The following is an 86,060-nucleotide window of genomic DNA, read 5'->3' on the forward strand; positions in this document are numbered from 1 at the left end:
ACTCGAACTTGAACTGCTGCGGCGTATTGTCTTTCACCGCCTTGGCCAGCCAGCTCATCTCATCGGCCGTCACCTTCGGTGGACGCCCCGGGATCGGCTTGGCCAGCAGGGCGTTTTGGCCGCCATTGGCAAAGTCTGCTAACCAGCGAAACACCGTGCGCGGGTTGACACCGTAGGCGGCTGCTACGCTTTGCACCGATTGGCCCTCTCGAATCGCCTTGACGGCTTGCTGGCGCATGACCTGGAGGGTGTGGTGGTCAATCCCGCGGGCGTCAGAGTTTCGTTTGCATTTCATGAAGAAAATTATCACATGAAATGGCATTACTTTCTAAAAGGTTAGTAATAGCCTAGCCACATTGACAATCAAAAAAATTAGTCAGCCTGATAAGTCAACATGCCGAGATATTACTTTCATTGCCTTGGACACCCTTTGTAATGAGAATGTGCTGCCCAATTATTTATTTGGACGGCTTTAGGAGCGTATTTTTAATAACTTGACCGCATTACCTTTGCATGGTTTGTTTGTCGCCGAGTAGGCAGACGCCGAAAGGCACGTAGAGCAGACTGGACGGCTTCGAGGTCGCTACTAGACTATGGCAGCAAGGTTTATAGAAGTAGTAGCACTGCAAAACAGTGCGAGTCGGCTGCGAAAAAGTGGGAATAAAATAGCGACGAATCAAGTTATTACGTAACACACCTCATAGATTGCTCAGTTATCTGCTCGGGCATGGCGTAACAGCAACCCCCACCGACTTATAAACCCCTTGGCATTGTTATGCGGCCTTGGCGCACTATTTTTGCCATCTGCAATCACACGCCTAGCCCCCAGGCCGCCTCACTGAGTTTTGATAACGGCGCTTATCCCACGGCCGAGCTTGGCCAAATTCAATCCAACCAAGCCGCCATCCTCAAGCCGAGCCCAAGGATCGGCTTGAGGATGGTTCGATGCCCGGCGCGCCGCGCCGGCCCGACCGGACCTCGGTAAGGAGGAGTGCTATGCGACACACCCTATTATCGACCGCCGCCTTGTTGTTAGTGGCTGGCTTTTCCAACGCGAACCCGTCCATTCAAGGCAGCCTGACCCCGCCCCCTGGGCAAGGCTACGCCATTGTCTCGCTAACTGCCCGTGCAATTGTCCCGGATAACGGGACGCTTGAAGTCCACTGGTATGGTCTTGATAACGGCAGCAGTGGTATCGCCCGCGCCAACTTCGTCACCGACACGCTTTATAGCGACCAGGGCATGGCGCCCACAGAGGGTAAGGTGATACTGCTAACGCTGGCGCCGGGGCGCTACCAGATCAGCGATGCCTGGACGCGCTGGGGCGAGGACACCGGCGACAGCACAACCCATGTGAAGCATTACGGGGTCAATGCACCGTTCGAGGTAAAAGCCGGAGAAACCGTCTACCTCGGCAATATCATGGCTGACCTGTCATTCCTGCCTGAACTGCAGCTTCGCGACGAGCAGCAGAGAGATCTTGACCATATCCGAAACACCTGGCACGTGGCCGATACATCGTTCATCAGAGCCGAACTGCTGCGAAGCGGCAGTAGTGACATGAGTCATTAGGGAATCGCATCCCAAAAACAAGAAAGTGCACCACGGCGAGTCGCCCACCCTTTCAAGGGGGCTTCTGTCTACGCCGTGGTGTGAAAGAGCCATCACGGGGTCACATGCGGCGGGACACCCTGCGCGTTCCGCCCCGACTCTGAGGCCTCCCTTCAGGCTTACTGAAAAGCCACCTCGGCGAAGCTGCGCAGCTTGCGACTGTGCAGCCGTTGAAGGCCCTGTTCACGTAGCAGCTCTATCGCACGGATACCGATGCGCAGATGCTGGTCAACCCGCTCGCGATAGAAATGGTTGGCCATGCCCGGCAGCTTGATCTCGCCGTGCAGTGGCTTGTCGCTGACGCACAACAAGGTGCCGTAAGGCACGCGGAAGCGGAAGCCGTTGGCCGCGATCGTCGCGCTTTCCATATCGAGTGCCACCGCACGGCTCTGACTGAAACGGCGCTGCGGACGGTTGTCCGGCAGCAGTTCCCAGTTGCGGTTATCGGTGCTCGCGACGGTGCCGGTGCGCATGATGCGCTTGAGCTCGGGCCCGCTGATTTCGGTGACGTCCGACACCGCGGTTTCCAGCGCCACCTGGATCTCGGCCAGCGCCGGGATCGGCACCCACAGCGGCAGATCCTCGTCGAGCACATGGTCCTCGCGCACATAGCCGTGTGCCAGCACATAGTCGCCCAGCTGCTGGGAATTGCGCAGGCCGGCGCAGTGGCCGAGCATGATCCAAGCGTGCGGGCGCAGCACCGCGATGTGGTCGGTGATGGTCTTGGCGTTGGCTGGGCCGACGCCGATATTGACCATGGTGATGCCGCTGTGATCGGCGCGGATCAGATGGTAGCCCGGCATCTGCGGCAGGCGCGGCAGTGCCTTGCCCAATTCGTCGCCCTCCTCGGCCGACAATCCTTTGCGGCGGGTGATGACGTTACCTGGTTCGACGAAGGCGATGTACTCGCTGTTCGGGTCGCTCATCGCCTCGTGTCCTAGTCGCACGAACTCGTCGATATAAAATTGGTAGTTGGTGAACAGCACGAAGTTCTGGAAATGTTCCGGCGCAGTGCCAGTGTAATGGCGCAGCCGGTGCAGCGAATAATCGACCCTCGGCGCGGTAAACAGCGCGAGAGGCTGCGGCTCGCCCGGCTTCGGCTCATAGGTGCCGTTGGCGATGCCATCGTCCATCGCCGACAGGTCCGGCAGGTCGAACATGTCGTGCATCAGTAGGCGGCGTTCGGCGCCGAGGCCGCCTTCGATGTGCTCGTTCTCGGCAAACGAGAAATGCAAGGGGATGGGCTGGGTGCTAGTGCCGATTTCCAGTTCGCCCTGGTGGCTGGCCAGCAGCAGCTCGAACTGTTCCAGGTAGTAGTCGCTGAACAGGTCGGGCCGGGTCAGCGTGGTCTCGAAGCGGCCAGGACCGGCGACGAAACCGTAGCTCAGACTGGGCCGGTCGGCGGCGTTGAAACGCACCACCGTGTCGGTCTGGACCCGCACATAGGGATAGCAGGCGCGCGCATGGCCGGGCAGCGTTTCGCCTGCGACGAAATCGTGCATCGCCGCGCGCAGGTGAGCCACGCCACTATCGTAGATGCGCTGCACTTGGGCAAGCGCCAAGGCCGGGTCGGTGAAATGGGCGGGGGCGATATAGTCCGGCAGGTAAGGCATGGTTCGGTTCTTTATCATGCGGCTTCCAATCTTGGCGTATGTAGTCTGGGGGGCGGCCCGCCCCGTCCGCACCGCCGACTTCTCCGCATGGATAAGGTCGACAGCGCAGACAAGACCGCTACCGCCGGGTCAAATCGCTTCGGTGCGACGCGTGAGCCAGGCCAGTGCCTCGCCCTGAACGCGCGGTGCCAGGCGGCGGCGCACCTCGGCGTGGTAATCGTTAAGCCAAGCGCGTTCGTCCTCGCGCAGCAGCGCAAGATCGACGCAGCGGGTGTCGATCGGGCACAGGGTCAGCGTCTCAAACTTCAAGAAATCGCCGAAGCCGGTGCTGGTCGCCGGTACGTTGAGCAGCAGGTTCTCGATGCGCACGCCCCACTGGCCAAGGCGATAGAGACCGGGCTCGTTCGAGGTCACCATTCCGGGTAGCATCGCGGTGTGCTCATCGGGGCTGCGCAGGATGGCGATGCTTTGCGGGCCTTCATGCACATTCAGAAAATAGCCCACACCGTGGCCGGTGCCGTGGCCGTAATCGACGCCGGCCGCCCAGATCGGCGCGCGGGCCAGTACGTCGAGCATCGGGCTGCGCGTGCCGGCCGGGAATTGCGCCTGCGTGAGCTGGATCATTCCCTTGAGCACCAGCGTAAAGTCGCGCTTCTGCTCGGCGTTGGGCTCGCCCACCGGTACTACGCGGGTGATGTCGGTGGTGCCGCACAGATACTGGCCGCCCGAGTCGATCAAGAGCAGGCCCTGCCCCTCGATCACCGCGTGGCTTGCCGGCGTGGCGTGGTAGTGCGGCATCGCACCGTTGGCGTTGAAGCCGGCGATGGTGCCGAAACTCGGGCAGACGAAGCCCGGCTGGCGTGCACGGGCGGTGGTGATCTGTTCGTCGATGTCGAGCTCGGTGATGCGTTGCCCGGCGGCCTGAGCTTGTTCGAGCCAGCTGAAGAATTCGCATAGCGCCGCGCCGTCCTGCTCCATCGCCACGCGGATGTGCGCCGCCTCATCGCCGGTCTTCTGCGCCTTGGCAAGCGTCGACGGGTTGATCGCCTCGATGCGGGTGACCGCTTCGGGCACGGCTTCGACCAGGCCCAGCGTCACGCGATGCGGATCAATCAGCAAGGTGCTGCCTGCCGGCAGCGCGGCCAGTGCGACCGCCGCGTCGGCATAGTCCGCTACCCGCACGCCGTCGCCGGCCAGGCGTTCGGCCAACGCGGCATCGACGGCACCCGGTGCGACGAATAGCGTCGCCTCAGCGTCACCCACCAGCGCATGCGCGAGGAAGACCGGGTTGTAGTTCACGTCGCTGCCGCGCAGGTTGAACAACCAGGCGATGTCGTCGAGCGTCGACAACAGATGCCAGTCGGCCTCGGCGGAGCGCATCGCCTGACGAACGTGGGCGAGCTTGTCGGCACGGCTCACCGTTGCGTACGGCGGCAGGTGCTCGTACACCGGCGCGCCGGGCAGGCCGGCGCGTTCGGCCCAAACTTGGTCCAGCAGGTCGAGATCGGTGCGCAGCGTTACGCCGGCGGTCGCGAGCGATGTGCGCAGTGCGCGGCTGGATTCCAGCGCCAGTACCGCGCCGTCGACGGCCAGCATGGCGCCGGCCGGCAGGCTTTCGGCCAACCAGTCGATGTAGACGACGCTGCCCGCCGAGGTGGTCTTCATCATGGTGATTCCGGTGCCGGCCAGCTCCACAGCGGCCTGCTCCCAGTAGCGGCTGTCCACCCACAATCCGGCGAAATCGGCGGTGACGATCAGGTTGCCGACCGAGCCGGTGAAACCGCTCAGCCAGCGCCGTCCCTGCCAGCGGGCCGGCAGGTATTCGGACAGGTGCGGGTCGGCCGACGGGATGAAACAGGCGGCCACGTTATGAGCCTGCATGGCTTGGCGCAGGCGGGAAAGACGCTCGGGGATGGGGCTGTGGGTAACAGTCATCATGTATGAGTCCGGGTAGGATTTTTAGGGTCGCCACTTGTGGTGGCATCAGTTTGCCTGTCTGGGTCCCGCCCGATCAACAATTCGGGAGACGGAACGACTCGACTCATGGCAATGGTATTGCTCACCGACACCTTATTCGAATAAATCTTGTACGACAATGTGACCCTTTAGGCATGCAGCTGTTCCACCCTGTGACGAAGGCACTGCGCTGCGATTGCGCCTTTGCATTCAAGGAATTAATATTCCGATCGGGCACCGGCAGGGGGCCCGCTCTCGCGAAAGTCTCCGCACCTGCCAAGGTTTTGCCCATCTGGTTGACTGCACGAACGTCACCCTCAAGCCGCAGCGAGAACGGCGACAGGAAAGGAACGTTATGTGGTCCGCATCCCCTACCCCAGCCCCTACCAGCGCCAATAGCGAATTCTTGCGCCACCATGCGCGCCGCTTGCTGCGCAACATCCGCGACGATCGACCTAGTCGCGCGTTGCCGATACTGCGCCGAGTCCTGGCCGCGCGCGTAGTGCCACAGCAGAAACTGACCGAGCTCTATTTGCAACGTGAAACACTGCGCCTCAAGCATGTGCTACATACCTTGGCGATCGAGCTTGGTTTTGCCAATTGGGAAAGCTGCAAGCGGCAGATCGATCATTGCCCAGCTGCGCTGCTCGACCGTTACCGCTTCGACAATGGCGCGTATGGCGATTTCGAAACCAATTGGTTTCCGGATGAAGCGACGGCGCGCAAATGGCTACAGACGAATAGCGGCCATGTGGTGCGCTATGGGACCAGGCCGTGGCGATTCTGGATAACTCGCAGTAACCGCCGCTAACCAGCATGCTGCTGCAGCGTTTGCGTCGCCTTGCCGCAGACGTTGCACCGAATCTTGTTCAAGGCTCAACGCCTAACTGCGGGGGGGGTCATGTTTATGCCCGCCTCCTAAAAAAGAGTGTTCTAGCTGCTTGACGGCCCCGTTTAACCCGGATATTATTCGCCTCCTCTTCTGGAGGGATTCCCGAGCGGTCAAAGGGATCAGACTGTAAATCTGACGGCTCTGCCTTCGAAGGTTCGAATCCTTCTCCCTCCACCAGTATTCAGCAAAAAGCCCGAACTTGATGTTCGGGCTTTTTGTTTTGCAAATCGGGATTTGATCGCACAGCCAACGGCTCGGGTAAAATCCCCTTCTCGATTGACGCTGCCGCAACTGCTGCGACACAGGAAGAACGCATGGCCAACAGCAAACCAAAAAAATCCAAGACCGCCAAACCGGGCCAGATCGCCAAGACCGTTGAACTGAAACGTTTCGTGCTGGCTGAGGCGGCCTGTCAGGCGGTGATGCAGCTGTTTGCCGTGATGGACAAATCGGGGGAGTTCGCCGAACACGAGACGGCGCGCCAGTACGCCCAGATGGCCAGCGTGTATTACCGCAAAATCCGCAATGGCAAGGTGCTGAGCCCGGCTGACTTCAATGCGTCGGTGGATCTGTGTACCGCCGCTCGGCGTGCCCTGCAGGCGCTGGATGCGGGGATGGATTTCTCCGCTTGGTCGCAGGCGGAGGCGTTGCGAGAGGTGGAACGCCAGACTGATGCGGTGCTACGCGAGTACCAGGCACTGATCACGCCGAAGGCTCCCAAGGTCTAAACCCGTGACTCACAGCATTCGGCCAACCTCGGAGGTTGGCCGAATGGTAAAAGGTGCAATCGGCCCCTAGCCGTAGACACCATCAAAAATAATCGTAGCCCTTGATCGGCACGCTATCCTGCTTAGGCTGTTCCGGGTCCTCCGGATCGAGCTTGTGGTCCCATAGCAGATACCAGCCCTTGTGCTGATCGCTGACCACTTCCGGATGCTCCTCCATATAGTGGTTCATGAACTGCGTGAACTCCGAAACATAGCCGCCATATCCCGGCCGATACGCCTTCTGCACGGTACGCATCGCACTATCCTCCCACCGCTGGCCAGTCGGCCGGCCAGAGCATCGTTCCCCATTAGGATAGCCGCTGACCGCCGACAATTCCTGCCAATAATCAGTGAGATAGTGCAAGAGATTGCGGTGCCGATGCGACAATCTGTATATGGCTCACGCCACAGTTTGCCGAGTATCCAAGCCAGCAGCAGTACGGCTTTCAGCGGCTATCCTGAAGTGAGGTGTCGATTGCGGTGCAGTTTGACGCGGATGGCGCCTCGTGGGGCATGCCGACCGAGGCTGTGTCGGGATGCCTCAATGGATGAAGGAGGCCCATCATGGCTATTGCATCGACCCTATCCGACTGCTTGAATCGCTCGGGCATCGAGTACGACGTGGCGTGGCACCCAACCAGCCAGTACAGCATGGAAACTGCCGAGCTTGCCCGCATTCCGGGCGACCGCCTGGCCAAGACCGTGCTACTGGAAGACGAAGGAGGCTATGTCGCGGCGGTGTTGCCGGCGACCCGTCACGTGATGCTGTCTACGTTGAGTCGCGACACCGGGCGGACCCTGCGTCTGGCTTGCGAGGAAGAGCTGAGCGAATTGTTCAGGGACTGCGAACTGGGTGCGATCCCGCCACCAGTTGCGGCGGCTTTAAGTGGCATGACCACCTATGTCGACGAGTCGCTATTGGGTCAGTCCGACCTGTACTTCGAAGCGGGTGACCACAAGGAACTGATCCACCTGAGTACCGAGTCGTTCATGAAACTGATGGCTGGCGCTGAGCGCCGCCAGTTCAGTCGGCATATGTGACCGCATTTCCCCGGCATGCCGGGACTCGCCAACCGCCGCAGCCTTCTGGGAATGCGGCGGTTTTCATTTTATGGCACCCCCGGCCCAAACGGGGACTGCAGCCTTGGTGCTGCGTGGCTCGTGATCTGGCTGAGTGTCCGCCGATACTGCTCAAGATGTGGCCCGCCTAGTTCGATCGCCCGCCTTACTGCGGCCAAGGCATCGGCTCGGCGCCCCTGGTCGGCCAAGACTTGACCGAGATTGTTCCAGGCGTCGCCTGCATCCGGATGGGCCGCGATCGCCTGCCGATAGGCGCGCTCGGCGCCATTGAGGTCCTTCTGCGCGTAGGCGCTGTTGCCTAAGCCGATATACGCCACCAAGCTGTTAGGCCAGCGTGTCAGCGCCGTCTGGTAGGCGCGCTGTGCCGCCGTCGGGGAGATGCGCTCCAACGCAGTGACAGCGGCCAGATAGGCGGCCTCTGTGGCCGTCGCCGGCGGGCGCTCCGGCGGCAGCACGACAACAGCCCAGCGTTCTCCATCCGCCCAACTGCGCTCGAACTGGGCCAATGGCAGCTCCAGCCGCTCCATGTCGCCTGAGCGCAGCACCAGCCGGGCGCTCGCCAAGTCATAGCCGACCACCACCGCGTAATGCCATTGCGGCAGGCTCTTGAGGCGTAGGTTCTGTAGCACTAGCACAGGGTCGCCTGCCTCCACCTCGCGCAGCACCGCCTCCAGTGTTGGCATTACTTGATACGCGACCATGCCATAGCGGCGGGTAGCCCCTAGCAGTTCTGCTTGCAGCGAGCCCTTGCGTTCCGGCAGATACACCTGCGGGGTCAATTGCTCCGGCGTTGTCAGAACCCCAGCGTGTACCAGTACCGTTGCAAGCGCGGCGGGGCCGCATTGATAGGCGACCTGAGGGAAGAACGGCACATTGGTAAGTTCCACCCTTTCCGGCAGCCCGGCTGGACGTAGGGCCAGTAAGGCAGCCGTCTGCGGCGGCGTAGCGCACCCGACGAGCAGCAGTAAAAGACCAATCAGCAACACGCCGAGTGCTGTTCGCATCAGGATACCCAACGGCCGAATCAACGACAAAGTGATCCCTTCAAGGGACGATTTCGCATAAACAGCGCTATTCGCTTAGACGGCCACAGCAACCAAGATGGCCACCAGCAAAATAATAATGATGTCGGTACTGCTCAAGGAGCCGCCGGCAGGCAGTGAGTCAATCCGCTGTGCTAGCAACTCCACTTCACTATCGGACAAGACATCAACGCGGTTCTTGGCAAAGGCAGCCTGTACGCCCATGGCCTGCAGCTTCTCCTTGACCGCCGCCCTATCGAGAAAGCTGCGGACCTTTTCTCGATCGGCCTGGATCTTTTGTACCGTGGCAACGTCCTGCGTGGAGATCATCTCAGCAGACGCCTGCATGGGTTGTAGCGCCAGACACGTTGCGAGTGCGACGCTACCCATATAGCCCATCAGGGAAGTTTTCATCACGCCTCCCATAAGAGCCGCTAACAAAACGAAGTTTCTGCGAAGCGGTTTCGGCCAGGTGCGCTGCCGCAGGCAGTACAGAAGTGGTACGGCAAGGCAGCGTAACAAACCTGGAAGGGTTTTGTTGGCGGCGCTAAGTCTTGAACGGCAAGCCGGCAGTAAACCAGCCTCCTACTCGGAATATACAGCCACTGAAGAAAATCGCTTAGAAACAGCCCACTAGAATCACCACCCCGTCGACAGGCTTGGCGCGACATCCAACGGGCTTGCCGTCGCACTTTTCCCATTTTTTTCTGTCAAATCAATCGGATTGTGTGCCGCTATCGGCTGAACGCGGAAAGGAGCTGCCATGGATCTACACATGCAATCGCATCAATGGGCGCACAGATTGCCTGACTGGCGGGCGGCCGCGATGGCCGGTGTCGCCGGTGGGGTGGTGTTCCTGGTGCTAGACCTGATGGCCTCGGCCCTGTCGGGGGCCGGCCTATGGGCACCGACACACATGATCGCCGCTATCGTGATGGGTTCGGGAGCGTTGGCGTCGCCTGCCTCGTTCAGTTTCGCCATCGTCGTGACGGCATTGATCGTTCACTTCGTGCTGGCCATTGCCATGGGGCTGATCCTCGGCCTGATCATGGCACCGTTCCATTTCGATTCGAGCTGGGGCATGGCCTCGGCAGTGGGCGCAGTGTTCGGCTTGGCCGTGTATCTGTTCAACTTTTACGGCATGACTTCGTTCTTCCCGTGGTTTGCCGAAGCGCGTGGCTGGATCACGCTGATCGCACACGTGATATTCGGTATCGTGATGGCGGATGCCTACCTGAAGATGGAAGCGAAGGAAGAAGACCGCAGCGGATCAGCCTTGGCCTGACCCTCTAGCCACCAACCTAAGCCCGGAAGCCTTCCGGGCTTTTTTACGCACTCAGTTCTTCGAGAGGAAGGCGGGTGGATCTATTCTGCCTGCGGTCGCACGGCAAGTTCCTGCTTCTCCGGGGCCCGTAAATGCCGCCCCGCTTGTCAGCACCTGTTCACGATCTGCTGCACTCGGGTGATCCTGCGTTGAAATGCCACTCAACATGCTCATGTACTCCATGTACATTCCGCTGTTTCGCGTCAAGTCGCCTTGGCTGACCCTTCGTTCGCGAGATCGTGAACAGGTTCAGGCCCTCACCTCATCCGGGATAAGGCCAAGCTTGCGCTCCTCCTCCATCACATTATCCAGCAACCCCAGCGCCGACAGCCCCAGTACCGCCGCATTGAGCAGGTGCCACAGAAAGTGCGTACCCAGCGTAAAGCTCGGGCAAACGGCCATGTCGATGCTGCGAAAGAACACCGACACCACGAACACACCCCCTGCGGCGAGAAACAGTCGTGCACCAGCCCGTTGCGTCAGGCCGTGATAAGCCCCGATGCCCAGCAGCACCAACAACGCAGGGAAATAGGCGAGCGAACCGTTCAGCAGTGCCGGGTAGTGGCCGGCCTGCACGACCAGCGCAAGAAACACCACCAACCCCAACCCTGCGACGACGCGCCGAAAGCCTAGAACGTCACGCCCGTAACACCACAGAAAGACCAGCTGGAACAACAGGATGGGCAACTCGTCTAGCCATTCGGCCCAAGTGGTGGCGACGGCGTGGAAGGTGAAGCTGCCGGCGCCGATCAGCGCGATGAGCCCCGCCAGAAGGCGGCTGCGGTTGCGCCATGCGCCGGCTTGCTCGGTCCGGTGCCAGACCAACCACGCCGCAGCAAAAAAAGCCAGATTGGTCAGGGTATTGACCGGCTCCCCGAGCAACCCGGGAGCCAGACGCTCGCAGTAAAGATGGATATAGGCCACGACATGTCCTCATTGATTGAGTCTGTACCAATAATCCGCCGGCATTGCCGGACTTTAGTGCCGCTAACAAATATCGCGACTCCTTGCCGTACTACTTGTACTGTCTGCGTCGGCGCGCCTAGCCGGGAGCGCTGCGCTGGGTTTTAGCTTCGCAGAAACTTCGTTTTGTTAGCGGCGCTTAGGCGCTACTTGCAACAAGCCCTTGAGCCCGTCAGCGCAGGTGCCGCGGGCTCTGCAAACCTTACCGTTGGCATATTACAAACTAAATCAAATTGCATGATTACCGACACAACTGTCCATGTTAGGCTGCAAGAATGAAACACGCTCTCTACGCTTTCCTCGATCAGCATGCCCTTACCTACCAGCGCTTCGAGCACCCGCCGGTATACACCTGCGAAGAGGCACGCCAGCTCTGTCCCGACATGCCAGGTGCGGAAACCAAGAATCTGTTTTTGTGCGATGGCAAGGGTATGCGTCACCTGCTGGTGGCGGTACCCGCCGAAGCGACGGTGGATCTGAAAGCGCTGTCGCAAGAACTGGACGTGAAGGGGCTGCGCTTCGCTTCGCCGGAACGCCTGCACCGCTATCTGGGCCTGGAGCCGGGCTCGGTGACGCTGCTCGCCGTGCTCAACGACCGTGCCGGCGCAGTCGACGTGGTTGTCGACGCCTCGCTGTGGCAGGCGGATGCGATCCTGTGTCACCCCCTGGTCAATACCGAGACGCTCGCGGTTCCCCGCGCCGAGCTGATGCGCTTTCTCGAGTTGACCGGCCACCCGCCACGGGTGATCCCCGTGCCGCAGCGGGCCGCATGATCAAGAGGGCCGTGACTGGTAGACCATGCTCTTATGCCTGGTCCTGCACGGGACGTGCCTTCAGTATCGCGATGACTTCCTCGTCGTCGACTTGCGGAAACGACAGGTAGAACTGCCCCACCGCCTGAAAACCGATCGGTGCCTCGAGGCACACCACTTCGTCGGCAAGGCGAGCCACCCGATGGAGCGTGTCCGGTGGAGCCACCGGCACCGCGCAGATCAATTTGGCCGGCTTCTGCGCACGCAGTGCGGTCAGCGCTGCAATCATCGTGGCGCCCGTTGCCAGCCCGTCGTCGACCACGATCACGGTGCGGTCGGCCACCGCCAGCGGTGGCCGGTCCGAATACTGGCAACGACGCTCGTGCAACACGGCCAGTTCGGTGCGGGCCAGATTGGTGATATAGCTCTTGTCGAGCCCTATCTGCCCGGCAAAGTCGTTGAGCGTGATATGGCCGGTTTCGTCGATGGCACCGAGGGCGAGTTCGGGCTGGAACGGCGCGCCGAGCTTCCTCACCAGTACCACGTCGAGATCGCCGTCAAGCTCGTTCGCGATCAGCTCGGCCATTGGCACTGCTCCGCGTGGGATGGCTAGCACCAGCGGATGGCTGGAACGATAGGTAGCGAGCCGCTTGGCCAGCAGTCGGGCGGCATGGATGCGATCGGTAAACATGAAACAAACTCCAACATGGGGGAAACGCCCCCGCGCTTACAGCGTAGCCCTGCCGTGGCGTGAGCCCAACCGGTGCAACGCAAACCCGATCTATCCAGCCATCGCCTCCCATTTGTGCTGCTTTGACGACCGCAAAAACCCATGTGTGACAGGGGGCACTATTGCTCTTTGCTTGGAATGCTTAGTTGAGCCTTTGAGCCACCATAATGGACACCCCCCCGATAAGCGGGGCGTTTGTTTGCTATCAGGAAGCATGTGTCATCGCTTTTTGATACATAGGATGCCATCTTGGCGGTACTCGGATTCCGACTTGTTCAGCCTATCACGAGCCGAAGCAATGTTACGCTACCTGTACTGTCTGCGACAACGCGCCTTGCCGAAACCGCTTCGCTGGATTTTAGCTTCGCAGAAACTTCGTTTTGTTAGCCTAAATATCGAATTAACAATTTGGCTTCGTCTGCATAAGTAGACTACACCCTAGAAATATTTCATCACTCCTCACTGACCTGAATAGGGTGGAGATCGCCGATTGCATAGTGGACTGCATCTTCCACTCGATCCAATAAAACAAAGGTGAGCCTGTCCCTCGCCTCAGGTGGCACATCTTCCAGATCTTTCTCATTACGCCTGGGCAACATCACGATCTGGATTCCCGCTCTAAGTGCGGCAAGCGTTTTTTCTTTGACACCGCCAATCGGCAAGACAAGGCCGCGAAGGCTGACCTCACCGGTCATGGCTACATCTGCTCGTACAGGATTTCCCGTGAGCAATGACAGTATCGCCAAGAACATGGCTACTCCGGCACTCGGCCCATCCTTAGGGGTTGCGCCGGCGGGCACGTGAACATGGATGTCGCTCTTTTCCAATGAATATCCAGTCCATATCTTTGCCAACGTCAGCGCGGCCTGGGCAGACTCCTTCATGACTTCCCCCAATTGACCCGTCAGGATCAACCGTCCGTTCCCAGGCACCTTGCTGGCCTCTATGAAAAGGATGTCTCCACCAACGGGAGTCCAGGCAAGCCCCGTGGCCACGCCTGGAACACTGACGCGCAAGGCCATTTCATTTTCAAACCGTTGGGGGCCAAGAATGGCGGAGAGATCGGGTGTATCGATCGTCATGCGCTGTGCCCGCCCTTCGGCGATATTCATCGCTACGCGTCTCAGTGCAGAACCAATTTCACGTTCCAGACTGCGGACCCCTGCTTCTCGGGTGTAGTCTCGTACAATTGCAACTAAGGCGTCATTCGTCAGGTGGGCTTGTTCTTCCGTCAGCCCGTTCGCGCAAAGCTGGCGCTTGACCAGATAACGCCGTGCAATTTCGATTTTCTCTTCTTCCGTGTACCCGGGAAGATGAATGATTTCCATTCGGTCGCGAAGCGGACCCGGTATGGTCTCGAGTACGTTGGCCGTGCAGATGAACAACACGCGTGACAGGTCAAAATCCACCGCAAGATAATTATCGCGAAACTTGTTGTTCTGCTCAGGATCGAGAACCTCCAGCAGTGCACTGGCAGGGTCGCCCTGGTAGCCTCCCGTGCCAAGTTTGTCGATCTCATCGAGCATGATCAAGGCATTACGGGTGCCCGCTTTACGCATGGCCTGGATAATATTTCCGGGGAGCGCGCCGATATAGGTGCGCCGATGGCCCCGAATTTCTGCCTCGTCATGCACCCCTCCCAATGAAACCCTCTGGAAGACGCGCCCCGTGGCCCTTGCTATGGATTGCCCTAGCGAAGTTTTACCTACGCCGGGAGGCCCGACGAAACACAGAATCGGGCTCTTACCCTCCGGATTGAGCTTGCGGACGGCCAAAAACTCGAGAATGCGGAGCTTAATCTTCTCCAAGCCAAAATGCTCTTCATCCAGTATCTGCCGCGCCTCCTTGATGTCGATGGAAGGCTGTGGTTCCTGCTTCCATGGTAATTCTGTCAACCATTCCAGATAGGTCCGCAGCATGGAGTATTCCGCACTGTTTTCCCCCATGCGCTGTAATCGCTTTATCTCTCTTTGAGCATGCTTGAACACCTCTTCAGGTAGGCCTGCTGCTTCTATAGCATTATATAAGTCATCAATCTCGGCCCTCAGCTCCTCGTCTTCACCCAGTTCTTTCTGAATCTGCCGCAATTGTTCTCGCAGTACATGTTCCCGTTCTCGCTCGTCGAATTCTGCTCGTGTTTTTTCGCCGATCTCCTTCGAGATCTTGAGAACCTCGATACGTTTGGCAAGCAAGGTAATCACCTTGTCCAAGCGGCGCATGAGATCGAACGTTTCAAGAATTTCCTGTTTTTCCTCGGTCTTGGCATCGACAAGATTGGCTACCATGTCAGCCAGTTGGGCGGGGGAATCCATAGCTTGAACCGCGTCAGCCAATTCGTCGGGCATATTGGGCGATAATCCGATAGCCTCGATGGCTCGCTCTTTGAGCTGCAGAAACCGTGCTTCTATCTCAGGGGTTTCCACATGCGGCTGCTCGATCATGGCCACCTTGGCAACCAGGAAAGGCCAGCCGTCCAGAAAAGCCAGTACTTGAAAACGGGAGGTGCCTTGTACAACGAGGTGATGTTCACCCTCCTTTCCGGTGATATAGCGAATGACTGGCCCGGCAGTGCCGACCCAGTAAAGATCGGAAGGTCCAACGTCAGCTTTTTCTGGGTCTCGCTGGAGGAGAAACCCCAGCTGGCGTTCGCTTTTCACGGCGGTTTGCGCTGCCGCAACGGAACTTGCGCGACCGACAGTGACAGGCGACATGATTCCCGGGAACAGCACAGCGTTGTGCATGGGAATGATGATTAGCGCATCCTCGGGGAAGGGTTTTTCCGCCATGTCAGCTTGTAAAGTGACAGGCGTGCTGGCGCTTTGCGCATGTTGGCTATCCTCTTCTGCCTTGTTGCTTTGCTGTGTTGGCTCGCGACTCATCGTGTTACCTCACCTTTCGAAACCTCAAAACAAGGCAACCATCCTCAAATTCCTGGGTGGTAGGTTCCAGAAATAGCAACGTAAACGGGATATGGCGTTCGAATTTTCCGTAAGGAATCTCAAGGCGGTGTATGCGCATGGCCTGTGCCGCAGGAAACTTGCGAAGGCCAGAGACGGTCACGCCATCGGGCCGAAGGACGACGGAAAGAGTCGTGGCAGATACGCCAGGCAGAGCGACATAGAGGATCACTTCATTCTCGCTCTCCACCACGTCCACCGGCGGCTCCCAACTGGGTTGATTGCCGGCACAGGATTGAGAGAACCGCTTATGTAGCAGTTCCACTTTTTCCAATAGCGATAGGGCATCGCCCCAAATCCAGTGCGATACATGACGCGATCTCATTGCATGCATCCTTTCACGGCTTGCAGATGCAGCTTGTTGACCAAGGCTCTTCGGCCCCCTGCTCGCAGGCTGCTTCATGATGAGACACGGAAACATCGCCGCATCCCCTCCATTCAGCCGGCTTTGCTGCTGCCGACGGGCTACACCGCTCGCATCGAGGCAATATGCTCGGCGTAGTGACGCACGAAGTCGCCCAATTGCTGACGGATGCCGTCGTCGGTCAACTCGCCTTGCTCGTTGAACACGGTATGGGCGCGGGACACCATCAGGCGGCCACCGAACCACGGCTGGGTGCCAAGCGTGCGCAGCACGCCAAGCCAGGCCTCCTGCGCGAGAATGGTGCCAAAGCCACCGGGTGAGGCACCGAGCAGTGCAACAGGACGCTGGCCGAACACCGTGGGGATGTCGGCAGCCGGGCGCGACAGCCAGTCGATGGCGTTCTTGAACACGCCAGGGATCGAGTTGTTGTACTCCGGGGTAACGAGCAACAAGCCGTCGGCCTGGGAGATCGCAATCTTGAGCGCTGCGACTGCGTCCGGGATACCCGTCGCCGCTTCGACGTCGCCGTCATAGAGCGGGATGCCGTGCAGCGTGGCCACTTCCAGCTCGACGCCGGACGGGGCCAGTTGTTCCGCCGCGCGCAATAAAGCGGTGTTGAAAGAGCCTTTGCGCAGGCTGCCCGAGATGCCGATGATGCGTGTCATGCCTACCTCCTCGAAACGGTATCGTTGCAGGGAAGTGGAGATTGTTAAATGAAAGTTGAGGAGGGTTAAATTAAGTTTAGCTAGTAAATTTCGTTAAGTTGGTGCAACACCATAGCGCTCCGGCACTACATCAATTTGCGTATTGACACATCACTATTCCCAAGCAGCGCGCCAGTTCTGGCCAGCCCAGGTTTCATTTAACAACCAGTCCGCATAAATGAGATGCAGCTCCCTGCCCCCGTCACTGCTGAATATCCTCAACGAAAATCGCCAAACAGCTCATTTTCCTGGATGAAGTAGCTCGATTCTCAAATTAAGATGAGCTGATTTTCGCGATAATTAAATTGACCTGAGCTGAGGCCACAAACAACGGAAGGAGCTACCTTTGGCATTACACGCCCCTTCGGTTACTGACGCTAGTGAGCGCGGGCCGCAGTACCGAGGTGGGTGACTCGTCCAGTCTGCCGCCGCTCATCAGGTGGTATAGCATGGGGGCTGTGTGCAGGCATTACGATGTCGAAGGCTGCCGCGACACGCCGGCGGTCTAGAATGACAGAAACCCAGCTGTGTCGACCGTACCATGATTCAGCCTGCATCTCCCATCGCTTGTCCCCGTCTTGGGCCAGCCCCGCGCCGCGGGACGAGTTCCCCGACTACAGCGCCGCTGGAGCCAGAAGTTGCCGCCGCGCGCGCTTAGGGTGCCGTTGAAGCGGACGGTTTTGGAGCTGAGGGGCATCGCCTGCCTGGGGCTCGACCAGGCCGTGCACGAGCGGCAGCAAATCATGTGCGGGCGGACGTTCGGCCACACCATCTGGGACTCGCTCAACCTGCGCGCGCAAGACGCTCTGGCCGGGGCCGTGCACCTCTACCTCCGCACCAAACTGACCGGGCTGGATGATAAGCAGTGCCATTACGGCTTGATGGTGACGCTGCCGGAGCCCAGCTCCGACACGCGGGTGCTGACCGGCTGGGCGGTGAAACTGTTGGAGCTGCTGTATTGGCCCGGTGTCGGCTACCAGAAAGCGGCGGTGATGCTGTCCGAACTGCGGCCGAAACGGTATCTGCAAGGCAGCCTGTTCGGTCCTTGCGACGACGCGCTGTCCGACGCGCTGATGCAGGCGGTCGACCTGCGTAATCGGCAACTGGGGCGAACGGCGCTGCAGCAGCTGTCCGACGGGCCGGCGCGTCCATGGCATCAACGGTGCGGCCACCGCTCTCCGAAGTACACCACCAATTGGGACGACCTGCCTACCGTAACGGCCCGCTGAATTGTTGCGGCCGGAATCGTCTGCACCGATATCTTAGCTAGGTTGGATTCGGCCCCAAGTATAAATAAGTATAATCGAATTTACTACTTCTCTAACTCGATGATACTTCGTGATACCGAACCCACATCTCCTTTGTCAGACAGGCGCTCCGCACTCCTATCGGACGACATGACTCTACCCTCAGTCTGGGGTTAAAGCCCCAGCGCTTTCAGCCTCGACCGGTTCTTTTTCTCGAGACGAGCCAGCTCCTCCTCAACCCCGTCCGGTAAGTCGACGATGACGTGGATACCCAACGCATTATCTAGGCTAGACCTTGGTCTGGGCAGGGCTTCCGTAGTCAGAAGTTTGTCGTGAGCTGGACAATCAGGTCGGTCACCATTGAGGACAGAGCGCAGCGCTATTGATGTCGTGCTCGAGAAGGTCGTCTTCGTGGTAGACATTATTGAGGCTGTGCGCCGTCGGAATCTTGTTCAACCGAAAGCGTAGCGCGGTGAAATCTGCCCGGGTAAAGCGCCGAACGGGCGTCGCAATGTTGTTACTAACCTTTCAGCTTGTAGCGTCATTTTGACCAGCTTTACAACGTGTACAAAATCAGCATGTTACAAAACACTGGAAGTGACATTACTAGTGAAAACCTTAGTATGTTGGGCCATAGCTGCTGCTCGTAAACATATACCAGTATCTTACCTGATAACCGAGCAACAGCCAGGAGAATAAGCCCCGACGTACTGGCGCGGAATGCGCAGGCAACGTCAGGGCGGAGCAGTGACAGAGCAGTTGGGTTTAGTGTTCTGCATTTAGTTCGTCGGGACACTACTTACAGGTTCACTAGCAGCTACGCCGCGGGCAACGGTTTTATCTTTAGCAACTTGCATTGCTTTAAGGCTCTCCGTTGCGTCAGCAAGAAATGCTTTGGATGCGTCATCGTGTTGTGCTACACGCTCGATGCGCTGGAGAACCTGGTTGAACCACTTCGGTCGGTCTTCCACCTTCATTCCATTTACGTCATCAGCATGCACTTGGTTTCCCTGCGGAATTCTCCAACCGATGCCCGACTTACTAACCTTTCAGCTTGTAGCGTCATTTTGACCAGCTTTACAACGTGTACAAAATCAGCATGTTACAAAACACTGGAAGTGACATTACTAGTGAAAACCTTAGTACTAGCGACGCGGAATACCGACTCTGGCGCCTTACCTTCGCAAAGTTTTTTGGTGAGGATGATGCCTTGGCCTTCCGTTTTGTTCGGCTCAGGTGGGCGGACTTCTTCGTGGTTGCTGTAGTGTACAACTTCCTCCCAATCCCGTACGTAGGGGACCATAACTCCGGTGTACGTGCACTGCTCATCCTTGTGCCAGGATATGCGGAGCAGGCGCACCGGGGTGACCGTCTCACGCTCTTCTGCAGCCATATGATACGGGTACGATTCTTCGAAACTCAACGTGATGTCCATCATCGGTACAGCGGCAGTCCAGACGAGGCTAATCAGTTCTAACAGCATGGTTATGTCCTTTTGTAGTATCGATAACTCTGACTTGTGTTGTGGCCGTACACACTAGCGCTTATGTTTCATAAAGGCAGAGTCAACCTCGACAGCCAGAAAATCTTAGAAAAACTACGCTTCTTGTGGAGCAATTTTCATGCCATCAGAATATGGATGAACAATAAATTTGATTTATGAAAGAAATCCTAAATAAAGCCAAAAATTTTCATAAATTAAATACAAATTAGAATGGCCATCGTTTTATGGATAAAAACTCTGGCCACTCCAGATACGTAAAGCTGCAATATAATTGCTTAGTTGACTAATCAGTTATTGAAGAGTCCAGTCTTTACAGATACATCGGATTCGCTCATAGAGTAACGCTTTACGATATTGTCTTGGTCAAACATTACTACCAATTCTTTCTTTTTTCCGCTTGTGCTTGAACCCAATAGATTAACAATAGGAATATAGTTTACAGCGTCACCAGACATTTTCGTGAACTCATAGTTCCATACCTCCAAACCGCCTTCAGTAAAAGTTGTCTTCATTGGTGAGCCGAACATCTGTCGTACTTCGTTTTTGGATGTTTTCCCTTCGTGTATTTTTTGAGCGACAGAGGTTTCAGATTCCGCTCTCAGTTGGCTGCTGCCAGTGCCCGCACATCCAGCTAACGAGATAGCGATAACAAATGCTGCTGCAAATTTTGTGTTTTTCATATTAAAACAGTTATAAAAATTTGTTTAAGATAATGCTGCCAATAGAAGAAAAGCTATTGACTAGCGCAAATTAATGCATAAGTATTTTGCATAAAAAACTCTGATAAGTATACATCTGGGTTGTTAATGGTGGCCAATGAGGTCGTGAAGTCCTTGCCGTAGTTGGTGCTCAATAGCGACGCCATCTCTCGCACACGGATGACCTTCCCAAGCTGCGCTCGCCCGCAACAGCAGACTGCCCTACGTTTAGCTGCGATGAAATCTCGCCATACATAATGACAAAGCCATAAACACTGTCAATGTGTCAAGCCAGTAGCCAAGTCCGGCGTGCGGGCCTGTGAAGGGCTTTACCGCAACTATTAACCAGTCTCCACGGCTCGCACTGGCGCCCCCCCCCTGCGGGCGCGCAGGCCCATACCTTCGTGAGTGTGATACTTGAGTTTGACGCCCAAAGACCAGGATGCGGGAGCAATGGAAGCCTGTTATCGATGTCTCATCATTCTTGATATTTCTCAAACCATGTGGGAATTCATGAGAATTCCCAAGCTGTGTTCCTCCGCTCGGAGGATAAGGCCTGCTAGGAACAGTGATATTCACGGTCACAACACTATACCGGGTACGGCCATAGCGAAAGGTACCTAAACCGAGGCCTAGCCTCTTTTAAGATTTTGAAAGGAAAACACCATGGTATTCGAGCTATTTAATCTGCTGTTTGTTGCCGCCGTTCCGATGATGGATATAAATGTAGTCAGCGAGGGCGACTACGCGCTTCATCAGACGGCGGAAGACCGTGACTCTGTCACCGAAGTCGTCACTCACCGTGTTTCATGGCACAGGGATGAACAGTGCAAGTACACTGGGCTGATGGTGCCGTTCGTGCGCGACTAGAAAGAAGAGAATCACTACAAGAACCACGATGAGGCACTGCCGCCAGAACCTGACAAGACCGCAGGCCATGCGTTCATCTTCAATAAGAAACTTTGTGACGGCAAAGCACCCGAAGCTATCCTCCGAGTGGCATCCCTTAACCGGAATTACGGCAGCTTCCAATGGGGTCTTCAGCTTAGTGCACAAGACCTAAACGGGATGAAAGAAGAGGACCGCCCAAAGTGGTTTAACCAGGTGCTACAGCGCATCGAGCGTGTGGCTCAGCATGATGATAAGGCCAAGGCATTCCTGGATATCACAGCCGCAGCCCTAAAGACTGCTCAAGAAAACAAAACCGCGAAAGTCTATGATACAGCCAGTGCACCCGTTGCCACCACAGCCCCAGCTAACTGATATCTAGGCTACCCTGCTCAACCCCAGTATCACCATTCAACTGGATGATACCGGGGTTGCTTCTTCCATGTCGGGCGAGAGATTTCGGCCGTCCTTGCGCTACATCGTCAGCCGTACCTGCACACTAATTTCGCCAGCTCGCTAGAAGCGGGTTACAAGGGGGTGCGAGCGGTGGAGTAACAGCCCTAGTTGGCTGCGGTCGAGTGAACCGGTTCGCTAGCTGCTGCGGGGTCTGCTTTCCTTTTGTTGTCTTTTTCTTCCATCGCGGCCAACGTCGGTGCGGTGGCCTCAACAAACGCATTAGCCTTCTCGTCTTGTGCTGCGACAGTCTGGATGCGCTGCATGACCTGCTTGAACCATTTCGGGCGGTTTTCCTCCGTCGAGTCGGTCAGGTCCTCTGCATAGAACTGCCAGTTTTCGAGCATTTTAGTTGCGCGCCAGGCTGTGACCCCCCGCAGGATTGCCTCATCCGGTTTACCGTTGCAGACCTTCTTGTTAAGGATGATGGCTTGGCCGGCGACTTTATTCGGCTCTGCCGGAATGACCGTTTCCGTGTTGCGAGTTTTGTTCACTTGGTCCCAGTCTCGCACGAACGGCACCACTAGGCCGGTGTAACGGCATTTGCCGTTGCCATCCTCACGCCACCACTCCCGGTGCATACTGACCTCGGTGACCGAGTTGATTTCGGCCATTGTGGAGTACACCGGATAGTCCGCATCCGAATAAAGAACAATGCTGGAAAGCACCGTGGCGCCCAGGAACATGAGGTTGAGTATGTCAAGCATGGCTATGTCTTTTCAAATTCGTAAAATGTTAGTTGTCCGCGATGCTGGGCTGTACCATGTATAGCAGCGGCGGGCGCCGATGACCGAACTATACGGAGCGGGCAATTACGTCGAAAGGAGAAAATATAACATGCTTACTGAATTTTTTGGCCGGGCGAGTCATTGCTCGTGTGCCTACCACGAACGTAATGTGGCTAGGACAACTGACGTAGGTTTTATTGATGAGTGACCTAGAGGCGTTGCTTCGTGAAATAACCCAACAAGGGCTGCTGCACGCACCCCATGCGCTATTGAGGATGGTAGCGGAGCGAATCTGGGACCACACAGTCATCACTGACCTGTCATTGCTGGAACCAGAACTACGCCCAGTTGCCGGATATCTCATCTTCCGACTCCTGTGGGTGAACACCCTAGACAAGGAACGGAAGATGCGGCTGATGGCCGCGATTGAGCCTTTCCGGCCCGAGCCCCCGTTAGCATCTCGAAGCCGGGACCCACTGGCGGTGAGTTGGCGTATTACAGACAACTTCTCTCCATGATTTGGAGAGTTTCTTTCCTACCAGACCCAACTCTACGCTGCCGAATACCTGGCCAGGGAAAATGGGAAGCCGCCAGCGTCCTAGTCAAGCTACTGACAGTTGTGCCATGCGGCAGCTTCCGGACAAAGTTTAAATGAGGCACTCCTTCTCGGCTTCCACGTCAACCTCCACTACACTGTACAACTTCCCTCGCTGACTTGCTTTGCAGCGATTTAAGGTGCCGAACTCTAGTAGGTACAGTCGATGGCGAACGGCGTTAGGGTGGCACCTCCAACTGAAGCGGTGCAGCAGGCTGCGGCAACGGTGTCAACGCACGCTTCGTATGTCCCGTCGGGAATGAGCCTTTGCGTATCTCGTTTCCTGAAGTCGTCCTTCGCCCATCTATCGCACATGAACCACATGACGAGGTAGATTCCTGACTTGGCGCCATATGCCTTCATGTAGTTATCGCGCAGCTGCGAGGCTGGAGCCGTTATCAGCTCTTTGTTCCAGCAGCCCTTAACTTCAATCACGAGGCTAAGAGACCTTCCAGACTTGCCACTCCTCGTCGGGGAAGATAGTTCAACAAGGATGTCCGTGCGCTCCCCCATGCCCTTCGGATTGTGTGACCTAACTTGAGCCTCGCGGTTGACGATGGCGCCCTTGTGCGAAAGACGGTCCTTCAGCTCGCCTGCAAGCCAATCACACAGTCGAGGTTCGTGCTTGGGACGTTGAGAAATTTCGTCCCACAAAAAATAGACAGCTGGCCGCAAGGCACTCGCGGAAACTTTGTCCGCAATCAAATGAAGTTCACTAAGAACGGCATCGTGCAACTCAGCTTCAGTTCGGATAACACGACCAGTTGATATGCCAAGAACGGCAGTGACTTCGAGGACCTCGTAGGGGAGCCATGAGTCACGGACCAGCTTCTGCTCCGCCTCATATATAAGGGACGCAATCCACGGGTGGTCCGGATGTCGCGCAGAGATTCTCTCAAGAGCCTCAATGCTGTCGGCATCAGCGCGATTGCGCAAGTTGATGAGGCAACAGGTTCTAAAGTCCTGAATGTGATGTCGAACGGTGACAATGCCGCCCAACTTGTCATCGGTAGCTGATGGATACTGCTTCTCCAGAATCTCAAAAATCTGTTCCGTAACTGCCGGGGCAACCCGCAATAGTGGGACATCCTGGCCTGCAACGAGGACTTGCATCTGGGCCGCCATCTGAGCAACTGCTTCTGGACACTGTCGCAATCTTTCCCAGACGTGTGCAATCAGCTGACTAGGCGCATGCTTGGCAAGACGTGAAAGCAGCTTCGAGGCAGGCGCGGCTGAAAGGTCGGACGAGGACTGGATACGCTCGAGCAACTTTCCGATTGCATCTTGGCTGCCTTGTTCAATGAGGAACTCACTAAGCGCCAGAAATCCTTGTTCACTTTTTACTTGAGGCAACAATGCCTCAAGCGCACGGAACAGGGCGTCAGGCATGAAATCAGAGGCAAAGTCAGGCAAGCCGGCAGTAATCTCAAGGGCCAAATGCTGCTCACAGGTTTCTGAAAGCAGCAAAATCATGGAGTCCTCGGCTCGCATCCATGCTTGTTGCAATAGCTCGTTGATAGCCGCGCGCGGCTGTTCCGAAAATCCACAGCGAGCGAGGGCCTGCGCCCACTTCACGACGATTTCACCGAACTCGTCGGTACTTCCATGGCCAGTGGAGTAAAGGAGGACCAACGCTGCGATACCCGCATCCTCGTACGGGTTCGCCTGATTTGCTGCGAGGTTTGCGACGGGGCCTGTAGCGTGCAAATATGCATGAGCAACATCAATAAGCTGCCTCTGCGTTACGGTACTCAACTTTGGCCATAGCGGCGAAGTCGTAACTTCGAGGGAGACCCGGTAGTAGCCTTCGAAGTCCCCTTCATAACGTAGATATGACAGGATGTTGACCCACTTCCACGTGTCCCCGTTTTCAGCACGCACCAAAGCAGCGGACAGCAAGTCTATCGACGGTTTCTTCTCAGTGGGAGGCTCTGTTGGTAAGGTGTGCTGAAGCCTTAAGGCCAGCGTTTTCCTAAGGCTGTCTGCTTTAGGCGAGTCTAGCGGCACGACGTCGACATAGTTGCTAGCCAACTCCGCCAACAGGAGGTCTCGACTCTCCGCATTCGGGCCTGCTGTGGTTAGCAACCACTCGCGGACATCACTGTTGTCGTAGGCGTACCAGAGCGCAAGGTGAGCAATGACTCGCTTCTTGGTCCCGGAGCCCGCCTCCCGCTGGTACGCATCAATCAAATGCTGTCCATCGGCGTCACTGAGTAGACCAGTTCCGTAGCGCAGTTGCCCTGCGACGACGCAGGGCTCGCCTTCCGCCACATTCAGAATTGAATCCAGCAACTGTGAACGTCTATAGGTGTGCGCCTCGAGTTCAAGCCCTTTGTCGAAGCCGCACTGTTCGCGCGATGTAGAGAGTCTGTGGTGGTTAGAGATGGCTAGCCAGGCGACCTTGCCGAAAGCGGCCCACCCTTCGTCGTGGGACATGACCGCCAACGCCGCCTTACTAAACATGTGGGTGACAAAATCTTCCCACGCGATATCCATACTTTGTCGCTGAAGCTGTGGCTCCAACCAAGATAGAAGTGGGGTTATATCCGCAGCCTGAAGGTCAGCGTTTTCCAACTGACGCAAGGCCAATGCATACATACCGCTGAAATTTGAATGCTTTTCCTTCGTGATGCTACCAATGAGCTCCCCCACCGAGATGCCAGCGTCCAGAGCGCTAAGCAGCGCGATACCTCTCAACTCATCGTCGGAATCTTCTGGATGGTCACTGGTAATCAGCGCCCGCAACGCGCTCTTTGCTGCTTGAGAGCCAGTGGCATGTACGGCATATGCAGCGCTCTGTCGAACTTGGTAATCCTCGGACGCCTCTAGGGATATGTCGACGAGCTCCGGGATGTTGCCAACCATTTCGCACATACGCGCTACGTCCGCCGCAAACTGCCGTAGCGTAGCTTTTCTTTTTCGGTCCGCAAGAATCTCCCGTAGTTTCTCGAGTAATCCCGCGTGACGTAGCTTATGGTATGTCCGTATTTGCCGGCGGTCGTATATCGGTAACTTGTGCCGTTCTACTAGTGCGGTCAACTCATCGAAGATGGTCGCAATATGCGTTTCGTCTGTGAGCGATACGCTGCTGTCAAACACCATTGCGGGCTCAGCGTTCAGCACTAGGCCGAGCAATTCCGGGCTGCTATGCCCCAGCCAGGCCGAAAGCTCCCGAAGCTGCGGTACCAGGCGTCCCGAGCCATCCGAAAGACTGAGAACAGCCATGACTTGTTTGGCTGAGATGTTTAGCGACGATATGAAGTGTGCGGCGAGAAATTCGGCATACGTCCGGTGGGCGAAAACGAACACGCCGTCCTCTTTGGCAACGAACAAGCCGGACTGCAGAGTTTCCGCATACTCCTCAATAGTGGCGTACCAATCGCCACTATTGGAAGAAAGGGGAACCGTCAATAGCCGCGCAATATCCAGGCACTGCGCTCCGGCGGGGGCAAAGTTGCCGGTGTTGTCCAGTACGATGTCTGCGTTGTTGGTCAGCAGCACGCAGGTTGCAATCAACCCGGCAAGCTGTAGCCGAGACTGGACGTTCGGGAGAAGAAGACTGCCACCTTCCAAGCGGCTCGTACTGCTTTCTTTCAGTAGGGCAGCGCAACCCCGCTCATAAAGCTCCCATCTACTTGTTGAGAATGTCGAGCCATCTTTGAATTGGGACATCAAGAATCCGAGCCCCAGAGGTTGCAACGCTAGTCCATGTGCGCTTGAACCGTCGAGGGCCTCGAAGAAACAGTTCTCGTCGATTCCTGTTTCCAACAGGCGTGCCAACACCTGCTCTCGAGAGTAAGGCGCGATTTCAAAGACCGAAACTGTAGACTCATTGGAACCGTTTGCTTTCCAATGCTCCCGGAGGAACTCTTCCAGCGAGTCTGGCCATGCTGGCGTACGGCAGGTGATAACCAACTGAAGCGCCCATGGAGAAACGTCACGAAGCACGTCCTCCAGCACAGTTTCTGCACACTTAATGTTGACCCGAGACTCATCCAGGGCGTCGAGAAAGAGTATGGAAGAAACGCCGTCGTTTATGCAGGCTTTCAGCTCACGTCGCAACGCAGCATCCAATCGCGCTGCGTCGGCATATTTGCCAAGGTCCAAACTGGACACCTGCCGACTCGCAGCAGCGAGCGCCCGAGCCTTAAGAAGTTTAAGTTCGTGGGATTTGCCGGAGCCGGGTTCGCCAAGGAGGACTACAACGTCTGATACTTCCTGGAGCTCGTTCGATAGCTTCACGTGCGTATTGTGGAACGCGCGCCATTCCCCGCTAAAGAACACCGTATAGCCATGCTCATCTGTTTCGACAGGCTGCCCGCGCGGAGCCCAGAGCCGGCCGCTCTCTCGAAAAACGATGTCCATGTGCGCCCCCTTGCATTTTTTTCTGAACGACAATGTCGTGGCAAGTTTAGCACCGCGCATACGCTGGTCGCGAAGGACGAAGGTAATCCTTAGGATTGAGACCGCCTGTTCTGCCGAGTATCAGAATTTCTAGGCTGATTTGAGCCGTGGCTTGCTCGCCCGCTGACGGGGTACCGCTGTCCGCGTCAGCATGAGCGGATTGATGGTTGGGACTGGAGCAATGGTCTCGAACCACTGCTCGCGCCCAAGGGCGCGAACGACCTGGATAAGAGTGTGCAGCGATGAGCCGCTGCCGCTCTCGAGATTCCGCAACGTACGAACACTGATACCAGCTCGGGCGGCAAGCGTGGCCTGGTCTAAGTTCTGGTGCACCCTGAGTTTCTTCAATCGCTCGCCAAGTTCGACCTCAAATTCCTGCGAAGTGAGATGCCTTTGTGTACTGCTCGTCGTCTTCATAGCGCTCTCGGAGTCCTCGCTCTCAGTCCATTTGCAATAACAGGCATAATTATGCCCATTAATCCCGTAAATCGCCAATAAGAGGCATGAAGCTGCCGCTTGTTGCGAACGCCTGCTTAGTGTAAGACGCGCACGCGCGCTGAGCAGAATAGCTGGAAGTGACTCGATGACGAGGCAAGAGGGAAAGAATGCTAACTGGCAGCGTAGAGATAGCCAGCCACTGACGTCTCGAAAGTCACGAATCGAGCAAAGCGATATGCCTCGGTAACCCGCACATTGCCCGCCGGATTGCTGGCGTCTCACGCGAGGACAGCATCGTTGTGCTTACCATATGGTCGAGGCCAACTCGCAGCTCCTGCTCTTCGAGCGTAGTCGGCCGACACGGTCTTCCACAATGCTTATCGCTACGCCTGTTTCAGCTGCGTGGCACTGCTCAGCACGGCCACCGGTTGCACCCCAGGTGTACAAAGAGTGGACGCCTCCCCTGCTGGTAGCGGTCCAGGGTCACGTGCGCAAGGACCTTCAACATGTTGAGTTGAGCCTTCAGCTTATCGCGCTCGGCAATGATGGCGTGAGATGGAAGAATGGTCAGCTGCCACGCTGCGCAGCAGATACTCGTGATTCGCCCAACGTTTTCGGCGGCTTTGGCGAGCGTGGACCGGCAATGACCACCCTCACGTCGACCAGGGGTCAATAAACAGAATAGGAATTAGGATTGGAGATGATTGGAATATGTAAAACGCATATTTGCCGCATTGCATTTTCCCAGTACAGCAAGGACAACATCTACTTCAAATCAAAAAATAGCATTTGTCGATATAAAATCGTCATACGCTGAATAAATTTTAAAATTTAGATAAATATGAAAATTTGTATTTGTTTTGTGTCTAATGCCCAAGAACGATAGGAAGCCTGCACGTCTGCATAGGGGAAAGATACAAGTTAAGACTGGACAAACATGCTAAGATTCTAGCAAAATAAGAAGTGGTAACCTGCCAGTATAACTCAAAATAAGCAATTTGCCAACAAATAATCGGACTGACTCTAGATAACGCTGTTCGCATGGCTGAGGTGTTAGAACGAGAGGCTTAACTAGCTGGCAAGAAGTACATAAGCTGAGAGGCATTCCCATGCGCTACTGTAGTGCGATGGCTTATATGGAACAAGGAGAGGATTGGTATGTAGAAAAGTAAAGCCGGACTCATCTTTCGAATCATCCGGCTTTGTCTGCTTGGAAGCAGGGATACTGCAGCTTGGAATCTTCAGTATTCCCTACCCCATCAGGCAAAGTCAATAGTATCCACTCCGTTTTTTCGGCGAGGAGGAGTCGCTATGACTTTTTCAGACTATCTCAGTCAGGAAAGCTGCCCATGCTTTCATAAGCAGCGGGGCAACAAAGGTGCCGCCCTCACTACCCGCAGCACGCCCCAAGCACTGCGGTCACTTCAGTTCGTCCAAGCGCCCACGTTGCCACCTTCAACGACGGGAGTTTGCGATGAGCAAGATTAAATGGTCGGAGGAAAAAATCCTCCAATGGCAGGCCGAGGGACGAGGAAAAGGAACCGGAGCCAACTACCAACCATGGTTGAAAGTCACAGACTTCTCATCACGTGGTAATAGTCGGCGAGTGTTCAGTCAGAAGACTGGTCGGGCCCATCATTTCTTTTCAGATGTGGAGTGGCACTTGTTCCTGCTTCTCGAACACGCCAACGACATCATAGATATTCGCGAGCAATACCCGCTAGACCGCGAAGATACCATCGCCATCGCGACCCGACTCGGTATCCGTCACCCGACTGACCCAGAGACAAGAGTCTCGACAGTCATGACCTGTGACATCCTCGTAACTCGTCAAGTGGGACAGGACCGCATCCTGGAAGCTTTTAACTGCAAGCGTCTCGAAGAAGCCGAAAATACTCGCTCTATTGAGAAGCTGGAAATTCAACACTCCTACTTCAATGGCTGTGACATCGCTCATCGCCTCATATTCCACACGATGCTACCGATGGTTAAGGTTAAAAACATTGAGTGGATGCGTAATGCTCACATTATTAGCCGAGACGAGATAGAGCCATATGAAGGGTACTACCGTGACCACTGTGAACGCATGATGTGTGAACTGGCTCGCGACCCACAGGACGTCTCTGTTTCAGAGTTCAGTGAGAATTACGATACGCGCCATGGCGTCATAACAGGTACGGGCCTACGCGCCATCCGAATGCTACTTTCTCAAGGAATAATAGTCGCGAACCTAAATGAACTAAGCATAGCAGGAGCCCCTGTCAGCAGGCTTCATCCAACCGGTAAGAACCTGCAAAAGGTTGGAGGGTAAATAGATGTTATTTCTTAACGATGTACTAGAGCACAAAGCCTCTGGGGCCAAGTTACGAGTTATACATGCCAACTATGCTGCTGAGGAGATTTGGCTATATAACCTAGGTGATGACCTAGCCTTTCCCAAAATGTATGACTTACACGAGATAGAAGCCGAAGTTGCGGAAGGAAAACTCGTACTGTTTGAGGGTCAAAAAAGCAATCAAGTCATTGCCCCATCAGCGGCAGCCATCTGTCAACGTGATAAAGCTTACTTGAGAATAAAGCCACTACTCGCAAATCTTGACATCTTTGCGCCTAGTGAACGAAACCGTATGGTTGAGATACGTGCAGCTGAAATAGGTTGTGCAAAACAAACGCTGTATGAGGACCTCCGTAACTGGTGGCGTAATGGACAAAACCCCAATGCGCTACTCCCAAAATTTGACAAGCGGGGAAGCAAAGGGGGCACCACGGCCAATAGAGGACGGCGTCCGAAGTATCTGAATTACCAAATTTACCAAATTACCGAAGAGGACCAGAGAATATTCAAGGCTGCACTTGAAAATCTCTTCCTGAAGAATGACCTGATGACGCTACGTGCGTGCTATCAGCGGGTTCTGGAAAATAGATACTCCTATGTTGACGGAGAGGGAGAATCTTGCCTTAAGGCTGTAGGCGAATACCCATCCGAGCAACAATTCCGATACTTCGCGAAGAAAATACTTCCAGCCGAGACCGTCATACGTAAACGGAAAGGGGATGCTGTATTCGAACTGGAGCATCGCCCCAAGCTTGGTAGCCTCCAACATCAGACTTACACGGTTGGCGACGCCTACGAAATTGATGCGACCATTGCAGATGTCCTTTTGGTGTCTCGCCGCAACCGAGCGACCATCATTGGCAAGCCAACCCTCTATTTAGTATTTGACCGCAAGAGCTGGCTGATTGTTGGTTTTTACGTCGGACTGGAAGCACCCTCATGGCCAGCTGCGATGCAGGCTATTAAGTCAATATCTGAAGATAAAGCCGAACTATGTCTACGGTATGGCGTACCTTATAACTCTGCCGACTGGCCTGCTCATGGTGTTTATCCTAAAGAGTTTATCGCTGACCGCGGTGAGCTACTTTCCACCAATAGCGACTTGCTCGTCGAGGGGCTGAATATTGTGGTACGGAATCTCCCTGCACAGAGAGCAGACCATAAGCCCTTGGTCGAGTGCGGGTTCAAGTTATTGCAACGCGCTATGGCAGATTCGGTGCCTGGGTATATCCCACCTGAGAGTTTTGGAAAACGGCAGGGAAAGCATTACGACCAGGATGCATGCCTTAACCTAGATGAGTTCACAACCATCATTCTGCAATCCATCATCCGATTTAACCGCTCGCCTCGAGAGAACTATATCTGGCCCGCAGAAAATGTCATGAATGGTCTCCAACCCATTCCGCTGGATATATGGCATTTGGAAATTCGCCGCCGTGCAGGTGCATTAGCACGTATCCCAGAGATGCAGGTTCGGTTCGCACTACTGCCTAAAATGAAGGCAACAGTTACCCGCGAAGGTATCCGGCTTGGGGCCTGCTACTACTCCTGCCCAGAAGCACTTCAACGTGGCTGGATGGTTGCAGCCAACCGCGGAGAGTTCCCTGTAGACGTGACCTACGACCGGCGTCAGGTAGATACCATTTACGTTCATGATAAGCAGCATGCTAACCAGTTTTTTGTCGCTACCTTATTGGACCGATGCTCAGACTATCGAGGGTTGTCCTTTATGGAGGTGGAGGCAATCGAGTTTCACAGGGAGGCTCTTCGTCAAAAGGGAGAACATATCACTCGTGAAAATCTATTGCAGTTCCACCAGAAAATAGACCCGCTGACCAGACAGGCTAAAGCAGAGATGAGACAGGCTGCCAAGGGCAGGACTCGCTCAGCCAGGAAGAAAGATATTGTAAAAGACCGTGAAAACGAGCGACGTGAGCAGCGTCAACAGGAGGCATGTCTGCCCGGAACTACCTCACCCGAGCGGCCACTCCCCCAAGGCACTGCATTCCCGCCTCTTCCACCAACAAAGCAATCCAGCGATGTAATGCACAACCTCTCGACCGACCGAGATGCCCGCCGACGCCAAAAATACCTGGAGATGCTCAATGGAAACTAGCCGGCATCCCGAGTTTTATCGTGCGTCCTACATCGAGCAGCGAATCCCGCAATATCAGGGAAACCCTCTGATAGAAGCGCTTCCCCCTTCACTCGATGATGAAGGCCTACTGGAAGAGCTTTTTATCATGCCTGAGTTTGCCCCAGAACAGCGCAATTGGCATATCCATGAGCGGGTGCAGATGGTAGCCCAACTCGCGAATTTTATGGTCCCATTGCCGCGCCATCTACAGCTGGCTCACTGCCTGGATGCATTGATGCGACAAGGTTACATCGGGCGTATCCCCCGCTCCGCCGCATCACATCGCGTGTTCGCTAAACTTCATGAGCAGTATCTCCAGAAAGCTTCGTTTCCCGCGAAATCAGGCATAACTGCCCAGCTTTCCAGTTCCTTGATTGGGCTGTCTGGCATGGGCAAGACAACTACCATCAAACGACTACTATCACGCATACCGGAGGTAATACACCATCCTGACTATGGTATCTACCAAATCCCATACCTGCACATAGAGACTCCCTACGATGGTGCGAGTGTCAAGGGCCTAGCTCATTCCATATTCCGCAAGGTAGACCTGTTGCTACCGGAGGCAGCCTACACCAAGGAATACGGCAAAGGCGGGAGGACCGGCGCTGAGACTCTCATGAACCACGCCGCCCGCATCCTGCACATGCATTGTGTCGGTCTACTGGTCGTGGATGAGATACAAAACCTGGAAAACTCGCCAAAGAGTCGACAAGCACTGATGACACTCCTGGTATCCGCCTCCAACGAACTCGGTGTACCTATCCTGTTCATTGGTACGAACAAGGCACGACACATCCTCTCTTTGGATTTCAGGCAGGCACGCCGCTCTATCGGGCAAGGGCTGAACTACTGGGACCGGCTGCAAAAAGGCGATGAGGCGCACCCTAACGAATGGGAGGATTTTGTCAGCATCCTTTGGCGTTTCCAATGGGTACGCCACCCTGTCGCCGAGTCGACATTTCTAACGGACCTGTTGTACCAGTATTCACAAGGTATCGTAGACATAGCCATCAAGCTGTTCGCTGCATGCCAGGTTCGAGCAATGCACGATGACTCAGAGACCATCACTGGGCAACTTATTACCGATGTGGCCCAGCGGGAGCTGGCCATGGTGGCGCCTATGATTAATGCGGTACGCCGAGATGACGTGAATGCTTTGCAGGCCTATGACGACATCGCCCCATTGAATCTTGAATACTTGTTGATGAAAATTGAACATAGCTATGCTGGCCGGAAGACCCGGGGTAGCGCGATAAGGCCGGACAATGAGCTATTCGTTCCCACCGTGGCAGCCTCCCTTGAAGCTGTTGGTTTTGAATCCGAAGTGGCGACCACTATGGCGGAGAACGTAGTCCTCGCGAAACCAGCAAATGCCCTAGATGGTGTAAAAAAGGCACTGGCTGGCGCAACATCTGGTCCCAAGGCTAAGAAATTGAAATCAAAAAAATCTCAACCATCAGTGACTTATCCGCCAGGAGATTACCGGAATGCTTTACAAACCACGGGTAACGAAACGGTATTCCAACGGCTAGGCTCCCTCGGGTTGCTTCCGGACCTAGACCGGGTACTGGACCAGTGAAGCCATGGCTCGCTTCTATTACTTCCCCAGGCCCTACCCCGACGAGCTCATTGGAAGCTTAATTCTGCGAGCCTGCCAACACCTAGGAACGAGCTTCACGGAAATAACCATTCAGCTTACTGGATATAAAAAAAGCCACCTGCCATTGTCTATATCCTCTTGGCTGCCACAAATAGCTAAGGCCTCCGGCATGGATGAGCAAGAATTACTTTGGGAACACACTGTTTTCCCCTATGTGACCCGATTTATGAGCCAAATGGAAACCACTAGGTTGGCTGCTGACTTACTAGATGGCAACAAGGTCGGGAATGCTGCATTAACCCAGCCTGGACTACTAGGGTCACCGGGTCACCGCTTTTGTTTGTTATGCCTGCAAGAGGACCTAGCTAACTTCGGTGAAGTGTACTGGCATCGCGAACACAATCTTCCCATGGTAGAGCTATGTAACCGACACAATATTCCGCTTCAAGTGGATAGGCCGTTGATTAATCTGACGACTCGGAGAAATTCCGCCGTTGACCACCTTCCAAAGCCGCAGACTGCAGAGCCACTGAAACCCATCATTCCAATTTATATTGCACGAGAAATAAGTACCATAAGTGCGGAGTGCCTGATTGTCCGGAACAGGAAGCGCCCTGTGGATTGGTGCAGCAATTATCGGTCGCTATTGCGCACCAAAGGATTCCCTCAGCAAGGAATAGGCTTGGCCGGCCTGCTTTTTGCAATGACATTTGAAGAAACACTTGGAACGTCGTTTTTACGACAGGCGCGATTAGCCTTCAGCCCCAGAAACCAGCCATGGCCAACCCTGATGCTTAGGGAGTTAACTAATATTCGTTTCAGCACCCCCAAGCACGTTCTTATGAAGTCATACCTTAACCTTCTAAACGTTTTTGAACTAGTGCTCAACAAAGATGCCATTTATCTTCCGCCTGGCCCTACGCCACGAGATTATGAAGAATTAGACGCAGGCTACGTCAGAAAAATTAATGAAGCCATTCATGTAAGAAAAAAAGGAAACATACGTATTGAAATTGCACAGATGCTGAGAGAGCTAGGGATTCTATCCACATACAGGCACTCTCGAGATAAATTACCAAAAACAAAAGAGCTGATTTCTAAGCTACGCAAATACGGATTTCCTGAAATGCAAATATGAATAATGAACAAAAATATTGTCACCATTCAATAAATTTGCGATTCACGGCAATTGCATTGCAACCTGAAACAACAAAAAGTATTTAAACATTAATTCTAGTAGTCACCGTTTTGAATGGTGTTTTATAAAACCATGAAAGCAACTATAGAGTGAGATGAAGTCTCACGAAATTATTTGTGAAAGAAAAACTTATCGCAGCAAATTTTTATTTGCATAATGCAGCAATCACATTCCATTCGTATCATAATAAAAATATCTTATATGCAGTGGGTAAATAGCATTACTTGGAACGGCACGGGTTATGTTGTAGTGACAATCGATAAATCCGGCACCATTGAAAACGTACCAGTTTCCACTTTAGCCGACCTAGAATTCTCCAACGAAAATACAAGGAAAACTTACGTAACTACTGACTTCTCTACCTGGTCCACCATTAGTGTTGAAACATTTCTGCCTGCACTCGAATACCCTTCAGCATCCAAGCATGGTCAAAAACTCTATGAGTTTGATGCCAATGGTGTTGTTTATCAAATTCCAGCCATAGTTTTGATGAAATCGCTGTTCCATCCACTCCGGGGGCTTGCACATCAACTATTTCGCCCTCAAAGCCTGGATAATATTTTAGTTTCAACAGATAGAGATGGAAAAAGTGTAGATTTTTTCTGCACAAAACAGCATAAGCTCAAAATAAAATCAAGCAATACCACTTCCGGCACTCATGCTGCTTTGCACTGGATGTATTGCTTTCCCTCTGCTCGTCGCATGTGGGACAGTGCCCTAGAAAATGCACGACAAGGCACATTAGGATTGCAACTCCCCATAGGAACAGTGGAAATGTTTCTAAGTGCTTTTAATGTTGGCGGAAAACTGGTTGTCTCCAAATTAAGTTTAGTATCAGTCTCAACGACCGAGACCCCCTTTGATTTTTCCTCAAGCCAAGGGTTGCCCACCAAGTTTCAGTTCCAGAGCAACAACATCAACAAAGCCCCAAAGAAATTAACAAACATCCCAAGCAGAAAAGGTATCTGGAGCCTTTCTGACGATGAGTGGGCTGTGGTGGAGCCAATTCTCACTAAGAGTAAAAAACAAAAGCACTGCCTTCGAACCATTGTGAACTGTTTATTAGAAAAATTTGGCCAAGGTATCGCATGGAGGAAATTAACAGTCGGTATCGTCAATCGCCCGGCAATCATTTGGCAGTACCAACAGATGCTTAAAGATGGTCGCTGGGAAAAAATGGTGAAAACGCTCTCGCAACTCAGAGCCACATCCAAATAAATCAAACAGTAAGGGGAGTGCCTCTACCTCCCTCTACTTAGCCATCACTCTCTTCTTATCCTGCTCTGGGTTTTTCCAATTTTTTGGCCACCCCATAGGCTTTACATCATCTTTCTCAAGCAATAGACAATATTTTGACACCTCCTTATTGAGGACTTGCCCAGAAGGGCATAGTACGCGTTGGTCTGAAAATCTAAATGCCATAAACCCATAGACATAGCCATTTTTCTCTATGTCTGTTGCAGGCCACCCCGTCAGCTTTGGTCCCTGTTCAGCTACAGCTTTACTACTCAGAATGTACCATTCTATTTCAGAGGGGCTGTCTGTAACTCCTATGCCATGTGCTACCTGATGAAGAAATGACTCCTTGGAAAAGGTTACTATAAGAAAGAAAACGGCCGCAGAAATAATTACCCAACCAATCCCACCTCTCTTTCGCACGGCAGGACTAGGCTGTGGATACTTACTAACTGTATAAACATACAAAATACACAAGGCTATATAGGCGGCCCATATCGCAAAGAAAACAGCATCTTGATGTGCCTCCCCTCTCGCCAAAGGCAACAATATACTCATAGGCAAAATAAATAGAAACTGAACAATTGCCGTCAATGAAATGAGACTAAGTAACTGGGCTCTACCATTCAGCCATGTTTGCTTACTTGAGAAAATCCACCAAAAAACAAATGCACTAAGAGCGAACTCCAGAAATGCAAGTAAAATAGGCCACTCTTTCATGCCAATTACTAGAATAGACAGTGTTGACAACGCCAGCAAAACAAACCACCCGACAAAATACATACGAGAGCGTCTAGCATGATGAAGCTCGCCGTCAATTAGTGCAATCTGAGTCATGAAAGCGGGGGCTATTACTAATAGCACATACATACTAAAAGCTAGCAGCATGCCGCCTAGAACTAGGGTAACAAACCCAGCAACGGAGTTAAGAGAGGGCTGGAAGAGATTTTTTAATCCAATAGAGTCCAAAAATAAATATAGCATTCCCCCGCCAATTATGAAAGCGTATGGCGAAAGTTTCACAAAGAGGTCTAGCTCTAAAATCGCTTTCAGATATCCAAATATAGTTGGCTTTTTTTGAGCATTGGAGACATTGCGATTGATATGCCGGCGAAGTGGTTGACGAGAAACAGGAAACTTCATAGGTAAGAAGGCTTTAAGCTGAAATAGCGAAGTAAATTTGCAGTGATGGACCGTTAGTACAGGCCATAGTTAGGCAATATCCTAGTCTACGAGAGTGCTGTTTACTTTGAGAATAAATAATTTAACGATTCAAATCGTAACCTGACCTAGGATGGGTTTCTGGGAAGGGCAATGATTCAGTCGCCTACGTTGCACTCCGTAGCGTTCCAGCGCCGTTCAATGGCCTTGCACAACTGGTTGGCCAGGCCTCGATTCGGAGTTTTTCATAAAGACGAGCGGCGGAATTATAACCGACCGACATACTCGGCAAAGCCGGTGCGAAAGGCGGTGATGCCCCCATTGGCGGGGTGGCGCAGCTCGGCACTGGTCGGGATGTCCAGCTTGTCCAGAATGCCTTTCGAGACCTTTCCTATCGCCACCCGTTGGGCATCGGGGAACAACTCGAGCAGCTGGTGCAGCATCGGAAGGCCGTCCCGCAGTTCATCTGAGGACGGTTTGCGGTTGGTCAGCATGTCCGTGTCGAACGGGTGAAATGCGAATGCATTCCACAGCACGCACTCACGGGGGTCGAGGCCGGCCGTCTTAATCGCCTGCCACACCACGGTGGCGGTCGGCTCTTTGGCACCGCGTCTGCCGACGGGGCCGTCGGTGCGCGAGCAACGCGTCACTTCGCCGCTCAGCACGTCGCCAGGATAGATGCCTTTATGGGTGAGTTGACCGAGCAAGATGCGCTCGGACGTCATCGGGATGCCGGAGAAGTGGCAGCCCTGATAGCCAGGCGCTTCGGCAATCAGGATAACCTTGGCGCGCCCCAATCGTTCGGTCAGGTAACGTGACAGGTTATCGATACGATGTGTGGGGGCGAGCGAGGAGGCGTCATGCTCGGGGTCGACGCTGAACCAGGGGTTAAATACCCGCGGCAGTGCCGGGAAGCAATGCAGTGCCTCGATAAAACGGTTGACCGGGTCTGTAATCATTTGGCCTTGTCGTGTGTATTGACGATTGGTTACGACGGGCCCGCCGTCGAGCGCTGGCCCGGTCATAACGTGGTTGGGGAATGAGGCCAACCCTGTCCACGATACCAGCACCTGCGCTCAGGCTCCGGTACCGGTGTGCTCGATATACGGATGGGCCTGTTCGGTGAGTAACCACTTCTCGCCCTTCGCTTGAAGCAAACCACAGTCCTTGAGCAGCAAACATGTGTTACGCAGCCGGTCCGGACTCGGATTGATATTGGGCACCTTCGTCGAGGTCGCTTCCCATCCCATTTCCCCCATGGCCAACATATACCGATTCGTATCAAACGGCCCCCGAGTGCGCGAAGCCGCCGTATGCAGTTGTTGGTTTACACAAAACACCTCCAGCACATAGGCCATAAAGTCCTTGGGCGATTGGGAGCGGAAGGTGTCGACAGCGCGACTCAACAGAGTCAATGGGATACGCGCCCCTTCGGCCTGCATAACCTTCGTATACGCGACATCCATCGCCAACAAGTTCTCGGTCTCCACCTTGCAGCGGAGCAAGGCCTGGTAAAGGTTGGCGAGAAACGTTGGTTCAGGTTTTTTCCCCTGAGACAGGTTGTCGATGTCCAAGAGCGGAACGTCGGGATTCGTCAATGCTGCCCGACTCAGCGTCGGGGCGTCGCCTTGAAGCTGCTTGAGCTTGGCCAGGTCCGCATCGATGCCCAAGGTACTGCCCGCTGCGCTTAGTGCCTCCGCACTCAGACCCTCGTCCAAAAATAACTGGATTTGAGTTTTCAAGGGTACCGGCAGTTCGCGCGGAAACTCACGGCGCACAAAGGCCACAAACAACACCATGCACCACTCGAGAGCAAAGCGTTGCAACTGGCGCACTTGCAGAACCGCCTGGGCGCGGAGAATCGTCGATTCTCCCGTCTTGTCATCATCGACCAACGGACGACCTTGCTGGTCAACCCCACGTGCCAAGGTGGCCCGTAACTGCGGCACGGACAGTCCATCCTTGGACCGGGACAAGCACCGCAACATCAAGCGGGAGGTGGCCGCACGTCGCGCATCATAGGCATCCACCTCAGGTCCGGAGGGCATGAACGCCTCTAGAAAGGCTTGCTGCTCCGCCTCGGAGATGGCCGAGGTGAGCAAGGACTGGAAGGCTTTGGCATTGGCACCCGTGCCCTTGAGCTGGCGCACGTCGGCCAACCAGGCATAGTCGTCGGCAGAGTATTGGTTTTTCAGCACCTCATCCAACGCCTCCGCTAGTTTTCGTCCCTTGGCGGTGCAGCGGTAACTACCTCCGGCCCCTGCTTGCAGCAGCTCGAGTCCATTCACGATGCTGGGACGGTACTGGACCGGCGTGAAGTACGCGGCCTGACTATCCGGAAAGGCATCAAAAATGAAAGTTGCCTCTTGGCTGTCCACAGGAAATTGGCGCTGGCCTCCCACTAAGCCAGTGTACCCAGAACCTTGCATGCTCCACATTAACACCAAGTCCATTTTCTGCAGGGCCAACCGGCTGACCGAAGGGCCATCGGTATCCGACGCTGTCAGGCTTTCCGTAACGCGCCACGCCATCCAGCACAATGCGGCATAGACCCGCAGCATGGAGACGGTACCGTTAATGCCAGGAAGGCAATGCTCGATAAGGCGTTCATTGACGGGGGCCAGCCCCATGAAATCCAGCACGCCGGCTTTTTCACTCAGGCTCTTGTCTGCATAACAGGCATGTTCACGCACAGTAAAGTCCTTTGGGCATGCTCTCCAGCAGAGCGGGATTGCGGAGGTATATTAAGTAGCCGCCACAGGGGGCCTTGCGTATCAAGTCCCGCTTAAGCTCGGGCAGAAAGTAGGGAGGCAAGCGTTCATGACAGAGCGGGCAGCCGAGGGATTTTGGGACCGGAGGCTCATCCCCGGCCAAGGGTTTGGGGGATGGGGATAAGACCCCGAACGTCGGATTCTTGCGTTTTGCAGACGGCTTCCAGGAACGGACCCCGATATAAAAATCCCGCAATTCAGGAGGGAGCGTGACAGGATAGGTTTTCGCTTCCCGTGCCGATGTCAGGATGCCCAGCAACTTTTGGTCGGACCCCACGGCCCCTGCCAGGTCTTCAAACCCCTTTTTAATGTCCTCCGGGGGCAAGGTCAGCCAGATAGGATGCAATAAGGGGGTCTGCTGGGCGGCTTCGATGAGTCGTTTGAGAGTCGGGGTTTCCCCGAAAATATCCGCCAGGCAATCGAACCACCTGTCCAAGGGCGGCTGCTGGCCCATGTCCGCCCACGCACAGGTCAACAACACGCACAATTGCACCGCCGCACCCTGCACTTCCGGCCAGTCGGCAAGAGGAAAGCGCGCCGGAGACAAGCCGTTCAACCATTGCTCGCAGGGCAGGAAATGCTCAGGGGTCCGCTGGGCCACCTCCCAACTGAAGGCCTCACGCAATACGAACCGTACATAGAGGTGCAGCAACTCAGAGGCTGCACTATCCAGAGGATAGGTAGCGGCCAAACGTAAGATGTTCTCCAACTGGCCGCCGATAGACGGGGGCTTTCGGGCGGGCACCGTTTCGGCTGCGCCACGGGTTGCGGCGTAATACGGAGAATAGTCGCCTGACTCACCAAATCCCTCGTCCTCCTCTCCCTCGCCGGAGCACGGTTCCTCAGTCAGGGAGCCGTCATCCATCCCGGGGCAGACCACCTCCTTACCTTCTAGGAAATCCCATAACGCATCCAGCAATTCTTCCCGTAGGCCAGTGGAACCACGAGCACGGCGTGGACGAAAGCTTGCCTCCCACGCGCTCAGACTCATACCAGTCTCGTCACCTGGAAGCTTTGCGTCGGTCGACTCCTCAACCTTGGCTGGTTGCGCCGTCCCGGCGGACGGGCTGACGGAAGAACTGGTGCTGCGCGTCATCAACTCCATCAACAGTGCCAACAGCTCCCCGGCCATGTCGTCTCGTTGAGCCTTCATGATTTCGCTCATCTTGGCTCGCAGTTCCCTATGCAACCGGACATTGGCCAGTTCGTCCATCATCATCAGCCAGCACCGCCCGGTCTGACCGTCGTGTCGGACATGGACCTGGAGTGCATGCAGGTGGGCCTTTAGGTTCGGCAGGGGCAGCGAAAAGACACTGTTCTCGTCCAGATGCAGCGAGGGAAAAGAATCGATTTCCTCGAAGTTAGCCACCAGGGTCAGGTCAACAACCGCACCGGCTGGCAGTGCGGACAGGTAGCCGCGCAGTTTGCCATTCTGCAACCATGCCTCGACGGTCAAAGTCGACCGGCCTTCCCCACCCGTCTCGACAAAGCGGTTGGGCTCGAACATGACGTTTTTGGCATCCACCGCCTGCCACTGAAATGTGGGCTCAGCAAGCTGACGAATCAGCGCGACTTCCACATTATCGAGCGAAGCAAGGCTGGCCTGCGTCGCGTTCACGGAGCCGGTCATCTCGAGACAACCGTTCGCCGTGGCATAGGCAAACACTTTGGCATGCAATGTTCGCTGGGTCCCAGGGCCGTCCGGCTTCACATACTGAACGTCCAATTCCGGGGTGGCGCGAAGGTCACAGCGGGCAACGGGATTTTTGGAGTCAAGCCCAAGGCGAAGGCACTGGGCGCCAAGCGATTGCGCCAAGTCCAGGAGCGGTTCACCCCTTGGCGCGTGAAACGGAGCCAAGGCGGTCAGGGTCCCTTGTGTGTTCAAACCGGTCTCACTAGCCACCTCCAGAAACCGGCTTTGAGCTGTCTGATTCAAGGTATGGACCAGCCAAGCGTGGCGCGGACGTCCATCCATTTGCGCTCGAAACCGGCTCACCTGTGCAATAGCCCTTTCCGCCACAGCACGAAGCGGGGTACCTGCCGGATGACGTGGCGCGAGCCTGCTGGCGAGGTCTTCCAGAAACTGTGCCAACTCCTGAAATACCCAAGGCTCCTCGTCGGCGGAAAGGGCATCGAACGACTCAAGCTGCCCTCCTTGTCCCGGCATGGTCAAGTTGCCACTCCCCACTACCAACACATCCGGCTTATCTCCTTGGCGCTGCAAATAGGCGAGCTTGGGATGAAAGACGCCCTTGCCTGGAGCGGGCACCCCTAGCAGAGCATACTCAAGTCCCGCTCCCCGGCTGCAACCCACATCGAGCGAAGCCGCCAAGCCCATTTGAACATCCACGAGGACCGTTGTTCGCTCGCAGCCCACTTGGTGCAAGGTGGGCATGAACAAGCCCTCAAAGAAAGCCAAGTCAAACGTAAAGCTGGTCAACAACACAGCGGAGGGTCGGACCTGCTGGATGGTAGAGATGAGATTAGCCACCAAGTGTTTTCGCCTTCTTATTTTGTTTAGTTATGCCCTCGAAAATCCCTAATTTCGGAGAAACTTAACCCATAACCTATTGATTAGTAAATCAACGATTTACAGGGGCTAAATTCTCTAGGCATCACCAAATCATTTCGGATTTCACACTATAAATCATGGGTCTCTTGGGAATGAAACACAAATGAATTATGTCATTTGAATAAGCGATGTGAGTCATCTCACCGCCACCCTCCGCCCCTACCGAAAATATCGCTCGGCCAGGTCAATGCCGACCTGAAAGCCGTCCATGCTTGGGAAGGAACTGCAGGTGCAAGTCCAAGATAGCGGCGTCCAAGGTGCAATCTGCCAAACCTCTCTGGACTGCCATAGAACCTTGGACACTCGTGGTCCTCGTGCCGAGGCCCGTCACAGGCCTCGGCGACGAGGCCAACCTACTAGTAGCGCTGCCTTGCTGGGACAGTTTATGCCATCATATTGTTGGGTATCCCCTGTCGAAGCCTTGCTTACCGCCATCTTTGGCAAGCAGCCTGCGGTTTAACAGTCTTTTTGACCGTCTGCACCTGGGCCATCGGCGGAAAAATTAAATCTCACAAACGAAGAAAATAATGGACCGGATTGAAGAGCAAATGGAAGACGGTATCGTCGACCCGACAGAAACACCGACGCCACCGCGTTGCGTGCAGATTCAGGTCACCCTAGCAGGCAAAATTAACCTGGCCGACTTCCAGAATGCCGTGCCGGTCACGCGTGAGCTGTCGGTGGTCAATGAGACGGATTCCGACGTCAAGGAACTGCGGCTAACTGCATCGTCCGAGCCTCCATTTCTCAAACCCAAAACGTGGCACATTGACCATGTCGGAGCTGGTCAAACGGTCCGTATCAACGACCTGGACCTGCCGCTCGACGGCGCGCTGCTCAGCCGCCTGACCGAATCCGAGAAGGCTGTCGTAACGTTCAGGCTGACAACAGGACAGGACGCCACTGTTGAACTCGCGTCTAGCGAGACGACAGTCGAGCTACTGCCGCGCAATCAATGGGGCGGACTATCATCGCTGCCAGATATGGTCGCTGCGTTCGTCCAGCCAAATGAACCTGCCATCGAGCGTGTTCTGAAGCAGGCTGCTGAAGTCCTCAGGAAAGCGGGCAAATCCGGAGCGATTGATGGGTATGAAGGTGGTGCACGGCGTGCATGGGAGCTCGCCTCTGCCATCTGGAACGCGATTGGCGCCATGGGACTCGATTACGCGCTGCCCCCAGCCAGCTTCGAACATACCGGCCAGAAGGTGCGTAGTCCCAGCCAGATTGCCGACTCAGGGCTTGGAACCTGCCTCGACCTTGCGTTGCTCATGTGCGCAGCTCTGGAGCAAGCGGGTCTCAACTCGGTGCTGGTATTTACGAAAGGGCATGCGTTTCCGGGGGTCTGGCTGAAGAGCGAAGAATTTTCGATATCCGTTGTGGACGATGTAACGGCACTGCGTAAACGCGTGAAGCTGAAGGAAATGGTGCTTTTCGAGACGACCCTGCTCACGCAACGGCCGCTGCCTGCCTTCAGCTATGCCATTGGTCGCGGCGAAGAACAGATTTCAGAGGAAGAGGAGCAGAAGTTCCAGCTGGCCGTCGACATTAGGCGAGCTCGTCTCCAACGCATCAAACCGTTGGCAAGCGAACAGGCCGTCGCCCGCGGAATGCTCGGAACAGAATCATCGAGCATTTCGCCGGTATTTGAAGATGCGCCCGACCTACCGGATGAACTGGATGAGGAAAAATTGGACGCTGCTGTTGAGCGCCCTGAAGACCGCCTCACTCGATGGCAGCGCAAGCTGCTCGACCTGTCGCTACGAAACAACCTCCTCAGCTTCAAGGCCGGCAAAAAGTCGTTGAAGCTCGACGCACCAGACCCCGCCCACCTCGAGGATATTTTATCGGAAGGACATGCTCTCAAGCTGTTGACACGTCCTGAGCTGATGGACGGAAACGACCCCCGCAGTCAGGCTATTCACGAAGGAAGAGAACGCGAGAACATCCGCCGCCAGCATGCGCTCGATGCCTTGAAGCGCAAAGAGGTCTTCGTTGGCTTCACCCAGGATGAAATGGACTCGCGTCTTGTCGAGCTTTTTCGGACTTCGCGGACCTCTCTTCAGGAGGGGGGCTCCAACACGTTATATCTCGCACTGGGCTTCTTATCGTGGAGCCGCGACGACAAGGATGACAAGAAGTACCGCGCTCCTCTCATTCTGGTTCCGGTGTCGCTGGAGCGCCGTAGTGCACGCTCTGGTTTCAGCTTGAAGCTGCATGACGACGAGCCGCGCTTCAACCCGACTCTCCTCGAAATGCTGCGTCAGGATTTCGAACTCGAACTTGGTGTACAGGACACTGAGCTGCCGAAGGACGAATCAGGACTCGATGTCGTAGGCATCTGGAAGACCGTTTCCAATGCGGTCAAGGACATTAAGGGTTGGGAGGTCGTGGAAGATGTCGTGCTCGCGTCCTTCTCGTTCGCGAAATACCTGATGTGGAAGGACCTGACAGAGCGTACCGAACAGCTGAAGCAGAGTGCCGTTGTTCGTCACCTTATAGAGACGCCACGCGACTCGTATGAAAGTACCGTTGCGTTTCCTGACGTCCGGAAGCTTGATATTGAGTTACCGGTGAAGGAGACCTTCTGTCCGCTGCCAGCGGACTCGTCACAGCTCTCCGCCGTCGTGGCAGGAAGCAAAGGTAAAGATTTCGTTCTCATCGGACCGCCGGGTACAGGCAAGAGCCAGACCATCTCGAACCTCATCGCGCAGTGTCTCGCGGAACGTAAGCGCGTGCTCTTCGTTTCCGAGAAGATGGCGGCGCTTGATGTCGTGTATCGCCGCCTCGCTGATGTCGGACTCGGTAATTTCTGCCTTGAACTGCACTCGAGTAAAGCGCGCAAAACGGAGGTGCTCGAGCAACTTCGTAGGTCTTGGGATGCTGCTGCGGCCGTGGCGCCTGAAGAATGGCATGCGGAAGCAGCGCGCCTCGATGGGCTTCGCTCCCAATTGAATGGCTATGTCGAACGCTTGCATCTTCGCCATCCGAATGGGCTGAGCGTCTATGAGGCTATCGGCAAGGTGGTGGCAGGTCACGACCTACCGGCTCTCCAGCTATCCTGGCCATCAGCGCAAGTTCACGACGCTGCGGCTATGCGCACCCTGCGCGAGACGGCCGACTTGCTTGATGTCCACGCAAAGGTAATGGGAGAGGGGCAACTCACCACTAATCCTCTAGCACACGTTGCTCAGACCGAATGGTCACCCCTTTGGCAGGGCGAGCTTCTGGAAGCCGCTCGAGGCGTCGGGCCTGCAGTCCGTACATTTGAAACAGCAACTGCTGCGCTTATAGCTGCCATTGGGCTGCCGGTATTGCCACTGGAGCCACGTGTCCGCGATGGGCTGCGGTTGCTTGCAGAAACGCTGCCGGCGGCGTCAGGTCGTGACTGGCAGTTCGTCTTGCGTCCCGATGCAAAGACGATTGCTGACCGACTCCGTCAGGCTATCCCGTTGGTCGAGCGTTATCGCGAGCTGCATGGCTCCCTTTCGTTGCCCCGAGGCAATCAGGTGCTTGAAGACGTTCGCCTCGGCATCGTGCAGCTTTCCCGCCATGCCGAGCTCCTCGCACAACTATCGCCGACATGGAATGAGGCGCTGCGGTCGCGGCTGGGGTCGGGCATCGAGCTGTTGCGCAACCGGCAGGAGCTCCTGGGTCAACTGTCCCTTCCCTATCAGGAAGGGATTCCGACCGCCACTGTGCAGCAGCTTCAGGCTGATTGGCGTGAATTGCAGAATTCTTCCTGGCCAATGAGCGTGATGCGGCGCCGTGCACTGACCAAGAAGCTCAAGGAATTGGCAACAGGAGGAGTAGAACCGGACATCGGTGCAGATATCGAGCGCCTCGGAAAAATAGACACACTCCAAACCGAGATAAAACTCTTCGACGACCTTTCTCTGCTTACGTCCAATGCATGGGGCGGGCTGAAGACAGAGCTGGACGTCGCTCGCGCATCACTCAGGTTCCAGGTGGCACTTGAGCAGGCTCGTGTCCGGCAGCCGTGGGAAGATATCGGTCTTGACCCTGTGAGCCGTGGACAATGCGGCGATGCCGCGCGCGAAGACCTCCAGCGCATGCGCGAAATGCGTCAGATTGACCAAGTCGTAAGCCGGTTGGCCACACTCGATAGTGAGACAGATGGTGTCTGGTCGGGTTATGAAACGGACCTAACCGTCGCCAAAACCTATCTCAACTATCAGGGCGCATTGACGGCCGCTCGTGCCAATAGCAATTGGCAGGATGAAGGGTTTGGCGTCGTTGAAGAAGGGCGTGCTGGAGCGATTGCCGCGGCAGACCTGAAGAAAATGCGCGAGTTGGTCTCGCTGCACGAGCGCTTGCAGGAGCTCGAGGACCTGCCAGCCAAGACGTCTGGACTGTGGAGCGGGTTGCAAACGAAGCTGGATGGGGTCGAACCTGCCCTCAAGTTCTTTGAAGCATTGTCAGGCGCGCTAGCCGTTCTCGCGAGTACACCCGAAACGCTTGCGACCGTTAAGGCTCCAATTGCATTGCTCCTGGGCGACAGCAACGTCCTGCTTGAACCGACTGGCGTTATCGCCGGTGCGGGGCGAACCTATGCTGATACATTGCACTCCCTAAATGAGGCCATCACGCACTTCTCTGCTGCAAGCGGACTGCCAGAGTCGGACAAGACGATGCTAGGCGAGCGGCTGCCAGAACAGGTTACGCAGCGCGCGGACGACATCCTGAACTCCTCGAACCGTTTGAACGCATGGTGCGCGTGGCGCAAGGCGCGTCAGCAGGCACTCGCACTTGGTCTCACACCTGTAGTCGATGGGCTTGAGCAAGGAAAAATCCAGTTGGGTCGCGTCAAAGAGGCCTTTGAGACGGACTATTGTCGCTGGTGGCTCAACGCGGTGGTCGATGCTGACGAAGTTCTCCGAACATTTGTTTCTGCGGAGCATGAGAAACGCATTCGTGATTTCCGTGAGTTGGACGAGCGTTTCATTGGCCTCACGCAAGCGTGGGTTCGCGCACAGCTTTCCGCGGACCACCCATCGCCTACCCATGTGTCGAGAGGGTCCGAGTGGGGGCTGCTACGCTATGAGATGCAGAAGAAAACCCGTCATCTGCCGCTGCGGGAACTGATGTCGCAAGCCTCGGATGCCGTCATGCGCCTGACGCCGTGTCTGCTTATGAGTCCGTTGTCTATTGCACAATACCTGCCAGCGGAAACCGCAAGTTTTGACGTCGTTGTTTTCGACGAAGCGTCGCAGATTCCAGTTTGGGATGCCATCGGTGCAATGGCGCGTGGGAAGCAGGTCATCATGGTCGGTGACCCGAAACAGTTGCCGCCAACGAGCTTCTTTGACCGCGCGGAATCGGATGTCGACGACACCGATGTCGAAACCGAGCTCGAAAGTATCCTCGAAGAGTGCATCGGCGCAAACTTGCCCACGATGAAGTTGTCGTGGCACTACCGTAGTAGTCACGAGAGCCTGATTGCGTTCTCCAACTATCGCTATTACGACGGGGACCTAGTTACGTTCCCGAGTCCGGTGACCAATGACCGTGCGGTGAGCTTCAACCATGTGCTGAATGGACAATACGAACGAGGGGGAGCTCGGACAAACAAACCGGAAGCGAAAGCATTGGTGGCTGACCTTGTCGGCAAACTGAAGTCGCCGGGGTTCCGAGATAGCGGCTTGACCATTGGTGTTGTCACGTTCAATACCGAGCAGCAAGCGCTGATTGAGGACCTACTGGATGAGGAGCGTCGTAAGGACCCGTCTATTGAGCCGTACTTCCTCGAGGCGCAATTGGAGCCGGTTTTCGTCAAGAACCTGGAGAGCGTACAGGGTGATGAGCGTGACATCATGTACTTCTCCATTACATATGGCCCGGGTATAGACGGCTTGATGCCGATGAACTTCGGCCCGATGAACCAACAGGGTGGTGAGCGACGACTGAATGTTGCCATCACTCGTGCCCGCCAGGAACTTCGGGTATTCGGGAGTTTCCGACCGGAGCAGATGGACTTGTCGAGAACACAGGCATTGGGGGTGCGCGACCTGAAGCACTTCCTTGAGTTTGCCGACCGTGGCGCGCGTGCGCTTGGTGAGGCTGTCGCCGGCAGTGTCGGCGACTTTGATAGCCCCTTCGAGCAAGCTGTCTCCGTTGCGCTTACTGAAAAGGGGTGGGTTTTGCACTCGCAGGTCGGGGTGTCGGCATTCCGCATTGACCTTGGTGTCGTTGACCCTGACGCACCGGGCCGATATCTGGCTGGCATCGAATGCGACGGGGCAACCTATCATCGCTCGGCGACGGCCCGTGACCGCGACAAGCTCCGCGAGCAGGTATTACGTGGCCTGGGATGGGACATTCTACGAGTCTGGTCGACCGACTGGTGGATTGACATGCCTGGTACCGTCGAAAAGATTCATCGGCAACTTGAGTCGCTGCTGGCGGCACAGCGAGCAGTGCGAGTGAAAGAGGCAGAAGCTGCTGCAGTTCTAGCGCAGCAGGTAATTTCTGGGTCAATGAAACCATCGTCAGACCGTGTGGAAATGCCCTCTATCGTGGCAGACGATGCGGATGCCGTTGCGACGCCCCCCCTGACCTATGCACGAAATGCTTCTGCCGTATCAAGTGATGCCTTGCCAAGAGAGCAGTTCATTGAAGTGGACCTTGCATTTGCCGGGCTTGAAGCCGACCCGGGAGCATTCTTTGAAGAGACTTACACTCCCCGTCTCCTCAACATGATTGAGCATGTGGTGAACATCGAAGGTCCGGTTCTGGATGAGGTTTTGGCACGCCGCATTGCTCGGTTACACGGCTGGGGGCGTACCGGTCCACGAATCCAGGAACGGGTCGTCAGCCTAGCATCACAACACTATGAGAGTACGGCTGAAGATGTTGGTACATTCTTCAGGCTCAAAGGGAATGATGACGCGATTCAGTTCCGGCGTCCTGTGGATGGCACTGTACGGTCGGTCGATGAGATTTCGTTGACTGAATTGCAGGCACTCGCCTTCGAGATGAGAGAAGCGGGGCATGACCAGGAATCGGGCGTTTTGGCCATGGGACGTGAAATTGGTTTGCGGAAACTCAGCGCGAATAACCGGGCGCGGTTGGAATGCGCCTGGGTGAACATTAACCAAACCCTGGACTCAAATAGCTGAGTGTGACGTCTATTATGTCTGGTAAGTCGAGGTACTCGAGTTTGAGTGCCTCGACAACTCCGCTCAAAGCCTACTTCAGGCTGGGGTTAAAACCCCTGCACTTTGCAAATCGACCTGGCGAAGCCCACGCCAAAGAGCGTTCGTCCACCTCGCTCATCACACTGACTCCGTCGCACTCTTCACGTCATTAAAGCAATTATGTTCGGGCTTCATGCAGCCGAAAGCTGACTTAGCTCTTGCCAGAGCGCGTCCAGGCAGCAACACGGTGAATCCCCCGTTTTCCTAGCTTCGGGGCATGATTAGGAGGAGGCATGAGCAGTTCGCCTATGGAAGTTACTCAGCATGTTGGGCTGCCACCTCAACTTAATTTTAAAATCGAGTTCTTAGTCAAATACTAATTATCTCAACTTTCATTTTATAGTGACAAATGCATAAAACTTATGCGCTCATATGTTTCAAAGAGTTATCACAAGCACTGCTATAACTTTCATTTAATAACTACCAGAAGGATGTGGGCGTCGTTGCGCCCTGCCCACCGCGCCGTCTGACGGCAGACGTTGGTGACACTATAGCCTGCCCATCTATGCAGGCAGGGAATCAGCTCGGCTGGCTGCACCCGTACCAGCGCCGGTAATCGCCCGGAGTGACGCCAAGTGCAGCGCGAAAGCGGTTGCCGAGGTGGCTGGCGCTGGCAAAGCCGCTGGCGGCGGCGATATCAACCAGCGGCAGCGCGCTCGTTTGCAGCAAGGACTGCGCCCGGGCGAGGCGGCGCTGCATGATCCACCCGTGCGGAGCTTGGCCGAATGAGGTGCGGAACATTCGCGCGAAATGGTACTCGGACAGCGCCAGCTCGGCTGCCAGTTCACCCACCGTCAATTCGCCGTCCAGTCGGACCTCGATCAGCTCACGCACTCGGCGCCGCTGCCATGGGGCGAGCCCGCCTTTCACTGTCACCGCATGGCGGCGCGCCGTATTGGTTAGCATCAGGTGTGCCAATACTTCGTGGCTGAGCGCGTTGCCGGTCAGCCTGCCATCCAGACTGTCCCAGTCGAGCGCCGCCAGCTGCCTGCATAGCGCGGCCAGCACCGGGTCTTCCATATAAGTGCGGTCGAGCAACTGCATCTCGCGAGGTTCGCGATCGAGCAGCGTTACCGCCAGCGCGTCGAACTGCTCGGTCGGGAAATACAGGTGCAGAAAGCGGATCGGCCCCTTCACCTGCCAGTCGGACTCGTGCTCAGCCGGCAGTACGCACAGCTTGCCCGGCGCGCCACGCTGACACTGCGGCCGATCGCGCCGCACAATCTCGAAGCCGCCTTCGAGGTACAGGGACAAGGTGTGATGTTCGGGGCGATTGTAGAAGGTGTCTTCCAGCTGGGTGCGCAGCCACAAAGCGGCGGTCAGGCCATCGCCGAGCACGCCACAACGTTCTAGCTCGGCGTGCGACTGGGTCAGGGTCTCGTAAACGGGTAAGGCGGGGGTGGTCATGACAAGGTCCTCTATACCTTGCAGTGTACGACGCCCGTATGGCCTGTGTGCGCTGCACCGCAAAAAAGCGCAGGAATATGCAATCGCGTAAGGCAGCCATTGACGACACTCTGGGCATCGAACCGCCGGAGATTGCCATGAACGCCCTGCTCTATCTGTCTACCGCGCTGATCTGGGGCACGACCTGGATCGCGCTGAAATGGGAGCTGGGCAGCACGCCGATCTCGCTGTCTATCGCCTACCGCTTTCTGCTGGCGTCTGCGGTACTGTTTGCGATCCTGGCGATCCGAAAACAGCTGCGCCGTCCGCGCGGCGAGGCAGCTCGGCTGGTGCTTGCCCAGGGACTGGCGCTGTTCTGCCTGAACTTCCTGTGTTTCTACCACGCCAGTCACTATCTGCCGAGCGGGCTGGTTGCAGTGGTGTTCTCGACCGCGACGCTGTGGAACGCGCTCAACGCTCGGCTGTTCCTGAAGCGGCGCATCGCCCCGCAGGTGATGGCCGGCGGCGCGCTGGGCCTCGCCGGCATCGTCACGCTGTTCTGGCCCGAGCTGGTTAGTCATGGCGCTGACACCGGCACGCTGATCGGCCTAGGACTGTCGGTGCTCGGCACCTTGTGCTTCTCGACCGGCAACCTGCTGTCTGCGCGGCTACAGACGCTTGGGCTGAAGCCGCTCGAGACCAATGCCTGGGCGATGCTGTGCGGCTCGCTGATTCTGGTGGCTGGCAGCCTGGTTGCCGGCCTGCCGTTCACCATCGACACCTCGGCGCGCTATCTGGGCGCGCTGGCCTATCTAGCCATCCCCGGTTCGGTGATCGGCTTCACCGCCTACCTGATGCTGGTTGGCCGGCTCGGCCCGGAGCGCGCGGCCTACTGCACCGTGCTGTTTCCGGTGGTGGCGCTAAACGTGTCTGTGCTGTTCGAGGGCTATCACTGGACGCCGTTGGCGTTGCTGGGTTTGGTGCTGGTACTGGCCGGCAATGTGTTGGTGTTCCGCCAGCCCAAGCGCACCGCGGCCCTGCCCGTCGGCGCCAAGACAGTCTGAAGAATGCCTGGAGCGGTTCCACGACCGCGCAGGATGAGCTTTGCCCGGCCCTTGGCCGGGCTTTTTTCATTCGCCAGAACCTTGCGGGAAGCGTCTAGCGCTTGGCCCTCCGCTAGGCGAAGACTCTCTACCCGCTCGTCGGCGTCCCGACGATTCTCGAATGGCCGGTTGTCGTCCTATTTCGGGCCAGTTGGCCAGTCCTTGCCCCGGCGGGGCGCAATCAGTGCACCACCATGTGCGTAAAGGGTGCCACATAGGCCTGCAAGGTGACGAGCAAGCCAACCAGCACCGCCAGCGCCACCGAATGGAAGAACACGAAGCGAAGGATATCGCCCTCGTGGCCGAACCACTTGGTGGCGGTTGAGGCCACCACGATAGACTGCGCATCGATCATCTTGCCCATCACCCCGCCCGAGCTGTTGGCCGCCGCCATCAGAATCGGTGATAGCCCGATTTGCTCGGCGGTGGTCTTCTGCAGGCCACCGAACAGCACGTTTGACGAGGTGTCCGAACCGGTCAGCGCCACGCCGAGCCAGCCGAGCATGGTGCCGAATAGCGGATAGAGCACGCCAGTATGGGCAAACGCCAACCCGAGCGTGCTATCGAGTCCGGCGTAGCGGGTCAGAAAACCAATCGAGAACATTGCGCAGATGGTCAACAGCGAGAAGCGCACCAGCTTCAGGGTGTTCCAGTATTCCTTCACCAACTGGCCGACCGAATAGCCCATGATCAGACCGCCGACGATGGCTGAAAACAGGATGCCGGTGCCCGCCATCGATAGTACGTTGAACTTGAACACTGCCGGTTCCAGTGTCGGTTTCAGCACCACCGGCGGGACGCGTTGCACAAGCTTGTCGAGCCCAGGGATGGCAAAATTCCACGCCCACAGGTGGTCGACAAAGTTCTTGAACTGTGGGATGCCCCAGGTGAACACGAACACGGTGAGGATGATCCACGGCAGCCAGGCCTGGGTCACGCTGATCCGAGGGCCGCCGCCGGCGGCTTGTTCGGCAGCCCGCTCTTCCGCGGAGACGTGGGATTCATCATGCTGTTTGTGCAGCGCGGTGCTGGTCCACATTTCGCGCGGCTGCCACACCTTCAAGAACAGCGTCAGGCAGCCCATCGACACCAGAGCGGCGATCACGTCCACCAGCCATGGACCGTGCAGATTCGACACCAGGAACTGCGGGATGGCAAAGCTCGTCCCGGCTACCAGGATGGCGGGCCAGATCTGCAGCATGCCGCGAAAGCCGGCGAATGCCCAGATCAGCCAGAACGGCACCAACAGCGAAAACAACGGCAGCTGACGCCCGATCATGGCCGACAGCAGATTGATGTCAAGCCCGGTCACCGACGATAAGCCGATGATCGGTGCCCCCAGCGCCCCATACGCCACCGGCGCTGTATTGGCGATCAAGGCCAGCCCCGAAGCCGCTAGAGGCGAGAATCCGAGCCCGATCAGAATGGCGCCGGTCACCGCCACTGGCGTGCCGAAACCTGCCGCCCCCTCGAAGAAGGCGCCGAAACTGAAGGCTACCAGCAACAGCTGCAGACGCCGGTCCTCGGTAATCCCGCTGATACTGCTCTGGAGCACCTTGAACGAGCCATTCAAGGTCGTGAGCCGGTGCAGGAAGATGATGTTGAGCACGATCCAGCCGATAGGAAAGAGCCCCGACGCGAGGCCAAGCCCGACAGCTTTTCCGGCCATGGCCCCCGGCATGCCGAACGCGAAGATCGCCACGATCAATCCCGTGATCAGGCCCAGCAGCGCTGCGCGGTGAGCCTGCACATGAAACAGCCCCAAGGCTCCCAGCAGCACCACCACCGGCAGACCGGCCAATACCGTAGACAGGACGACATTGTTCAGCGGATCGTAATTCTGGAGCCAAACCATTTGCTGCCTCCTTCTTGCCATGTGTATTGGGGCGGTCCAGCTGTTAGGTCCCGGACGATTGCTAACACGCTTTTTTTAATTAAATCAGGTCGCTGTTTTAGTGCATCGCTGATTCGGCCATTGAAGAGCTCGACCATCCCCTTTGTCTCATCGATGCGGTGCACATCGAGCGCGAGGTGCTCGCCGTCGCCTCATAAGTTGCCGAGTGCACCTCCCGCCGCGGGTGCTTCGGCCGGACCGAACCATCAATGGTGGTGTTCCAGCAAGGAGCTCGGCAGCGTCGGCGTCTCCAGTCCCCCATCGCGCAGCCACTGCCGCGTACGCTCTGCTGCCAGCTCGATCAGCCGACCGCACTGGCTGTAGTCATATGGAGAGGTATTGAGCGGACACAGCGGCGGAATCACGTGGATCGCCGCTTGCGGTGCATAGGCGCGGATATCGTTGACCAGCTGACGGGCGATCAACAGCGTCAGCGCATGCATCGCCTGAGCGATTACGCTGCGCGGCGGCTGTTGCAACGCGCAGGCGAAGCCGGCTGGCAGCACGATGACGCGTCGCGCGCCCAGCTTCACCGCCACCGACACCGGCGTGTTGTTGGCGACGCCGCCGTCGACCAGCATGTGACCATTGAGCTCGACCGGCGGGAACACTCCGGGAATCGCCGCGCTAGCGAGCACCGCATCGACCGCCGGTCCCTGCCCCAGCACCACCTCGTCCCCGCTCAGTAGGTCGGTCGCGACCACGTGCAGCGGCAGGCTGGCGTCTTCCAGCCGGCTGAACGGCAGATGACGCACCAGCAAGGCACGCAGCGCCGATGCCTCGACTAGGTGCTGGCGGCGCCGCAGAATCATGTTGAAGAGGCCGAGCATCGTCATCGGCATGATGTCACGACGACGCAGCTGCCCCCATAGTGCTGCTAGCGCCGCCACGCCGTCGGCATCAGGCCGGCCGGCGAAATAAGCCCCGTTGATCGCGCCGGCCGACGCGCCGACCACCACGTCGGCTCGCTCTCCGTAAGCAAGCAGTTCGCGCAACATGCCCACCTCGACTGCGCCGAGGCTACCGCCGCCTGCGAATACGAAGGCGGTCTTCTCGCTACTGCCGGACATGGTGTTACCTCTTCGGGCCAACGTCACAACACCGGTCTTCCGGAACAGGAATGGCCGCTCCCGCGGCCCCATGTCTTAGTCGTACCTGACACCGCGTGCTTACGAAAGCGCCGCCGGACGAGCCCGGTAAAACCGCTTACCGGCGGTTCGCCTCCTGGCTCAGCAAATAGAAAGGGCAACCCGTGGGTTGCCCTTATGATGAAGGGGGGGTGGACTCCTAAAGCCCCAGCATCGCCGCCGTGGCGACGAAATCGTTGCCGTGCTTATTGATCAGCTTCTCGAAAATCGGCGCGAAACGCGCCCATTGCTCCTCGACCAAGAGCGCGGCGTGGCTGTCGCTCTGCAAATCGACAGTCAGAAAGCGGCCGATGGCCTCCGGCTCCACGTGGAAGAACGCCGGGTAACCATCCAGCCGGCAATTGATCAGCACCAAGGCGCTGCGATCGAGTCGTGCGCCGAGAAAAGTCATCATGGTCGTGGGCTCGGTGAGGTGATAGTGCGATTGTAACCCGGCAGGCAAGAAAGCCCCCACCGGACAGCCCGTTCACTGCGCCGACGACCCGGCCTGCTCAGGATTCACCAGCCAGGTCGCCAGCGGCGGTAGTGGCAGCGAGCGCGCTTTGACGCGCGCGATCGCATCGGCCGAGATGGGCACCCCCCAGCGCTGGAAATGCATGGTCAGGTCGTGGCCGGTGATGTCGGACAAGAGCTCGTACAGCGTGTCGGTCTGGCGCTGCCGACTAACACAGATGGCAGCCTGCTCGCCAGCCGGCAGCTCCCGGTAGCGGCGGTTGAGCTGACGAAAGATGTCCCACCCCTGCTCGGGAAACGCGTAGCGCAACTGAGCGAGAAACACCAGTTTGTCGATGTCGTCGGTATCACGGTCGAAATCGAAACCGTATTTCAGCTTGGCGATCGAAGCGGAATAGTGATGTGTGTCGATCAGTTCCGGATGCTTGCGCATGACTTCTGCGATGTAGAGCGGATAGAGGTTTACCGTCGACTCGATCCCATACCGCTCCGCCCACAGGCAGGTCTGCTGATAGTTGTGGCCGGTCTCGTGCATAACGCCCCAGTTCGTCGCTGCATCAACACTGGCAAGCTTCCAGTCGAGCAACGTCATGATGGGAAAGTCGGCGTGACCGTAACCGTGGCTGATTTGAATGTCTTCGACCAGCCACTGTTTGCCCTGCAGCGTGGGGTGCCAGGGCGAGGAACCATCGAAGCCCGCCAGATCCATCACCGCCGCCTGTGCCGCGTCATACGCTCTCATCACACGGGTCGGGTCCGCGAGCGTACGAACCTGACTCGACGGCACAACCAGCACGGTTTTGGTGCCCTCAAGCACCGCCCAGGGCGCGGGTGCGCTGCGTGCGACCGACCAGTCGGCGTTGCTGAGCGTGCCGAGTCGAAAATACGGTGCCTCTACTGCGCCGCCGATCGTTACCTGCAGCGTCTCGTTGGTCGACTCGGCCGACTCGACGATCACCAGCCCACCGTACTGACTGCGCACGAGGTTGGTTCCGGGTTTGAGCGGCACCGATAGGCTGACACGGGTGTAGCGGTTTATCGTCTGGCCGGGTTGGGTGCGCACGATCACGTCGGTATGAGGACCGACACGTAGCGACACGCCGTCGGTGCGGGCATCGTCGGGCAAGGTGACGGTGAGCGTCTCGCCGGCCGGCGCGTAGAGCGGGGTCGCGAGCCAGTTGCGCGGCAGCTGGCTCCAGCCGACGTGCGAGTAGCGCTCGAAGCGGCGGTCCAGCATCACGACGGCACTGATGCGCGGCGCATCTGAGGGTACGTCTCCAGGAAAGACCGACACGTTGCGCGGTGTCGGCAGCGGCATGGTCGGCGGCGTCAGCTGGTTCACCATATGACGCGCCTCTTCGAGTTGGAGCGAGGCCGTATCGGTCGCGGAAATCGGGTAGGTCACGATCTGCCCCCTACCCGCGTCAACCTCGGCCATGAGATCGGTAAGGCGGGTCCAGTGCTGCCCTGACGCATCCTGTAATGCCGACACCATCAGCGCGTTGTCGTTGCTTAGCGTCAGCGCCCAGGCGCCGTCGTGCAACGAGCTACTGGACCATGTCCATTGCTGTGCAGTACCCCCGTCGCAAGCGGCCAGCGACAGACTTCCTCCCTCGACCAGTTCACCTGCAAGACAGAGGCCGGTCCCAGAAACCGGATACAGCGCCGCAGCACCGAGCATCCAGCGCTGACGGAGGTCACTGCCATCGCAAGTGGCGGCGAGAACCTTGCTGCCATCCCCAGAGACGCACCAGCCACGCGAGCCGGAAATCAGCATGTCGCCGGATACTGCTGCAGCCTCCGCCAGTGCCGGCCAGCCCAGTGCCGCGACCAGTGCCATGGCTATCGGAAAATCAATGGGGTGCGTCATATCTCTACGATAGCCGCGGTTAGTCGGCCCTGACGTCTGCCCAAAACAAAAGCGGCCTATAGGCCGCCTATTTGTCTTGCAGTCTGTACTAGCGGCTTTTAGCCGAAGTGGCAGACGTAGTGCAGCGTGTCCGTCACTTCGATCTGGAAGCTGCTGTCGCCCGGCACGTTGAACGACTCGCCGGCCTTGTAGGCCTTGGCTTCGCTCTCGCCCTTCAGCGTAATGCGGCATTCGCCGGCCACCAGCTCCATGATTTCCGGCGCGCCGGTGTTGAAGGTGAGCGTCGACGGCAGGATCACGCCGACCGATTTCTTGGTGCCGTCCGCCAGGGTCAGGCTGTGGCTGATGCACTTGCCGTCAAAGTAGACGTTGGCCTTCTTGGCGACGCTGACGTTATCGATGAGTTCCATTGGTGATCTCCTTGTTGGTGTTTTGACAGGCAGGCAGTGTACCGCGAAATACCATGGTCGCGTTGTGACGCCGGGGGAACCAATGCCCGGGACCTTCGTCAGAATGTGCTAACGTGGTGATGCATGTCGCGGCGCACCATGCCGCTGTATTGCCATGTTGTTGGACGCCAGACAGTGTTGTTCCACCCCTATTGGGAGAGCCGTTGTTCATGGATATCCGCACCATCCGCGAGCAGGCGTTTGCCATGCCGCTGACCAACCCCGCCTTTCCGATCGGCCCCTATCGCTTCGTCGATCGCGAGTTCTTTATCATCACCTACCGCACCGACCCGGACAAACTGCGCGCCGTCGTCCCCGAGCCGCTCGAAATCGGCGAGCCGCTGGTGCACTACGAATTCATCCGCATGCCCGACTCCACCGGCTTCGGCGACTATACCGAAAGCGGTCAGGTCATTCCGGTCACCTTTCGCGGCGAGGCCGGTAGCTACACCCATGCGATGTATTTGAACGACCATCCGCCGATCGCCGGCGGTCGCGAACTGTGGGGCTTCCCGAAGAAGCTCGCCTGTCCCCGCCTGCAAGTGCATATCGATACCCTGGTTGGCGAGCTCGATTACGGCCCTGTACGGGTGGTCACCGCCACAATGGGCTACAAACACAAGACGCTCGACGCTATTGCGGCCGGGTACAACCTCGCCAACACCCCGAATTTTCTGCTGAAGATCATTCCACACGTGGATGGCACCCCGCGCATCTGCGAGCTGGTGCGCTACCACCTGCAGGACGTCACGGTCAAAGGCGCGTGGACCGGACCGGCGGCGCTATCGCTGTTCCCGCATGCGTTGGCGCCGGTGGCCGAGCTGCCGGTGCTTGAGGTTGTCGAGGCACGCCACATCGTAGCCGACCTGACCCTTGGCTTGGGTGAAGTGGTCTTCGATTATCTGGGTTAACCGAAAGGAGCACTGCAATGCAACTGAACGGAAAAGTCGCACTGATCACCGGCGCAGCCAGTGGCATCGGCAAGGAAATCGCCATCGTCTATGCCAAGGCCGGCGCCTCGGTGGCGATTGCCGACATCAACCTGGACGCTGCGCAGAAGACCGCCGACGAGATCAAGGCCGCAGGAGGCAAGGCGATCGGCGTGGCGATGGACGTTACCAATGAGGAAGCGGTCAATGCCGGCACCAAGGCGGTGGTCGATGCATTCGGTCAGCTCGACATCCTGATTTCGAACGCAGGCATCCAGATCGTTAACCCGATCATCAACTACAGTTTCGCCGACTGGAAGAAAATGCAGGCCATCCACGTCGATGGCGCTTTCCTCACCACCAAGGCCGCGCTGCGATACATGTACAAGGACAAGCGCGGCGGCACGGTGATCTATATGGGCTCGGTGCACTCGCACGAGGCCTCACCGCTGAAATCGGCGTACGTTGCCGCCAAACACGCCCTGCTCGGCCTCGCACGGGTGCTCGCCAAGGAAGGCGCCGAGTACAACGTCCGCTCGCACGTGATTTGTCCGGGCTTCGTGCGCACACCGCTGGTCGACAAGCAGATTCCCGAACAGGCCAAGGAGCTGGGCATCAGCGAGGAGGAGGTAGTCAGGCGGGTGATGCTGGGCGGCACGGTGGATGGCGTGTTTACCACCGTCGACGATGTGGCACAGACTGCGCTGTTCCTCGCCGCGTTCCCAAGCGCGGCGCTGACCGGCCAGTCGTTCATCGTTAGCCACGGCTGGTATATGCAATAAGGAGACGGCATGGCGACAAGCACGCTCAACGCCGCCTGCCATGTAGGCGCGGACCTCTACCAGAGCCCGCGTCTGCCAGCCGACCACCGCTACCAAGTGGTCGCGCTGGTCTTGCAGGGCGGCGGCGCGCTCGGCTCGTACCAAGCTGGGGTGTATCAGGGCTTGGCCGAGGCGGATCTGCATCCTAACTGGGTGGCCGGCATCTCGATCGGCGCACTCAACGCGGCGATCATCGCCGGTAACCCGCCCGAGAGGCGCGTCGAACGACTGCAGGAGTTCTGGCAAACCATCTGCCAGCCACCATTCCTGCCCCCCAGCCCCTTGGGGCAGATGAGCTTTCTCAGGGATTGGCCCGAGCCGCTAATCGGCCTGTACAACGGCTGGGAGGCATGGCGCGCGCTGACTGAAGGGCAAAACGGCTTCTTCGTGCCGCGCACGCCTTTCAACACCGACGGCCCAGCAGGCCCGGGCAATGCCAGTTACTACGACACCGCTCCGCTGAAGAGCACGCTCGTGGCGCTGGTCGACTTCGACCGGCTCAACGATACCCGCGAGATGCGCGTATCGGTCGGCGCGGTGAACGTGAAAACCGGCAACTTCGTTTACTTCGACAATACCAAGGAACCCTTGTGCGCCGAGCATTTCATGGCGTCCGGCGCGCTGCCGCCGGGTTTTCCGGCGGTGGAGATCGACGGCGAGTACTACTGGGACGGCGGCGTGGTGTCGAACACGCCGCTACAACAGGTACTGACCACCACCCCGCGCAAGAATTCGCTGGTCTTCCAGGTCGACCTATGGAGCTCTCATGGTTCACTGCCGACCGACCTATCCAAGGTGGCATTGCGTCAGAAGGACATCCAGTACTCGAGTCGAACCCGGATGATCACCACGTATATGGCGAACATGCAGAAGCACCGCCGATTGCTACGCGAGCTGATGCAGCTGGTGCCCGAAGACGTCCGCAAGGACAACCCCTGGTACCGACGCGCCGCGGAAGAGGCCTGCGACCGGCTCTTCAACGTGATCCATCTGATCTACAAGGAAAAGAATTGTGAAGGGAGCTACAAGGACTACCAGTTCGGAGCACTGACGATGCGTGAGCACTGGGCTAGCGGCCTGGCTGATATCGAGCACAGCCTGGCACACCCCGAGTGGCTCGACATGCCGCCGCCCGAGACCCCGTTCATTACTCACGACGTGCACCGTTTCTAACGCAGAAAATAAAACAAATAGCCCCTAGATCTAGGGGCTATTTGTTTTTAATAAATCCATATTTAATAAAAAGTTATTTTTCACAAAACACTATTTAAGTAAAAACCATTTTTTATGAGTGCATTTATGACGATAGCACGCATGTTTCGTGATTAAGCGCAGGGAATCAGGACGCCACCTGTCGGTACATGCGTTGGTTGGCAAACCGGGCTATACAATTCTTGTGAAAAACAAATTTATCGGGAAAGGAGGTTGCATGTTCCCTAATAAACTCGTGATCACGCTCGCGCTGACGACGTTGCTAATCATGCCATTTTATGCGGTGGCGGAAACCATTGAGCCTGATGCGTTGGCGGCACTTAAGCACATGGGCAACTACCTTCGAAGCTTGAAGTCGTTTTCTATCCAAGCCCGGTCAGCAACCGATTTGGTACTCGACAACGGGCAAAAAATCCAATCCGACAGTTCTCTCCGTCTGAGTGCTGTACGCCCGAACAAACTGTACTTTAATAGCACCTCGGCGCTACGTTCGCGTGAATTGTTTTACAATGGCAAGACCCTAACGGTATACACGATTGGGGCGCCTTACTATGCCCGCGTAACCGCTCCGCCAACCATAGGTGCCCTACTTGATGTCGCAGCCAAGAACTACGGAATTGAGTTTCCATTGGCCGACCTGTTCTACTGGGGAACAGACAAGGACAACGAGAGCAAGTTGACTGGTGCATTGCGAGTGGGGCCGGAGCTGATAAATGGCAAGAGTTGCCAACTTTATGCTTTTAGGCAGGAAAATGTTGACTGGCAAGTATGCATGACAGAAGGCCATGAAATTTTGCCAATAAAACTGGTTGTGACCACAACCAACGATCCTGTACAGCCTCAGCATGTGACTTATCTACAATGGGATGTAAAAGCCAGGTTGGCAGAAAGCGCTTTCGAATTTCACCCCCCAAAAGGAACGCAACATGTTGAGTTAGCGCCACAACCGACGAGTAATCAATAAAAGGAGTGCAAGCTATGTCCCAATCTAAATTTCGCTCTGCACAGCTGATATTGCTCCTCGTATGTAGTGCGCTGGCTGTTGAGCCAGCACTGGCTAGAAGGGGCGGAGGTGTCTCGTCCCCTCGTCCAAATGCAAGCGTAGCCAATCGCCCCCCAATCCCCAATAACACCCGCAATGTACGTACGAATGACCGCAATGCAACAATGAACAATAATGTGAGAGTAAGTCGTGAGGCCAACGTCAACGTCAATAAAAACGTTAACGTTCAGGGGAATAATGGTTGGAATGACGACTACCACCCCGTTGCAACTGCAGCAGCGGTGGGTGCGACGGTCGCGGTCACCGCTGCCGTTGTTGGTAACGTAGTTCACTCTATTCCACCAAGCTGCACCGCCGTTATGGTAGGTAACGTTGCCTACCAACAATGCGGCAGCACATGGTACCAGCCGCAATATTCCGGTACATCAGTGCAATATGTCGTGGTGAACCCACCACAATAAAAAATTACTCGTTAAGAAAAACTGGATGCAGATACATCCCCGCTTGTTTTGTGTCTCCACTACAAGCGGTAGCCCGTCCCTCTCTAAATAGTGTCTGACGAGGTTGAAATAGCTCCGTTTAGCGCCCGAAGCTCCACCCCTCACTTTTGGCTGCGATGACCGCTGCAAAGCCGCTGAGTCAGGGGCTTTCATCATGCCTATTAGCCTTAGCGCTTCAGGACCAGGGCCCCGCTTCCATCGGTCGTTCGGCTCTTGATCGCACCGCGGTCCACGCCGGTCAGCGTGGCGAACAGGTCGCGGGTGAATACCCGGTTTCCAAAGAACCAGGAGTGGCTCTGCAGGCCGAGAAATGCCGCCTGATCGGCCGCTGCCACCGATGGCTCGTTGCTGAGGTGCTGATAGTAGGCGGAACAGTCAACATTGACCGCCTTCGTTGGTGAATCGGCCGGCAGCCCTACCCGCCCGGCCCGAGGCTCGACGCCCAGCCGCTTCACATTGGACAAGTCGAGCGCCTCGTCGTGGCGATTGCTGTAGTTAGTCAGCCGCATGCAGTGCCGATAGACCGACTCGCCGCTGGGGTTGTCGGCCGCCAGTGAGTTGGACGACACATCGGCGGCCGCAAACAGAATCTGGCTGACGCTCCAACCGCTGTTGAACATCGCGGTGTCGTCGGCGTCATCGAACGCCTCGCGGACCACCAACGCGCCGGTAGAGTGACCGAGCAAATGGATATTGATCGCACAATCGGGCGTTTGCTTGCCTGACAGATAGCTGATGCCCGAGTTGACCAGCTCGATTGCGCTGCGTTTGGCGCGGTGCCGGTCCGGCAGGTAGGCGAGCGCTTTGTCGTCGCTTGGCCAGTCGAACGACACCACCACGCCGAGAAAGCCGAGTGCGCGCAGGTCTTGGGTCAGGAGACGGTGACGCTGCATTACCTCGGTCTCGCTCAGGTTGTAACCGTGGACAATGAACAGGATGTCACCCCGCTCCTCGCCCTGCGCGCTCTGCCAGATCGATCGTGCCCGCACCGCCTTGTACCAGCCGTTGGCGGCCACTGCATCGCCAGGCAGCGGATCTTCCCCGTCGGGCACCATCAGGAACCGGGGCTGCCCTATGTCGGCGATAAACCGGCCAGCGCGCACTGCCCGTACCGACATTACGTACTCGTACTGGTCAAGTTGGGTATTTTGCTGATTGATCATCATCGCTCCCGAGTCCAGTTTTGGGTATAGCAATCGGCGCTGATTATGCTGGACGACTTGCGCTGGCGATCTGCAGAGGGCCGCCAAGCGGCACATGCTCCGATGGAGAAGATTCATGGCGCCATCGTGAGCGTGCATCGATCGCCTGAGCTGGCTTGGCTACTCGGACTAGTCCCACATCCAGTGTCAAACGCCTTTGGCCAGCCTTGCCCGCCCCACGATGACCTACACTGGAAACAGGCCGTCGTTGTTTCGCGGCCGAGGAGTTACGCCATGAAAACACTGCGGAAACAAGGCGGCTGGTACAACGGTTTGATGATGTTCGCGATCGTGATAGCGATCGTAGTGTTCGCGGCGCAACCGTGGATTCTGCTCGCCATGCTCGTGACACTCGGCGTGGTGTACGCACTGCAGCTGCTCTCGCAGGGCATCGAACATTGGCGGCATCATCACAAGCCGCCGGGCCATGCCCACTAAATATCTCTTGTCATCAGGCGGCCTATCGGTCGCCTTCTCATCCCCACACCGGAAATTGCCTAGTTTTCACATCGGCATCGACTGTTTTCACGATTGATGACATATGAGACACGGGGCTTGCTACCGTTCGTCGGAGCAATGGCCTTCCGCACCGCAAAAATCCTGTATGGCCTACCTCCCGTCCAAGGCTTTCACAATGGGGGTTGCTCCAAAGAGCTCAGACTCTGTGCACTGCAACACTCGGAAATCAATGACAAATTTTTAATTTGTGATTTTGGAAACATCATCCACGATGATATCTCCCACGGCAGTTATCGGAGATCCAGCAATGAATTACCGAATTGAACGTGAGTTAGACGCCAAGGGCGGCTTTATTGGTTGGGCGGTCATAGAGACTGCTGGCGCAGTGCGGGCGGGGCCGTTTCCCCTCCATGCGATGGCTGAGGACGAAGTGTATCGTCTGATGTTGCGTGATGATGTATCGCTGTGGCACGAGCACGACGACTATCTGCCTGAATGAGTCGTCCAGCGTCGACCAATGCCAAGACGCGACGACATGAGCATCGTCCGCTAACAATTTCACTCAGACCTCACTACCAATCCTTCATCAAGACCGGGTCGGCGTCCTGTGACGCACGGCCCGGTCTTCGTTATGTCGTCCCTGTATCAATCGTGAAGTAGCACCACAATACAGGCCGTGTCCCATTTTGCTGGTGCAGAAAAATTCGGCCAACCTCATTGCAAGGCTGGCCGAAAGCAAGGGCTGGCTACCATTGCGCTCACAGCAGAGCCCCTCCGCTGAGAGGCTTTGAAGTTCAGTCTTCGAGAAAGCGCGCCTTGACGCTCTTGCCCTTCAGCTTGCCGGCGTTAAGGCGAGCTAGCGCCTGAGGCGCAATGCCGCGCTCTACCGCCACGTAGGTGGAAAAGTCGAACACCGCGATCTTGCCGACCTGGGCACCCGGTATACCGGCCTCGCCGGTCAGCGCGCCGAGCACGTCGCCTGGGCGGATCTTCTCCTTGCGCCCACCGAGGATCTGCAGCGTCACCATTGGCGGAGTCAGCGGCTTGCCACTCGTGTTCAGCTCGGCCATGGTGCCCCACTCCACCGGGCGACGTTGGTAGTTCTCGATCGCCTCGACGCGGAACATCTCGGCCGGCGTCACCAAGCTCAGCGCGATACCCTGCTCGTCACCGCGACCGGTGCGGCCGATGCGGTGCACGTGCACCTCAGGGTCACGGGTCAGGTCGACGTTAATCACCGCTTCGAGCGACTGGATATCGAGGCCGCGCGCCGCCACATCGGTCGCCACTAGCACCGAGCAGCTGCGATTGGCAAACTGCACCAGTACCTGGTCGCGCTCGCGTTGCTCCAGCTCGCCGAACAGCGCCAGTGCGGTGAAGCCCTCGGCCCTCAGCAAATCAACCAGGTCGCGGCACTGCTGCTTGGTATTGCAGAAGGCAATGCTCGACACCGGCCGGTAGTGCTTGAGCAGTTTCGCAACCGTGGCAAGACGCTGTTCCGGTGCCACCTCGAAGAAACGCTGCTGAATCTTGCTGTCGTCGTGCTGCGACTCCACCACCACTTCGGCTGGGTTGCGCAGGAATCGTGCGCTTTGCTGGCGGATCGTATCCGGGTAGGTTGCCGAGAACAGCAGGGTCTGACGCTCCGCCGGGCAGGCTTTCACCACCTTGGCGATATCGTCGTAAAAGCCCATATCGACCATCCGATCTGCTTCGTCGAGCACCAGCGTCTGCAAGCCGGCAAGGTCCAGGCTGCCGCGCTCGAGGTGATCGAGTATACGTCCAGGCGTACCGACCACGATGTGCGCGCCATGCTCCAGCGACGCCATCTGCGGGCGCATCGTCGCACCGCCGCACAGCGTCAGCACCTTGATATTGTCGAATGCACGTGCCAGCCGACGGATTTCCTTGGAGACCTGGTCGGCCAGCTCGCGAGTCGGGCACAGCACCAGCGCCTGCACGGCAAACCAGCGCGGATTGATCCTGTTCAACAGGCCGATGCCGAACGCGGCGGTTTTGCCGCTACCGGTCTTCGCCTGAGCAATCAGATCACGACCTGCCAGTACGGTCGGCAGGCTCTGCGCCTGGATTGGCGTCATGGACTTATAGCCGAGGCTGTCGAGGTTGGCGAGCATAGCCGGCGAAAGCGGCAGTGTGGAAAAAAGTTCAGTTGTCACAATGAGTTAGGGTAAGGCAAAAAGGCGGCCAGTCTACCACGTCGAGGCACGATTGGCCGAATCGGTTCAGTAATGAGGCCCGAGCCACCAGCAGGACCCAACCACCACCGCCAAGGTCAGCAACTTCTCGGCAGCCGACCCGGTTCGTACCGTCAGCGGAAAGCGCACGGGGACGCGTACCGGCCAGAATAATGGCACGCCCATCGGCGTCAGACCATCGGCAAGCAGGTGCGACAGATACCCCGCCAGCAGCGGCGCCAGCGTGCTCGACGCAATCTTATGACCGGACAGGTGCAACAGCAGCCAACTCAAGCCCAATACGGCCAGCAAAGAATGAGTGAGGCCTCGATGGCCGAACACCTTGGCAATCAGCGTGGACACCGGCCGCACCCGGCTGCCCAGCGCGCTCTTAGGGTGGTCGATGTCGGGCAGCAGCGCGCCCCCCATCGCCAGGGGCATCGACAACCACAAGGGGCTGATATGGAAGTGGGCCACGACGGCGCCGGCGACAGCGCCGAACACCAGGTGGGAGACAAGCATCATGACAGCAGCGCAATCCAGGCGAAAAACCGGCAATCATAGCTGATCTGCAGACAGTTGCGAGCTCGTCGTAGTCCGCTTTTTCTTCAATTTTATTGGAATGAGCCGGCTCAACCCCTACGGTTAACGCCGCCAGCATCTACACTGTCGTTATTGCCGCTTATGGAGCAGCACCATGCCGCCCACTCCGACCTCTCCCCCCAGCCCGCAGCGCCGCCGGTTTCTCGGCGTCATGATCGCTTCCGGCTTCGCCTTGGCGGTGCAGCCCATCAGTGCCGCCACCATCCATACCGACAGCGAAGGGCTACTTACCGGCAGCGTGGCGATCCCGACCAAAGACGGCTCCCTGCCCGCCTATTTCGCCCGCCCTAACCGTACCGGCCCGCTGCCGGTGGTACTAGTGGTGCAAGAGGTATTTGGCGTGCACGAACACATCCAGGACCTGTGCCGCCGACTCGCCAAGGCAGGCTACCTCGCGGTCGCACCGGAGCTCTACTTCCGCCAAGGTGACCCACGCAAATACCCCGACATCAGCCAGTTGATCAACCAAGTGGTCAGCAAAGTGCCTGACGAACAAGTCCTGGCCGATCTTGATGCCACTCTCGCCTGGGCCGGAGTGAGCGGTGGCGACGTGAAACGCGCAGCGATTACCGGGTTCTGCTGGGGCGGCCGCATCGTCTGGCTGTACTCCGCACACAACCCGAACCTGCGAGCCGCCGCGGCCTGGTATGGCCGGCTGGTAGGCGACAAGACGCCCCTGACACCACGCAACCCGATTGACCTCGTTGCCTCACTGCAGGTGCCGGTGCTGGGCCTGTACGGCGGTCAAGACTCGAGCATTCCAGTCGACAGCATCGAGAAGATGCAGGGTCTGCTCAAAGCCGCCGGCAATCCATCGCAGGTGATCGTCTACCCGGAAGCCGGCCACGGCTTCAATGCCGATTATCGACCAAGCTATAACGAGGCAGCTGCGCAGGACGGTTGGGCAAAAATGCTCGCCTGGTTCGCCGAGCACGGTGCACGCTGAGCACAACATCGCGCTGGATGCATATAAGCAAATAAGGTCGACAAAAAAAGCGGCTCATTGGCCGCTTTCCCTGTTTCCCATAGCGGGTGCCTTAGCTGACGCGGTACACCTGACCGGTCTGCGCACCCTCCACGCTCTTGCTGTACGCGAGTGCCGCCTTGGTCGCCGGCACAGGCAGGAAGCCTCGAAAATACGGTCCGTATGACGGCATCGACTCGGCGATCACACCCGGGCTGACACTGTTGATGCGCAGACCCCGTGGCAGCTCGATAGCCGCCGCCCGAACGAAAGAATCAATCGCTCCGTTTACCATCGACGCCGAACTGCCAAAGCGGATCGGGTCTTCACTCAATACCCCGCTTGTCAGCGTGATCGAACCGCCATCGTTGAGATAATCCTTGCCAACGAGGGTCAGTTTCACTTGGCCCATCAGCTTGTCGGCCAGACCGATCTGGTAGAGTTCCGGCGTCATTTCTTCTAGCGAACCAAAGTGCACAGCCCCCGTCGTGGCGACCAGTGCATCGAACCGACCGATCTTGGCAAACAAGGCCTGCAGACTGGCGACGTCTGTGATATCAGCCTGATAATCACCACGGGTTCGGCCCACTGAGATCACCTCATTACGCTGCGCGAGTTCGGCCTGCACGGCAAGGCCGATGGTGCCAGTGGCACCGATGATGACAATCTTCATCACCTTCTCCTTTCAGAATGCATTCGCCCCGGACTCGCCCAGAGCACACGACACACATAGCAAGCCCCCCCGCAGGTCACGCAATGAAAAAAGCGGCAGAACGCCGCCTCTCCCCAGTCCGCTCAACGCTTAGCCATGGATATGCTTGGTGATATTGGCGATGCGCGCGCCAAACTGCTTGGCAGTCTCCAGATCACCCGGTAACGGCCCCTCTTCCGGGCTCGAATCGGACGGCGACTGAGCCAACAGCCCGGAAGAACCCGCCAACCAATTCAGGTCATTGCGTGTGGCCGCCTTGGTATTGGACGGCAGCATCCCTGTGCCGACCCAAATCATGCCGTGCTGCATCGCCAAGGTGTTGAGGTAATGCAGCGTCGACAGCTTGTCGCCGTTGATGCTGGCCGAATTGGTGAAACCCGCAGCCACCTTGTCTTTCCACTTCTGTGCAAACCATGGCTTGGAGCTGGCATCGGCGAATTTCTTGAACTGCCACGACACCATGCCCATATAGGTCGGCGAGCCGAACACGATAGCGTCGGCTGCATCGAGCGCCTCCCAAGTACTGGCCGGCAGATTGCCGTCGGCGTCGATCGGGTACAGCGTCGCAGTTACACCGCTAATGGCGGCAGCGCCAGCATACACAGCCTCGGCCTGTTTGGCAGTGTGGCCGTAGCCGCTGTGATAAACAATGGCAATACGCGTCATGACATCTCCTTGATAAGGTCAACATAGACATCCCAGCTGGGTGTCGCTGGTAGGCTGACCCTCTTTTTTAGTTCATTTCGTAGCAGCCGGCCTGCTCAAGTTCATCGACGCTGAAATAACAACGCCGTCAAGCCTCGGCATGGGTAGCACGCGCCCAACCGCCCTTGCCTACAATTAGGCTCAGGGGCCACGGCCGCCCCCAAATAATCGAAAGGCGGTTCCCATGAAAACATGGTACCTCATCGCCCTAGCCACCGTCGCAGCGCCGGCATTGGCCAGCCCCAGCCATTGGCAAACTGCCGGCAAAACCAACAACGGCAACATCGTACAGGTCGACTCGGCCAATATGAGCAGTGATGGCGACGTGATTCATGCTCGGCTACGCGTCGAGTACAAGCCCCCGGTCACAGTCGGAAAGATCGGGCTGGTCAGTAGCATGCACATTGACGCCGCATTTCGTTGCAGAACGATGGAAACCTCCGCACGGCAATTAGTGATGTACCACGATGAGCGTAAAAACGACGTCGCACTACGTGAGGACCTGCCTCCGGATGGGTTTGGTCAAGAGCCAGACGGCAGCATTGGTGACGTCGCGCTTCATTACCTGTGCCGCGGTTACGCCACGCCGTAGCTCCACTGAACTCTTCAGCGTTGCGAATTCAACGCCAAAACGGTCACACAGAACAACATCACGCAAGCGCCGCCTGGCAGAAGCGCTCGACCTGCTGCGGATCGGTCACGAACGGGTTGTCGCTGCCCTGTAGCGCGCGGATTCGCTTATTCCGGCGTAACTCCCAGTCGTCCACCGGGTGCTCACGCGACCAAGCACACATCAGTTGGCTGTCCTGCCGGCTCATCCGCAACGCATAGGTTTGGTGCATATAGAGATAGATCCGTGCGATACGCCCACGGATCGGCTCAGGTGGCTGCACCTTCTTCATCTTGCTATCGATGATCATCGGGCACTGGCCGTATTGCGGATGTGGATTGCCGCGCTGCCAGGCGCTGAACGAATAATTACTGCGATCGGCGTTCACCTCGCCAATCGCCGGGACCAGGTTTACCAGGTCGCCCTCGGCCCTTGCGAATACCCGGTCATTGTCGGCGCAGTTCTTGCGCCCCCCGTTCTTCCAGCACTGCCGCTGATGGCCCAGCACCCAGGCCGGAACGATATGCTCCCACTCCAGACGGGCCGCGCGCGCAGCATTCTTGCGCGGTTTGAAACCGCAGGAGCGCTGATCAATGGTCTTGTCGTGATAATCGCAACCGCAATAGAAAGTCACCTCCATGCCGCTATAGAGACGCGGCAATACCCTCTTCGCTCCGGCGAAGTCACGATGCCCGACTGCCTTAGTACCATTCACCAGCGGCACATTGTCCGGAACCGATCCTGAGGAGCTGCCCGACAGTTCGCCGGTCAACTGGCCCGTCGCCTCGCGGATCAACTTTTCGGCATGCTCGGCCAGCGCCTTGCCACCGTGTTGAAGTGCCTTGTTGGCCAGTTGCTGCGCGTCCTTCTCGCTGCACGCGCTCACCAGTGCCAGCAGCGCACCCAGCGCCAGCCAGCGGAACATCGTCTGCTTCATTGCCTACCACTACCGGCCGACACCGGTTTTTACCACGTAAGGGCGGTCGATTTTACACTCGGGCAAATGGAATAACCGCGGCACGTTTAAATATTACAATTAAATAAAAACCCGCCAACAGGCGGGTTGTATAGTGGTATGAATCAATACGGCTTAGCCGCCAGTCATCGACATGATGCGGACGATCTTGCCAGGCCGTTCTCGGAACTCATGCCTCTCGGGCTTGAGCTCGATAGCCTCTCGGATCGCAGCTTCCAGCTCCGCGTCGCTGCAGCCAGCACGCAGCAGCGGACGCAGCTCGAAACGCTCCTCCTGACCCAGACACATATAGAGGGTGCCGTCCACCGATAGGCGAACGCGATTACAGGTAGCGCAGAAATGTTGGGAGATTGGCGTAATCAGGCCGAGCGTGAAGCGACCGTCCAGGGTCGACCAGTAGCGCGCTGGCCCGCCCCCGAGGTCCGCAGCCTGTGGCACCAGCGAGAACTGTTGCTGCAGACGCGCGAGCACCGGCTGTAAATCGAGAAAATGTGCCGCGCGACCGGTATCGCCCATCGGCATCGCCTCGATCAGGCGCAGCACAAAGCCGTGTTCGATACAGAACGCCACCATGGTCTCGATGTCATCGTCGTTGACACCCTTCATCGCCACCATATTGATCTTGATCGGTGCGAATCCGGCCGCCTTGGCCGCCATCAGCCCATCCATGACGCGTGGCAGACTGTCTCTGCCTGTTAGCTCGTGCACGCAGTCGCGTCGCAACGAGTCCAGGCTGATATTGAGTCGGCGCACCCCTGCATTGTGCAGCGCTTCGGCGTGTTTGCTCAGTTGAGTGGCATTGGTGCTTAGCGACAGATCGTCGAGCCCCGGCAGTGCAGCCAAGCGCGCCGCCAGTTCAGGCAGATTCCGGCGCAACAATGGCTCGCCACCAGTCAGGCGCACCCGCCGAGTCCCCAGACGGGTGAAAGCGCCAATCACCCGCTCGATCTCATCGAAGGTCAGCCAATGCTCCGGCTCCTCAAAGCCCCTGAATCCCTTGGGCATACAGTAGCTGCAGCGCAGATCACAGCGGTCAGTCACCGACAGTCGTATGTATTCGATCGTGCGCCCGAAGCGGTCCATCAACATCGCCTGCTCCATCTCATCTCTATTTATCTTCCGATTAAGATTGTAACGGCTTAACCAAGTTTAGGCAGCAATTGTCGAGCAATTTGGTGGGGATTTCGCGTAATTGGCCCTACAAACCACAGCTTACTGACCGTCAGTCCGCTGTGACACGCAAACACTAAGGAGTTGCCCGCTCTTGCGCGCTGCCTGCAGCTTCATGCCGGCCTTTCTGCCAAGGTAGCACTTGGTGGGCACGAAAAAAAGAGCCCTCCGGGGAGGGAGGGCATAGGAGTATCGGGGAAGTACAGCCTGCCGCCAGAAGGAGAATATGGCAAGCTGTTGTGCACGTCGCGGACGCCAAGCACAACGTCATGATAACGAGAGCCAACGCCCGCTTCCATACGTACAATTACCTATGTATACAAACAATTAACCAGCCTGCGCTTCCAGCTGACGCACGCGCTCGAATAGGCACACCGTCGCCGCCATCGCCACATTCAGCGACTCTGCCTGACCCGGCATCGGAATCTTTATCCTGGCCGGTGCCAGCGCCTGGAGCGCGGTAGAAACGCCGCTCCCCTCATTGCCGAACACAAAGGCCACCGGACCTGTCAAGTCCTGACTGTACAGCGATACCGCTCCGTCAAGCGCCGTTACCAATTTACTGCCGTTAAAGTCGTTCAACACCGCCTCAAGGTCTGCCGCCTCGTGCAAGTTCAACACAAAGTGCGCCCCCATCCCGGCTCGCAGCACCTTCGGCGAATACACGTCGACGCAGCCCTTGGAGAGAAAGACCTCGTTCACACCCGATGCGGCGGCACTGCGCAGAATGGTGCCGAGATTGCCCGGATCCTGGATGTCTTCCAACAGCAGCCGCGACACATGGGCTGCCGGGCGCTCGGGCACGGGGCGACGCGCCAACGCCAGCAGTTCGGGAGCGCTCGTCAGCGCGGTAACCTTGGCGAACACGCCGGGGGTGATATAGGACACCGCCACCCTCTCCCCAACTGAGGCGACCAGTTGGACGATCTCTGGATGAGCAGAGGCCTCAGCGTTGATATAGAGGGCGGTTAGCTCGCCGCCGGCCTCAAGGCTGGCGGTCGCAAGATGTATCCCCTCCAGCACCATCAGCCCGGACTTGCGGCGGTCGCGGGCATTCTGCAGCAGGCGGGACAGGTCTTTCAGGTCGTTGTTATGAGCGGAGGAAATCGTTTTGATCGGCATCTATCAGCGGGGTCGGGTTGCCGAAGCGACCAGAGCCTTGAAACGCTGGTAGTCACTCTCGTCGATCGGCCGCCCCGAGCGGGCGTTGTCCACATAAAACACGCCGGCAAGCGTCGGGCCGGCAAACAGGGCCATCGCTGCGAATTCGTGCGCCTCGGCCAACTCGACGAAGCCGCCGGGTTCACGTTTGGCCAGCATGGCAGCTACGGCCGACTGAACATGAATGCTTTGCGGTTTACCGCAAAGCTGACCGAAGAACGATGCCGGTTGCAGTGGGATCAACCGCTTCTCAAGCGGGTGTCCCTCTGGCAGGCCGAGCCTATAGCGCAGTTTGAGCGAATGGCTGGGCTGATCGTACAGCAAAAACAGCACCCGCTCGAATTTAAGATCATTGGCCAGGTGCCGGATCGATTCACGCAGCACGGCATCCAACAACTCCGGCGGCAATCGGTCTTCGACCGGGGTCGGATTGCTCGGCGCCAACGGGGGTGATGCCAGCAGATAACGAGCAGGATTGGCATAACCCGGCGCCCGAGCGTGGCGTGCCACCGCCAGCGTCGCTTGCACCACAGTCTGATAGACCTGTTCCTGGTTGATGTTGACCTCCGCCGCCACCGTAGCCAACCGGCTGTTCCAGGCAGGTTGCCACCATCCCAGATCTAAGGTATTGGCGGTTTCGACCGCCAGTTGCAGCAAGGTGCGGCGCGGGTCATGGTTCGCTCCGTCAAGCAGCGACAACAGAGCGGCCGGCAGCGGCAGGGTTTCAATGAACTGCTGCACCAGTTGGTCGTAGCTGACATTGAATGCCTCTTCTATCTGAGACAGCAATGGCCCGTCCTGGTGGCGCTGCTGCGTCATAAGGTACAGGCATGCCGGCAGGTTATAGATCAACGCTGCCAGGTAGACATCCTCCACCCGTATCGCATCAGCCAGGGACAACCACTCCTTGGCAAGGTAGGCCCCTATCCGGGCGCGCCCTAGCCAATCAGTCAGCTGATCGACTCGCGCAGCACCGAGCGAGGCCGTTACCGCGATGGCGGGCAGGTCGCGAAAGCGCCCCAGCACGCTGTCCAGCCCCGCCATTAACAGCACCGACTCGACCGATAGCGTCGCATCGTCGCGATTGAGAGCGCGAGAGCCCGACACCGCACGCAACAGGTCCAGCAAGAGCAGCGGGTCTGACAGACAGAGATTAGCTAGGTCGCCGAAATAGATCAGGTCGAGCTGTTTTTTGTCCAGCTCGTCCAAGGCCTGCCGGGAGGCGGGAAGTATCGGCCAACGTTGCGATGACAGGGATTGCAGCCAATCAGACGCGTTCATATGAGTGGTTCCATATCAGCAAGGCCTGCTGCAACGGCCCACCCAAGGGTAAGGTAGCAGTCGGCGCAACGCCGGGGACAGTAAAGGTATTACTCAACAGCAGGCTGCCCGGCCGCCCCTGCTGCTGAAACTGCCGCCAGACTCGCGCCATCGGCACCGGCGACAGAAAGGTATACACCGCATCGAACTCCTGCCAGCCAAGCGACCAGAGGCTGGCATAAACGATCCTCACATTGGCCGGCTGCCCTGCACGCCACCAACGCAGCCACGCCCAGCACCAGGCAAGCAGCGCATTCTCGCAGGCGACAATGGTGACGTCCGGTCGCTCTGCCGACAGCGCCATCGCAAACCGTGCATCGGCGCAACCGGCTTCGAGCAGTCGGGCATTCTCCGGCAACCGGGCCGCCACGGCCGCCACGGCAGCGGCGGATGAGCGATAAAACGGCACCGATTCAAACGCCGCATTACGAGCCAGCCCAATGAGCAACAGGGCCAATGCCAGATACAACCAGTTCGGCAGGCCAAGCTGCAGCATGCCCAACGTCGCCGGACAAAAGCCGGCATAGATCATCAACCGCCAGCCGCGCTCTCGCAGCATCCAGGCCAGCGAGGCCGCCAGTACGCCCTGCAAGCCGGCCCAAGCCAACGGTGCCGTGGCCGGTGCGATCCAGAACCAGGCCAACAGTGAGGCGGCCAGTTGGATCAGGGCAGGCTTGAACCAGCGCATCGCTTAATGAGTGGTAGGCTTGGCTGCTGCGGCCACGGCGGCATCGGTAGCCGTGGCCACCTGTCCGGCACTCACCTCGCCAGACGGGCCCACCGGCACGCCGGCAGCAAGAATTCTCTGCTCGGTTTCCTTGTTCAGCACCATGATGGTGATGCGACGGTTTTCGGCACTGAATACGTTCTGCGTATTGAGCGGGTTGGCCGCGGCAAGTCCGACCACGCGCAACACCTGGTCAGCGGGTACGCCGCTGGCCAGCAATTCGCGTCGTGCAGCATTGGCTCGGTCTGCCGACAGCTCCCAGTTGCTGTAGCCGCTCGAACCTCCCGAATACGGCCGCGCGTCGGTATGTCCGGAAATGCTCAGATGGTTGCTGACTTGCGCCAGGTCCTTGGCGAGGATGGCCAGGATTTCCTTGGTCTGCGGCAGCAACCGATAGCTGCCACTGTCGAACATCGGACGGTTCTTCTCGTCGATAATCTGGATGCGCAGCCCTTCAGGCGTCATCTCCAGCTTCACCTGATCCTTGTAGTCCTTCAGCAGCGGGTTGCTCGCGATCTTGTGCTGAAGGTTCTGTTCCAGCTCCTTCAGACGCACCTTCTCGCGCTCCTGTTCCTCGAACGGCGAGCGCCGCACCTGCCCCGCCTTGCGGGTCAGGTCAGTACCGCCCCCCTTGATGATACTGGTCGCCTGACCGGAACTGTTGCCGCCCATCAGGGCGACCTTGATCGGCATCTTGAAGTACTCGGCGATTCCCTTGAGCGTGCCTTCGGACACCGAGCCGAGTAGCCACATCAACAGGAAGAACGCCATCATTGCCGTCACGAAGTCGGCGTAGGCAAGTTTCCAGGCGCCACCATGATGCGCGTGACCACCCTTCTTGATGCGTTTGACGATAATGGGACGCTGCGATTCGTCAGCCATGACTGCACACTTCTCTGGTTAGCGGTTTTTCGACTGTTTAACGTGCTCTTCCAGCTCGGCGAAAGCCGGGCGGTCCGCCGAAACGAGCGCCTTGCGGCCGAATTCGACGGCGACCTGGGGCGCATAGCCGTTAATGCTGGCAAGCAGCGTCACCTTGATGGTCTGCAGAATGCGGGTCTGATCGGCATGACGGTGACCAAGAATTGCCGCGATCGGGCCAATGAAGCCGTAGCCCATCAAAATACCCAGGAAGGTACCAACCAGCGCTCGGGCAATCAGAATGCCCAGCTCTTCCGGCGGCAGCCCCACCGACTCCATCGTGTGCACCACGCCCATTACTGCGGCGACGATACCGAAAGCCGGCATCGCATCGGCAAGGTTGCGCACCGCATTGACCGGCACGTCCCCCTCGTGGTGGTGGGTATCGATCTCGACGTCCATCAGGTTCTCGATCTCGAAGGCGTTCAGGTTGCCACCAACCATCAGGCGCAGGTAATCGGTCATGAACTCGACCACGTGGTGGTCGGCGAGGATCGTCGGATATTTACTGAAGATTGGACTGCTCTCCGGCGCGTCGACGTCCATCTCGATCGACATCAGGCCTTCCTTGCGCACCTTGGTCAGAATCTCGAACAACAGGGCAAACAACTCCATGTACACCGCCTTATTGTACTTCGGACCCTTGAATACGGCAGGCAGTGCCGCTAGCACCGACTTGAGCGCCGGGCCGCCGTTGGTGGCCAGAAAGGCGCCGAACGCCGCTCCACCGATCATCAGGAATTCAAGCGGCTGAACCAGCGCGGCCAGGTGACCGCCGCCGGCAACATAGCTGCCGAATACCGCCGCGAGGATGATGACGTAACCGATTCCTACAAACATGTACCGTCCCGATCATTGAGAGAATTCGTCGGCATGCTTTGCCTATGCACACCGTTATCGAACTTATCGGCATGCTTGCAAAGATCATGAATAAAAAACGGGCCTGAATTTATCAGGCCCGTTAGTACAGCTGCAAGCAAGCTCTTGGGAAATTACACCAAGCCTTTGTCTTTCAACGCCTGTTCGAATTCGCGCAGGCACTCGGCTGCGGTAGCAAGCAGCTGTTCAATCTCGTCCTTGCTGATTACCAGAGGCGGCGCGGCTACGATGTGATCGCCGCAGGCCCGCATGATCAGGTTGTGCTTGAAGAAGATATCGCGACATAGCGTACCGATTTCACCCCAGTTCGGGAACAGCTCGCGGGTGGCTTTATTCTTTACCAGCGTGAACGCCTGTATCAGGCCGATGCCGCGCACATCGTCGACATGCTCGAACTGACTGAACACTTCGCGCCAGCGCTTCTGCATATATGGACCGATGTCCTCTTTCACCGCGGCGACAATCCCCTCGTCGCGCAGTGCAGCGACGTTGGCACGGGCGACGGCGGCGGCAACCGGGTGGCCCGAATAGGTGAAGCCGTGGTTGAAGTCGCCACCAGCAATCAGCCCCTCTGCGACCCGCGGACCGACGAATACCGCGCCGATCGGCAGGTAACCCGAGGACAGTCCCTTGGCGGTGGTGAAGATATCCGGAGTGAAACCGAAGCGCTCGTGGCCAAACCACTCGCCGGTGCGACCGAAGCCGCAGATTACCTCGTCAGCCACCAGCAGCACGTCGTACTTGCGACAGATACGCTCGATCTCCGGCCAGTAGGTCGACGGCGGGATGATCACGCCACCGGCCCCCTGGATCGGCTCACCGACGAAAGCGGCAACCTTATCCGGGCCGACCTCGAGAATCTTGTCCTCGACCCATCGCGCCGCCTGTATGCCAAACTCTTCCGGCGTCATGTCCTTGCCATGTTTGTACCACCACGGCTGCTCGACATGGACGATGCCCGGAATCGGCAGGTCGCCCTGCTCGTGCATATAGCTCATGCCGCCAAGGCTGGCACCACCGATGGTCGAGCCGTGATAACCGTTCCAGCGGCCGATCAGCGTTTTCTTCTGCGGCTGGCCCTTGATGTCCCAGTAGCAGCGCACCATGCGGATCATCGTATCGACCGACTCGGACCCGGAGTTGGTGTAGAACACATGCTCGAAACCCTCCGGAGCCACCTCGGCCAACAAGGTCGACAATTCCACTACCGCCGGATGCGTGGTCTTGAAGAAGGTGTTGTAGTAGGCCAGCTCTTCCATCTGGTTTTTGGCCACTTCCGCCAGGTCCTTGCGGCCGTAGCCGATGTTGACGCACCACAAGCCGGCCATGCCGTCGATAATCTTGTTGCCTTCCGAATCCCACAGATAGACGCCGTCAGCATGGGTGATGACTCGTGCGCCCTGCTCGTTCAACGACTTAGTGTCAGAGAACGGATGTAGATGGTGGGCGGCGTCCAGTGCACGCCATTGCTCTGTCGAACGTTGGGTCATGATGATTCCTCTTTGTTATCCCCGGCCTGGCCGGGCCAGCCTGATCGACGTAGTTCGGTCAGGCTGCTCTCCTTATTTTCTATGTCGGGCGTTAACGCTTAGACGTGCAGCAGCAGGAACTTGCGCTCCCACGGGCTGATCACGCGGAAGTACTCGGCGTTTTCCTTCTCTTTCACGCCGAGGTACATCTCGACAAAACGCGACCCCATCACTTCGGCCAACTCCGGGCAGGTACGCAGCTTGTCCAGTGCCTCTTCGGCGGTCGACGGGAACTGGTACGGCAGCTCATAGGCATTGGTCTGCATCGGCTCCGAGCAGCCGATCTGATTGGCCATGCCCAGATAACCGCAGGCCAGCGTGGCGGCCATGGCGATATACGGGTTCACGTCCACGCCCGGCACGCGGTTTTCCACGCGACGGCCAGCCGGCGACGAATGCGGCACGCGCAGACCGACGGTACGGTTGTCGTAGCCCCATTCGATATTGGTCGGCGCCGCGGTATAGCGGGTCAGGCGACGGTACGAGTTCACATACGGGGCGAAGAACGGCATCGCGCTCGGCAGGTATTTCTGCAGGCCGCCGATGTAGTGGAAGAAGTGCTCGGACGGCGTGCCATCTTCGTTGCTGAAGATGTTTTTGCCGGTCTTGTGGTCGATCACGCTCTGGTGCATATGCATCGCGCTACCCGGTTCGCCTTCCATCGGCTTGGCCATGAAGGTGGCGTACATATTGTGGCGGAACGCCGCCTCGCGTACAGTGCGCTTGAACAGGAATACCTGGTCGGCCAGATCCATCGGATTACCGTGCAGGAAGTTGATCTCCATCTGCGCGGTGCCGATCTCATGGATCAGCGTGTCCACTTCCAGGTTCTGTGCGTGACAGTAGTCGTAGATGTCTTCGAACAGCGGGTCGAACTCGTTCACTGCGTCGATCGCATACGAACGACGGCCGAATTCGGCGCGGCCGGTACGCCCGATCGGCGGAGCCAGTGGGATGTCCGGATCCGGGTTGGGCGACAGCAGGTAGAACTCCATCTCTGGTGCGATCACCGGCTCCCAGCCCTTTTCCTCATACAGGGCCAGCACGCGACGCAACACATTGCGCGGTGCGGTTTCGACCGCCTGCCCATTGGCGCGGAAGCAATCGAAGATCAGCTGCGCGGTCGGGTCAACCGCCCACGGCACGAAGCGCAGCGTGTTCGGGTCCGGTTGCAGCACCATGTCCGGGTCGGTCAGATCGAGCATACTGTCGTCCGGGTAGTCGCCGGTCACCGTCTGAATCAGCACCGCTTCCGGAAGACGCATTTCCGGCTCGGACACAAACTTGTCCTTGGGGATGATCTTGCCACGGGCCACCCCGGTCATATCGGGCAGGATACACTCCACCTCGGTAATGCGATGCTCACGCAGCCATTCAAAGATTTCGTTGTTCATAACAAGGTTTTCCTCTATTTCCGGCCGGTAGTCGTCCGGCTCTGCCGTGTGCCTCGCTGCGAGCCGACTTAACGGTCGCGGCGGGCACGGCGTGCTCGGCAAGCGTCACCGAACGCGCTGAAAATCGCTTGCGATACAGGGTTGCTTTCGTATTTCCACTCGGGGTGCCACTGCACCGCGAAGGCAAAGTTCTTGGCATCACGTACCCGATAGGCCTCGACCAGGCCATCGTCGGCCACCGCCTCGGCCTCCAGTGCGCCAGCAAGACGCTTGATGCCCTGCTGGTGCAGCGAGTTGACCATAACTTCTTCCTGGCCCAGCCAGCGCTTCATCAAGCTGCCTTCAGTCAACCTGACCGCATGGGCAGGCGCGTACATCGCCTCGACGTCGTCGACCTCTGGCTCGCGGTGATCGCGCTTGCCCTCCTCTTCCTGCACGTGCTGGAACAACTCGCCGCCGAATGCGACATTAATCTCCTGGAAGCCTCGACAGATACCCAGAAGTGGTACCCCTGCTTCCACCAACTGCATAATCAGCGGCAAGGTAGTGGCATCGCGCGCCGGGTCGTGCAAAGTGCCCGGTCGGCTGGCCGCACCACCGTAGCGATGCGGTTCGACGTTGGACAGAGAGCCAGGCAGCAAGATGCCGTCGACAATTTCGAGGATGTCCTCGATCGGCGACTCGTCGCCCAGTGCCGGGATTAGCAGCGCAACGCCGCCAGCTCCGCCGACCGCCGCCTTGATGTACTTCTCGCCGACCGCGTGGAACGGCAGTTTGCCAACCGTTTTGATGTCACAGGGAATGCCGATGATGGGGCGCTGCATGATCTCTCTCGCGTACAGGTTAGGACGAAGCCTTGATCGCTTCGATAGGGTCAACAAAGGGGTAGCCGAGCGCCTGGGCAACCGCTGGGTAGGTCACCTTGCCCCGGCAGATATTCAGACCGTTGCGCAGATGGCCGTTGTCGAGCAATGCGCGCTGCCATCCCTTGTCGGCCAGTTCCAGCATATAAGGCAGGGTGGCATTGGCGAGCGCCAGGGTGGAGGTACGTGCTACGCCACCGGGCATATTGGCCACGCAATAGTGGACGATGCCGTCGACCACATAGGTTGGGTCCTGGTGCGTCGTCGGTCGGCTGGTCTCGAAACATCCGCCCTGGTCGATGGCGACATCGACCAGCACCGCGCCAGGCCTCATTGCTTTGAGCATGGCGCGGGTGACGAGCTTCGGCGCTGCGGCACCGGGAATGAGTACCGCACCGACAACCAGATCGGCGATGCGTAGGATGTCGTCGATATTGGCGGCGCTCGACACTTGCGTTTTGATCCGACCGCCGAACATGAGGTCTATCTCTCTGAGGCGCGGCAACGATTTATCGAGAATCGTGACGTCGGCGCCCAGGCCCAGCGCCATTCGCGCGGCATTGATGCCGACTACGCCGCCTCCGATCACCGCAACATGCGCCGGCAGCACACCCGGCACGCCGCCGAGCAGCACGCCGCGACCGCCCTGAGCCTTTTCCAGGGCATGCGCGCCGGCCTGAATCGCCATGCGCCCAGCCACTTCGGACATCGGCGCCAGCAGCGGCAGACCACCCCGCTCATCGGTTACGGTCTCGTAGGCGATCGCGATCGCGTCAGATTCGATCAGTAGCTTGGTTTGCTCCGGATCGGGAGCAAGGTGCAGGTAAGTAAAGAGAAGCTGGCCTGGACGCAGCATCCGGCATTCGACCGGCTGCGGCTCCTTGACCTTGATGATCATTTCGGCGCGTTCGAACAGATCCTCGGCGCTCGAAGCGATCGCGGCGCCCGCCTGCAGATACTGCTCGTCGGCAAAACCGATGGACAAACCCGCCTGGGTCTGCACCAACACCTTGTGACCACGTGCAACCAGCTCACGCACACCGGACGGGGTCAACCCTACCCGGTATTCATGATTTTTGATCTCCTTCGGTACGCCGATTAACATAACCGTCTCCTCTGGGTATGTAGTGGTACATCGAGCGACGTGTCGTTTAAAAAACTGCACATTTCGCTTGTGACCCTCATCTGATTTTGACTATAAAATCCCCGTGAAGCAAAGAAATTTTAATTTTGCAGCGCAGCATGTGCGGCGAAGGGTGGTCAAAATCCTCATCACTTGTGGTTTAATATTCTTAACAACGATCGGATATGGCAACAATGGACGTCGGTGCACGACTCAGGATGGTTCGGGACCGCTTCGGCTTGTCCCAGCGCGAGCTGGCTAAACGGGCTGGGGTGACTAACGGAACCATCTCGCTCATCGAGCAGAACCGGGTGAGCCCGTCGGTCAGCTCGCTGAAGAAAGTCTTAGAGGGCCTGCCGATGACGCTGGCCGAGTTCTTTACTTTCGATGTCGAGCCCCAGCAGCAGCGCGCCTTCTATCAGGCAGACGAGTTGCCCAACCTCGGTAACGAGCAGATACAGCTGTTGCTGGTTGGCACCGCACATGAGCGCCGTGACATCGCCATCCTGCGCGAACGCTACGAGCCGGGGGCTGACACCGGGCCGGACATGCTGTTTCACGAAGGCCAGGAAGGCGGCGTGGTGATCACCGGCGAAATAGAAGTCACCGTCAACAACGAAACCCGCGTGCTGGGCCCCGGCGACTCGTACTACTTCGACAGCAAACTGCCGCATCGATTCCGCAACATCGGCGACAGTGTCTGCGAGATCGTCAGCGCCAGCTCGCCACCAACATTCTAAGCACGGCCATCCCACGCAGGGTGGCCGAACCTACTACCCAAAGGAGAACCCCATGGCACGCAGTCATGCCGAGTGGAAACAGCTTGCCGGCCAACTTACCATCGAAGGCCGCGCCTTCATCGACGGCGAGTACGTTATGGCCGGGGATGGTCGCACCTTCGACTGCATCAACCCGGCCACCGCCGATAAGCTGGCCCAGATCGCTCTGTGCGGCGAAGCCGAGGTGGAATGGGCGGTAAAGGCTGCCCGTCGCGCTTTCGAATCCGGAGCCTGGTCGAATCTCGCCCCGCTGGCGCGTGGCCGTATCCTCAAGCGCTTCGCCGCCTTGATCCGCGAGCACGGTGACGAACTCGCCCTGCTGGAAACGCTCGACGTCGGCAAGCCGATCGGCGACACCACCTCCGTCGACGTGCCGGGTGCAGCATACTGCGTGGAATGGTTCGCCGAAGCGATAGACAAGGTCGGCGGTGAAGTGGCGCCGGTCGACCCGAAACTGGTGGGCCTGGTGACCCGCGAACCGATCGGCGTGGTGGCGGCGGTGGTGCCGTGGAACTTCCCCATCCTGATGGCGAGCTGGAAATTCGGCCCGGCGCTGGCTGCCGGCAATGCGCTGATCCTGAAGCCATCGGAGAAATCCCCGCTGACCGCGATTCGCTTGGCGGCACTGGCGAAGGAAGCTGGCATTCCAGACGGAATCTTCCAGGTGCTGCCTGGCGCCGGTGAAGTGGGCAAACTCCTGGCGCTGCACAACGACATCGACTGCGTCGCCTTCACCGGCTCGACCGGCGTGGGCAAGCTGATTGCCGGCTACGCGGCCCAGTCTAACTTGAAGCGGGTGTGGCTGGAGCTGGGGGGCAAGTCGCCAAACATCGTCCTGCCGGACTGCACCGATCTTGCCAAGGCAGCTCGCACCGCAGCCGGCGCGATCTTCTACAACATGGGCGAGATGTGTACCGCCGGTTCGCGTGTACTGGTGCACAAGGACATCAAGGAACGTTTCATCGAGGAATTCAAAAAGGCCGCCCATGGCTACCAGCCGGCCGATCCACTCGACCCTGCCACCAGCATGGGAGCCATTGTCGACCAGATCCAGTACGACAAGGTCCTGGGCTACATCGACAAGGGCCAGACCGAGGGTGGCGGGCTTGTCTGCGGCGGCTCGGCGACCCAGGTGGCTGGCAAGGGGCTGTTCATTCAACCGACTGCCTTCGAGGTCGATGCCAACGCGACGATCGCCCGCGAGGAAATCTTCGGCCCTGTGCTGTCGGTGATCACGTTCAGCGACGTGGAAGAAGCGATCCGCATCGCCAACGACACTGACTATGGCTTGGCAGCTGCTGTGTGGACCAGCAATGTCAGCACAGCCCACCAGGTGGCACGCCGACTGCGCGCCGGGACGGTGTGGGTGAACTGCTACGACGAGGGAGGTGACATGAACTTCCCGTTCGGGGGCTTCAAGCAGTCGGGCAACGGCCGCGACAAGTCACTGCACGCGCTGGAAAAATATACCGAGCTGAAGAGCACGCTGATCAAGCTGTAATCGACGGCCAACACGAGGACAACGGGGCGCCACGGCACCCCGTTTTCTTATGCTATTTGGCCAACCTTTGCCGGCCCGTCACATAAAAAACGGGCCATACGGCCCGTTCCTGGGGATCACCACGACTCAGTCGCGGAAGTTGTTGTACTGCAGAGGGAAATCAGTGACTTCCTTGCGCATCAGCGCAATACAATCCTGCAGCACGTCACGCTTGGCTCCCGACACGCGCACGGCGTCACCCTGGATGCTCGCCTGCACCTTGAGCTTGGAATCCTTGATCAGCTTGACCAAGCGTTTCGCCATCTCGGTCTCGATGCCAACGCGCACCGTAATTACCTGCTTCACCTTGTTGCCGCTAACCTTCTCCAGCTTGCCGTACTCAAGGCAGCGGATGTCCACTCCACGCTTCGACAGCTTGCCAAGGAGGATCTCCTTGACCTGATCGAGCTGGAACTCAGCATCGGCAAACAGCGTCAGCGTCTTCTCGGCCACTTCGATGCGGGCATCCGAGCCTTTGAAATCGTAACGGGTGGACACTTCCTTGTTGGCCTGGTCGACCGCGTTGCGCACTTCAACCTGATTCACCTCGGACACGATATCGAAACTCGGCATTTTCTATGATTCCTTGTTGCTTGATCTTCATGGGCACCGGATGGTGCGGAAAGCCTTATTCTATAAAGCTTCACGACTGACAGCAATTCGTCCTGCCCGTTAGCGAAGGGGCGTGGAGTGAGCCGCAGCACATCCCAGAGAAGCTATTTCCGGCTAGGCGCGTTGCCGCAGACAGTACAGGTAGTACGGCAAGGTGGCTCTACATACGCTGCAGTAAAAAACCCGGCTGTCGCCGTAATGCCGTTCACTTAAGCAAGTGAACGGCATTTTTCATGGTGCGAATCTTGCTCATATTCCGGCCAGGTTGACTCCCTCACGTTGGTCAAGATGGTAAGCAAGGCTCATAAACACCCTGATTTCTCTGCACTTTCTCAGCAAATTGACCCCGCATGGATCGCCCACGCACTTGCAGTGACCGGCAAAGCCAGCGTGCGGCGGCGTAAATTGCCGGCCGAACAGGCCGTCTGGCTGGTCATTGCGTTGGCGATGGACCGGCATCAGTCCATCCCGGAGGTCGTCGCTCATCTCGATCTGGTGCTGCCTGACGAGGTCAATCCAGAGATTGCCAAGAGCGCCTTGACCCAGGCGCGGCAGCGCCTCGGCGAGGAACCGTTGGCCCAACTCTTCGGGCTCAGCGCGCTGGCTTGGGATGAGCGGCATCAGCGGGGAAGGAGCTGGCGCGGATTGGCCCGCTACGCGATTGATGGCAGTACGCTGCGTACCTCGGATACCCCAGAGAATCGTCAGCACTTCGGAGCACAGGCTTATGCCTCCGGCGTAGCCGCCAGCTATCCGCAGTTGCGGCTGCTGACGTTGACTTCGCTGGCGACGCATCTGGTGCGGGAGGCTGTCTTTGGCGAATACGCCAAGAATGAAATGCGCTATGCCCGTGACCTGCTCCAGGCGATCCCTGACCATTCGCTCACGGTGTTCGACAAGGGCTTCCTCAGTGCCGAACTGCTGCTACAGG

General features: G+C 57.4%; 72 protein-coding genes and 1 tRNA gene. 29 read left to right on the forward strand and 44 right to left on the reverse strand.

Going from position 1 to position 86,060, the window contains the following annotated elements:
• Positions 1-295: helix-turn-helix domain-containing protein (locus tag QU481_RS10850; protein ID WP_289828410.1), on the reverse strand; the 295-nt coding region annotated here is incomplete at its 3' end.
• A gap of 701 nt (positions 296-996) precedes the next feature.
• Between QU481_RS10850 and QU481_RS10855 the strand changes: the two genes are divergently transcribed.
• A complete protein-coding gene (locus QU481_RS10855) occupies positions 997-1,572 on the forward strand; it encodes a hypothetical protein (RefSeq protein ID WP_289830000.1) in 576 nt (191 codons plus the stop codon).
• Positions 1,573-1,730: 158 nt separating this feature from the next.
• Here the strand turns inward: QU481_RS10855 and QU481_RS10860 are convergent, their stop codons facing one another.
• Positions 1,731-3,242 (reverse strand): AMP nucleosidase, encoded by a 1,512-nt coding sequence (locus tag QU481_RS10860; protein WP_289830001.1) that lies wholly within the window; start codon positions 3,240-3,242, stop codon positions 1,731-1,733.
• Between the two features lie 111 nt (positions 3,243-3,353).
• On the reverse strand, positions 3,354-5,159 hold the full coding sequence (locus QU481_RS10865) for an aminopeptidase P family protein (RefSeq protein WP_289830077.1): 1,806 nt from the start codon (positions 5,157-5,159) through the stop codon (positions 3,354-3,356).
• Between the two features lie 448 nt (positions 5,160-5,607).
• On the opposite strand from QU481_RS10865, the gene QU481_RS10870 reads away from it, so the two are divergent.
• From QU481_RS10870 to QU481_RS10880, 3 genes are all read left to right on the forward strand, one after another.
• Positions 5,608-5,991 carry a hypothetical protein gene (locus QU481_RS10870; RefSeq protein WP_289830002.1) on the forward strand — a complete coding sequence of 128 codons (384 nt, stop codon included), beginning with the start codon at positions 5,608-5,610 and terminating at the stop codon, positions 5,989-5,991.
• A gap of 173 nt (positions 5,992-6,164) precedes the next feature.
• Positions 6,165-6,249 (forward strand) — tRNA-Tyr (locus QU481_RS10875).
• Between the two features lie 137 nt (positions 6,250-6,386).
• Positions 6,387-6,800, forward strand: a complete 414-nt coding sequence (locus QU481_RS10880) for a hypothetical protein (protein ID WP_289830003.1) — start codon at positions 6,387-6,389, stop codon at positions 6,798-6,800.
• Positions 6,801-6,882: 82 nt separating this feature from the next.
• On the opposite strand, the gene QU481_RS10885 is transcribed toward QU481_RS10880, so the two are convergent.
• Positions 6,883-7,095, reverse strand: a complete 213-nt coding sequence (locus QU481_RS10885; RefSeq protein WP_289830004.1) for a DUF3460 family protein — start codon at positions 7,093-7,095, stop codon at positions 6,883-6,885.
• A gap of 308 nt (positions 7,096-7,403) precedes the next feature.
• Here QU481_RS10885 and QU481_RS10890 point away from each other — a divergent pair, with 308 nt between their 5' ends.
• The gene (locus QU481_RS10890; RefSeq protein WP_289830005.1) at positions 7,404-7,880 is read left to right on the forward strand and encodes an aminoacyl-tRNA deacylase; all 477 of its coding nucleotides are present in this window, start codon (positions 7,404-7,406) and stop codon (positions 7,878-7,880) included.
• Between the two features lie 68 nt (positions 7,881-7,948).
• On the opposite strand, the gene QU481_RS10895 is transcribed toward QU481_RS10890, so the two are convergent.
• Positions 7,949-8,923: a PA2778 family cysteine peptidase gene (locus tag QU481_RS10895; RefSeq protein ID WP_289830006.1), complete on the reverse strand. Its 975-nt coding sequence runs from the start codon at positions 8,921-8,923 to the stop codon at positions 7,949-7,951.
• A 75-nt stretch (positions 8,924-8,998) separates the two neighbouring features.
• Positions 8,999-9,355, reverse strand: a complete 357-nt coding sequence (locus tag QU481_RS10900; RefSeq protein WP_289830007.1) for a PA2779 family protein — start codon at positions 9,353-9,355, stop codon at positions 8,999-9,001.
• Positions 9,356-9,716: 361 nt separating this feature from the next.
• Between QU481_RS10900 and QU481_RS10905 the strand changes: the two genes are divergently transcribed.
• A complete protein-coding gene (locus QU481_RS10905) occupies positions 9,717-10,226 on the forward strand; it encodes a hypothetical protein (protein WP_289830008.1) in 510 nt (169 codons plus the stop codon).
• A gap of 288 nt (positions 10,227-10,514) precedes the next feature.
• On the opposite strand, the gene QU481_RS10910 is transcribed toward QU481_RS10905, so the two are convergent.
• Positions 10,515-11,189 (reverse strand): ceramidase domain-containing protein, encoded by a 675-nt coding sequence (locus QU481_RS10910; protein WP_289830010.1) that lies wholly within the window; start codon positions 11,187-11,189, stop codon positions 10,515-10,517.
• 314 nt (positions 11,190-11,503) lie between these two features.
• Between QU481_RS10910 and QU481_RS10915 the strand changes: the two genes are divergently transcribed.
• Positions 11,504-12,001 carry a prolyl-tRNA synthetase associated domain-containing protein gene (locus QU481_RS10915; protein WP_289830011.1) on the forward strand — a complete coding sequence of 166 codons (498 nt, stop codon included), beginning with the start codon at positions 11,504-11,506 and terminating at the stop codon, positions 11,999-12,001.
• 31 nt (positions 12,002-12,032) lie between these two features.
• Here QU481_RS10915 and QU481_RS10920 read toward each other — a convergent pair whose 3' ends face one another.
• The 4 genes from QU481_RS10920 to QU481_RS10935 all read right to left on the reverse strand — a co-directional run bounded on the left by QU481_RS10920 (position 12,033) and on the right by QU481_RS10935 (position 16,696).
• A complete protein-coding gene (locus QU481_RS10920; protein ID WP_289830012.1) occupies positions 12,033-12,671 on the reverse strand; it encodes a phosphoribosyltransferase in 639 nt (212 codons plus the stop codon).
• 491 nt (positions 12,672-13,162) lie between these two features.
• Positions 13,163-15,589 (reverse strand): endopeptidase La, encoded by a 2,427-nt coding sequence (gene lon, locus QU481_RS10925; protein ID WP_289830014.1) that lies wholly within the window; start codon positions 15,587-15,589, stop codon positions 13,163-13,165.
• Positions 15,590-15,593: 4 nt separating this feature from the next.
• Positions 15,594-15,992, reverse strand: a complete 399-nt coding sequence (locus QU481_RS10930; protein ID WP_289830015.1) for an Hsp20/alpha crystallin family protein — start codon at positions 15,990-15,992, stop codon at positions 15,594-15,596.
• A gap of 140 nt (positions 15,993-16,132) precedes the next feature.
• Positions 16,133-16,696: an NADPH-dependent FMN reductase gene (locus QU481_RS10935; protein ID WP_289830016.1), complete on the reverse strand. Its 564-nt coding sequence runs from the start codon at positions 16,694-16,696 to the stop codon at positions 16,133-16,135.
• A 704-nt stretch (positions 16,697-17,400) separates the two neighbouring features.
• On the opposite strand from QU481_RS10935, the gene QU481_RS10940 reads away from it, so the two are divergent.
• Positions 17,401-17,964: a DUF4113 domain-containing protein gene (locus QU481_RS10940; protein ID WP_289830017.1), complete on the forward strand. Its 564-nt coding sequence runs from the start codon at positions 17,401-17,403 to the stop codon at positions 17,962-17,964.
• A gap of 797 nt (positions 17,965-18,761) precedes the next feature.
• Here the strand turns inward: QU481_RS10940 and QU481_RS10945 are convergent.
• From QU481_RS10945 to bamE, 3 genes are all read right to left on the reverse strand, one after another.
• The gene (locus QU481_RS10945) at positions 18,762-18,983 is read right to left on the reverse strand and encodes a hypothetical protein (protein WP_289830018.1); all 222 of its coding nucleotides are present in this window, start codon (positions 18,981-18,983) and stop codon (positions 18,762-18,764) included.
• A gap of 101 nt (positions 18,984-19,084) precedes the next feature.
• Positions 19,085-19,465 carry a hypothetical protein gene (locus QU481_RS10950; protein WP_289830019.1) on the reverse strand — a complete coding sequence of 127 codons (381 nt, stop codon included), beginning with the start codon at positions 19,463-19,465 and terminating at the stop codon, positions 19,085-19,087.
• A gap of 308 nt (positions 19,466-19,773) precedes the next feature.
• Positions 19,774-20,166: an outer membrane protein assembly factor BamE domain-containing protein gene (gene bamE / locus QU481_RS10955; RefSeq protein WP_289830020.1), complete on the reverse strand. Its 393-nt coding sequence runs from the start codon at positions 20,164-20,166 to the stop codon at positions 19,774-19,776.
• A gap of 684 nt (positions 20,167-20,850) precedes the next feature.
• On the opposite strand from bamE, the gene QU481_RS10960 reads away from it, so the two are divergent.
• Together QU481_RS10960 and QU481_RS10965 are read left to right on the forward strand one after the other, a co-directional pair.
• Complete coding sequence (locus QU481_RS10960) at positions 20,851-21,054, forward strand: hypothetical protein (protein WP_289830021.1); 204 nt, start codon at positions 20,851-20,853, stop codon at positions 21,052-21,054.
• 198 nt (positions 21,055-21,252) lie between these two features.
• Positions 21,253-21,447: a hypothetical protein gene (locus QU481_RS10965; protein ID WP_289830022.1), complete on the forward strand. Its 195-nt coding sequence runs from the start codon at positions 21,253-21,255 to the stop codon at positions 21,445-21,447.
• 185 nt (positions 21,448-21,632) lie between these two features.
• Here the strand turns inward: QU481_RS10965 and QU481_RS10970 are convergent, their stop codons facing one another.
• The 3 genes from QU481_RS10970 to QU481_RS23860 form a co-directional block, all read right to left on the reverse strand.
• A complete protein-coding gene (locus tag QU481_RS10970) occupies positions 21,633-22,232 on the reverse strand; it encodes a hypothetical protein (protein ID WP_289830023.1) in 600 nt (199 codons plus the stop codon).
• Positions 22,233-22,998: 766 nt separating this feature from the next.
• Positions 22,999-27,213: an NACHT domain-containing protein gene (locus tag QU481_RS10975; RefSeq protein WP_289830024.1), complete on the reverse strand. Its 4,215-nt coding sequence runs from the start codon at positions 27,211-27,213 to the stop codon at positions 22,999-23,001.
• Between the two features lie 129 nt (positions 27,214-27,342).
• Positions 27,343-27,669, reverse strand: a complete 327-nt coding sequence (locus QU481_RS23860; protein WP_353962186.1) for a helix-turn-helix domain-containing protein — start codon at positions 27,667-27,669, stop codon at positions 27,343-27,345.
• A gap of 1,495 nt (positions 27,670-29,164) precedes the next feature.
• Between QU481_RS23860 and QU481_RS10980 the strand changes: the two genes are divergently transcribed.
• The 5 genes from QU481_RS10980 to QU481_RS11000 all read left to right on the forward strand — a co-directional run bounded on the left by QU481_RS10980 (position 29,165) and on the right by QU481_RS11000 (position 36,181).
• Positions 29,165-30,001 carry a TnsA endonuclease N-terminal domain-containing protein gene (locus tag QU481_RS10980; protein ID WP_289830025.1) on the forward strand — a complete coding sequence of 279 codons (837 nt, stop codon included), beginning with the start codon at positions 29,165-29,167 and terminating at the stop codon, positions 29,999-30,001.
• 4 nt (positions 30,002-30,005) lie between these two features.
• The gene (locus QU481_RS10985; RefSeq protein WP_289830026.1) at positions 30,006-32,141 is read left to right on the forward strand and encodes a TnsB C-terminal domain-containing protein; all 2,136 of its coding nucleotides are present in this window, start codon (positions 30,006-30,008) and stop codon (positions 32,139-32,141) included.
• A complete protein-coding gene (locus QU481_RS10990) occupies positions 32,131-33,744 on the forward strand; it encodes an ATP-binding protein (protein WP_289830027.1) in 1,614 nt (537 codons plus the stop codon). The genes QU481_RS10985 and QU481_RS10990 overlap by 11 nt, the downstream gene beginning before the upstream one ends.
• A 4-nt stretch (positions 33,745-33,748) precedes the next feature.
• Positions 33,749-34,903: a TniQ family protein gene (locus QU481_RS10995; RefSeq protein ID WP_289830028.1), complete on the forward strand. Its 1,155-nt coding sequence runs from the start codon at positions 33,749-33,751 to the stop codon at positions 34,901-34,903.
• A gap of 261 nt (positions 34,904-35,164) precedes the next feature.
• Complete coding sequence (locus QU481_RS11000) at positions 35,165-36,181, forward strand: transposase (RefSeq protein ID WP_289830029.1); 1,017 nt, start codon at positions 35,165-35,167, stop codon at positions 36,179-36,181.
• Between the two features lie 33 nt (positions 36,182-36,214).
• On the opposite strand, the gene QU481_RS11005 is transcribed toward QU481_RS11000, so the two are convergent.
• The 4 genes from QU481_RS11005 to QU481_RS11020 all read right to left on the reverse strand — a co-directional run bounded on the left by QU481_RS11005 (position 36,215) and on the right by QU481_RS11020 (position 42,625).
• Positions 36,215-37,342 carry a hypothetical protein gene (locus QU481_RS11005; RefSeq protein WP_289830030.1) on the reverse strand — a complete coding sequence of 376 codons (1,128 nt, stop codon included), beginning with the start codon at positions 37,340-37,342 and terminating at the stop codon, positions 36,215-36,217.
• Positions 37,343-37,626: 284 nt separating this feature from the next.
• Positions 37,627-38,319: a uracil-DNA glycosylase gene (locus QU481_RS11010; protein WP_289830031.1), complete on the reverse strand. Its 693-nt coding sequence runs from the start codon at positions 38,317-38,319 to the stop codon at positions 37,627-37,629.
• A 117-nt stretch (positions 38,320-38,436) separates the two neighbouring features.
• On the reverse strand, positions 38,437-40,053 hold the full coding sequence (locus QU481_RS11015) for a hypothetical protein (protein ID WP_289830032.1): 1,617 nt from the start codon (positions 40,051-40,053) through the stop codon (positions 38,437-38,439).
• Positions 40,046-42,625, reverse strand: coding sequence for a phospholipase D-like domain-containing protein (locus QU481_RS11020; protein ID WP_289830033.1), 2,580 nt, complete (start codon positions 42,623-42,625; stop codon positions 40,046-40,048). The genes QU481_RS11015 and QU481_RS11020 overlap by 8 nt, the downstream gene beginning before the upstream one ends.
• Before the next feature lie 605 nt (positions 42,626-43,230).
• Between QU481_RS11020 and proA the strand changes: the two genes are divergently transcribed.
• Positions 43,231-49,839, forward strand: a complete 6,609-nt coding sequence (gene proA, locus QU481_RS11025; RefSeq protein ID WP_289830035.1) for an anti-phage protein ProA — start codon at positions 43,231-43,233, stop codon at positions 49,837-49,839.
• Between the two features lie 597 nt (positions 49,840-50,436).
• Here the strand turns inward: proA and QU481_RS11030 are convergent.
• Positions 50,437-51,324, reverse strand: coding sequence for an AraC family transcriptional regulator (locus QU481_RS11030; protein WP_289830036.1), 888 nt, complete (start codon positions 51,322-51,324; stop codon positions 50,437-50,439).
• 77 nt (positions 51,325-51,401) lie between these two features.
• On the opposite strand from QU481_RS11030, the gene QU481_RS11035 reads away from it, so the two are divergent.
• Positions 51,402-52,367 carry a DMT family transporter gene (locus QU481_RS11035; protein WP_289830037.1) on the forward strand — a complete coding sequence of 322 codons (966 nt, stop codon included), beginning with the start codon at positions 51,402-51,404 and terminating at the stop codon, positions 52,365-52,367.
• Positions 52,368-52,587: 220 nt separating this feature from the next.
• Here QU481_RS11035 and QU481_RS11040 read toward each other — a convergent pair whose 3' ends face one another.
• From QU481_RS11040 to ppnP, 5 genes are all read right to left on the reverse strand, one after another.
• Positions 52,588-54,261: an L-lactate permease gene (locus QU481_RS11040; RefSeq protein WP_289830038.1), complete on the reverse strand. Its 1,674-nt coding sequence runs from the start codon at positions 54,259-54,261 to the stop codon at positions 52,588-52,590.
• Between the two features lie 245 nt (positions 54,262-54,506).
• On the reverse strand, positions 54,507-55,370 hold the full coding sequence (locus QU481_RS11045; RefSeq protein WP_289830039.1) for a patatin-like phospholipase family protein: 864 nt from the start codon (positions 55,368-55,370) through the stop codon (positions 54,507-54,509).
• Between the two features lie 217 nt (positions 55,371-55,587).
• Positions 55,588-55,842: a hypothetical protein gene (locus QU481_RS11050; protein WP_289830040.1), complete on the reverse strand. Its 255-nt coding sequence runs from the start codon at positions 55,840-55,842 to the stop codon at positions 55,588-55,590.
• A 72-nt stretch (positions 55,843-55,914) separates the two neighbouring features.
• Positions 55,915-57,771, reverse strand: a complete 1,857-nt coding sequence (locus QU481_RS11055) for a M60 family metallopeptidase (RefSeq protein ID WP_289830041.1) — start codon at positions 57,769-57,771, stop codon at positions 55,915-55,917.
• Between the two features lie 98 nt (positions 57,772-57,869).
• The gene (gene ppnP, locus QU481_RS11060; protein WP_289830042.1) at positions 57,870-58,181 is read right to left on the reverse strand and encodes a pyrimidine/purine nucleoside phosphorylase; all 312 of its coding nucleotides are present in this window, start codon (positions 58,179-58,181) and stop codon (positions 57,870-57,872) included.
• A 209-nt stretch (positions 58,182-58,390) separates the two neighbouring features.
• On the opposite strand from ppnP, the gene QU481_RS11065 reads away from it, so the two are divergent.
• The 5 genes from QU481_RS11065 to QU481_RS11085 all read left to right on the forward strand — a co-directional run bounded on the left by QU481_RS11065 (position 58,391) and on the right by QU481_RS11085 (position 62,646).
• Entirely contained in the window at positions 58,391-59,131 is a 741-nt protein-coding gene (locus QU481_RS11065) for an acetoacetate decarboxylase (protein ID WP_289830043.1), read from the forward strand.
• 17 nt (positions 59,132-59,148) lie between these two features.
• Positions 59,149-59,931 (forward strand): 3-hydroxybutyrate dehydrogenase, encoded by a 783-nt coding sequence (locus QU481_RS11070; protein ID WP_289830044.1) that lies wholly within the window; start codon positions 59,149-59,151, stop codon positions 59,929-59,931.
• Positions 59,932-59,940: 9 nt separating this feature from the next.
• Positions 59,941-61,143, forward strand: coding sequence for a DUF3734 domain-containing protein (locus QU481_RS11075; RefSeq protein WP_289830045.1), 1,203 nt, complete (start codon positions 59,941-59,943; stop codon positions 61,141-61,143).
• Between the two features lie 256 nt (positions 61,144-61,399).
• Positions 61,400-62,146: a DUF2092 domain-containing protein gene (locus tag QU481_RS11080; protein WP_289830046.1), complete on the forward strand. Its 747-nt coding sequence runs from the start codon at positions 61,400-61,402 to the stop codon at positions 62,144-62,146.
• Between the two features lie 14 nt (positions 62,147-62,160).
• Positions 62,161-62,646: a hypothetical protein gene (locus tag QU481_RS11085; protein WP_289830047.1), complete on the forward strand. Its 486-nt coding sequence runs from the start codon at positions 62,161-62,163 to the stop codon at positions 62,644-62,646.
• Between the two features lie 206 nt (positions 62,647-62,852).
• On the opposite strand, the gene QU481_RS11090 is transcribed toward QU481_RS11085, so the two are convergent.
• Positions 62,853-63,848: an alpha/beta hydrolase gene (locus QU481_RS11090; RefSeq protein WP_289830048.1), complete on the reverse strand. Its 996-nt coding sequence runs from the start codon at positions 63,846-63,848 to the stop codon at positions 62,853-62,855.
• A gap of 273 nt (positions 63,849-64,121) precedes the next feature.
• Here QU481_RS11090 and QU481_RS11095 point away from each other — a divergent pair, with 273 nt between their 5' ends.
• Together QU481_RS11095 and QU481_RS11100 are read left to right on the forward strand one after the other, a co-directional pair.
• On the forward strand, positions 64,122-64,325 hold the full coding sequence (locus QU481_RS11095; RefSeq protein ID WP_289830049.1) for a hypothetical protein: 204 nt from the start codon (positions 64,122-64,124) through the stop codon (positions 64,323-64,325).
• Between the two features lie 328 nt (positions 64,326-64,653).
• Positions 64,654-64,845 (forward strand): hypothetical protein, encoded by a 192-nt coding sequence (locus QU481_RS11100; RefSeq protein ID WP_289830050.1) that lies wholly within the window; start codon positions 64,654-64,656, stop codon positions 64,843-64,845.
• A gap of 295 nt (positions 64,846-65,140) precedes the next feature.
• On the opposite strand, the gene dbpA is transcribed toward QU481_RS11100, so the two are convergent.
• Both dbpA and QU481_RS11110 read right to left on the reverse strand, forming a co-directional pair.
• Entirely contained in the window at positions 65,141-66,523 is a 1,383-nt protein-coding gene (gene dbpA / locus QU481_RS11105) for an ATP-dependent RNA helicase DbpA (RefSeq protein WP_289830051.1), read from the reverse strand.
• Between the two features lie 66 nt (positions 66,524-66,589).
• Entirely contained in the window at positions 66,590-67,066 is a 477-nt protein-coding gene (locus QU481_RS11110; protein ID WP_289830052.1) for a metal-dependent hydrolase, read from the reverse strand.
• Between the two features lie 172 nt (positions 67,067-67,238).
• Between QU481_RS11110 and QU481_RS11115 the strand changes: the two genes are divergently transcribed.
• A complete protein-coding gene (locus tag QU481_RS11115) occupies positions 67,239-68,090 on the forward strand; it encodes a dienelactone hydrolase family protein (protein ID WP_289830053.1) in 852 nt (283 codons plus the stop codon).
• A gap of 91 nt (positions 68,091-68,181) precedes the next feature.
• Here QU481_RS11115 and QU481_RS11120 read toward each other — a convergent pair whose 3' ends face one another.
• Positions 68,182-68,781 carry a short chain dehydrogenase gene (locus QU481_RS11120; RefSeq protein ID WP_289830054.1) on the reverse strand — a complete coding sequence of 200 codons (600 nt, stop codon included), beginning with the start codon at positions 68,779-68,781 and terminating at the stop codon, positions 68,182-68,184.
• Between the two features lie 129 nt (positions 68,782-68,910).
• Positions 68,911-69,486, reverse strand: a complete 576-nt coding sequence (locus QU481_RS11125) for a flavodoxin family protein (RefSeq protein WP_289830055.1) — start codon at positions 69,484-69,486, stop codon at positions 68,911-68,913.
• 223 nt (positions 69,487-69,709) lie between these two features.
• On the opposite strand from QU481_RS11125, the gene QU481_RS11130 reads away from it, so the two are divergent.
• A complete protein-coding gene (locus tag QU481_RS11130; protein ID WP_289830056.1) occupies positions 69,710-70,117 on the forward strand; it encodes a surface-adhesin E family protein in 408 nt (135 codons plus the stop codon).
• Positions 70,118-70,175: 58 nt separating this feature from the next.
• On the opposite strand, the gene QU481_RS11135 is transcribed toward QU481_RS11130, so the two are convergent.
• The 11 genes from QU481_RS11135 to ald form a co-directional block, all read right to left on the reverse strand.
• On the reverse strand, positions 70,176-71,072 hold the full coding sequence (locus QU481_RS11135; protein ID WP_289830057.1) for an endonuclease: 897 nt from the start codon (positions 71,070-71,072) through the stop codon (positions 70,176-70,178).
• 153 nt (positions 71,073-71,225) lie between these two features.
• A complete protein-coding gene (gene moaA / locus QU481_RS11140; RefSeq protein WP_289830058.1) occupies positions 71,226-72,200 on the reverse strand; it encodes a GTP 3',8-cyclase MoaA in 975 nt (324 codons plus the stop codon).
• Between the two features lie 408 nt (positions 72,201-72,608).
• Positions 72,609-73,403 (reverse strand): TrmH family RNA methyltransferase, encoded by a 795-nt coding sequence (locus QU481_RS11145; protein ID WP_289830059.1) that lies wholly within the window; start codon positions 73,401-73,403, stop codon positions 72,609-72,611.
• A gap of 3 nt (positions 73,404-73,406) precedes the next feature.
• Entirely contained in the window at positions 73,407-74,723 is a 1,317-nt protein-coding gene (locus QU481_RS11150; protein ID WP_289830060.1) for a histidine kinase, read from the reverse strand.
• On the reverse strand, positions 74,710-75,450 hold the full coding sequence (locus QU481_RS11155; RefSeq protein WP_289830061.1) for a class I SAM-dependent methyltransferase: 741 nt from the start codon (positions 75,448-75,450) through the stop codon (positions 74,710-74,712). Before QU481_RS11155 ends, QU481_RS11150 begins: the two co-directional genes overlap by 14 nt.
• A gap of 3 nt (positions 75,451-75,453) precedes the next feature.
• Entirely contained in the window at positions 75,454-76,371 is a 918-nt protein-coding gene (gene motB / locus QU481_RS11160; protein ID WP_289830062.1) for a flagellar motor protein MotB, read from the reverse strand.
• 18 nt (positions 76,372-76,389) lie between these two features.
• On the reverse strand, positions 76,390-77,250 hold the full coding sequence (gene motA, locus QU481_RS11165; RefSeq protein WP_289830064.1) for a flagellar motor stator protein MotA: 861 nt from the start codon (positions 77,248-77,250) through the stop codon (positions 76,390-76,392).
• A 152-nt stretch (positions 77,251-77,402) separates the two neighbouring features.
• Entirely contained in the window at positions 77,403-78,782 is a 1,380-nt protein-coding gene (locus QU481_RS11170) for an aspartate aminotransferase family protein (RefSeq protein ID WP_289830078.1), read from the reverse strand.
• 95 nt (positions 78,783-78,877) lie between these two features.
• Positions 78,878-80,212: a glutamine synthetase family protein gene (locus tag QU481_RS11175; RefSeq protein WP_289830066.1), complete on the reverse strand. Its 1,335-nt coding sequence runs from the start codon at positions 80,210-80,212 to the stop codon at positions 78,878-78,880.
• A gap of 68 nt (positions 80,213-80,280) precedes the next feature.
• On the reverse strand, positions 80,281-81,036 hold the full coding sequence (locus QU481_RS11180) for a gamma-glutamyl-gamma-aminobutyrate hydrolase family protein (RefSeq protein WP_289830068.1): 756 nt from the start codon (positions 81,034-81,036) through the stop codon (positions 80,281-80,283).
• A gap of 19 nt (positions 81,037-81,055) precedes the next feature.
• A complete protein-coding gene (gene ald / locus QU481_RS11185; RefSeq protein WP_289830070.1) occupies positions 81,056-82,180 on the reverse strand; it encodes an alanine dehydrogenase in 1,125 nt (374 codons plus the stop codon).
• 212 nt (positions 82,181-82,392) lie between these two features.
• Between ald and QU481_RS11190 the strand changes: the two genes are divergently transcribed.
• Positions 82,393-82,938, forward strand: coding sequence for a cupin domain-containing protein (locus QU481_RS11190; protein ID WP_346432430.1), 546 nt, complete (start codon positions 82,393-82,395; stop codon positions 82,936-82,938).
• A 52-nt stretch (positions 82,939-82,990) separates the two neighbouring features.
• On the forward strand, positions 82,991-84,478 hold the full coding sequence (locus QU481_RS11195) for an aldehyde dehydrogenase (protein ID WP_289830072.1): 1,488 nt from the start codon (positions 82,991-82,993) through the stop codon (positions 84,476-84,478).
• A 126-nt stretch (positions 84,479-84,604) separates the two neighbouring features.
• On the opposite strand, the gene QU481_RS11200 is transcribed toward QU481_RS11195, so the two are convergent.
• Positions 84,605-85,090: a YajQ family cyclic di-GMP-binding protein gene (locus QU481_RS11200; protein ID WP_289830074.1), complete on the reverse strand. Its 486-nt coding sequence runs from the start codon at positions 85,088-85,090 to the stop codon at positions 84,605-84,607.
• A 327-nt stretch (positions 85,091-85,417) separates the two neighbouring features.
• On the opposite strand from QU481_RS11200, the gene QU481_RS11205 reads away from it, so the two are divergent.
• The coding region (locus QU481_RS11205) for an IS4 family transposase (RefSeq protein ID WP_289830075.1) at positions 85,418-86,060 on the forward strand (643 nt) is incomplete at its 3' end.

This window comes from Crenobacter oryzisoli, assembly GCF_030385785.1.
Classification (GTDB): domain Bacteria; phylum Pseudomonadota; class Gammaproteobacteria; order Burkholderiales; family Chromobacteriaceae; genus Crenobacter_A; species Crenobacter_A oryzisoli.

Bases quoted from the DNA above. Each gene is read 5' to 3' on its own strand.
- bamE (WP_289830020.1), bottom strand. From the start codon at position 20,166: ATGAAAAACACAAAATTTGCAGCAGCATTTGTTATCGCTATCTCGTTA.
- QU481_RS11050 (WP_289830040.1), bottom strand. From the start codon at position 55,842: ATGATGACTTTTCTCGGCGCACGACTCGATCGCAGCGCCTTGGTGCTG.
- motA (WP_289830064.1), bottom strand. From the start codon at position 77,250: ATGTTTGTAGGAATCGGTTACGTCATCATCCTCGCGGCGGTATTCGGC.
- QU481_RS11095 (WP_289830049.1), top strand. From the start codon at position 64,122: ATGAAAACACTGCGGAAACAAGGCGGCTGGTACAACGGTTTGATGATG.
- QU481_RS10985 (WP_289830026.1), top strand. From the start codon at position 30,006: ATGTTATTTCTTAACGATGTACTAGAGCACAAAGCCTCTGGGGCCAAG.
- QU481_RS10865 (WP_289830077.1), bottom strand. From the start codon at position 5,159: ATGACTGTTACCCACAGCCCCATCCCCGAGCGTCTTTCCCGCCTGCGC.
- QU481_RS10960 (WP_289830021.1), top strand. From the start codon at position 20,851: ATGGTATTCGAGCTATTTAATCTGCTGTTTGTTGCCGCCGTTCCGATG.
- QU481_RS10900 (WP_289830007.1), bottom strand. From the start codon at position 9,355: ATGAAAACTTCCCTGATGGGCTATATGGGTAGCGTCGCACTCGCAACG.
- QU481_RS10935 (WP_289830016.1), bottom strand. From the start codon at position 16,696: ATGACACGCATCATCGGCATCTCGGGCAGCCTGCGCAAAGGCTCTTTC.
- QU481_RS23860 (WP_353962186.1), bottom strand. From the start codon at position 27,669: ATGAAGACGACGAGCAGTACACAAAGGCATCTCACTTCGCAGGAATTT.
- QU481_RS10975 (WP_289830024.1), bottom strand. From the start codon at position 27,213: ATGGACATCGTTTTTCGAGAGAGCGGCCGGCTCTGGGCTCCGCGCGGG.
- QU481_RS10905 (WP_289830008.1), top strand. From the start codon at position 9,717: ATGCAATCGCATCAATGGGCGCACAGATTGCCTGACTGGCGGGCGGCC.
- QU481_RS11065 (WP_289830043.1), top strand. From the start codon at position 58,391: ATGGATATCCGCACCATCCGCGAGCAGGCGTTTGCCATGCCGCTGACC.
- QU481_RS11045 (WP_289830039.1), bottom strand. From the start codon at position 55,370: ATGTCCGGCAGTAGCGAGAAGACCGCCTTCGTATTCGCAGGCGGCGGT.
- QU481_RS11090 (WP_289830048.1), bottom strand. From the start codon at position 63,848: ATGATCAATCAGCAAAATACCCAACTTGACCAGTACGAGTACGTAATG.
- QU481_RS11055 (WP_289830041.1), bottom strand. From the start codon at position 57,771: ATGACGCACCCCATTGATTTTCCGATAGCCATGGCACTGGTCGCGGCA.
- QU481_RS10980 (WP_289830025.1), top strand. From the start codon at position 29,165: ATGAGCAAGATTAAATGGTCGGAGGAAAAAATCCTCCAATGGCAGGCC.
- QU481_RS10860 (WP_289830001.1), bottom strand. From the start codon at position 3,242: ATGATAAAGAACCGAACCATGCCTTACCTGCCGGACTATATCGCCCCC.
- QU481_RS10990 (WP_289830027.1), top strand. From the start codon at position 32,131: ATGGAAACTAGCCGGCATCCCGAGTTTTATCGTGCGTCCTACATCGAG.
- ppnP (WP_289830042.1), bottom strand. From the start codon at position 58,181: ATGGAACTCATCGATAACGTCAGCGTCGCCAAGAAGGCCAACGTCTAC.
- QU481_RS11070 (WP_289830044.1), top strand. From the start codon at position 59,149: ATGCAACTGAACGGAAAAGTCGCACTGATCACCGGCGCAGCCAGTGGC.
- proA (WP_289830035.1), top strand. From the start codon at position 43,231: ATGGACCGGATTGAAGAGCAAATGGAAGACGGTATCGTCGACCCGACA.
- QU481_RS11190 (WP_346432430.1), top strand. From the start codon at position 82,393: ATGGACGTCGGTGCACGACTCAGGATGGTTCGGGACCGCTTCGGCTTG.
- ald (WP_289830070.1), bottom strand. From the start codon at position 82,180: ATGTTAATCGGCGTACCGAAGGAGATCAAAAATCATGAATACCGGGTA.
- QU481_RS11145 (WP_289830059.1), bottom strand. From the start codon at position 73,403: ATGCCGATCAAAACGATTTCCTCCGCTCATAACAACGACCTGAAAGAC.
- QU481_RS11000 (WP_289830029.1), top strand. From the start codon at position 35,165: ATGCAGTGGGTAAATAGCATTACTTGGAACGGCACGGGTTATGTTGTA.
- QU481_RS11040 (WP_289830038.1), bottom strand. From the start codon at position 54,261: ATGGTTTGGCTCCAGAATTACGATCCGCTGAACAATGTCGTCCTGTCT.
- QU481_RS10915 (WP_289830011.1), top strand. From the start codon at position 11,504: ATGAAACACGCTCTCTACGCTTTCCTCGATCAGCATGCCCTTACCTAC.
- QU481_RS11010 (WP_289830031.1), bottom strand. From the start codon at position 38,319: ATGATTACAGACCCGGTCAACCGTTTTATCGAGGCACTGCATTGCTTC.
- QU481_RS11100 (WP_289830050.1), top strand. From the start codon at position 64,654: ATGAATTACCGAATTGAACGTGAGTTAGACGCCAAGGGCGGCTTTATT.
- QU481_RS11200 (WP_289830074.1), bottom strand. From the start codon at position 85,090: ATGCCGAGTTTCGATATCGTGTCCGAGGTGAATCAGGTTGAAGTGCGC.
- motB (WP_289830062.1), bottom strand. From the start codon at position 76,371: ATGGCTGACGAATCGCAGCGTCCCATTATCGTCAAACGCATCAAGAAG.
- QU481_RS11120 (WP_289830054.1), bottom strand. From the start codon at position 68,781: ATGAAGATTGTCATCATCGGTGCCACTGGCACCATCGGCCTTGCCGTG.
- QU481_RS11035 (WP_289830037.1), top strand. From the start codon at position 51,402: ATGCAATCGCGTAAGGCAGCCATTGACGACACTCTGGGCATCGAACCG.
- QU481_RS11195 (WP_289830072.1), top strand. From the start codon at position 82,991: ATGGCACGCAGTCATGCCGAGTGGAAACAGCTTGCCGGCCAACTTACC.
- QU481_RS10930 (WP_289830015.1), bottom strand. From the start codon at position 15,992: ATGAGATCGCGTCATGTATCGCACTGGATTTGGGGCGATGCCCTATCG.
- QU481_RS10855 (WP_289830000.1), top strand. From the start codon at position 997: ATGCGACACACCCTATTATCGACCGCCGCCTTGTTGTTAGTGGCTGGC.
- QU481_RS10920 (WP_289830012.1), bottom strand. From the start codon at position 12,671: ATGTTTACCGATCGCATCCATGCCGCCCGACTGCTGGCCAAGCGGCTC.
- QU481_RS11130 (WP_289830056.1), top strand. From the start codon at position 69,710: ATGAAAACATGGTACCTCATCGCCCTAGCCACCGTCGCAGCGCCGGCA.
- lon (WP_289830014.1), bottom strand. From the start codon at position 15,589: ATGAGTCGCGAGCCAACACAGCAAAGCAACAAGGCAGAAGAGGATAGC.
- QU481_RS11110 (WP_289830052.1), bottom strand. From the start codon at position 67,066: ATGATGCTTGTCTCCCACCTGGTGTTCGGCGCTGTCGCCGGCGCCGTC.
- QU481_RS10880 (WP_289830003.1), top strand. From the start codon at position 6,387: ATGGCCAACAGCAAACCAAAAAAATCCAAGACCGCCAAACCGGGCCAG.
- QU481_RS11135 (WP_289830057.1), bottom strand. From the start codon at position 71,072: ATGAAGCAGACGATGTTCCGCTGGCTGGCGCTGGGTGCGCTGCTGGCA.
- QU481_RS11005 (WP_289830030.1), bottom strand. From the start codon at position 37,342: ATGAAGTTTCCTGTTTCTCGTCAACCACTTCGCCGGCATATCAATCGC.
- QU481_RS10890 (WP_289830005.1), top strand. From the start codon at position 7,404: ATGGCTATTGCATCGACCCTATCCGACTGCTTGAATCGCTCGGGCATC.
- QU481_RS11030 (WP_289830036.1), bottom strand. From the start codon at position 51,324: ATGACCACCCCCGCCTTACCCGTTTACGAGACCCTGACCCAGTCGCAC.
- QU481_RS11150 (WP_289830060.1), bottom strand. From the start codon at position 74,723: ATGAACGCGTCTGATTGGCTGCAATCCCTGTCATCGCAACGTTGGCCG.
- QU481_RS11155 (WP_289830061.1), bottom strand. From the start codon at position 75,450: ATGCGCTGGTTCAAGCCTGCCCTGATCCAACTGGCCGCCTCACTGTTG.
- QU481_RS11080 (WP_289830046.1), top strand. From the start codon at position 61,400: ATGTTCCCTAATAAACTCGTGATCACGCTCGCGCTGACGACGTTGCTA.
- QU481_RS11175 (WP_289830066.1), bottom strand. From the start codon at position 80,212: ATGAACAACGAAATCTTTGAATGGCTGCGTGAGCATCGCATTACCGAG.
- QU481_RS10950 (WP_289830019.1), bottom strand. From the start codon at position 19,465: ATGCTGTTAGAACTGATTAGCCTCGTCTGGACTGCCGCTGTACCGATG.
- QU481_RS11115 (WP_289830053.1), top strand. From the start codon at position 67,239: ATGCCGCCCACTCCGACCTCTCCCCCCAGCCCGCAGCGCCGCCGGTTT.
- QU481_RS11075 (WP_289830045.1), top strand. From the start codon at position 59,941: ATGGCGACAAGCACGCTCAACGCCGCCTGCCATGTAGGCGCGGACCTC.
- QU481_RS10970 (WP_289830023.1), bottom strand. From the start codon at position 22,232: ATGCTTGACATACTCAACCTCATGTTCCTGGGCGCCACGGTGCTTTCC.
- QU481_RS10885 (WP_289830004.1), bottom strand. From the start codon at position 7,095: ATGCGTACCGTGCAGAAGGCGTATCGGCCGGGATATGGCGGCTATGTT.
- QU481_RS11125 (WP_289830055.1), bottom strand. From the start codon at position 69,486: ATGACGCGTATTGCCATTGTTTATCACAGCGGCTACGGCCACACTGCC.
- moaA (WP_289830058.1), bottom strand. From the start codon at position 72,200: ATGTTGATGGACCGCTTCGGGCGCACGATCGAATACATACGACTGTCG.
- QU481_RS11180 (WP_289830068.1), bottom strand. From the start codon at position 81,036: ATGCAGCGCCCCATCATCGGCATTCCCTGTGACATCAAAACGGTTGGC.
- QU481_RS10995 (WP_289830028.1), top strand. From the start codon at position 33,749: ATGGCTCGCTTCTATTACTTCCCCAGGCCCTACCCCGACGAGCTCATT.
- QU481_RS10895 (WP_289830006.1), bottom strand. From the start codon at position 8,923: ATGCGAACAGCACTCGGCGTGTTGCTGATTGGTCTTTTACTGCTGCTC.
- QU481_RS10965 (WP_289830022.1), top strand. From the start codon at position 21,253: ATGAAAGAAGAGGACCGCCCAAAGTGGTTTAACCAGGTGCTACAGCGC.
- QU481_RS11085 (WP_289830047.1), top strand. From the start codon at position 62,161: ATGTCCCAATCTAAATTTCGCTCTGCACAGCTGATATTGCTCCTCGTA.